The 115,343-nt window shown below is 40.5% G+C and carries 89 protein-coding genes, 4 tRNA genes, 3 rRNA genes and 12 pseudogenes (2 of these 108 cut by a window edge); 39 read left to right on the top strand and 69 right to left on the bottom strand.

What is annotated here, in order from left to right; all coding sequences use genetic code 11:
• Window positions 1–258: the end of an LOG family protein gene (locus tag ACRAD_RS00810; RefSeq protein WP_005022907.1), read on the top strand. Its footprint begins 366 nt before the window's first position; 258 of the gene's 624 nt are visible here — the last part of the coding sequence; the start codon falls outside the window, past its left edge; it ends in the stop codon at window positions 256–258.
• 43 nt (window positions 259–301) lie between these two features.
• Here ACRAD_RS00810 and ACRAD_RS00805 read toward each other — a convergent pair whose 3' ends face one another.
• On the bottom strand, window positions 302–1,270 hold the full coding sequence (locus tag ACRAD_RS00805; protein WP_005022905.1) for a hypothetical protein: 969 nt from the start codon (window positions 1,268–1,270) through the stop codon (window positions 302–304).
• A gap of 260 nt (window positions 1,271–1,530) precedes the next feature.
• Here ACRAD_RS00805 and mdtD point away from each other — a divergent pair, with 260 nt between their 5' ends.
• From mdtD to ACRAD_RS00785, 4 genes are all read left to right on the top strand, one after another.
• Window positions 1,531–2,937: a multidrug transporter subunit MdtD gene (gene mdtD / locus ACRAD_RS00800; RefSeq protein WP_005022903.1), complete on the top strand. Its 1,407-nt coding sequence runs from the start codon at window positions 1,531–1,533 to the stop codon at window positions 2,935–2,937.
• 65 nt (window positions 2,938–3,002) lie between these two features.
• Window positions 3,003–3,755 carry a glycoside hydrolase family 25 protein gene (locus ACRAD_RS00795; RefSeq protein ID WP_005017227.1) on the top strand — a complete coding sequence of 251 codons (753 nt, stop codon included), beginning with the start codon at window positions 3,003–3,005 and terminating at the stop codon, window positions 3,753–3,755.
• On the top strand, window positions 3,755–4,810 hold the full coding sequence (gene dinB, locus ACRAD_RS00790; protein WP_005022900.1) for a DNA polymerase IV: 1,056 nt from the start codon (window positions 3,755–3,757) through the stop codon (window positions 4,808–4,810). The genes ACRAD_RS00795 and dinB overlap by 1 nt, the downstream gene beginning before the upstream one ends.
• Window positions 4,811–5,176: 366 nt before the next feature.
• Window positions 5,177–5,530 carry a RidA family protein gene (locus ACRAD_RS00785; protein WP_005022898.1) on the top strand — a complete coding sequence of 118 codons (354 nt, stop codon included), beginning with the start codon at window positions 5,177–5,179 and terminating at the stop codon, window positions 5,528–5,530.
• An 89-nt stretch (window positions 5,531–5,619) separates the two neighbouring features.
• On the opposite strand, the gene ACRAD_RS00780 is transcribed toward ACRAD_RS00785, so the two are convergent.
• The 13 genes from ACRAD_RS00780 to def all read right to left on the bottom strand — a co-directional run bounded on the left by ACRAD_RS00780 (window position 5,620) and on the right by def (window position 23,026).
• On the bottom strand, window positions 5,620–6,144 hold the full coding sequence (locus ACRAD_RS00780) for a DUF2726 domain-containing protein (RefSeq protein WP_005022895.1): 525 nt from the start codon (window positions 6,142–6,144) through the stop codon (window positions 5,620–5,622).
• A 264-nt stretch (window positions 6,145–6,408) separates the two neighbouring features.
• A complete protein-coding gene (locus tag ACRAD_RS00775; protein WP_005022892.1) occupies window positions 6,409–8,802 on the bottom strand; it encodes a YgiQ family radical SAM protein in 2,394 nt (797 codons plus the stop codon).
• A gap of 211 nt (window positions 8,803–9,013) precedes the next feature.
• Window positions 9,014–10,210, bottom strand: a complete 1,197-nt coding sequence (locus ACRAD_RS00770) for an MFS transporter (protein ID WP_005022889.1) — start codon at window positions 10,208–10,210, stop codon at window positions 9,014–9,016.
• A 94-nt stretch (window positions 10,211–10,304) separates the two neighbouring features.
• Window positions 10,305–11,555 carry an esterase-like activity of phytase family protein gene (locus tag ACRAD_RS00765; protein ID WP_005022887.1) on the bottom strand — a complete coding sequence of 417 codons (1,251 nt, stop codon included), beginning with the start codon at window positions 11,553–11,555 and terminating at the stop codon, window positions 10,305–10,307.
• Window positions 11,556–11,984: 429 nt separating this feature from the next.
• Window positions 11,985–13,349 (bottom strand): MFS transporter, encoded by a 1,365-nt coding sequence (locus ACRAD_RS00760; RefSeq protein WP_005022885.1) that lies wholly within the window; start codon window positions 13,347–13,349, stop codon window positions 11,985–11,987.
• Between the two features lie 356 nt (window positions 13,350–13,705).
• Window positions 13,706–13,820, bottom strand: a 5S ribosomal RNA gene (gene rrf, locus ACRAD_RS00755).
• Between the two features lie 190 nt (window positions 13,821–14,010).
• Window positions 14,011–16,900, bottom strand: a 23S ribosomal RNA gene (locus ACRAD_RS00750).
• Between the two features lie 363 nt (window positions 16,901–17,263).
• A tRNA-Ala gene (locus ACRAD_RS00745) sits at window positions 17,264–17,339 on the bottom strand.
• A 55-nt stretch (window positions 17,340–17,394) separates the two neighbouring features.
• Window positions 17,395–17,471: transfer RNA gene (locus ACRAD_RS00740), tRNA-Ile, on the bottom strand.
• 61 nt (window positions 17,472–17,532) lie between these two features.
• Window positions 17,533–19,069, bottom strand: a 16S ribosomal RNA gene (locus ACRAD_RS00735).
• The 16S, 23S and 5S rRNA genes sit together here with 2 tRNA genes alongside, the layout of an rRNA operon.
• Window positions 19,070–19,851: 782 nt before the next feature.
• The gene (locus ACRAD_RS00730; protein ID WP_005023659.1) at window positions 19,852–21,915 is read right to left on the bottom strand and encodes a TonB-dependent copper receptor; all 2,064 of its coding nucleotides are present in this window, start codon (window positions 21,913–21,915) and stop codon (window positions 19,852–19,854) included.
• A gap of 65 nt (window positions 21,916–21,980) precedes the next feature.
• Window positions 21,981–22,403 (bottom strand): DUF2946 family protein, encoded by a 423-nt coding sequence (locus ACRAD_RS00725; RefSeq protein ID WP_010700342.1) that lies wholly within the window; start codon window positions 22,401–22,403, stop codon window positions 21,981–21,983.
• 92 nt (window positions 22,404–22,495) lie between these two features.
• A complete protein-coding gene (gene def, locus ACRAD_RS00720) occupies window positions 22,496–23,026 on the bottom strand; it encodes a peptide deformylase (protein ID WP_005017251.1) in 531 nt (176 codons plus the stop codon).
• Between the two features lie 124 nt (window positions 23,027–23,150).
• Here def and ACRAD_RS00715 point away from each other — a divergent pair, with 124 nt between their 5' ends.
• The 3 genes from ACRAD_RS00715 to ACRAD_RS00705 are packed head-to-tail and all read left to right on the top strand — an operon-like array spanning window position 23,151 to window position 26,059.
• Window positions 23,151–24,299 carry a LysM peptidoglycan-binding domain-containing protein gene (locus tag ACRAD_RS00715; RefSeq protein WP_005023661.1) on the top strand — a complete coding sequence of 383 codons (1,149 nt, stop codon included), beginning with the start codon at window positions 23,151–23,153 and terminating at the stop codon, window positions 24,297–24,299.
• Window positions 24,300–24,314: 15 nt separating this feature from the next.
• A complete protein-coding gene (dprA, locus tag ACRAD_RS00710) occupies window positions 24,315–25,445 on the top strand; it encodes a DNA-processing protein DprA (RefSeq protein WP_005023662.1) in 1,131 nt (376 codons plus the stop codon).
• A 44-nt stretch (window positions 25,446–25,489) separates the two neighbouring features.
• Complete coding sequence (locus ACRAD_RS00705) at window positions 25,490–26,059, top strand: L-threonylcarbamoyladenylate synthase (RefSeq protein WP_005023663.1); 570 nt, start codon at window positions 25,490–25,492, stop codon at window positions 26,057–26,059.
• A 460-nt stretch (window positions 26,060–26,519) separates the two neighbouring features.
• Here the strand turns inward: ACRAD_RS00705 and ACRAD_RS00700 are convergent, their stop codons facing one another.
• Window positions 26,520–27,413 carry a DMT family transporter gene (locus ACRAD_RS00700; protein ID WP_005017258.1) on the bottom strand — a complete coding sequence of 298 codons (894 nt, stop codon included), beginning with the start codon at window positions 27,411–27,413 and terminating at the stop codon, window positions 26,520–26,522.
• A 115-nt stretch (window positions 27,414–27,528) separates the two neighbouring features.
• On the opposite strand from ACRAD_RS00700, the gene ACRAD_RS00695 reads away from it, so the two are divergent.
• From ACRAD_RS00695 to ACRAD_RS00675, 5 genes are all read left to right on the top strand, one after another.
• The gene (locus ACRAD_RS00695) at window positions 27,529–28,284 is read left to right on the top strand and encodes an AraC family transcriptional regulator (protein WP_005023664.1); all 756 of its coding nucleotides are present in this window, start codon (window positions 27,529–27,531) and stop codon (window positions 28,282–28,284) included.
• A gap of 214 nt (window positions 28,285–28,498) precedes the next feature.
• Window positions 28,499–29,122, top strand: coding sequence for a hypothetical protein (locus ACRAD_RS00690; RefSeq protein WP_005023665.1), 624 nt, complete (start codon window positions 28,499–28,501; stop codon window positions 29,120–29,122).
• Window positions 29,123–29,248: 126 nt separating this feature from the next.
• A complete protein-coding gene (locus tag ACRAD_RS00685; protein ID WP_005023666.1) occupies window positions 29,249–29,791 on the top strand; it encodes a glutathione peroxidase in 543 nt (180 codons plus the stop codon).
• 194 nt (window positions 29,792–29,985) lie between these two features.
• Window positions 29,986–30,327, top strand: coding sequence for an RcnB family protein (locus ACRAD_RS00680; RefSeq protein ID WP_005023667.1), 342 nt, complete (start codon window positions 29,986–29,988; stop codon window positions 30,325–30,327).
• A 151-nt stretch (window positions 30,328–30,478) separates the two neighbouring features.
• Window positions 30,479–31,066: a hypothetical protein gene (locus tag ACRAD_RS00675; RefSeq protein ID WP_005023668.1), complete on the top strand. Its 588-nt coding sequence runs from the start codon at window positions 30,479–30,481 to the stop codon at window positions 31,064–31,066.
• Window positions 31,067–31,112: 46 nt separating this feature from the next.
• Here ACRAD_RS00675 and ACRAD_RS00670 read toward each other — a convergent pair whose 3' ends face one another.
• From ACRAD_RS00670 to ACRAD_RS00620, 11 genes are all read right to left on the bottom strand, one after another.
• Entirely contained in the window at window positions 31,113–32,489 is a 1,377-nt protein-coding gene (locus tag ACRAD_RS00670; protein WP_005023670.1) for an NAD-dependent succinate-semialdehyde dehydrogenase, read from the bottom strand.
• 649 nt (window positions 32,490–33,138) lie between these two features.
• Window positions 33,139–33,558: a F0F1 ATP synthase subunit epsilon gene (locus ACRAD_RS00665; protein ID WP_005023671.1), complete on the bottom strand. Its 420-nt coding sequence runs from the start codon at window positions 33,556–33,558 to the stop codon at window positions 33,139–33,141.
• 27 nt (window positions 33,559–33,585) lie between these two features.
• Window positions 33,586–34,980: a F0F1 ATP synthase subunit beta gene (gene atpD / locus ACRAD_RS00660; protein ID WP_005017275.1), complete on the bottom strand. Its 1,395-nt coding sequence runs from the start codon at window positions 34,978–34,980 to the stop codon at window positions 33,586–33,588.
• A 29-nt stretch (window positions 34,981–35,009) separates the two neighbouring features.
• On the bottom strand, window positions 35,010–35,879 hold the full coding sequence (gene atpG, locus ACRAD_RS00655) for a F0F1 ATP synthase subunit gamma (protein WP_005017279.1): 870 nt from the start codon (window positions 35,877–35,879) through the stop codon (window positions 35,010–35,012).
• A gap of 72 nt (window positions 35,880–35,951) precedes the next feature.
• Entirely contained in the window at window positions 35,952–37,496 is a 1,545-nt protein-coding gene (gene atpA, locus ACRAD_RS00650; RefSeq protein WP_005023672.1) for a F0F1 ATP synthase subunit alpha, read from the bottom strand.
• A 45-nt stretch (window positions 37,497–37,541) separates the two neighbouring features.
• Window positions 37,542–38,078 (bottom strand): F0F1 ATP synthase subunit delta, encoded by a 537-nt coding sequence (locus tag ACRAD_RS00645; RefSeq protein WP_005017282.1) that lies wholly within the window; start codon window positions 38,076–38,078, stop codon window positions 37,542–37,544.
• 11 nt (window positions 38,079–38,089) lie between these two features.
• Window positions 38,090–38,560 (bottom strand): F0F1 ATP synthase subunit B, encoded by a 471-nt coding sequence (locus ACRAD_RS00640; protein WP_005017284.1) that lies wholly within the window; start codon window positions 38,558–38,560, stop codon window positions 38,090–38,092.
• Between the two features lie 42 nt (window positions 38,561–38,602).
• The gene (gene atpE, locus ACRAD_RS00635) at window positions 38,603–38,848 is read right to left on the bottom strand and encodes a F0F1 ATP synthase subunit C (RefSeq protein ID WP_000424060.1); all 246 of its coding nucleotides are present in this window, start codon (window positions 38,846–38,848) and stop codon (window positions 38,603–38,605) included.
• A gap of 84 nt (window positions 38,849–38,932) precedes the next feature.
• Window positions 38,933–39,808, bottom strand: a complete 876-nt coding sequence (gene atpB, locus ACRAD_RS00630; protein ID WP_005017287.1) for a F0F1 ATP synthase subunit A — start codon at window positions 39,806–39,808, stop codon at window positions 38,933–38,935.
• Between the two features lie 104 nt (window positions 39,809–39,912).
• A complete protein-coding gene (locus ACRAD_RS00625) occupies window positions 39,913–40,311 on the bottom strand; it encodes an ATP synthase subunit I (protein WP_005017290.1) in 399 nt (132 codons plus the stop codon).
• A gap of 173 nt (window positions 40,312–40,484) precedes the next feature.
• Window positions 40,485–41,321 (bottom strand): metal ABC transporter solute-binding protein, Zn/Mn family, encoded by an 837-nt coding sequence (locus tag ACRAD_RS00620; RefSeq protein ID WP_005023673.1) that lies wholly within the window; start codon window positions 41,319–41,321, stop codon window positions 40,485–40,487.
• Window positions 41,322–41,442: 121 nt separating this feature from the next.
• On the opposite strand from ACRAD_RS00620, the gene ACRAD_RS00615 reads away from it, so the two are divergent.
• Genes ACRAD_RS00615 through ACRAD_RS00600 form a run of 4 tightly spaced genes read left to right on the top strand, consistent with a single transcriptional unit; the run spans window position 41,443 to window position 44,471 of the window.
• The gene (locus tag ACRAD_RS00615; protein WP_005017294.1) at window positions 41,443–41,940 is read left to right on the top strand and encodes a transcriptional repressor; all 498 of its coding nucleotides are present in this window, start codon (window positions 41,443–41,445) and stop codon (window positions 41,938–41,940) included.
• The gene (gene znuC, locus ACRAD_RS00610; protein WP_005023674.1) at window positions 41,913–42,707 is read left to right on the top strand and encodes a zinc ABC transporter ATP-binding protein ZnuC; all 795 of its coding nucleotides are present in this window, start codon (window positions 41,913–41,915) and stop codon (window positions 42,705–42,707) included. The genes ACRAD_RS00615 and znuC overlap by 28 nt, the downstream gene beginning before the upstream one ends.
• A 3-nt stretch (window positions 42,708–42,710) precedes the next feature.
• Window positions 42,711–43,514 (top strand): zinc ABC transporter permease subunit ZnuB, encoded by an 804-nt coding sequence (gene znuB / locus ACRAD_RS00605; protein ID WP_005017298.1) that lies wholly within the window; start codon window positions 42,711–42,713, stop codon window positions 43,512–43,514.
• A gap of 36 nt (window positions 43,515–43,550) precedes the next feature.
• Complete coding sequence (locus ACRAD_RS00600; RefSeq protein ID WP_005023675.1) at window positions 43,551–44,471, top strand: Dyp-type peroxidase; 921 nt, start codon at window positions 43,551–43,553, stop codon at window positions 44,469–44,471.
• Between the two features lie 170 nt (window positions 44,472–44,641).
• On the opposite strand, the gene ACRAD_RS00595 is transcribed toward ACRAD_RS00600, so the two are convergent.
• The 5 genes and pseudogenes from ACRAD_RS00595 to ACRAD_RS00570 all read right to left on the bottom strand — a co-directional run bounded on the left by ACRAD_RS00595 (window position 44,642) and on the right by ACRAD_RS00570 (window position 48,769).
• Complete coding sequence (locus ACRAD_RS00595) at window positions 44,642–45,256, bottom strand: hypothetical protein (RefSeq protein ID WP_005017302.1); 615 nt, start codon at window positions 45,254–45,256, stop codon at window positions 44,642–44,644.
• 264 nt (window positions 45,257–45,520) lie between these two features.
• Window positions 45,521–46,194 (bottom strand): annotated as a pseudogene (locus ACRAD_RS16585) (hypothetical protein).
• 113 nt (window positions 46,195–46,307) lie between these two features.
• On the bottom strand, window positions 46,308–47,024 hold the full coding sequence (locus ACRAD_RS00580; RefSeq protein WP_010700341.1) for a hypothetical protein: 717 nt from the start codon (window positions 47,022–47,024) through the stop codon (window positions 46,308–46,310).
• A gap of 223 nt (window positions 47,025–47,247) precedes the next feature.
• The gene (locus ACRAD_RS00575) at window positions 47,248–48,177 is read right to left on the bottom strand and encodes a hypothetical protein (RefSeq protein WP_005017314.1); all 930 of its coding nucleotides are present in this window, start codon (window positions 48,175–48,177) and stop codon (window positions 47,248–47,250) included.
• Window positions 48,178–48,268: 91 nt separating this feature from the next.
• Window positions 48,269–48,769: a hypothetical protein gene (locus tag ACRAD_RS00570; RefSeq protein ID WP_005017317.1), complete on the bottom strand. Its 501-nt coding sequence runs from the start codon at window positions 48,767–48,769 to the stop codon at window positions 48,269–48,271.
• Between the two features lie 322 nt (window positions 48,770–49,091).
• Between ACRAD_RS00570 and ACRAD_RS00565 the strand changes: the two genes are divergently transcribed.
• Window positions 49,092–50,024 (top strand): IS5-like element ISAha3 family transposase, encoded by a 933-nt coding sequence (locus ACRAD_RS00565; protein WP_004812228.1) that lies wholly within the window; start codon window positions 49,092–49,094, stop codon window positions 50,022–50,024.
• Here ACRAD_RS00565 and ACRAD_RS00560 read toward each other — a convergent pair.
• From ACRAD_RS00560 to ACRAD_RS00525, 7 genes are all read right to left on the bottom strand, one after another.
• Window positions 49,992–50,816, bottom strand: a complete 825-nt coding sequence (locus ACRAD_RS00560) for a hypothetical protein (protein WP_005023682.1) — start codon at window positions 50,814–50,816, stop codon at window positions 49,992–49,994. The genes ACRAD_RS00565 and ACRAD_RS00560 overlap by 33 nt on opposite strands.
• 137 nt (window positions 50,817–50,953) lie before the next feature.
• Window positions 50,954–51,712: a hypothetical protein gene (locus ACRAD_RS00555; RefSeq protein ID WP_005023685.1), complete on the bottom strand. Its 759-nt coding sequence runs from the start codon at window positions 51,710–51,712 to the stop codon at window positions 50,954–50,956.
• Between the two features lie 834 nt (window positions 51,713–52,546).
• Window positions 52,547–53,248: a hypothetical protein gene (locus ACRAD_RS00545; protein ID WP_005023686.1), complete on the bottom strand. Its 702-nt coding sequence runs from the start codon at window positions 53,246–53,248 to the stop codon at window positions 52,547–52,549.
• 13 nt (window positions 53,249–53,261) lie between these two features.
• On the bottom strand, window positions 53,262–55,307 hold the full coding sequence (locus ACRAD_RS00540) for a peptidoglycan DD-metalloendopeptidase family protein (protein ID WP_005023688.1): 2,046 nt from the start codon (window positions 55,305–55,307) through the stop codon (window positions 53,262–53,264).
• Window positions 55,308–55,317: 10 nt separating this feature from the next.
• A complete protein-coding gene (locus ACRAD_RS00535; protein WP_005023690.1) occupies window positions 55,318–58,635 on the bottom strand; it encodes a type VI secretion system Vgr family protein in 3,318 nt (1,105 codons plus the stop codon).
• 140 nt (window positions 58,636–58,775) lie between these two features.
• Window positions 58,776–60,470, bottom strand: coding sequence for an NAD-dependent malic enzyme (locus ACRAD_RS00530; protein WP_005023691.1), 1,695 nt, complete (start codon window positions 60,468–60,470; stop codon window positions 58,776–58,778).
• Window positions 60,471–61,315: 845 nt separating this feature from the next.
• The gene (locus ACRAD_RS00525) at window positions 61,316–61,603 is read right to left on the bottom strand and encodes a DUF2798 domain-containing protein (RefSeq protein WP_005017339.1); all 288 of its coding nucleotides are present in this window, start codon (window positions 61,601–61,603) and stop codon (window positions 61,316–61,318) included.
• Between the two features lie 192 nt (window positions 61,604–61,795).
• Between ACRAD_RS00525 and argS the strand changes: the two genes are divergently transcribed.
• On the top strand, window positions 61,796–63,586 hold the full coding sequence (gene argS / locus ACRAD_RS00520) for an arginine--tRNA ligase (RefSeq protein ID WP_005023692.1): 1,791 nt from the start codon (window positions 61,796–61,798) through the stop codon (window positions 63,584–63,586).
• A gap of 21 nt (window positions 63,587–63,607) precedes the next feature.
• Window positions 63,608–64,231 carry an SPOR domain-containing protein gene (locus ACRAD_RS00515; RefSeq protein ID WP_005023694.1) on the top strand — a complete coding sequence of 208 codons (624 nt, stop codon included), beginning with the start codon at window positions 63,608–63,610 and terminating at the stop codon, window positions 64,229–64,231.
• Window positions 64,232–64,300: 69 nt separating this feature from the next.
• On the opposite strand, the gene ACRAD_RS00510 is transcribed toward ACRAD_RS00515, so the two are convergent.
• From ACRAD_RS00510 to guaA, 3 genes and pseudogenes are all read right to left on the bottom strand, one after another.
• Complete coding sequence (locus ACRAD_RS00510; protein ID WP_005023696.1) at window positions 64,301–64,954, bottom strand: glutathione S-transferase; 654 nt, start codon at window positions 64,952–64,954, stop codon at window positions 64,301–64,303.
• 99 nt (window positions 64,955–65,053) lie between these two features.
• Window positions 65,054–65,935 (bottom strand): annotated as a pseudogene (locus tag ACRAD_RS00505) (pirin family protein); the annotation flags it as partial.
• A 253-nt stretch (window positions 65,936–66,188) separates the two neighbouring features.
• On the bottom strand, window positions 66,189–67,757 hold the full coding sequence (gene guaA, locus ACRAD_RS00500) for a glutamine-hydrolyzing GMP synthase (RefSeq protein ID WP_005017353.1): 1,569 nt from the start codon (window positions 67,755–67,757) through the stop codon (window positions 66,189–66,191).
• A 308-nt stretch (window positions 67,758–68,065) separates the two neighbouring features.
• Between guaA and ACRAD_RS00495 the strand changes: the two genes are divergently transcribed.
• Complete coding sequence (locus ACRAD_RS00495; RefSeq protein WP_005023700.1) at window positions 68,066–68,716, top strand: DedA family protein; 651 nt, start codon at window positions 68,066–68,068, stop codon at window positions 68,714–68,716.
• Window positions 68,717–69,111: 395 nt separating this feature from the next.
• Here ACRAD_RS00495 and ACRAD_RS00490 read toward each other — a convergent pair whose 3' ends face one another.
• From ACRAD_RS00490 to ACRAD_RS00480, 3 genes are all read right to left on the bottom strand, one after another.
• Window positions 69,112–69,504 (bottom strand): hypothetical protein, encoded by a 393-nt coding sequence (locus ACRAD_RS00490; protein WP_005023701.1) that lies wholly within the window; start codon window positions 69,502–69,504, stop codon window positions 69,112–69,114.
• Window positions 69,505–69,705: 201 nt separating this feature from the next.
• Window positions 69,706–70,095, bottom strand: a complete 390-nt coding sequence (locus ACRAD_RS00485) for a SirB2 family protein (protein ID WP_005017360.1) — start codon at window positions 70,093–70,095, stop codon at window positions 69,706–69,708.
• Window positions 70,096–70,113: 18 nt separating this feature from the next.
• Window positions 70,114–70,422 carry a BolA family protein gene (locus tag ACRAD_RS00480; RefSeq protein WP_005017362.1) on the bottom strand — a complete coding sequence of 103 codons (309 nt, stop codon included), beginning with the start codon at window positions 70,420–70,422 and terminating at the stop codon, window positions 70,114–70,116.
• 271 nt (window positions 70,423–70,693) lie between these two features.
• Here ACRAD_RS00480 and ACRAD_RS00475 point away from each other — a divergent pair.
• From ACRAD_RS00475 to ACRAD_RS00450, 6 genes are all read left to right on the top strand, one after another.
• A tRNA-Gly gene (locus tag ACRAD_RS00475) sits at window positions 70,694–70,769 on the top strand.
• A 39-nt stretch (window positions 70,770–70,808) separates the two neighbouring features.
• Window positions 70,809–70,884 (top strand) — tRNA-Gly (locus ACRAD_RS00470).
• A 143-nt stretch (window positions 70,885–71,027) separates the two neighbouring features.
• Window positions 71,028–71,690 carry an IS1595-like element ISAcra1 family transposase gene (locus tag ACRAD_RS00465; protein WP_005023704.1) on the top strand — a complete coding sequence of 221 codons (663 nt, stop codon included), beginning with the start codon at window positions 71,028–71,030 and terminating at the stop codon, window positions 71,688–71,690.
• Window positions 71,691–71,726: 36 nt separating this feature from the next.
• A complete protein-coding gene (locus ACRAD_RS00460) occupies window positions 71,727–71,942 on the top strand; it encodes a helix-turn-helix domain-containing protein (RefSeq protein WP_051063512.1) in 216 nt (71 codons plus the stop codon).
• Between the two features lie 203 nt (window positions 71,943–72,145).
• Window positions 72,146–72,532 carry a diacylglycerol kinase gene (locus tag ACRAD_RS00455; protein WP_005023706.1) on the top strand — a complete coding sequence of 129 codons (387 nt, stop codon included), beginning with the start codon at window positions 72,146–72,148 and terminating at the stop codon, window positions 72,530–72,532.
• 39 nt (window positions 72,533–72,571) lie between these two features.
• Window positions 72,572–73,279, top strand: a complete 708-nt coding sequence (locus tag ACRAD_RS00450; RefSeq protein ID WP_005023707.1) for a phosphatase PAP2 family protein — start codon at window positions 72,572–72,574, stop codon at window positions 73,277–73,279.
• A gap of 25 nt (window positions 73,280–73,304) precedes the next feature.
• Here the strand turns inward: ACRAD_RS00450 and ACRAD_RS00445 are convergent, their stop codons facing one another.
• The 3 genes from ACRAD_RS00445 to ACRAD_RS00435 are packed head-to-tail and all read right to left on the bottom strand — an operon-like array spanning window position 73,305 to window position 76,977.
• A complete protein-coding gene (locus ACRAD_RS00445) occupies window positions 73,305–74,624 on the bottom strand; it encodes an ATP-binding protein (RefSeq protein ID WP_005023712.1) in 1,320 nt (439 codons plus the stop codon).
• A 6-nt stretch (window positions 74,625–74,630) separates the two neighbouring features.
• Window positions 74,631–75,302: a response regulator transcription factor gene (locus ACRAD_RS00440; protein ID WP_004809319.1), complete on the bottom strand. Its 672-nt coding sequence runs from the start codon at window positions 75,300–75,302 to the stop codon at window positions 74,631–74,633.
• Between the two features lies 1 nt (window position 75,303).
• The gene (locus tag ACRAD_RS00435; protein WP_005023713.1) at window positions 75,304–76,977 is read right to left on the bottom strand and encodes a phosphoethanolamine transferase; all 1,674 of its coding nucleotides are present in this window, start codon (window positions 76,975–76,977) and stop codon (window positions 75,304–75,306) included.
• A gap of 103 nt (window positions 76,978–77,080) precedes the next feature.
• Here ACRAD_RS00435 and ACRAD_RS16780 point away from each other — a divergent pair.
• Window positions 77,081–77,203, top strand: a pseudogene (locus ACRAD_RS16780) (DUF1376 domain-containing protein); the annotation flags it as partial.
• Window positions 77,204–77,220: 17 nt separating this feature from the next.
• Here the strand turns inward: ACRAD_RS16780 and ACRAD_RS00430 are convergent.
• Window positions 77,221–78,376 (bottom strand): IS3 family transposase gene (locus ACRAD_RS00430; RefSeq protein WP_406565407.1). Its coding sequence is split into 2 segments (ribosomal slippage): window positions 77,221–78,132 and window positions 78,134–78,376, totalling 1,155 coding nucleotides; the frame shifts between segments, so codons are not numbered across the junction.
• A 593-nt stretch (window positions 78,377–78,969) separates the two neighbouring features.
• Window positions 78,970–79,932, bottom strand: a complete 963-nt coding sequence (locus tag ACRAD_RS00420; protein ID WP_005023718.1) for an IS30 family transposase — start codon at window positions 79,930–79,932, stop codon at window positions 78,970–78,972.
• Between the two features lie 399 nt (window positions 79,933–80,331).
• On the opposite strand from ACRAD_RS00420, the gene ACRAD_RS00415 reads away from it, so the two are divergent.
• Window positions 80,332–80,640, top strand: coding sequence for a helix-turn-helix transcriptional regulator (locus ACRAD_RS00415; protein ID WP_004282130.1), 309 nt, complete (start codon window positions 80,332–80,334; stop codon window positions 80,638–80,640).
• A complete protein-coding gene (locus tag ACRAD_RS00410) occupies window positions 80,637–81,926 on the top strand; it encodes a type II toxin-antitoxin system HipA family toxin (protein ID WP_005023719.1) in 1,290 nt (429 codons plus the stop codon). Before ACRAD_RS00415 ends, ACRAD_RS00410 begins: the two co-directional genes overlap by 4 nt.
• 18 nt (window positions 81,927–81,944) lie before the next feature.
• Here the strand turns inward: ACRAD_RS00410 and ACRAD_RS00405 are convergent, their stop codons facing one another.
• Window positions 81,945–85,292 carry a DEAD/DEAH box helicase gene (locus ACRAD_RS00405; protein WP_005023721.1) on the bottom strand — a complete coding sequence of 1,116 codons (3,348 nt, stop codon included), beginning with the start codon at window positions 85,290–85,292 and terminating at the stop codon, window positions 81,945–81,947.
• A 247-nt stretch (window positions 85,293–85,539) separates the two neighbouring features.
• Here ACRAD_RS00405 and ACRAD_RS00400 point away from each other — a divergent pair.
• Window positions 85,540–85,776: pseudogene (locus tag ACRAD_RS00400) on the top strand (hypothetical protein); the annotation flags it as partial.
• A 29-nt stretch (window positions 85,777–85,805) separates the two neighbouring features.
• On the opposite strand, the gene ACRAD_RS00395 reads toward ACRAD_RS00400, so the two are convergent.
• From ACRAD_RS00395 to fruB, 4 genes and pseudogenes are all read right to left on the bottom strand, one after another.
• Window positions 85,806–87,488 (bottom strand): fructose-specific PTS transporter subunit EIIC, encoded by a 1,683-nt coding sequence (locus ACRAD_RS00395; protein ID WP_005023723.1) that lies wholly within the window; start codon window positions 87,486–87,488, stop codon window positions 85,806–85,808.
• Between the two features lie 4 nt (window positions 87,489–87,492).
• Window positions 87,493–88,425, bottom strand: coding sequence for a 1-phosphofructokinase (pfkB, locus tag ACRAD_RS00390; protein ID WP_005023724.1), 933 nt, complete (start codon window positions 88,423–88,425; stop codon window positions 87,493–87,495).
• 6 nt (window positions 88,426–88,431) lie between these two features.
• Window positions 88,432–90,081, bottom strand: a pseudogene (gene ptsP, locus ACRAD_RS16745) (phosphoenolpyruvate--protein phosphotransferase); the annotation flags it as partial.
• An 86-nt stretch (window positions 90,082–90,167) separates the two neighbouring features.
• Window positions 90,168–91,296 (bottom strand): annotated as a pseudogene (gene fruB / locus ACRAD_RS16740) (fused PTS fructose transporter subunit IIA/HPr protein); the annotation flags it as partial.
• Window positions 91,297–91,465: 169 nt separating this feature from the next.
• Between fruB and ACRAD_RS16580 the strand changes: the two are divergent.
• The 4 genes and pseudogenes from ACRAD_RS16580 to ACRAD_RS00365 form a co-directional block, all read left to right on the top strand.
• A pseudogene (locus ACRAD_RS16580) lies at window positions 91,466–91,594 on the top strand (IS110 family transposase); the annotation flags it as partial.
• A gap of 37 nt (window positions 91,595–91,631) precedes the next feature.
• Window positions 91,632–91,766: pseudogene (locus ACRAD_RS00375) on the top strand (IS3 family transposase); the annotation flags it as partial.
• Window positions 91,767–91,870: 104 nt separating this feature from the next.
• Window positions 91,871–91,995: pseudogene (locus ACRAD_RS00370) on the top strand (IS4-like element ISAba33 family transposase); the annotation flags it as partial.
• A gap of 237 nt (window positions 91,996–92,232) precedes the next feature.
• Window positions 92,233–93,441 (top strand): IS256 family transposase, encoded by a 1,209-nt coding sequence (locus ACRAD_RS00365; protein ID WP_004672268.1) that lies wholly within the window; start codon window positions 92,233–92,235, stop codon window positions 93,439–93,441.
• Window positions 93,442–93,737: 296 nt separating this feature from the next.
• Here ACRAD_RS00365 and ACRAD_RS00360 read toward each other — a convergent pair whose 3' ends face one another.
• Window positions 93,738–95,357: an oleate hydratase gene (locus ACRAD_RS00360; RefSeq protein ID WP_004883953.1), complete on the bottom strand. Its 1,620-nt coding sequence runs from the start codon at window positions 95,355–95,357 to the stop codon at window positions 93,738–93,740.
• Window positions 95,358–95,740: 383 nt separating this feature from the next.
• Here ACRAD_RS00360 and ACRAD_RS00355 point away from each other — a divergent pair.
• The 4 genes and pseudogenes from ACRAD_RS00355 (at window position 95,741) to ACRAD_RS00340 (ending at window position 99,469) form a co-directional block, all read left to right on the top strand.
• Window positions 95,741–96,833 (top strand): annotated as a pseudogene (locus ACRAD_RS00355) (IS4 family transposase).
• Between the two features lie 120 nt (window positions 96,834–96,953).
• Window positions 96,954–97,088: pseudogene (locus ACRAD_RS00350) on the top strand (IS3 family transposase); the annotation flags it as partial.
• A gap of 113 nt (window positions 97,089–97,201) precedes the next feature.
• Window positions 97,202–97,324: pseudogene (locus tag ACRAD_RS00345) on the top strand (VF530 family DNA-binding protein); the annotation flags it as partial.
• A gap of 771 nt (window positions 97,325–98,095) precedes the next feature.
• Window positions 98,096–99,469: a phosphohexomutase domain-containing protein gene (locus tag ACRAD_RS00340; RefSeq protein WP_005017365.1), complete on the top strand. Its 1,374-nt coding sequence runs from the start codon at window positions 98,096–98,098 to the stop codon at window positions 99,467–99,469.
• Window positions 99,470–99,514: 45 nt separating this feature from the next.
• Here ACRAD_RS00340 and galE read toward each other — a convergent pair whose 3' ends face one another.
• The 14 genes from galE to ACRAD_RS00270 form a co-directional block, all read right to left on the bottom strand.
• Window positions 99,515–100,534, bottom strand: a complete 1,020-nt coding sequence (galE, locus tag ACRAD_RS00335) for a UDP-glucose 4-epimerase GalE (RefSeq protein ID WP_005017368.1) — start codon at window positions 100,532–100,534, stop codon at window positions 99,515–99,517.
• Entirely contained in the window at window positions 100,527–102,203 is a 1,677-nt protein-coding gene (pgi, locus tag ACRAD_RS00330) for a glucose-6-phosphate isomerase (protein WP_005023728.1), read from the bottom strand. The genes galE and pgi overlap by 8 nt, the downstream gene beginning before the upstream one ends.
• Window positions 102,200–103,465, bottom strand: coding sequence for a UDP binding domain-containing protein (locus tag ACRAD_RS00325; RefSeq protein ID WP_005017373.1), 1,266 nt, complete (start codon window positions 103,463–103,465; stop codon window positions 102,200–102,202). Before ACRAD_RS00325 ends, pgi begins: the two co-directional genes overlap by 4 nt.
• Before the next feature lie 13 nt (window positions 103,466–103,478).
• Window positions 103,479–104,357, bottom strand: coding sequence for a UTP--glucose-1-phosphate uridylyltransferase GalU (gene galU, locus ACRAD_RS00320; RefSeq protein WP_005023729.1), 879 nt, complete (start codon window positions 104,355–104,357; stop codon window positions 103,479–103,481).
• 14 nt (window positions 104,358–104,371) lie between these two features.
• On the bottom strand, window positions 104,372–106,246 hold the full coding sequence (locus ACRAD_RS00315; RefSeq protein WP_005023730.1) for a polysaccharide biosynthesis protein: 1,875 nt from the start codon (window positions 106,244–106,246) through the stop codon (window positions 104,372–104,374).
• A 160-nt stretch (window positions 106,247–106,406) separates the two neighbouring features.
• Window positions 106,407–107,582: a DegT/DnrJ/EryC1/StrS family aminotransferase gene (locus tag ACRAD_RS00310; protein WP_005023731.1), complete on the bottom strand. Its 1,176-nt coding sequence runs from the start codon at window positions 107,580–107,582 to the stop codon at window positions 106,407–106,409.
• A 31-nt stretch (window positions 107,583–107,613) separates the two neighbouring features.
• Complete coding sequence (locus ACRAD_RS00305) at window positions 107,614–108,267, bottom strand: acetyltransferase (RefSeq protein WP_026055497.1); 654 nt, start codon at window positions 108,265–108,267, stop codon at window positions 107,614–107,616.
• Window positions 108,267–108,875: a sugar transferase gene (locus ACRAD_RS00300; RefSeq protein ID WP_005023734.1), complete on the bottom strand. Its 609-nt coding sequence runs from the start codon at window positions 108,873–108,875 to the stop codon at window positions 108,267–108,269. Before ACRAD_RS00300 ends, ACRAD_RS00305 begins: the two co-directional genes overlap by 1 nt.
• On the bottom strand, window positions 108,876–110,018 hold the full coding sequence (locus ACRAD_RS00295) for a glycosyltransferase family 4 protein (RefSeq protein WP_005023737.1): 1,143 nt from the start codon (window positions 110,016–110,018) through the stop codon (window positions 108,876–108,878).
• Window positions 110,015–111,166, bottom strand: a complete 1,152-nt coding sequence (locus ACRAD_RS00290; protein ID WP_005023738.1) for a glycosyltransferase family protein — start codon at window positions 111,164–111,166, stop codon at window positions 110,015–110,017. Before ACRAD_RS00290 ends, ACRAD_RS00295 begins: the two co-directional genes overlap by 4 nt.
• A gap of 23 nt (window positions 111,167–111,189) precedes the next feature.
• A complete protein-coding gene (locus ACRAD_RS00285) occupies window positions 111,190–112,281 on the bottom strand; it encodes a glycosyltransferase (protein WP_005023739.1) in 1,092 nt (363 codons plus the stop codon).
• On the bottom strand, window positions 112,278–113,189 hold the full coding sequence (locus ACRAD_RS00280; protein ID WP_005023740.1) for a glycosyltransferase family protein: 912 nt from the start codon (window positions 113,187–113,189) through the stop codon (window positions 112,278–112,280). Before ACRAD_RS00280 ends, ACRAD_RS00285 begins: the two co-directional genes overlap by 4 nt.
• Entirely contained in the window at window positions 113,177–114,388 is a 1,212-nt protein-coding gene (locus ACRAD_RS00275) for an oligosaccharide flippase family protein (RefSeq protein ID WP_005023751.1), read from the bottom strand. Before ACRAD_RS00275 ends, ACRAD_RS00280 begins: the two co-directional genes overlap by 13 nt.
• Window positions 114,388–115,343 carry the 3' portion of an NAD-dependent epimerase/dehydratase family protein gene (locus ACRAD_RS00270; RefSeq protein ID WP_005023753.1) on the bottom strand. 61 nt of this gene lie beyond the right edge of the window, so 956 of the gene's 1,017 nt are visible here — the last part of the coding sequence; its start codon lies off the right edge, out of view; its stop codon occupies window positions 114,388–114,390. Before ACRAD_RS00270 ends, ACRAD_RS00275 begins: the two co-directional genes overlap by 1 nt.

Here is a 115,343-nt window from a genome sequence, read left to right as displayed (position 1 = left end):
GCCCTGCCGGGTGGTTTGGGTACCTTTGAAGAGATTCTGGAAATTGCCACTTGGGGGCAGCTGAATCAGCACCAGAAGCCGATGATTTTATATAATGTAAATGGTTTTTATAATGCACTGATCAACCAGCTGGATCATGCAGTACAAGAAGGTTTTCTGCCTGCTCAGCATCGCGCCAAAATTGTAGTGTGTGAACACAGTAAAGCCATCTTTAATGCAATGAAGAACCTGAACAGTCCAAGCCGCTTTGCAATTTAGTCAACTAACTGTAAAAAACGGGCTTAGGCCCGTTTTTTTAATATTATGTCCCCGAAATCAGCTGATAGAGCCAAGGTAAGGTGGTTGCCAAAAGTACGCTTACAGCCAGTCCGAAGAGCAACTTCATAGCATCTTTACTGACATTGCGTGAAGTCCGGTGCCGGTTTACTTCAACCAGGTGCATTGACATGGCAAACTCACGCCCGGCCAGGAGACCCAAAAAGACCCAAGTGGTACTCATCGGAATATTGCTCCATTCCTTGAACACCAGCAGAATAAAGGCATAGATAAAATCAATAATGGTGGCTGAGCGAATATCTGCTACACCTGTTTTGGTATCAATAATATTCTGGATTTTCCCGCCGCGCTGGTAAAAAATGACGCCTAGCAAAATAATAAAGACCGAAATGGCAAATATCATAAAACCAAGAGGAACCACACGGGGAACATAGACAAAAATATTGGCCAGATCCTGAATCAGCCATTGGCTCCATAAAAATGCAGTCGAGACCCATTGCAGACCAATCCAGAATTTGGGAGTAGGATGATGCCGGGTCTGGCTAAAATAAACAGAGATTCTTTTAATAACAAAACGATAAACCAAAATTGCCACAATAAAAGCCACTGCATAACCCATCATTGATTTGGTCAGCATTGAACCCAGACTGCTTGGTGAGAAAATAGTAAGAACCAGAAAAGTAGTACTGACCGGAATACCGTAGCGCGTAAGCAGAATCAGTAATATGGGAGGAACTATATATAACCAGGTAATTCCTTCTTCAGGAAAAGGAATAGTTTCCAGACGTCCATAGGAAGCATCGCCGATACCCGAAGTCCACCAGCCATACATCAGCACTACCGCTAGAATACTGCTGGTATATAGCCATAGTACCCACCAGGGACGATGGGCATTGGATGAAATAAACGTACCTAAGGTTTGTGGCACATCATTTCCGACAATTGAATAAGCTGCTAGACAGAAGCCTACAATCATAAAAATTTCGATTGTCATAGAGGTCAGGATTCTCTTGAAGAATAAGTATCACGACTGCCCCAAGCGGTCGGCTGTGACAAGATTATGACATTTTTATTGCAGCTTCATGACATTCTGATGACGAGAATTTTTTGAGAAATTTACCTTTAAAGAATAAATAAAATATTTTAATGTGAGGCTTATTTGCAAATTAATCATTACTGAGAAAGTACAGAGCACTACAGGACTTTTATTCTAGATTCGATAAACTATCAAAAAATATCATTATTTATAATATTATGGCTGTTACCGCTGAGCATCAACCTGTACAAGCTGAATACCGTCTTTTAGTTTTTTTGGTATCGATCGGCTTCTTCATGCAAGGTCTGGACACCACCATTGTCAATACGGCAATTGCGTCAATGGCCGAGCAGCTGAATGAAGACCCGCTCAAGATGCATAGTGTAGTGGTGGCCTATGTACTGGCCTCAGCAGCCTGTATTCCACTAAGTGGCTGGTTGGCTGACCGTTTTGGTGTGCGCAATACTTATCTTTCAGCCATTGTAATTTTTACCCTAGCTTCACTGGGCTGTGGTCTGTCTGAAAACTTGAACCAGCTGTTGTTTTTCCGGGTAATTCAGGGCGCTGGTGCTGCTTTACTTTTGCCCATCGGCCGGCTATCTATGCTGAAAATTATTCCGCGTACACAATTCCTCTCAGCCATGAGCCTGATGAGCTTGGCAGGGCTGCTTGGGCCATTGATGGGCCCTACTCTCGGTGGCTGGTTTGTTGAAGCATTTTCATGGCACTGGATTTTTCTGATTAATGTTCCGATTGGTCTGCTCGGCTGTATCATGACCTTTAAAGCCATGCCGAATGTCACCGAAGCCAATGTCAGTTCATTTGACTTTAGTGGTTTTATTCTGCTTGTGCTGAGTATGGTCGGTATATCACTGTCTATTGAAGTGATTTCTAATGAAAACTACTCCAATACCTTAGGCTGGATATTATTTGCTGTAGGAGCCATCGCTATGATGGCATATGCTACGCATGCACACTGGCATCAGAATGCCCTGTTCCGTAGCAGCCTGTTCCGAAAAAATCCTGTATTTTCAATTGGAATATTAGGTAACTTTTTTGCACGGCTCGGTGGAAATTCAATTCCCTTTGTATTGCCGTTAATGTTACAGGTTGCATTTGATATCAGTCCGCTACAGACCGGTCTGATGATGATTCCACTGGTTTTGGGTTCCCTGATTTCTAAACCACTGATCAGGCCGCTGATTTCAAGATTTGGTTATCGCCGTTTTCTTATTGCCAATACTTGTCTGGTCGGTTTAACTATTGCCAGTTTTGCCTTGACTACTGCCGATACACCCATCTGGTTAAGAACTTTACATTTTCTGGTAATGGGTCTGCTTAACTCCCTGCAGTTTGTATCAATGAATACTCTGACCCTAAAAGATTTGCCCCAGCAGGATGCCAGTAAAGGTAATAGCTTTCTTTCCATGATTCAGATGGTCTCCATGAGTATCGGGGTAGCGCTGGCTGGTACACTGATTAATATTTTTAGTAATTACTATGGTCCAGTTGATGTTAGCAAGGCCTTTCATTCTGCCTTGATCTGCCTGGGTCTGATCAATATCTTGGCAGTGCTGATCTTTTGGCGTGTTCCAGATGAAAAGCAGATACAGCCGGAGTCCTGAATTTGACTCGAACTTTTAGTAGAAGCAGTTTATGCTTAAGCCTTCTGCCTATTACCTGCTAAGTTATGCCTCAGACTATTTCGCCAAAAATTGCCTGGTCATGGATGCTGGCCGTTGTTGGAAGCCTGCTGCTACTGGGTTTAGTACTGCTGAGTGTATTTAGCAACCGGCCACAGGCGGGAGAAGAATTCCCTGTTCAGGGTTTTGATGTTTCGCATCATCAGGGTGATATTGACTGGAAGCAAATTTCTCCCAAGCGCTATCAGTTTGTCTATTTAAAGGCGACAGAAGGAGGAGATTTTCAGGACCGTAAATTCCAGCACAACTGGCTGGCTGCACGCGAACAAGGCTTACGCGTAGGCGCCTATCATTTTTACCGCCTATGCCGTAATGGCGCAGTACAGGCCGATAATTTTATACAGACTGTACCGCATAAAGCAGACGCGCTTGCTCCGGTAATTGATCTTGAATACGATAGTAACTGTATTAATACCTATACCAAGGAGCAGTTACTTAAAGAAATCCAGCTGATGCATGACCGCCTGAAAACTCACTATGGCAAGCCGCCCATATTTTATGTATCCAAAAACTTTTATCATCTGGTACTAACCGACAGTTTTCCACATACCCCACTCTGGATTCGTGATTATGATGGAATGCCCGAGCTGAAGGATAAACGTGCCTGGAGCTTTTGGCAGTACAGCCGTCAGGGGAAAATTAAGGGAATTCCCAAACCGGTAGATTTGAATGCCTACCGGGGCAGTCCCGCAGAATGGCAGCGTTATCTGAAAAATATCGGTCTGAGTCCTGAACTCTGATGCGCAAGATTATTCATATCGATATGGATGCATTCTATGCGTCAGTTGAGCTGCGGGAGCGGCCGGAACTAGTACATTTGCCTGTGGTCATTGCCTCCCACCACCCTCGTGCTGTAGTGGCGGCCGCTTCTTATCCAGCCCGCAGTTTTGGTCTGCGTTCAGCCATGTCGATGACTCAAGCAAGAAAATTATGTCCTGATGTGTATGTGATTGAGCCGGACTTTGCTAAATATCGGGCTATTTCAGCCCAGATACATCACATTTTTCAGCAATACACTACGGTAATTGAACCGGTTTCACTAGATGAAGCTTATCTGGATGTCACTGAAAATCTGAAAAACCTGCCTAGTGCTACGGCTGTAGCAATGCAGATTCGTGAAGATATTTTTAAAACACTTCATCTGACTGCTTCAGCTGGCGTCGCTCCTAACAAATTTCTGGCTAAAATTGCTTCCGACTGGCACAAGCCTAATGGCATTTGTGTAATTAAACCTCATCAGGTTCAGGCTTTTATTCAAGACCTGCCCCTAAAGAAAATCCCGGGCGTTGGTAAAGTCATGCAGCAAAAACTGCAGCAGTTAAAGCTAGATACCTTGGGAGACTTACAGCAGGTTGAAGAAAGTCTTCTTATTCAGCATTTTGGTAAATATGGCCGGCAGCTTTATCTCTATGGCCAAGGGATTGACCATCGTCCGGTAGAGGCCAATCGACAGCGCCAACAGATTTCCAAGGAAATTACCTTTGATCGAGACTTAAGTTTGCAGGAATGTAATTCTTACTGGCCAATACTGGTTGAAAAAGTCTGGCAATCCCTCATCAATAAGAATCTGGTTGCCTGCGGGATCAGTTTAAAACTGCGACTTAAAAACTTTCAGACCCTGCAACACAGTAAAAGCTTCCGCCTGCCACTACGCTCTGTACTAGAGTTTGCCCAAGCCGTAGAGCTGCTGCTACAAGAAATGCATATTGGTGAAAATTCACTATTCCGTCTGGTTGGTGTAGGCGTATACCAGCTGCAACAAGCACAACAGGAAAACCAATTGAGTTTATGGTGAGGTCCATTTCTGGTTACTCTTTCATCAACCGGAGAAAAATCCAGCAACTTGTGCTCGCTTTTTCTATAGATTAAGGTACTCTAGACAGTGCAGTACATTTATCCATGTACTTTGAGATGCTAGAAATCACCTTTACTTTTAGCATGCTGTCCTGTGATTGGCGTGACGATCAAATCCGAATGTTACAGGGCAACTCGACAGTCAGGGTATAACATATAAAACTGCACAATATTTTCTTATAATTCCTCTCATTCATTTTTTGTTTTTAATAATTCGATTTTAGTTTACTTTTCATTTCCAATTTTACTGAGAAATAGCTGCATGTTATGGTAACTCATCATTCATGAATTAAATGTCGAGTAAAACATGCCTGTACAACGTCTGCATACCACTCCACGCTTTAGTGAGGTGACTATTAGTGGCCAACTGGTACATTTGGCCGGTCAGCTGGCTGAAGATACCCGTCTAGATATACAGGGACAAACACGCCAAACACTAGAGCTGATTGACAAGCTACTGGCTGAGGCAGGTACAGACAAATCTCATATTATGTCAGTACTTATATTTCTCAAAGATATTGAGCAGGATTATGCTGCCATGAATGAGGTATGGGATGCTTGGGTACCAGAGGGTGCCGCTCCACCACGAACCTGTGTTGAAGCTAAACTTTATGCTCCAGATGTATTGGTTGAAATGACTGTTACGGCAGTTTTACCCTAACCTCATGATCAGCAGAACAGGCACCTGACGTTTGTCGGGTGTCTTAATACAGTTTTATAGAATTTATTAAAAATAACAGCTTAATTTTACTAATACTGTCTTACACAGTCTCGGTAGTGCATAATATTTTCAAACTGGGGAGAGCGGGAGGAAGCTACTCCTGCTAGCGGCAGCTTTCCCAAAAAATCAGAACGAAGCTGCTCATATTCAGGTACACCTTTATAACGCACCACTTTATAACCTGCCGTTTCAAGTAAACTACACTGATAATGCTGATATTTTAATTTTTTTAAACTCAATGCATCATCAATTTCAATAATTGCAAAAATTTGGCTTTCTCGATCTAAAATCACAAAGTCAGCAATCATATGCTGATATTTTATACGGGTATGATTATATTTAGTGGTGAGTAATGTATCGAAAGAAACTTGAGCCAGAATATAGTAGTCTGGTAATACCTGTTGCAGGCGGTTAAAAGTCAACTGTTGGGCAGGACTGAAAATTGCACGGCGTTTGAGCGCACTATCATATTTGTCACGGGGCTTGAGTCTGTTAAAGAGCATGACTGCTACAACACACAGTGCAATAAGGCCTGCTATAATCAGGTAAAACATAATAATATTAATCCTTTAATCTATTTTTATAATCAGCTCGGTTTATAACCGCTTTATTCTAGTTAAAAATTTAAAACTCACCGGTCCAACTTAAATGATTTTGGCAGTAAGAGCAAGTCAGTTGGTCATATTCCTGCCTATCTGTTTTATCTTAAATACATATAAACAGTAGGCAATCTATTTATACAGTTTTTTCTTTACCGAATGTTATCCGTATCGGAATTATCGAGTGTAAAAATAAAGGCACCGAAGTGCCTTGATCAATTAATGGGGAGTTTTGAATTTACCTTTACGCTTATTCTTGGTCAATTCAAAAGGGCGCTTCTCACCTGTTTCACGTGGCGGTAAACCTGTATGCTGGGTCAGCATCTGCCCTTTTTTCGGCCGCTGGTTCTGCCCCTGATTTTGTCCTTGTCCTCTCACACCGGTAACACGTTTTTGTGAATCTCCAGCTACTGTCGAGTTCTTTTTGCGCGCCGATTTATATTCGCCCTCCGTCCCTTGCGGCTGATAGGTTGGAATCAAATGCTGTTTGGAATTACCAATCAGATCCTGACGTCCCATTTCTTTTAAAGCTTCACGAAGCATTGGCCAGTTATTTGGATCATGATAACGCAAGAAAGCCTTGTGTAAGCGGCGACGCTTTTCACCTTTTACAATATCAACATCTTCAGTATAACGTGCCACTTTTGCCAGTGGATTCTTACTGGTGTGATACATGGTCGTAGCCGTCGCCATAGGTGACGGATAGAAGGTCTGGACCTGATCGGCACGGAAACCGTTCTTTTTCAGCCAGACCGCCAGGTTCATCATGTCATAGTCAGTTGTACCCGGATGCGCAGCGATAAAGTAAGGTATCAGGTACTGTTCTTTACCTGCCTCTTTACTAAAGCGGTCAAACATCTGTTTAAAGCGGTCATAAGTACCAATACCAGGTTTCATCATCTTCGATAATGGACCTCTCTCAGTATGCTCTGGTGCGATTTTCAGATAGCCGCCCACATGGTGCTGTACCAGCTCTTTCACATATTCGGGATTGAGTACGGCAAGGTCATAGCGCAGTCCCGAACCGATAAGAATTTTTTTAATTCCTTTAATCGCCCGTGCTTTGCGGTAAAGCTGAGTCAATGGAGCATGGTCAGTATGCAGATTCTGACAAACGCCCGGATAGACACATGAAGGTTTACGGCAGTTTTTCTCAATTTCAGGGTCTTTACAGTGCAAACGGTACATATTTGCAGTAGGGCCACCTAAATCTGAAATAATACCTGTGAAGCCCGGCGCGGTATCCCGAATCTTTTCAACCTCACGCAGAATTGATTCTTCGGAACGGTTTTGAATAATCCGTCCTTCATGCTCTGTAATTGAGCAGAACGTACAACCTCCAAAACAGCCACGCATGATGTTTACCGAAAACTTGATCATATCAAAAGCCGGGAAGCGTGCATCGGCATAGGATGGATGTGGCAGACGTGCATATGGCAGGTCAAATACATAATCCATTTCTTCAGTAGTCAATGGAATCGGCGGCGGATTTAGCCATACGTCACGCTCACCATGCCGCTGCACTAGTGCACGCGCATTGCCAGGATTAGTTTCCAAGTGCAGAATCCGATTAGCATGGGCATACAGCACCTGATCATTTGCAACTTGTTCAAATGAAGGCAAGCGAATTACTGCCAGCTCACGTGGAGGTAACTTGTGTTTAATGGCTTTGGATGCTGGCTGCAATTGCACAATTTGTGTATCCGGTTCAAGCTGGTCCCCTTCACGCACGATCGGATTATGAACAATTTCTTTCTGGAAATTCTGATATTGGGTTAGTGAATTCCCCTTATCTTTTTCAATTTCACAGCCATCAATATCTTCAGTCATTACATACGGGTTAATGATAGGATCAACACGACCCACCGTATCTACGTCATTCGAGGCAATTTCGATAAACTGGGCCTTGGAGGCACGATTATGTTTATTAATAATAAATGCTGTACCACGAACATCAGTAATCTCGTGAATCTTTTCGCCTTTGGCCAGACGATGCATTACTTCGATAATTGAACGCTCACCATTGCCGTACATGAGCAGGTCAGCTTTCGAATCCATTAAGATAGAGCGACGGACTTTATCTGACCAGTAATCATAATGTGCAATGCGGCGTAGTGACCCCTCAATTCCGCCTAACAGGACCGGAACATCTGGAAAAGCTTCACGGCAGCGCTGGCAATAAACAGTTGCTGCACGGTCTGGACGTTTGTTAGGTACATTGTCTGGAGAATAGGCGTCATCTGAACGGATTTTACGGTCAGCCGTATAGCGGTTGATCATGGAATCCATATTACCTGCTGTTACACCCCAGGCAATATTCGGTTTACCCAACGCGCGGAAGGCATCGACATTGGTCCAGTCTGGCTGCGCAATAATACCAACCCGAAAACCTTGTGCCTCTAATACGCGTCCGATAATTCCGGACACAAATGAAGGATGATCAATATAGGCATCGCCACAAACTAAAATAAAGTCGCAGCTATCCCAGCCGAGTTGATCCATTTCCTCGCGTGACATCGGCAAAAATGGCGCAGGTTCAAAACATGACGCCCAATATTTGTCGTAATCAAACAACGCTTTTGGCGCAGTCTGAGCGGTATAAGCAGTAGACATGGCTAGCAATTCTCGGCTGGCAGATGGAAGATCAAAAAAAGATCAAAGATGAAAGCCGATCATTTTAACATGAAACCTGTTCATCTTTCTTGACTATAAGAATTGTATAAACAACGAGATACAATTTCTATCGGCTAATCTTTATACAAAAACAATTTTTTGAAATTAAAATACTCATACCCGCAGTTTTAATAAGAATAATAAAAGAGAGTCAGCTACGGTTTAAACGTAATGAGATGATGAGACCGAGACCGAGAAACAGGGTAATTATCACCGTTAAACCACCCCAGCCCCAGTTCTCCCAAACCAGCCCGCCACTACTGCCTAATACGCTTGAACCCAGATAGTAGCAGAACAGGTAAAGTGAAGAGCCGACTGCCCGATACTGTAAAGCCTGTACAGATACCCAGCTACTGGCTGTAGAATGTGCTGCAAAGAAAGAAAAGGTAAAAATCAGCAGACCCAGCAATATGCACCAGATTGAGGGAATCAGCATAATCCATAACCCCAAGATCATACAGATAAACATGGCTGGTAAAACTTTACCCCGACCATATTTACGACCCCAACCTGCGGCCCGCGGTGAACTATAGATGCCTGAAAGATAGGCAATTGAAATCAGGCCAATCCAGGCCTGAGAGAGTTCAAACGGTTTTTCCAGTAAATGATAGCTAATATAATTAAAGACCGTTACAAAACAGCCCATCAATAAAAAGCCTTCTGCAAACAGGAGCCTAAGTCTTGAGTCTGACAAATTTTTGGTGAATGACTGCTTAAACCTCGAAAAATTGATCGGATAAGGCTTGAAGTGCCGTGAAGCGGGCAAGGCAATATAAAATACAATAGCAATGATAAGGTTAAGCACACCAATGATCATTGTGGCAGTTTGCCAAGAAATAAAATCTAGCAGTACACCTGCAATGAGACGACCACTCATGCCACCAATTGCTGTCCCTGAAATATATAGCCCCATGGCAAAGCCGACATCTTTTTGTGCAATTTCTTCACCGATATAAGTCATGGCTACTGAAGCAACACCACTTACAGCCAGGCCAATTAACATTCGGGTACTTAAAAAAACTTCCCAGTAAGGCAGAAAAGAACTGACCAGCAACAATATTGAGGTCGAAAATAGGGAAATTGCCATAACCTGCTTACGACCATAACGGTCTGAAATCAGTCCGGCAAACAACAGGCCAAGTGCCAGTGCAATAGTGGAGAATGAGAGCGGGAAACTGCTATGGGTCGGGCTGATAGCAAAGAACTTGGCAAGGAAAGGCATCATTGGCTGTACACAGTACAATGATGAAAATATGGCAAAGCCTGCCAGAAATAATGAAAGTAGAATAGCAAAAAAAGGTCGCGTCCCATACTCGATATAAGACTGCGACTCTACAGATTCAGACATAAAAGCTCCTTATGCCTGATGAGTATACGCCTGTTTAAATCAGTTTAAAGTGACTTGATTTTCACATAGACGAGCTTTACATATTTTTTCCAGACTAATATAAAGCTTTCGGCAACTGGATCTGGATAATTTCATTATCATCAGCAAGTTTAGCATTACGACCGCTCGACCCCGGAAAATTGTTATCATTTAATACGGTCAGGGTACGGCCATCTTCAATAACGACATCTTCTATAGTCTCAAATGGAAAAGCAAACTGTGTGCCTGTACCAATGTCTCCATCACGTACCGAAGTATAAAGCTGGTTCGGGTTTGCAATCTTAATTAAGTCCAGCAGTTCTTCACGCTCAATTACCTTGCCGGACTCACCCAGCTTGATCCTGATCAGCTTCTTATAGCCACCGAGATTATTCTGGCTAGCATCGCGCTCAATAATGATGCCTTCCTGATTATTAAAGAGCTGAAAGTCTCCAATCGCTGAAGCCTTGCTATCCAGCGTGAACAGATAATATTTTCCGGTATAGGATTTAGTCTTTAGATCAAACTGGGAAATAATCAATTGGCCGCTGGCATCACCTTTTAATGGTTTTTCCAGTAATGGATAAAGATATTGGCCATCCTTAGAAAGTGCCATGCCTTCAAATCCGCCACTTTGCTGAATCAATGGTTCGATATAGTTAATTCCTGCCTTGTTGAGCTGATTCTGTGGTGATCGTAGCTCCTGTCCTTTAACTAAAGGATGCGGAAGAGGAATAGGGGCATCAAGCAGTACGCCTTCTGCAGAAAAATGCAGTAAATAAGGTCCGAACTCATCACCAATCCAGTAAGTCCCATCGGCTACTCGCTGCATTGATTCCGGATCAAAATCCGCCCCAGTTAAAAGACGATCTGGTGTATTATTATTTACAATTTCAAAAGGAACCAACTTATTCGGATCACGTAGCTGGATAAAATCCTGAACAGACACCTGCCCTGTTCCCTTGGTCTTGGTTTTAAAATCAGGCTTAATTTTATAAATTCTTAGCAAATAGTCAGCTGAATTGTTTTGAGTCCCAAAACCATTATCTGACATGGCCATATAACTGCCATCATTATTTTTAACTGCAGCTGAGAAACCCTGTACAGGCTGCCCTTTAAAGGGCGGATAAATTCCATTAGCCCCCGATACGGCAGCGCCTGAGTCGGGGCCTTCTGCATAAGTTGAAACTGGAAGTTTGGCAAATGAAATCAGGGTAGGTACTGTAAGGGTTTCTGGTGAAGAGAACTGATCATGATCATCATCATTACAGGCGCTTAAACTGAGAGCTGTAAAACAAAGCAGAGATAGAAGTTTCTTATTCATCATATGTACTTATAAAAATTTTTATTCAATTAAAGCAATCAATTATGAAAATCTAACGACAATAAGATGAAAAGTTAATGACGATCTTATTACAGAAAATGAAATAGAGAAAATTATCTCCAGTCACATAAAAACTTGAGTATCTTTAAAATAATAAATTTCTGTCGTCTCTGGCTTAGAGGGAATAAGGCTTTCTACCGCTATAGTCTTTATCAGCTTTAAACTGATATAAAAATATATAGAGACAGAATATCTCTAATGTATAAAACAACAGTTATAAAGTAATAGACAGGAAACTTTTCCGGTTGTACCGAATGAGACTATCTAAACAGATAGGTAGAGCGGCCCGGTCAGGATGATCGGGCCGCTCTATTTTATTCTAAATATTTAATAAAAATAAAAAGCCTCAGTTGAGACTTTTTAATCACAGTTTTAGAGCTCTACAATGCGACGCGGTTTTTTAACCGGAATAACAGGCTCCGTTACCTCATCACTCATCGGTACAACTTTAATTAAAGCCACTGCTATTGCTCCAATGACTGCCGGTATAGCAACTGCAAGAAAATTCATTTTATGTGGTAATTCCATACCCAATAGGAAACCAATCAAAATCGGACCAACAATTGCACCAATCCGCCCAACTGCTGAAGCCCAGCCGATTCCAGTCGAACGTACTGCTAACGGATAGTACTGAGCAACATAACTATAGAGAAGAATACTGCTGCCAATTGCTGAAGCGCCCGCTAATGCTACCAGTAAATAAATTACGGCTGGTGGTGAATTAAATCCTAATCCAACCAAAGCCAGTGCCCCCATCAAGAACATTCCGATGATCACCGGTTTCAGATGGAATTTATCTGCCAGAATTCCCCCGCCAATCGTACCAATTACTGCCCCAATGTTCATAGACATCAGAAATATTAAACTGCTTCCCAGAGAGTAACCAGCAGCCATCATTAGTTTCGGTAACCAGCTACCTAATGCATATACCATAAGCAGGCACATGAAAAAACAGCTCCAGAACAGTAGTGTACTCATACCACGTCCCTGTCTAAATAAAGCTGCAACTGAGGCATCTGGAACTTTAACTTCATTTAAGACCAGCTGGGTCTGTAAGGTCATACTTTCCTGAGGCATAATCTTTTGAACAATCTTACGGGCTTTATCCTGCTGTTGTTTTTTAACCAGAAAAGTTAAAGATTCAGGCAAAAACTTCCATATGATTGGTAAAATCAGTAAAGGAATACCTGCAATATAGAACATGATCTCCCAACCAAAGGTCGGCGTAAACTGAGCCCCCAATAATGCCGCCATAATGCCGCCCATGGCATAGCCACTGAACATGGTAGTAACCAGAGTACTTCTTAATTTTTGAGGCGCATATTCTGATGTAAGCGCAACCAAGTTGGGTAGTACTCCGCCTATACCCAGCCCGGCAATAAAACGTAAAATACCAAATTCAGTCGGGTTTGAAGCAAAACCACCTAAAAAAGTAAATCCGCTAAATAAAGTGACACAGATCAAAATAACTTTTTTTCGGCCAATCTTATCGGCTAGCATTCCAAACAGCATTGCACCAAACATCATCCCCGCTAAAGCAGTACTGGCCAGCATGCCTGCCTGTACAGCAGTCATATTCCACTCTTGCATTAATAAAGGTAGAGCAACACCATTAATTGCCAGATCATAACCATCAAAAATGACAATAAATAAGCACCACAATACTATAGTCATATGAAAGGGCTTAAATTTGGCATGATCAATAACCGTATTGACATTTATTATGTTAGTTGACATTAGTTCTCACCTCCACTGTGAGTTTATAATTTCAACTAAAATGAATTATGATTCACTTTTTGTCTAAAACCCTAAAGGTATAAATACATACCCTAAAGGCATTAAAACGAAGATATGATATAAAATGTCAGCTTGACTTGAATAAAAAATCAACATTTAAATCAAAAAATTTAAAAAACTACCCAGTCTATATTTAAATTTATGAATTTTAACAGTTACTTAAGGATATAAGCCAAATTTATAAGACTAAAGAGATATTGAACTGAAAAATGATATCTCAAATTAACTATTATTTTATATAAACCCTCTAAGTATAAAAAAAGCCCCCTCGATGAGGGGGCTTTTTTGGAATAATGAGCTGGCGATGACTTACTCTCACATGGGTAACCCCACACTACCATCAGCGCTAAGAGGTTTCACTTCTGAGTTCGGGAAGGGATCAGGTGGTTCACTCTTGCTATGGTCGCCAGCACAACTGTTGATGGACTTGTTCGGGTCTGATTTAACTGCGGTGCAGTATGTGCCGTACTTTGGTCCAAATGAGTTATTAACAGAGGGCAGATCTGGGTCTGAATTGTATGTTCCAGCATTAGGCTGAATCAAGGGATATTGCATATTTATGAATCGATTGATGCTTTGTATACAACTGTTTGGGTGTTGTATAGTCAAGCCTCACGAGCAATTAGTATTGGTCAGCTTCACATATCACTATGCTTCCACATCCAACCTATCAACGTCCTGGTCTTGAACGGCTCTTTAGGTGACATAAAGTCACGGGGAAATCTTATCTTGAGGTAGGCTTCCCGCTTAGATGCTTTCAGCGGTTATCCCTTCCGAACATAGCTACCCGGCGATGCGACTGGCGTCACAACCGGTACACCAGAGGTTCGTCCACTCTGGTCCTCTCGTACTAGGAGCAGATCCTCTCAAATTTCCAGCGCCCACGGTAGATAGGGACCGAACTGTCTCACGACGTTCTAAACCCAGCTCGCGTACCTCTTTAAATGGCGAACAGCCATACCCTTGGGACCTGCTTCAGCCCCAGGATGAGATGAGCCGACATCGAGGTGCCAAACACCGCCGTCGATATGAACTCTTGGGCGGTATCAGCCTGTTATCCCCAGAGTACCTTTTATCCGTTGAGCGATGGCCCTTCCATACAGAACCACCGGATCACTAAGACCTACTTTCGTACCTGCTCGACTTGTGGGTCTCGCAGTTAAGCGCGCTTTTGCCTTTATACTCTACGCGTGATTTCCGACCACGCTGAGCGCACCTTCGTACTCCTCCGTTACTCTTTAGGAGGAGACCGCCCCAGTCAAACTACCCACCAGACACGGTCCTCGACCCAGATTATGGGTCAGAGTTAGAACCTCAACATTACCAGGGTGGTATTTCAAGGATGGCTCCATAGGAACTGGCGTCCCTACTTCAAAGCCTCCCACCTATCCTACACAAGTAAGGTCAAAGTTCAGTGTCAAGCTGCAGTAAAGGTTCACGGGGTCTTTCCGTCTAGCCGCGGGTACACTGCATCTTCACAGCGATTTCGATTTCACTGAGCCTCTGCTGGAGACAGCGCCGCCATCATTATGCCATTCGTGCAGGTCGGAACTTACCCGACAAGGAATTTCGCTACCTTAGGACCGTTATAGTTACGGCCGCCGTTTACTGGGGCTTCGATCAAGAGCTTCGCTTACGCTAACCCCATCAATTAACCTTCCAGCACCGGGCAGGCATCACACCCTATACGTCCACTTTCGTGTTTGCAGAGTGCTATGTTTTTAATAAACAGTTGCAGCGGCCTGGTTTCTGCGGCTGCCGACAGCTCAAGGAGCAAGTCCTATCACCATCAGCAGCGTACCTTCTCCCGAAGTTACGGTACCATTTTGCCTAGTTCCTTCAGCAGAGTTCTCTCAAGCGCCTTGGTCTACTCGACCTGACCACCTGTGTCGGTTTCGGGTACGATTCCTGTGTAACTGAAGCTTAGAGACTTTTCTTGGAAGTATGGTATCGGCCACTTCGCCAGTAAACTGGCTTGCTATCGACTCTCAGCATAGAGCACCCCGGATTTGCCTAAGATGCATGCCTACTGTCTTCCACCTGGACAACCAACGCCAGGCTGACCTAACCTTCTCCGTCCTCTCATCGCATTACACAGAAGTATTGGAATATTAACCAATTTCCCATCGACTACGCCTTTCGGCCTCGCCTTAGGGGTCGACTCACCCAGCCCCGATTAACGTTGGACTGGAACCCTTGGTCTTTCGGCGAACGGGTTTTTCACCCGTTTTGTCGTTACTCACGTCAGCATTCGCACTTCTGATACCTCCAGCAGACTTCTCAATCCACCTTCATCGGCTTACAGAACGCTCCCCTACCACGCACATAAATGTGCATCCGCAGCTTCGGCACATAGTTTTAGCCCCGTTACATCTTCCGCGCAGGCCGACTCGACTAGTGAGCTATTACGCTTTCTTTAAAGGGTGGCTGCTTCTAAGCCAACCTCCTAGCTGTCTATGCCTTCCCACATCGTTTCCCACTTAACTATGATTTTGGGGCCTTAGCTGGCGGTCTGGATTGTTTTCCTCTTGACTACGGACGTTAGCACCCGCAGTCTGTCTCCCGGATAGTACTCATTGGTATTCGGAGTTTGCATCGGTTTGGTAAGTCGGGATGACCCCCTAGCCGAAACAGTGCTCTACCCCCAATGGTATTCGTCCGAGGCGCTACCTAAATAGCTTTCGGGGAGAACCAGCTATCACCGAGTTTGATTAGCCTTTCACCCCTATCCACAAGTCATCCCCCGGCTTTTCAACGACGGTGGGTTCGGTCCTCCAGTTAGTGTTACCCAACCTTCAACCTGCTCATGGATAGATCACCCGGTTTCGGGTCTATACCCAGCGACTAGACGCCCTATTAAGACTCGATTTCTCTACGGCTCCCCTATTCGGTTAACCTCGCCACTGAATATAAGTCGCTGACCCATTATACAAAAGGTACGCAGTCACACCACGAAGGTGCTCCCACTGCTTGTATGCATGCGGTTTCAGGATCTATTTCACTCCCCTCACAGGGGTTCTTTTCGCCTTTCCCTCACGGTACTGGTTCACTATCGGTCAGTCAGGAGTATTTAGCCTTGGAGGATGGTCCCCCCATATTCAGACAAGGTTTCACGTGCCTCGCCCTACTCGTCATCATTATGTGTGCCCTTTCGTGTACGGGACTATCACCCTCTACGGTTGCACTTCCCAGAGCATTCCGCTAAAACACACATAACTTAATGGGCTGATCCCCGTTCGCTCGCCGCTACTGAGGGAATCTCAATTGATTTCTTTTCCTGAGGGTACTGAGATGTTTCACTTCCCCTCGTTCGCCTTGCATGACTATGTATTCATCATGCAATACCTACCTTATGGTAAGTGGGTTTCCCCATTCAGACATCTCCGGATCACAGGATATTTGCCGCCTCCCCGAAGCTTTTCGCAGGCTATCACGTCTTTCATCGCCTCTGACTGCCAAGGCATCCACCACATGCACTTAATTACTTGACTATACAACCCCAAACAGTCGACGTTACCTACAAGGAGCAACTTCAACATTACAGTTTAGAGCACTGTGCATTTAAGCACTGTACAGCTTCAATCTAAATTCATATACCAAAACGCTTGATTCAGTTAATTTGCTAGTTCTCAGTTCAATCTACGTTAGTCAACAGGTTGCCCTGTAACGTCTATTGAATGAGTTGAACAATTTATTTCAGACTCAAATTTGCCAATCTGTTAATGATTCACTGCATCCTCGTCGGATTGCAGTCAACTGTGATAAATCACAGAAGTTAATAAACCAGGATTCTTGAACCTTCCATTTACTAAATTCTGTAATCTCTAGCTTCGAATCAAATCATGTTTGATTCGTGGTGGAGACTAGGAGAGTCGAACTCCTGACCTCCTGCGTGCAAAGCAGGCGCTCTACCAACTAAGCTAAGTCCCCAGCTTATCAATAAGTCAACATATCTGTTTTTCTGCATTACTGCTTTCGTCAGTAGTGGTGGGTCTGACAAGACTTGAACTTGTGACCCCACGCTTATCAAGCGTGTGCTCTAACCAACTGAGCTACAGACCCTCAGATACATCGTCATGAAGAACAACTTGTTGTGGATTCTTACCAATCGTCAATCTTTCGTTAAGGAGGTGATCCAGCCGCAGGTTCCCCTACGGCTACCTTGTTACGACTTCACCCCAGTCATCGGCCACACCGTGGTAAGCGTCCTCCTTGCGGTTAGACTACCTACTTCTGGTGCAACAAACTCCCATGGTGTGACGGGCGGTGTGTACAAGGCCCGGGAACGTATTCACCGCGGCATTCTGATCCGCGATTACTAGCGATTCCGACTTCATGGAGTCGAGTTGCAGACTCCAATCCGGACTACGATCGGCTTTTTGAGATTAGCATCACATCGCTGTGTAGCAACCCTTTGTACCGACCATTGTAGCACGTGTGTAGCCCTGGCCGTAAGGGCCATGATGACTTGACGTCGTCCCCGCCTTCCTCCAGTTTGTCACTGGCAGTATCCTTAAAGTTCCCACCCGAAGTGCTGGCAAATAAGGAAAAGGGTTGCGCTCGTTGCGGGACTTAACCCAACATCTCACGACACGAGCTGACGACAGCCATGCAGCACCTGTATCAGAGTTCCCGAAGGCACCAATCCATCTCTGGAAAGTTCTCTGTATGTCAAGGCCAGGTAAGGTTCTTCGCGTTGCATCGAATTAAACCACATGCTCCACCGCTTGTGCGGGCCCCCGTCAATTCATTTGAGTTTTAGTCTTGCGACCGTACTCCCCAGGCGGTCTACTTATCGCGTTAGCTGCGCCACTAAAGCCTCAAGGGCCCCAACGGCTAGTAGACATCGTTTACGGCATGGACTACCAGGGTATCTAATCCTGTTTGCTCCCCATGCTTTCGTACCTCAGCGTCAGTATTAGGCCAGATGGCTGCCTTCGCCATCGGTATTCCTCCAGATCTCTACGCATTTCACCGCTACACCTGGAATTCTACCATCCTCTCCCATACTCTAGCCAACCAGTATCGAATGCAATTCCCAAGTTAAGCTCGGGGATTTCACATTTGACTTAATTGGCCGCCTACGCACGCTTTACGCCCAGTAAATCCGATTAACGCTCGCACCCTCTGTATTACCGCGGCTGCTGGCACAGAGTTAGCCGGTGCTTATTCTGCGAGTAACGTCCACTATCCTAAAGTATTAATCTAGGTAGCCTCCTCCTCGCTTAAAGTGCTTTACAACCAAAAGGCCTTCTTCACACACGCGGCATGGCTGGATCAGGGTTCCCCCCATTGTCCAATATTCCCCACTGCTGCCTCCCGTAGGAGTCTGGGCCGTGTCTCAGTCCCAGTGTGGCGGATCATCCTCTCAGACCCGCTACAGATCGTCGCCTTGGTAGGCCTTTACCCTACCAACTAGCTAATCCGACTTAGGCTCATCTATTAGCGCAAGGCCCAAAGGTCCCCTGCTTTCTCCCGTAGGACGTATGCGGTATTAGCGCTCCTTTCGGAACGTTGTCCCCCACTAATAGGCAGATTCCTAAGCATTACTCACCCGTCCGCCGCTGAATCCAGTAGCAAGCTACCTTCATCCGCTCGACTTGCATGTGTTAAGCCTGCCGCCAGCGTTCAATCTGAGCCATGATCAAACTCTTCAGTTAAAATCATTTGTACCTTATTTATAGACAAGGTACCAATTCTGGCTCATTAATCTTCTGACTAAAAATTTACTCAAATAAACTTCGAGAAATTTCTACCATTCAATCAATGAAAATTATTTCGATCGATCAACCAGTAAAAATCCACACAAGTTGTTCTTCATATTCTCTTAATGATCTTCTTACTGCTTCGTCAGCAGCAAGCTAGGTCGGCTATATTACGCTTTCTTTTCAGAAAGTCAACTGGTAATTCAGATTATTTTAAACCTATCTAACAAAACCCGACTTAACTATATTTAACTAAGTTGCTGTTTTATCAGAAGTTTTAATCTTCATCACCGCCGATGGATGTGCATTCTACAGCATTTCAGTATCGTTGCAACCCTTCTAAAAAACATTTTTTATCGTGTGTTTATTTTTCAAACCAATAAAAAAATAAATTATTGTTATTTAATAATAATTTTTTTTAATTATTTTTTTATTTTATAAAGCCTCCTATTTAAAATTTAGCCAAATTAATATTAAAATATTGTTTTATATATATTTTATTTAAAAAATTACTTTCAATATCAAGCTTATTGTTCAATATTAATTCTATTTTTGTCTTCCTATTCGCCAAAGTGCTGTTCAAACATACAAAATACGCTATAAAGCTCAATTTCTTACTATTCAAGTTTTATAATAGCCTTTCCTAAAGTATCTTTGCTTACCTCCAAATAGTAAAAAGCCATTGTTTTACAGCAATGGCTTTTTTGTCTTCATTTACTTTTATAAATGCGAAATGATTAGAACTTTATACTCACACGTGCCCAATAATTGCGGCCCATATTATTAAACTGTTCATGGCTGGCAAAACCAAAGCCTGAACTTCCAGCCCGATTTAAATGCTCGGTATAAGTTTTATTGAGCACATTATCTATACCTAAAGCCAGATCGACATGCTGCATCAGGCTATAAGAGCCATTTAATGACAACGTGCTGAAACCTTTACTTTTTTGCAGATCATATCCTACGATGTTCCCTTGGTTCAGGCTAATCCGGTCCTGCTGCGCCACCATCCGCCAAAGTAAGCCCAAAGTATATTTATCCTGAACATAGCGAAGGTTAAAGCGTCCTTCTAAAGGAGCTATCTGAGGCAATGGGGTATGATCTGTAGTATTTTTACCCCAAGCATACATGGTACTTAAATCAGCCTGTACTGCATCAGTAAGCTGATAACCAACTCCTGCTTCAGCCCCTGCAATCACTGCATCAATATTTTTTGCTCCTGCACTAAAGTTTGAACCATGCCCATGTGCGCCAGCAGCTGGATGGTCATGATAGCTAATTAAAATATAATCATTAATTAGACCGGTATAAGCAGAAAGCCATGAGCTGAAAGCACCATGCTGATGCTGATAGCCCAGATCCAGTTGCAAGGTTTTTTCAGTATCCAAATCATTAAAGGTTGGTTTGCCCATACCCGTGTTACCGTGAGCAGTACTGAACAGCTCCCAGTAATCCGGTGCACGCTGGACATAGCCCAGACCGATATAAGTTTTAGCATCATGCTCTGGATGCTGGCCTTCCAGCCGGACAAAAGCACTTGGTAGAGTTTCCTTGCGGTTCTCATCAAGTTTTAATGCATCTATCTTGATCTGATCAATCCGTGCACCGGTAACCAGCTTGTAATGTTCATTGAAGGGATAACTCAGCTCACTAAACGCACCATAAGACTGAAACTTCATATTGGTCGTCAATGGCATATTCATCATCATGGAGGTCATACCGCCTGCATGATGATTGTGCTGAGAATCTATACCAGTGATGATATTTGCCTGATTCCATGCTGTAGTGACTGCAAGGCGAGTATTCAGAGTACGGCGAGTCACCTGCATCTCTTGCGGATCCGGCATCAGCATGGTCATACCACTATGGGTCATTTCAACCAATGGAGGCGTACGCAAACTAAAGTTATCCATAATATGGTCGTTATAGCTATAGTTTACCTGCCCTTCAATTTTCTTAATCACATCATTAATATTATTCTTTTCAAAACGCAGGCCTAAACTTTCCCTTGCAAATTGGGAACCGTCCATATCACGGCCGGCATATAAAGCCTCGCCATCTGATTTTCCAGCTGTCAATTCAAGCCAGGTCTGTTCATCTGGTGTCCAGCCCAGCGCCAAATCTGTATTCCAGCGCTCCCATGCGGAAGGTACAGTATTACCATCCCCATCTTTATAGCTGTCTGACTTTGAGCGGTTAGCATTTAAACGAATGTATTTATTTTCGTCCCCAACTGCTGCCTCCACATTGTGATCAAGGCGGCCAAATGAACCCAGCATGGCACTGGCCTGACCCTGATAATGCTGATCTTCATTAAAACGGACTGGCTTACGCTCAAAAATTACAGTAGCTGCTGAACCGGTCTGTGCATATTGTACGGTCTGCGGCCCTTTAATGACCGAAATTTGGTCATAACTTTCCGGCTGAATATAAGAAGTTGGTGCATCCATACGTGACGGACAGGCTCCCAGATTTTCCGTACCGTCGGTCAGAATCTTGATGCGTGAGCCAAACATACCCCGAAAGGTCACATCGCCATTGGTTCCTCCATTTTTGATGGCACTAAAGCCAACAATACTTTGCAGATAATCTGCACCATCTGTCGCAGGTACAGGCTGAATGGGCTTTTTAGGATCCGCCTGCACAATCAGTCCACTAGCCTCATTACCCTGCTGGGCAGTTATTATAATAGGGGCCAGAGCCTGCACACTGATCTCGGTTTCGGCAAACAATGTACCTGAATAGCAGGCAATGAAAATTGCAGCCGATAAAGGCTGTAAAAAGAATTTTGGCCGAGCCATATCAATCTCTCTAAAAATACAAATAAACAGTGACCTGGACCAGTGAGGCCCAGAGAAAAAGTTGTTTATGCAGAGATTGGAGGTGCTCGCCCCTGAGGTAATAAAAATAGCCGCTGGAGTACAAACCAGACATGACTGAATGTCTTCTGGAAAGCGAGCAGCCGAACCTGAATACGATCTAGGACTTCTTTTATATCCAGTTCAGGCGGCAATACCAGATTGCCATAGACAGTACAATACTGGCATTGATGATTAGCATCATGGTGATGGTGTTCAGAAGCTGAATCTTTCTGAAGATTATGCTGATGACTATGAGATGCAGCTGAATGCTCAGCATGAGGTACGGTATGGTTCAGTAATAATGCACGGGTAATCGTTTCACAGACAGGCGCAACCTGATACTGCTTGGGCAGCAGAGGCTGTAAAAATACCGCGATCTGTAAACATACTGCTATGACTGACAGCAGTAACCCATAACGCATCAACAAATTTTGAATCTCAAAATTTTACTGGAGCCCCAGTATAGCAAAGCCCAAATTAAATTGGGCCTTATTAAAAGATTATTCAGACAGTTCAACCACTAGCGTCTTGCTGCAACCTTTTCCTTCTGTCTTGAACGCACCAGTTTTTCAACTTTTTCACGGGCACGTTGCCGTTTAAGAGGAGAAAGGTAATCTACAAAAAGCTTACCGTTCAGATGGTCCATTTCATGCTGGATACACACAGCCAGCAACCCGTCAGCTTCGATCTCGAAGGCATTACCTTCAAGGTTAAGGGCCTCAATTTTGACACGTGACGGACGCTCAACTTTGTCGTATATTTGTGGCACAGATAAACAGCCTTCTTCATAAGGCTGGGTATCTTCAGTAAGCGGTGTAATTTTAGGGTTAATAAAAACCATTGGCTGATTCTTTTCTTCAGATAAATCCATCACGATTAACTGAATATGGCGGTCAACCTGTGTTGCAGCCAAGCCAATGCCCGGCGCTTCGTACATGGTTTCAAACATATCTGCAGCAAGCTGGCGAATTTCATCTGTCACTTCTTCGACTGGCTTGGCAAGGGTACGAAGACGCGGGTCTGGGAAACTTAAAATAGGTAATAAGGCCATACAGTCGTCCTCTTTTGTTGCCAGTATTGCAAAACCAAATAAATGAAGGAAAACTTCATTAAAAAATGTGTGTAAGGTCGTTATTATAACGCAACTACAGACATAATTTTTAGGAATTATGATAATGAAAAAAGTTTTCAAAGGCAGCGCACTTCGTGCCTTGGGGTTTAAAAAGCAGTTTATTGCTCTCGCAATCTGTTCAAGTTTGGGAATAATCATGCCTGGCATGGCTGAAGCAGCCAGCCGTAATATAAATCCGCCCTCTTTAAAAGCCAGTGCTCCTAATGTTTATGTGGTCAAAAAAGGGGATACTTTATGGGATATCGCCGGAAAATTCTTGAGTAAGCCGTGGCGCTGGCCAGAAATCTGGGCCAGCAACAAACATGTCAAGAATCCACACTGGATTTATCCGGGCGACCGTTTATTGCTGTGTACTCTAGACGGACGACCGCTGATCGGTAAAGATGAAGGTGACGGCTGTGAAGGTATTATTCGCCGTTATGGTGGCCAGACCAGTATGCAGCCACAAGTTCGTGTTGAATCCCTAAATAATGCTATTCCAGTTATTCCGCTTGAACATATTCGGGTCTGGCTGGAACGCACCCTGATAATGTCACCAGATTCAGTGGTCAATACCCCCTATATTTTAGGCACGGCTGATAACCGGGTATTGGCTGCTGCCGGCCAAACCGTTTACGCACGCGGTAATGGCCTGCAAGTTGGTCAGCGTTATGCAGTTTATCGTGAGGGTGAGCCTTACATATTCACCGATGCTAATGGCAAGTCATATAATGCCGGTGTAGAGCTGCTTCAGGTGGCTTCCGGCGTAGCTGTGCAGAATGAACAGGATATTACTACGCTAGAATTAACGCAAAGTTATAATGGGGAAGTCCGTCGCGGGGATCGGGTCATGCCAGAATATGATCCTATGTTACCTACCCTGTTCTATCCAACAATTGACCATCAGGTGACTGAAGGCGGTCAGGTGATTCGGGTGATGGGATCAATCGGTACGGCAGCCAGACACAGTGTGGTAACTGTTAACCGGGGCAATATTCATGGTGTTCAGTCCGGTCAGGTATTCAGTGTCTATCAGCAGGGTGAAGTTGTACGTGATCCGAAAACTCGCGAACAAATCAAACTGCCAAGTCAAAAAGTTGGTAATATTATGATTTTCCGTACTTTTGACCAGTTGAGCTATGCTTATGTACTGGACAGCGCTCTACCTATCAAAGTAGGTTCCGTCATCCAGGCGCCGCCAATGGCAGAGTAAGGCTGGAGCATTATTATGATTGCCGAATTATCGCAGCTTCATTATCACAGTCTGAAGCTGTGGTATTTGGTCCAGCATTCAGTTTCAAGTTTTAATCAGCTGGTTGAGTATTTTGGTAGTGCTGAACAGGCAACCACTCCGGCAGCATTAGCGCGCTGGGGCAATTTAAAACTGCATGCCAATCATTCCAAGCGGGCACAGGAATTTTATAGCGCAACCGGTCAGGCTGAGTTTGAGCAACTGACCCAACGGGTACTGGCAAGTTGCGATTTTATTTTAGTGCCGGAAGATATACTGTATCCGCAGCAGCTGCACCCTTATACAGATAAGCCTCCGATCCTGTTTGGCCAAGGTTCTGCTCAAGCCTTAAGTCAACCCCAGATCGCGATTGTAGGCAGTCGCAAACCAAGCCCGCATGGCCGGCAAGTAGCCTACGACTTTGCGTATTATCTGAGTGAAAAAGGGTTTTATATTACCAGTGGACTTGCCTTGGGAATTGACGAGGCAGCACATCAAGGGGCATTGCAGCATCAGCGTACTATTGCTGTAGTCGGAACCGGACTGGATCTGGTCTATCCAGCCCATAACCGTAAGCTTCAAGAACAGATACTTCAATACGGCGGTACAATCCTCAGTGAATTTTTACCGGGAACCCAACCACTCAAGCATCATTTTCCACGCCGTAACCGTATTGTCAGTGGTTTGAGTCTAGGTGTACTGGTGGCAGAAGCCGCTTTAGAAAGTGGTTCATTGATTACTGCACAGCGTGCGGCCGATCAGGGCAAGATTATTTTTGCCATTCCCGGCCATATCTACAGCGAGCATCATCAAGGCTGTCATCAACTCATCCGTGAAGGCGCCATACTGGTAGATCATCCGGAACAGCTGATTGAAGATCTGGCTTTACCGACCCAGTGGCACAGCCAGCAACAAAAGGTAAGCAGTGTACCCGAGCCGGCACAGGTACCTGAACATCTATTTGAACTGTACCAACAACTAGACTGGGTAGGACTGGATCTAGACCAGATTGCTCTTAAATTGCCATTACCTGCGGCTGAATTGACCGGACATCTGATGGAACTTGAGTTACTTGGACTATGTGTTCAGCAATCTGGGCGCTATCTGCGTTGCCGTCCGGGCTTTTAAGGTTCACAATAACCCTGTTTTCAGCTCTAAGGTAAATAGAATATATGATCACCACCTCTGTGACAGAAGCAGCAGAATGTCTCAGCCAGGGCAAAGTTTTAGCCTACCCTACCGAAGCTGTTTGGGGGCTCGGCTGTGATCCATATAATGAAGCGGCCTTCCGTGAAATATTGCGCCTGAAACAACGTCCTATTGAAAAAGGAGTTATTTTGCTGGCTGGCCAGCTCTCGCAAGTTGAACACTTATTAGTGTCATTAGACCAAGAGCGCCAACAGCAAGTTATCCAGCAATGGACCCAGCGCTCAGTGACCGAGCGGGCAACTACCTGGCTGCTTCCAGCGGATGAGCAGATTCCTGTATGGATACGTGGCCAGCATCCTAAAGTTGCAGTACGGGTTACCAATCATCCGCTATGCGTAGCCCTCTGTAATGCTTTTAACAGTTTTATTGTTTCTACCAGTGCTAACCCTGCAGGTCTAGAACCGGCACGTACCTTACAAGAAGCCAGCCAGTATTTTGGTTCTGAGCTGAATTATCTCAACGGGGACCTCGGTTTAAGCCAGCAACCTAGCCGTATTATTGATGCGATTACAGGTGAAATTATTAGAGCCTGAGATAAGACCCAAGCTTTTTTAAGAACTGTGCAAGCTTTCTACTTAAATTTAAGACAAAAAAAAACTCAGCCATATAGATAGGAATGGCTGAGTATAAAAAGGGATGTGTTGACACATCCAGAGGGTCTATTACAACTTTATATTCACTTAATGTGAAGTAAAACTTAATAATCCTGCTTAATATGTATTATAAATATAATTTTAAAATAAAACAAATATATTATTTATCTTATACATAGAGCTTTTTATGATCAATACTAATCAATATGGCTAAACAATTCAAAATATGTCTTTATTTATTTAAGGCTTTTTCTAAATATAAAAAAATCTCCACAATTATACTGGGGCTCAGTATCTGATCAGACCTTAGTCTAAGCTTAGATAAAATCTCTCGTATGTTTAACTTTTAGGCACTACTTAATAATCTAAAGATCAAATATGACCAGAGAATGACCAACGCTCATGTTCGACAGGTTTTTTTCTGTGCCATCACAACACCTATGAGTATCAGGACTCCGCCCAGCGTATGATAAATTGTCCAGCTTTCAGCCAGCCATAAACTGGCAATGATTGCGGTAAAAACTGGCATCAAATTCATAAAAATACTGGTGCGGTTAGGGCCAATCTGCTGTACAGCCAGCATCCAGACAAAAGGCGCAATCAGTGAAGGGAAAATACCTGCATATAGCACGCTGCCCAAGTTAGCTGTATTCAAGCTGTCCAGACCTAGCCACGCGATAAAAGGTAAATGATAGATCAGCGCAAAAGCGATCTGAATATAAAGGCTGATCAATAAAGGAATCTTTAATTGCCATTTTTTCAGGAAAACACCATAAAAGGCATAGAAGAACACGGCAACTACCATAAGCAGATCACCCCAGTGGGCGCCACTTTGCCAGAGTGCCGACAGGTTCCCCTGAGCCATTACATAAATCAGTCCGCAAAATGACAGGATACTGCCCATAATCGCGAAGCGGTTAGGTATATCTTTGAGAATAAAAAAAGAAACCAGAATGGTGAATACGGGAATGAAAGCATTAATCAGTCCCATATTGGTAGCAGTGGTATAATGTGCCGCGGTATATGCCAGTCCCTGATACAGTACCATCCCAAAAGCGCTCAGTACTGCCAGCTGTAGCCAGTGCTGCATTATCAGCTGACGCTGTTCCCAGACCTTGCCCAGCATAAATGGCGTCAGAATGAGAAATGCAATAAGCCAGCGATAAAAACTGATACTGACAGGAGAAATCAAATCTGCTGCATAGCGTGTAACTACAATATTTAATGACCAGATCATGACAGCAATGACCGGCAAAACAAATGCCCACGCCGGGTTACGGGAAACACTTGACATCTCTATGCTCTTTAATCATTCAATCCAATATTGTTCTAGAAGTCTGAAATAATTGAAATACTGTTTTTCAGACATCTATACTGTATAGAGGACATCTTGGCTCGATATTCAAAAAATGAAACGACAGTATTCTGCTCTGGATGAGTTAATCGAGATTGATCAGTTTTTTTATGAGAAAAATGAAATTGTGGCTTCTCACTCTTCACTCTGGGGAGATTTTAATTTTAGCCTAGATGGTATTTTGGAAATCCAGACCGGGAAACAGACTTTTTTAGCGCCGCCTAATTATGCTTTATGGCTTCCTCCCCAGACTGAACATTGTTCTATTGCACTGGACCACAACGTAACCCATTTTATTTGTATACGGGTGCATCCAAGTTTGTGTGACCAGTTACCCCGAGAGGTTAAAACTTTAAGTATTCGTCCTTTTCTTTTAGCTCTGGTTAGAGAAATTCTAGAACAGTCTTCCGGCGCCCCTGGTCCGGTTTATTCTCATCTTATACAGGTACTGTTTGACCAGTTGCTACAGGCCAAGATTTATGATGACTATTTGCCTCAAAGTCATCATACAGTACTGCTTCCTGTACTCCAGCAACTGGCAGATCCGAAACTTTTTCAGTATAGCTTACAAACCTTGCTTAAAAGATTCAGCTTGAGTGAACGACAGATTTTACGTTTAAGCCAGCAGGAACTTGGCCTGTCAATTTCTGAGTGGCGTAACCGCGCCAAAATTATTTATGCAATCAGCCAGATTCGCCAAGGTGCTTCTATCAAGCGTCTTGCCTATGAGCTCGGCTACCAACATAGTTCCAGCTTTATTGCCTTTTTTAAACGCTACACGCAACATACCCCCTTACAGCTGAGGTCCTGATTAATAACTGTAGGAATAATATTTTATAATCTAAGCTATTTTAAGATCTTTTAACTTAACGTATATTTTTTAAGTATAAAAAGTAAACTTGGTCTTTCTTATAATAAAAGCATGTTTAAATAAGTGATTAGTTTTTAATACAACACTTCTTTTTTAATAAGAAAGTTGATGATTCAAAATTTAATATTATTTTCTAAACAGGATATCTATTTTAATGAAAAAATTACTTCTTACTACTGCCTGTATGGCATGTTTAGCTTTTGCTGGCTGTAATAAACAAACTGAACCAGCTGCTTCAGAAAACACGCAGACAACTACCGCAACTAATACAGCCAATACTACTGCTCCTGCAATTACAGGCAGCATGACAAAAGATAATCATGAAGATATCCGTAATGACCTGAACAGATTACAAGCATTGGCAAATTCCAAAGCAGAGGCTGCTATAGATTACCAAGATCAGATGATGAAGGCAGTTCAAGCTAATAACCGTGAGCAGGTTATGGATATAATGAAGAAAATGCAGGGTTTCATGACTGAATTTAATGGTGAGCTTAAAAAGCTGTCACTAAAAAGTCAGGAAGTTCATGAACTGCGCAATAAGTTTATTCATTCAAATGAACTTGGACTGGAATTAACCAAGTTAAGTACTGAAGCTAAACCAGATGAAGCCAAGATTAAAGAGCTACAACAGCAGGTGATGGATGTACAAAAAGAGATTATGCATGATGTACAGAAACTTCAGGCAAAAGTAGATCCTCAATCAGCTCAATCAACTCAATCAGCTCAATCAGCTCAATCAGCTCAATCAGCTCAATCAGCTCAATCAGCTCAATAATAATTTAAGGGCAGGCTAAAATAGCTTGCCCTGTTTAACAATTAATAAAACAGCTTGCTGCCAGATAAATTTGCGGCTAAAAAGAATAGGTTAAAACTTTAATTTATTTTATTTAGGGATGCCTATATGACTTCTATTTCTAATATTTCTATTAAAACCATACAAGGTGAAGAAATTACACTTGATCAATTTGCCGGTAAAGTCTTAATCATTGTCAATACTGCTTCAAAATGTGGTCTGACTCCGCAATATGAAGGACTTGAAAAGCTCTACCGTGAGAAAAAAGATCAGGGATTCGAAGTGCTGGGTTTTCCAGCTAATAATTTTTTAGAACAGGAGCCGGGTTCTAACGAAGAAATTCAGCAGTTTTGCTCACTCACTTATGATGTTTCTTTTCCAATGTTTGCCAAAATTTCAGTAGCCGGCCCAGATAAACATCCGCTTTACCAGACGCTGACTACGGCACAGCCAGAACGGATTGGTGAAGGTCCTTGGTGGAAAGATCTGGTAGATTATGGCCTGACTCCAAATCCTAAACCGGAAGTACTTTGGAATTTCGAAAAATTTCTAATTAATAAAAATGGAGAAGTCATAGCTCGTTTCGCACCAGATATCACTGCAGATGACCCGCGCCTAATTGATGCCATTGAGACGGAACTAAAACGATAATTAGAGAAAATGAGGGAGAGCAGCGCCTCCCTCTTTTTAGAAAAGGTCACTGCTCAAGACAGAGTTCTTCAGTAAATATTACGTTTTATATTTATCCATAGTTTTAATAAATCTACTATTCATTCTTCATCTTCGCTCGGAATTCAAAGCTTTTAATATAACTATCTAAACATTTATTGAAACCGGGGTTCCACGTGAAACACTATATTAAGACCACCCTATTTGCTCTAGTTACCGGCCTAAATGCCACAGTGGCTATGGCTGCCCCTGAACGTGCCCATCATACTCATCAAGATCAGAACCAGCCTCATTATCAGCATCAAGCTAAAGTAAACCGGCATGCTTCATCCCATGTAAACTGGAAAACAGGTGATAAAGTTCCTGCACAATATTACTCTCATGCGAACCAGGTTGACCATAAACGTTATAAAAACTTATCCAAGCCCACAAGAAACCAGCAATGGGTTAAAGTTAATGGAGATTATGTGCTGATTAATACCCGTTCACATCAGGTTATTAAAGTAGTTCATCATTAAGCTTTATTTAATAGGTTCTATAAAAAAGGTGCTTCGGCATCTTTTTAACTTTGAGGGTTAATAAAAGTGTTATCGCTTTGCAACAATAAGTTTTATCTCCACATTTTATCCATATATTAAAAAACAATATTTAATGGAAATACCATGGAACATGAAAAAGTTACTGCAAGGGGCTTTACTTCCTTTTATTATTTTTACTTCAGGTCTGCTGTTACTAGGTTGTGACCAGATGCAGCAGGATGAATCTGAAGCAGTGTATAGTGAACACAGCCAGGCTCCTGCAACAAAACCTGCCCCATCTTCCGAACTCGCAAACGGAAATATATTCTATATGGCCCGTGATGTGGCAGATATGCAATATAAAACCCAAGGCTATGTAGTAAAGTTACAGCAGGCTCAGACTGACTTACAGCAGGCCATTGAAAAGAAAGATCCGCATCAGCTTCAGACAACCGCCACTATTTTACAAGAACAACTTCGTGGATTTAGCCAGACATTGTCTTCTTTAAATCTGAAAAGTCAGGAAATTGATTCAATCCGTAATAATATCTTAGAGGCAAACCAGCAGGCTCTTGCTTCTCCTTTACTCAACGGTGAAATTGATTTTAATCAGGTGGATTTTAATAAGGTTCAGGTCCAAATGAATACTATTCAGACAGAAATGCTTAAGCTGGCAGATATGTTGATGCAGAGTTCAGATAAAGATACTCAAGCAACATCTGAACAGGAAGAAACTTAGAATCATAAAAAAGCCCTATAGTTAGGGCTTTTTATTTTAAATTAACTTATTTTTTCGGGCTTTTGACAACGACTAATTTCTTTTGTGCGAATTCTTTAAAACCATCAATGGAAAGCTCATGACCATAGCCAGAATTCTTTATTCCGCCAAATGGTAACTCTGGTGCAGTATCGGTATACCAGTTAATCCAAATCATGCCAGTTTCGACTCGGGAAGCTAATTTTTTTGCCCGTTCAATATTTTGAGAATGAATTACACCACCCAGACCATAATGTGAATCATTGGCAATGGCTACAATTTCATCTTCACTCTTGGCAACATAAAGCTGTGCTACCGGACCAAAAAACTCTTCATACCAAGCTGGATTATCACGGCTAATATTTTCTAAAATGGTTGGTTCATAGAAGTTGCCATCATGGTCAACCGGCTTACCGCCAGTGACTAGTGTTGCCCCATTTTTCACAGCATTTTCAACTTGTTCAGTCAGTTTTTCTAACGCATCTGATGAAGATAAAGGTCCAAGTTGTGTTTCAGGGTCAAGTGGATCACCAACTTTCAAGTCTTTAAAGACTTTAACCATACCGGCTTTAAATTCTTCGGCAATGTTCTCATGTAGAATAAATCGTTTAGCTGCGGTACAGACCTGACCGGCATTATTGATACGTGCCTGACAGCCAATCTTAATTGCTTTTTCCAGATCAGCATCATCCAGAACAATAAAGACATCATTACCGCCCAGTTCCAAGGTGGATTTGGTGACATGTTTTCCAGCCTGTCCGGCTACTGCACGCCCTGCCCCTTCTGAGCCGGTTAATGCTACACCCTGTACACGCGGGTCCGCAATAATATCCGCTACCTGATCACTATTAATAAATAGATTTGTCCATACTCCCCTAGGTGCACCCGCATCTATGATTAACTGTTCGAATGCTTCGGCACACTGTGGAACAATACTGGCATGCTTCGCCAAAACCGGATTACCAATTGCACAGTTTGGTGCAAACACACGCATCAGTTGATAAAACGGAAAATTCCAGGGTTCAACTGCCATAATGATACCCAGTGGATGATGTTCGACCCATGCTTCGCCCAGTTCTGTTTCATATGACACCGGGGCTAAGAATTCTTTGGTATGGTTTGCATAATATTCAGCAATGCGGGCGCAGCTTTCAATTTCACCTTCGCCTTGCTTAATCAGTTTACCCATATCCAGCGTCATGAGTTTAGCCAGTTCTGATTTTCGTTCACGCATACTGCTAGCCAGCTTGCGCAGTACATCAATACGGGTATCGACCTGTTGTGACCATTCTGACTTCAGGATTTTTTCTGCTGTATCCAAGGCATTTTGAATGTCTTGATCGCTATGTGAAGGATAGTCTTTCAATTTTTGATTATTAAAGGGGTTAACTGATTGATAACTCATAGTAAAGTTCCCTGTGTAAGCAATTTAGTTTCTGCTGGAATAAATAAGAATATGTGTAATGTCATGGGAGAGAAAAAACATCTAAAGGCTTTACAAGCTAAAAACCCAAGAGGCATGGAATTAAACTAGCATTATTTTTTTACTACTTTATTTTTGCTTACAGAATGGTTCAAAACATTACGGAGTGCGGGTAAAAGTTATATCGAGTGGTACAAAATAGATTCAACCTAGATATTATGAATAAGAGATTGAATAACTGAAGCTAGCCTTTAATTAATACAAAACTCTGGATCAGCTCTTTAAATAAAAATTTAATGAAACATCTAAAATAAAGAAAAAATATTATCTATTATTAAGTTAATATGAAAAAATTTTAAACTCAGGTTATTAATAAGATACGATTAATAGAATAAATTGAATTAAAATTTTATACCATCCTTAAGAGACTCAAGTATTATATAAAATGCCTACCCCCTATAAAGTATTTTAATTTTGTCTTAAATCATTTGCTTTCAATAACTCTGCTTAGAAATGAATTTTAGTAACTTTACTGTGAAACTGGGTATCTAATAAAAATATTTTCATTAAAAAGATTCTTATCATAAAAAAACCACCCTTTCGGGTGGTTTCTTTAATCTCAAACCGACAATTACATTGCACGATTTTTGATTTTACGGATCGTTTCCAGCTGAGCAGCAGTTTCTGCCAGAGCAGCCAGAGCAGCAGCAGAGTCCAGATCACTCTTCTGGTTAGCCAGCAACTGTTCAGCGTTACGACGCGCTTCCATAATTGCTGCTTCATCCAGATTATCGGCACGGATTGCTGAGTCAGCAAGAACCGTTACCACATGTGGCTGAACTTCTAAAACACCGCCAGATACGTAGACGATCTCTTCCGTACCATTTTCCAGCAGGACACGAATCGGTCCTGGCAGGAGCAAAGTTACCAGCGGCGCGTGACCAGGCATAATACCCAGTTCGCCACCAGCCCCTTTTGCAATTAGCATAGTCACAGTGCCTGAGTAAATTGACTCATTTACACTTACGACATCACATTGCATAGTCGCCATGAGAATCTCCTAAATTAGAGTAGCTAATTAAAGTTTCTCGGCTTTAGCAATAACTTCGTCAATACCACCAACCATATAGAACGCTTGTTCTGGGATGTGATCGTATTCACCAGCTAGAAGACCTTTAAAGCCACGAATTGTTTCTTTAAGCGGTACTAATTTACCAGGCGCGCCAGTAAATACTTCAGCTACGTGGAACGGTTGAGAGAAGAAACGCTGGATTTTACGCGCACGGTAAACTACCAGTTTATCTTCTTCAGCCAGTTCGTCCATACCCAAGATTGCGATAATGTCTTTAAGCTCTTTATAACGCTGCAATACATTCTGTACAGAACGTGCAATTTCATAATGCTCTTGACCAACAACCAGCGGGTCTAGCTGACGTGAAGTCGAGTCAAGTGGATCGATCGCTGGATAAATACCAGAAGATGCGATGTCACGGCTCAATACTACAGTTGCGTCCAAGTGAGCAAACGTAGTTGCAGGTGATGGATCTGTCAAGTCATCGGCAGGTACGTATACCGCTTGGATTGAGGTAATAGAACCATTCTTGGTCGATGTAATACGTTCTTGAAGAACACCCATCTCTTCTGCAAGAGTAGGCTGGTAACCTACTGCAGATGGCATACGGCCTAGAAGTGCAGACACTTCAGTACCCGCCAATGTGTAACGATAGATGTTGTCTACAAACAACAGTACGTCACGGCCTTTACCGTTTTCGTCTTTCTCGTCACGGAAATATTCAGCCATAGTCAGACCAGTTAGCGCTACACGCAAACGGTTACCTGGTGGCTCGTTCATCTGACCGTAGACCATTGCTACTTTGTCTAGAACGTTAGAATCTTTCATTTCGTGATAGAAGTCGTTACCTTCACGAGTACGCTCACCAACACCAGCAAACACAGATAAACCTGAGTGAGCTTTTGCGATGTTGTTGATCAATTCCATCATGTTTACGGTTTTACCAACACCGGCACCACCGAACAGGCCAACTTTACCACCTTTTGCAAACGGGCAAAGCAAGTCAATGACTTTAATACCAGTTTCCAGAAGATCTGTAGAAGCCGCTTGTTCAGCATAAGAAGGTGCTTGACGGTGAATCGGCAAACGCTCTTCAGTCGCTACAGGACCTGCCTCATCAATCGGGCGACCCAAAACGTCCATGATACGGCCCAGACAGGCAGTACCCACAGGAACAGAAATCGGTGCACCAGAGTTAGTTACAGGCAGACCACGTTTAAGACCTTCTGTAGAACCCATTGCGATGGTACGCACAACACCATCACCAAGTTGTTGCTGAACTTCTAAAGTAGTTTCAGTACCGTCAACTTGGAGAGCGTCATAGATCTTAGGAACGCTATTGCGTTCAAACTCGACGTCGATAACCGCGCCGATGATCTGAATGATACGACCGCTACTCATTGCTGTCTCCTCAATTCAAACTAATAATGTTAAACGGCAGCGGCACCGCCAACGATCTCGGAAATTTCCTGAGTAATCGCGGCTTGACGCAGCTTGTTATAAATGAGCTGTAGGTCTTTAATCAGCTGGCCTGCATTGTCAGTTGCAGCTTTCATTGCAACCATACGAGCAGACTGCTCACACGCGATATTTTCAATCACGCCCTGATAAACCATAGACTCGATATAGCGAACCAATAAACCGTTTAGCAGCTCTTCAGCTTCCGGTTCATAGATATAGTCCCAACCATAAGTACGGTTGAGGCTGTCGCCTTCGTTAGCCGGAGCAAGAGGAACAAGCTGGCTTACCGTTGGTTTCTGTGTCATGGCATTAATAAATGCATTAGATACCAGATAAATGCGATCAAGTTCGCCTCTATCAAATGCATCGAGCATGACTTGTACAGAACCGGTTAACTGTTCCAGACTTGGAGCGTCCCCTACTTGTGTAGTAGCGCCGAGCACTTTACCGCCGTAGTTTTTAAAAAACGAAACCGCTTTTTGACCAATTAAAGCAAATTCAACTTCAATTGACTGCTCACGTTGTTGCTGAACATGCTGAACAACTTTCTTGAACAGGTTAATGTTCAAGCCACCCGCAAGACCACGATCTGAAGACACGATGATATAGCCAACGCGCTTAACCGGGCGCTCAACCATATAACGGTGTTTGTATTCAGGGTTTGCTTGTACCAGGTGAGCAATTACACGGTGCATATTTTCGGCATACGGACGGCCCTGAGCCATGCGCTCTTGCGCACGACGCATTTTTGAAGCAGCAACCATCTGCATCGCACGCGTAATCTTCTGCGTGGACTTGATACTTGCGACCTTGGCGCGAATTTCTTTTAAATTTGCCATACGCTTAACCTAATATTCGGAAGCTCAAGGAGCCTCCGAAGGTTGATCCGTGAAACAAACTTAACTAATCAATTAGTAAGTTTGAGTCGCTTTGAAGCTCTCAATACCTGCTTTAATTGCAGCTTCGATGTCTTTGTTGTAATCACCAGTTTCATCGATTTGTTTCATGAGTGCAGCATGTTCAGAGCGGAAGTACGCAATGAGTGCAGCATCAAAGTCTACAATTTTCTTCACTTCAACATCAGCCATGTAGCCTTCGTTTGAAGCATAGATAGATACAGCTTGGTCAGCAATTGAATATGGAGCATATTGTTTCTGCTTCATCAGTTCAGTTACACGTTGACCATGTTCAAGCTGCTTACGAGTTGCTTCATCAAGATCAGATGCAAACTGGGCAAATGCTGCCAATTCACGGTATTGCGCTAGAGCGGTACGGATACCACCAGACAATTTTTTGATGATCTTAGTTTGCGCAGAACCACCAACACGAGATACAGAGATACCCGCGTTCACAGCAGGACGAATACCTGCGTTGAATAATGATGTTTCTAAGAAGATCTGACCGTCAGTAATCGAAATTACGTTCGTTGGTACGAATGCAGATACGTCACCAGCTTGAGTTTCAATGATCGGTAATGCAGTTAAAGAACCAGTTTGACCAGTTACTGCACCATTCGTGAATTTCTCAACATAATCAGCTGAAACGCGCGAAGCACGTTCAAGAAGACGCGAGTGAAGATAGAATACGTCACCTGGATACGCTTCACGACCTGGTGGACGACGTAAAAGTAATGAAATTTGACGGTAAGCAACAGCTTGCTTAGACAAATCATCATAAATGATTAACGCGTCTTCACCACGATCACGGAAGTATTCACCCATTGTACAGCCTGAGTACGGAGCTAAATACTGCATTGCTGCAGGATCAGCGGCCGCCGCTGCGACAACAGTGGTATATGCCATCGCACCACTTTCTTCCAGCTTGCGCACAACGTTAGCGATGGTCGATTGTTTCTGACCAATTGCCACATATACACACTTAATGCCAGAGTTTTTCTGAGCGATGATGGCATCGATCGCCATTGCTGTTTTACCAGTCTGACGGTCACCAATGATCAGCTCACGCTGACCACGACCTACAGGGATCATGGTGTCTACTGATTTATAACCAGTTTGGACAGGCTGATCTACTGATTGACGCCAAATTACACCTGGTGCTACTTTTTCAACAGCATCAGTCATTTTTGCATCAATAGGGCCTTTACCATCAATCGGGTTACCCAAAGCATCTACGACACGACCTAAAAGTTCAGGACCAACCGGAACTTCTAATACACGGCCTGTACAACGAGCTTTTTGACCTTCTTGAAGGTTTAGGTAGCTACCTAAAACAACGGCGCCCACTGAATCCTGTTCTAGGTTCAGTGCCATACCAAATAAGCCGCCGTCGAATTCGATCATTTCACCGTACATTGCATCAGCAAGACCGTGAATGCGCACAATACCGTCGGATACCATAACAATGGTACCTTCGTTTTTAGCGGTCGCGCTGGTGTCCAGATCGCCGATACGCTGTTTAATGAGCGCACTGATCTCGGATGGATTCAGTTGTTGCATTGCGCTATACCTCAATCTTTTATAAGTTCAGTCTTCTGTTTTGCGTTATGCAAGAAGACGAGTCCGCATTTTTTCAAGCTTGTTCAGCGCAGAATCATCTATCACTTGATCGCCCGCACGAATTACAACACCCGCGATTAACGCCGGATTCACTTCAACACTAACATTTACAGCGGCATTAAAACGTTTTTGTAACGCATCTGCCAGCAGCTGTTCCTGTTCTGCATTCAAGGGAAAAGCCGATTCGATAACGACATCGACTGTATTATTATTCTGTGACTTAAGCTCTTCATACTCTGCAGCAATTTCAGGAAGCAATGCCAAACGGTCATTGTCTGCCAGCAAAATCAGAAAGTTTGACACTGCCTGACTTTGTTGTTCACCTAAAACCTTTGCAAAAAGTTCCACCTGTTGTACAGGTGTAAGCTCAGGACGATTTAAATAAGCGGAAAATGCTTCGTCTTGCACCGCAGCACTGAGCACTTGTAACGCATTCGACCAATTGTCAGTTGCACCTTGCTCAGAAGCGTAAGCAAATGCTGCTTTGGCGTACGGGCGTGCCAACGTCAAGAGTTCAGCCATAATCGCCTCGCTTAAAGTTTAGCAGCCAGCTGGGTCAGCATGGCATTGTGAGCTTGCGCATCAACTTGCTGGTTCAGGATTTTTTCTGCACCAGATACTGCCAAGGCAGCAACTTGTTGACGTAATTCTTCGCGAGCAGAATTGATCTCCTGATCAACAGCTTCTTTTGCCTGTTGACGAATACGCTCACCTTCAGCCGCAGCTTGAGTACGCGCTTCTTCGATCAGCTGTGCTGCACGACGGTTCGCTTGTTCGATCAATTGAGCCGCTTGTGCTTTAGCCACGTCAAGCTCTTGCTTTACTTGCGCCTGTGCATCGGCAAGATCAGCTTTCGCTTTTTCAGCAGCATTTAAGCCATCAGCGATACGACGCTGACGCTCACTAATCGCATTGATTAGTGGTGGCCAGACAAACTTCATGCAGAATGCGACAAAAACCGCAAATGCAATCGCTTGGCCAATCAATGTGAGGTTGATATTCATTTAGCAATTCCTCAAATAGTGGAGTTTTGGGAATTAAGCTGATTAACCTACAAATGGATTTGCGAAGATGAAGAACAAACCAATACCAACGCCGATCATAGGCACAGCATCAAGAAGACCCGCGATTAGGAACATACGAGTTTGAAGTTGTGGAGCCAATTCTGGTTGACGTGCAACAGCTTCAAGGAAACGACCGCCCAGAAGACCAAAACCAATCGCAGTACCTAAAGCACCGAAAGCGATCAAGATAGCAGATGCAATTGCAACTAGACCTAAAGTGAGTTCCATGAAAAATTCCTCAGAGGTTAGGTTTTATACCAAATTAAATTAAAAAATTGTGCCTAACCGTCTGATAACAGTCAGGCAATACCATTAATGTTTTTCGCTTGCCATGCTCAAGTATACGATGGTCAGCATCATGAAAATGAACGCCTGCAACGTAATAACAAGAATGTGGAAGATAGCCCAAGGCACAGATAACGCCCATTGGATCCAGAACGGTAAAAGCGCGATCAAGATGAAGATCAACTCACCCGCATACATGTTACCGAACAGTCGAAGTGCCAATGAAATTGGACGTGCAAGGAAAGTTACCAGTTCCAGAATTAAGTTCACCGGAATAAGTAACGCTTTTGCAACTGGGTTACTTGGGTTGAATGGGTTAAGTGCCAACTCGCCAACAAAGCCACCAACACCCTTTTCACGGATGCTGTAAAACAAGATCAGGACAAATACTGACAGGGACATACCTAAGGTAATGTTCGGGTCAGTAGATGGAACAATCTTGAAGTAAACGTGGTGAGGATCCATACCAAATACACTTGCACCAATCTGCTGAGCCAGGTAAGGAACCCAGTCAACAGGAATCAGGTCCATCAGGTTCATGAGGAAAATCCACACGAAGATGGTCAGTGCCAATGGCGCAATCAAGCGAGATTTGCCATGGAAAGTATCACGAACACTTGAGTCAACGAACTCAATGATCATTTCGATTGCAGACTGGAATTTGGTAGGAACACCAGAATTGGCTGCTTTAGCAACCAGCCAGAATAACAAACAGAAAATCACACCAAGGCCAATTGACCAACCCATTGAATCCAAGTGAATTGCAGTGAACCCCATCTGTTGAGCTTCTTCAGCAGTCTCGGCCAATTTCCAAGTACCGTCCGGCATTTTGCCATAGGTCATATTGGTCAAGTGATGCTTAATATACTCTGTCGAAGTAAGGGCATGTTCTTCAGCAGCCATAAATCACACCTGGTCAATGTCAAATAATAAATAGAGCTGGTGAATATCGCGTGCTGCCTGATATCTCACACATCTCCAAAAAAACTTTTCAATTTCTGCTGCGCTTAAACTCGTTTTTGTAGTCGAGATACCCAAAACGGGGCAACCCAAGACATGCTCTGAACGAGTATAAATCCACAAAACAATGCCACCGGTGACAGTGGTTGTACATTGCTTAAAATTAAAATAAAGCCAACAATCATGATTGCAAACTTGCCGAGCATGCCCCGGTACATATTCAATAGAACCTGCTTTGAAGCTCTTGCCCCGGCAGTTCTAAATGACTGCCATGAGAAATAACTGCTTGCAAGCCAGCACACCAATGCACCAAGTGCGGCACTTAATGCTGCGGTTGTATCACTTACAAGCCATGCTATCAAAGCAGACACAGGTATCATAAATGCTTGCAGGTAGACCAAAGCTTTCGCTAACCGTCGGTCAATCAAGCGACTAGTTCGGCTCATTTTTACCCACTTACAGCATAAATGCTTGACAAGTTTAGCTGATGATCGTTTTTAATCGCAGGCATTATAGAGTTACACCCCTGAACATGCAATCTTTTCCCGATTGAACTATGGTTTTTTTCAATCCTCAGCCGGTTCTTGAGAGATTTTCAGGGTGTTCATTTTTTATCTGTTTATCGTGCATTTACTACACAGCGATGGGCCTGATCAGCCAGATCTTTCCACGCTACAATAAAATCCTGCTCATTACTCATACTTTCGTCGACCTTCTGGAATATGATCGGATTCAGGCTACGATACTGGGCCTGGCTGGCATGGCCTTCTGCCAGCAAACACATTTTTTGACTTGGCCGCTGCTGGTTCAGGTAACGAATCTGACTCATAGTTGGAGCAATATGTGGATCATCAGTTAAGGCACCAGCAAAGCGCAGATTAAGAGGTCTTTCCAAATATTGGTAAGCATCATGATAAGACCAGTATGGGCGTGACTGACCAGTCTGGTTATATTGTTGCGTCACTTTGAGCATACGTGCTGCGAATGCCCGTGCATTATTCCAGTAAGCCTGCCGATGTGCTGGATACTGCTGTGAACGTAAGGCCGCTATAAAAAAGCCGATACGTACCGCATTATTCGGATCAAGCCAGATATGGGTATCGACAGTATTTGGTAATGCTTTACCACGGGTATTTCGAAGTGGCAGCAGCTTTACCAATCCTGAATCCAGGATAGAGATTGCTTTAGGCTGGCTGCTCAATACCTTGTCTAAAGGAGCTTCATGAGCTTTCCCAAGCCAGATCACCAGAGAAGCATCCTGAATGGTCTTACGGTGAGCCGGCTTTAGAGTAATATCATGCCCGCTCTGATTGGCTAATAGCAGCTTGGGTTGCTCGATTCCTTGGGTAACTGCTTTACTGATCAGGTAAATAGGTTGTGTAGATGCAACCAGGTCATTTGACCAGCTTAAGGTACAACTGCATAGTGCCAGAGCAACAAGAATAAAACGTAACATGAAGAAGAAACCAAGACCCTTTAATGTTATAATATAACAATTCTACAAAAATACCTATGCCTGTTCGAAACATGCTTAGGCTTCATGTTAATATTTAATAAATTATTTTCGAGGTTTTAGCATGAGCTCATGTTCACATGGACATCATGACACATTGCACGGCGTACATGACCATCATAACGTTGAAGCACGTCTTGCTGAAGCAGAAAGCTTATGTATTGCCTCGGGTGCACGTCTTACTCCTTTACGTAAACAGGTGCTGGAACTGATTCTGAAAGCTTCCAGCCCGATGGGGGCCTATGACCTGCTGGCTAAAATGAAAAGTAATACTGACCGGCCGGCTGCTCCACCTACTGTTTACCGTACGCTAGAGTTTCTGCTGGAAAAAGGCCTTATTCACCGTTTGACTTCAATTAATGCCTATATTCCCTGTTGTCATCCAAGAGAAGGCCATCAGGCGGCTTTTCTGATCTGTACGCGCTGTCACATTGTTAAAGAGGCATCAGCACAAGGCTTGATGCAGCAGCTGGAGCAGCTGGCAGCTTCTGATCATTTTAATGCGCATCACAGTATTATCGAGATTTCAGGATTATGTCAGCAGTGCAACACCACGGCCTAAGCTCTCCCCTGCCCCTGGTTTCTCTTGAAGATATCAGTGTAAGGCTTGATGAGCTGGATATTCTTAAGCAGATTAATTTTACGCTCCATGAACGGGAGATTGTGACCCTGATCGGTCCAAACGGTGCTGGCAAGTCTACCCTGATTAAGATATTGCTAGGCATTATGCAGCCGAGTACTGGTCATGTCCGCACGGCTAAAACGCTAAAGATGTCGTATGTGCCACAAAAATTTAACCCATCACATAGCTTGCCATTGCGCGTCAAAGACTTGCTGGCTTTAGAAAACTGCTCCCAGCAGATCAAATCAGAAATCATCCGAGATACGGGTATCAGCAAGTTAGAGTTATCTAAAGTGCAACAACTTTCCGGAGGTGAACGGCAACGGGTATTACTGGCACGTGCATTACTGCGCCAGCCAGATATCCTGGTTCTGGATGAACCCATGCAAGGGCTTGACATTCAGTCTGAGGCCGAACTGTATGCCTATGTACGGAGCCTGCCGGAACGTTATGGCTGTGCAGTATTAATGGTTTCTCATGATTTGCAGTGGGTCATGCAAGGCACGCATCGTGTGGTTTGCCTCAACAAGCATATCTGTTGTAGCGGCCTGCCAGAGAATGTCCAGCAACATCCTGAATATCAGGCAATCTTTGGAACCCAACGTGTATTTTATCAGCATCATCATGACCACTGTGCGCATGGTGACCATGCTGAACCCTGTCAGCATAATGCCCGCCCACATATCCACCCTGAACCGGAAGTTTAAGTAATGATGGAATGGCTACAACTTCTGCTTCCTGCCTGGATTATGGGTACCCTGCTGGTCTTTCTGACCGCTCCACTTGGCTGTCTGATGCTGTGGCGACGGATGTCATTTTTTGCCGACACCATGGCGCATGGCACTTTACTTGGCGTTGCCGTTGCAGGTGCACTTAGCTTACCACTATGGATGGGTGTTACTTTACTGGCCTTATTACTGGTGGCAGTGTTATGGGTATTGCATGATCCGCGCTTGCCGAGTGATGCTTTACTGGCACTGTGTTCAGCGACCCTGCTCTGTTCTGGCCTGTTGTTTATCCAGCACTTGCCCAGTTTAAGGCCTGAACTGCTCAGTTATCTGTTCGGTGACCTGCTTACAATCAGCTGGAATGACTTACCTACATTTGCTGCGGTTATTCTGCTGGCACTCGCCGTGCTTTATAAATCATGGCAAGCCCAGATCCGTACTGCAATTGATCCGGATATTGCAGCCAGCGAAGGCATCCATAACCAATGGCAGCGCCTGATTTTCATGTTACTGCTGGCGCTGTTTACAGTTCTGGCATTGCGTGCCGTAGGTTCTTTACTGATGGGAGCATTACTAGTCATACCTGCGCTGACGGCACGTCTGCTTGCACATTCACCCAGACAGATGGTGATCTGGGCATTTGTGATGGCACAGATTGGAATAACGGTAGGACTATGGTCAAGTGCTGGTCTAGACATTTCGACCGGCTTAAGTATTGTACTTACTATGGCAATTTTATTTATCCTGATTTTTACTGTACAGAAGATCAGAACAAGTATTTCATAAGGCTTAAAGCCTGTATAAAATTTTGTGGGGTTTTTAATGACTGCTCAATCGGTAATCCTTCCCTTACCTTCTGACCATGCACGTTTTATCAGTTTACGTTTAAAAGATTTGTCAGTGGCTGAGCTTAAAAAGCACATCGCGCTACTGCATAGTACACGAGACCGCTTGATTACCCAGCACCCTGCTGCACAGATTAAAGCGGCCGTTGCTTTCGGTCCAGAAATATGGCTCCAGCTTTATAAAGAAATGCCTTCTGGTTTTAAACAGCTTGCTCCTCAGCAGGGTACTTTTCAGATGCCGGTGGTACCTGCCGATGTATTCATTCATATTGCCAGCGCACGTGCTGACATCTGTTTTGCCTTGAGCCAGGCATTTTTTGAGGGAATCAAAGATAAGGTTGAGGTGCTGGATGAGCGGGTATGTTTTCGCTACTTTGATGGGCGTGATATTACCGGCTTTATTGACGGTACTGAAAACCCACAATTTAATGATGACCGTGCAGAGGTTGCGCTTCTGCCTGAAGACAGTGGTGTCTTTGCAGATGGATCGTTTATTTTCGCCCAGCGTTATGCACATGACCTGGAAAAATGGAAACGTTTAAAAGTAGATACTCAAGAGCAGATCATGGGCCGTACCAAACTTGAGTCTATTGAACTGGATAATGAGGTAAAACCTGAGAATGCGCATATAGCACGTACCGTGGTAGAAGATGAAAATGGTGAGGAAATGGAGATTCTTCGTCATAGTCTCCCATATGGTGATGGGAAAGGTGATCAGGGTCTTTTCTTTATTGCTTATACTAAAGACCTTAACATTATCGATCTCATGCTGAACCGTATGTTTGGAACCAGTGGTGATGGTATTCATGACCGTTTATTACATTTTGTTACTCCACTTGATGGGGCATATTACTTTGCGCCTAGCGCAGAATTACTTGAAGTGATATTAGAGAGTTAAAAAACTGAAGGGTATATTTTTAAAGCTCTAGAGTATTTTAGAGCTTTCTTACATTTTAATAAAATTAAATTAAAAATTATTAGTCTTAAATCTAAAGTTTTGGTTAATAACTTAACTTAAAAAATATAAAAGCTATTAGCCTTATATTTATATAAAAAAGGATAATTAAATCAGTTTACCTGCTTAAAGTAAACTTTTTCTCCTTCGGAACATACTCCATAAAAAACTCCATAAGATTCATCTTTTACAGAAGGATTATTTAAATAGCTATTGCATTCTAAAATCAAATCTCCAGCATTTTTCTTAAATACTATTTTTTGCTTTTGATAATATGGAGCACCTGTATAATTATCAGCTAAATAATAGATTCCTAACTTAAAATTCTTTGATTCAGCCTGTTTAGTTGCATATCCATTCTTTATAAAATCAATCCCACCCAAGGCCAAGTTAATTTTATCAATATTTAAACTCAACTCATTATTATTATTTTTATCTACTTTAGCTTCTGCCCATCCAACTTGGACATCTTCACTATAAATATTTTTATAATATAAGGTAAAATTACCATTATTATCTTTTATATAAAACTCATCACGTGCAGGATCAAGTCTTTTAAAAAGATAATTATTCACTTTTTTTGTGGGTATAAGATGCTTACACTTCCCTGAATTTTTACAGATTTGATATGAAAAATAAAGTTTTGTATTACTTGACTTAGGCTGACCTGCCTCAGTTGTAACTGCATACATTAAACTAATTAAAAATAAAAAAAAGACTCTAATCATTATTGCATAATCTCTATATATATTTTTTTAAACAATACATTACTTTAATTAAAGTCTAAAAAATTCTTCATTTTAAATTTTATGAGAATCAAAAATATAAAAAATAGATAGCTTTAAAAGTTTCTATAATTAATACTTTTTACATTAAAATTCGACTAGTAGAAATATAATATTAATTTATTTTAATATAAGCACTTTTAGTATTAAAGTATCTATATCTTTAAGTAAAATTTTTATCTATCATAAATATTATTAATTTTCTCTCTACTTATTCCTTACATCCAACAAACCCTTACTATATATTTCTTTATTTTTAGTACATGATGCTTGTAAATCCATATCTAGATAAGTATAACGATGTAATAGCTTTTCTTCATTATTAAGCCCTCCCCAAATATTAAAATGTGAACCTTCTTTTGTAAAATATTCAGTTATAATGTTAGGGATTCCATTCCCTATCATATCAATCCTTCTAACTTTATTATTTTTATATAGAATCTAATCCTTATTTAATTCAAAGCCATAGCCTCAAACTAAATCCTTACTTCTTTTATTAATATTATAAAAATAGTTAGGCTCATCTGTAACAATAGTTAATTTTGAAACACAATCAGAATCATCATTTTTCAATACTGGTGCCACGACATCATATTTAATTTTTTCATTATCTTTATAAATAATTACAATATCTTTATTAAGAGGTTTTTCACTTATAATACCTCCTTCACCAGGATCTAATAATAAATAAATTTTATTATCTAGTTTTTCCTTAATATCCTTACTAATCTTCAATTTCTCTACTGTAGGTAGACTTTCTTGTGACTTCTCTTCTATTTTTCGCGGTTTAATAGGTTTAGTATGAGTAGTATCACTCAAATATTTAGTATCACAAGCACTTAGGCCAATAAGCACATACCTATTAATATTTTATAAATCACTTTTACTACCTTTGCATGATTAATGATATATATCTTTATTATTATATTAAATCTATATCCTGAAATTAAAAATACCACCTAAATTTACATAATTATAAAAATATTCATGTTATTTATAATTCTGGAATTTCTTTAAAATAAATTTTTTCCTTATCAGAACAAACACTATAGAACATACCTGAATAATTATTCTTCGGATCTAGGTCTTGCATATAGTTTTTACAATCAAGTAAAAGCTGCTTATTTTTCTTTATGAAAGTTAATTTTTGATATTGTCTAAAAGAATAGCCATCATAGAAGTCATTAATTTTATACATATCTCTTCTATAGTTTTTCGAGGGAACATAATTAGAGTTATCACCATTGCCTATAATATTATAGTTTCCTAAAGTTTGAAATATATTATTAGTTTCTATAATAAGATTATTTTCATTATTTGCAACTATTTTCATTTGTGCCCATCCCATTTCAACACCTTCTGAAAATATATTTTTATAGATAATGTAATTTTTATTATCTTTTATTTTTATATAAAATTCATCTACAGGAGGCTTATAAGCAAACAATGCATAACTATTTTGATATTTTATGTAATTAAATTCACTACAAACATTTTTTAAAGTGCATTTCTTATATGAATAATAAACTGTATTAGCTGTATTAGCTGTATTAGCTGTATTAGCTGTATTAGCTGTATTAGCTGTATTAGCTGTATTAGCTGTATTAGCTGTATTAGCTGTATTAGCTGTATTAGCTGTATTAGCTGTATTAGCTGTATTGAAACATCCAGAAACTAACAAAACTAGTATTAATAATAAAGTATTTTTCATTAGGTTATCTCTATATGCATCGCACCTTCTCCAGGCTCATCGCCAGAAATGAAGCCACTAATGATACCACTGTTAAGCTTAGCAATATTTTTTAGTTATATATTAAATATTTTTATATTTAACAATACAACTAATTAATTATTCTATATAAAATAATATTATAAGAAAAACTTTATATTTAAAAACAAGATATCAACTAAAGATATCCTGTTTTATTAAAAAATTAATTTAAGATTAATTTATTACCATTAAAATATACATTCTGACTACTATCTATTTTAAATGATTTAACTTCACCTAATGCCTTAGTTTTAAATAGACCATCTAAAAAATAGGATAAATATATATTTTCTTGCTCACTATCACCCTCACTATATTTTAAAACATATAAAATCTTACTACCAGCAGAAGCATTAATATAGGTTGTATCAAATCCTCTTTCATTTACAAGAAATCGAAGTTCACTATTTTTATCATTATTTGATATTTCTTTTAACCTATCATTTGTGAGTGTATTTTCTTTACACTTCACTCCATTACACATAAATTTTTTCTTTTCAAATGTAATGGGAAAATTGCTATTTTTATATTTTATATTTTTTTGTTTCTGTACTTTTTTAAAAAAATCTTTATCATTTGGATTGAATGTATAACATTCATTCTCAACATTTATATTATTATCTTGATACGAAAATGTTGTACCTGATAGACAAATTTGATTATTATTTTGACTAAATTTAATACGAGGAGGCTCATTTATGATCTCTTCTAATCTATTATTAACAAAATAACCAACAGATTGTCCTAATGGATATACTCTTTTCGTTGTTGGATCTAATACGACAAAGTATTTAACTTTTCTAGGTGCACCTTTTCCAGTATCTCTTTCTTTATCAATTACTAAAGCAACTTTATTTTGGGCAAAGTTTGCTTTTTTTCTCAATGAATTATTATAAAGCTTTAAATAATTATCTGAACAAAAATCAATAAAACTATGGTCAAAGTTACACTTTAAAACTTTATCTTTTGTAACAAAATCATTAGAAACGTTCTTCTTATCACTTTCAAAATTTTGATTATTTTCTTTAGAAAATCCACAATTTGATACTAACAAACCAATAGAAAATATTATTACTGTTTCCAAAAATTTCACTTCAAACTTCCTATTAGTTTAAACCAATTACTATCAATTTTTTATTTTTTAAATAATACACCCCAACTTAGAGGAGGTATATCACATATTTTTATTTTAAATTTTTCTTTAATAATTTTTCATACTCATCTTTATAACTAATTATCCCGGAGCTATCAATTGAGTAATAATAACCTATTTTTTCTATTTCTAGTTTTGGCTTAATTTTAATCAAATAAAATTCTGATTTAGCCTCTTCATCTGTATCTACATATTTTTCAGCTATAGAGTAAACTATATCATTACCTTTAGATATAAATCTAAAATTATCTACATTAAGATCTTTTATTTTACCATCTGACAAAAACCTCCCTTCAACTGGGAGTTCTTTTAAAATTTTAGTTGATTTATAAGAATAATCTTTTATATCACTTATTTTTTTGCATTCTTTTTCAGATTTATTTTCTCTACATTCTGAATAAAAATTTGATGATATAGGATATTTAATTACTCTAATATTTTTCTCTATTTTATTGATTTCTTTGGCGACTGACGGACTACTTGATATTACTAAACCAATAGAAAATATCATTACTTTTTTCAAAAATTTCATTTCAAATTCCTTATTATTTTAAACCCATTACCATTAATTTTTTATTTTAAAAGATATATCCCAACTTGGATAGGGTATATTACACTATTCTTATTTTAAATTTTTCTTTAATAGCTTTTCATTCTCATTTTTATAACTAATCACTCCAGAGCTATCAATTGAGTAATAATCACCTATTTTCACTACCCCCAGCTCAGGTTTTATTTTTATCAGATAAAATTCAGAACTAGATTCTTCATCTGTATCAATATACTTTTCGGCAATAGAAGGCTTTGTTGCACAAAGCTATTCTTGAAGGCTTCTTCAGTAATATAATTTCCAGATGAAGAAGCCTACACCTAAAATCTATCGTACAACCAATTGGTCCTCGTATAACCAAGCTTTAATCAAGCGAGGAAATATTTCAATCTGGTTTGATCCTAAGACGCAATGGTATGCACAACCACAAGGCAAGCAAGGACGAAATCAAACTTATTCCGATACAGCGATTCAATGCTGTTTAATGATCAAATCTCTATTCCGTCTTTCTTTACGTATGGTTACTGGCTTTGTTCAAAGCCTGATTAAACTCTGTGGCTTGAATTGGACAGCACCAGATTACTCCACCCTTTGTAGACGACAAAAGCATATTGATATTGCGATAAGCTATCAGAAAAGTCATGATGGGTTACACCTACTTGTCGACTCTACGGGTTTAAAGTTTTTAGGTGAAGGCGAATGGAAGCGTAAAAAACATCAGCCTGAATACCGTCGGCAATGGCGTAAACTGCATATTGGTATAGATGCTGAAACACTGCAAATACGTGCCGTTCAGCTTACTACAAATAATGTCAGTGATTCACAAGTACTAGGTGATTTACTGGATCAAATTCCACTAGATGAGCGAATAGATTCTGTCTATACCGATGGCGCGTACGACACGAAGTGCTGCAGAAAAGTGATTTCAGATCGTCAAGCACATGCAGTAATTCCACCCAGAAAGAATGCCAAGCCCTGGAAAGATTCTAAAATAAGTTCAATAGAACGAAATGAGTTACTTCAAACGGTTAAACATTTAGGTAGAACCCTATGGAAAAAATGGTCGGGTTATCACCGTCGTAGTTTGGTGGAAACCAAGATGCATTGCATCAAATTATTAGGTGATAGGCTGACGGCAAGACATTTTCAAAGTCAGGTCAATGAAATTCATGCGCGTGTGGCAGTTCTGAATAGATTTACGGAATTAGGTAGACCTCGCACCCAAGTTGTGTCTTAAATTTGAATGGATTGGGGAGAACTCAGCTTTTGAATGTTTATGCAACAAAGCCGCAATAGAATAAAAACTATCTTTAATTTTAGGAAGGAACCTAAATGTATCTGCATTTAATGATTTTACTTTTGAGTCGTTTAATAAAACCACCAAATCAGGAGATATTTTTTGTAATTCAGATAACGTATAAGGTCTATTATTATATTTTTCAATTTGTTCACATTTTTTCACTGGATTTTTCTCAGTACACTTAGAGTAAAAATCGGAAGAAATTGGTAAGTTAAGTTTCTTTATCTCATTATTGGAACTAAAGTTATCATATTTTTTTGTTTCTTTTCCCAACTCATCTCTTGATTTAAAATTAAAATCCCCATTATTATATACATAGCACGTTTTTACTGCCCTATAAGAATTCTGATATTGGTTAAAGTTACCATTTAAACAAAATAAATTATTATTTGATGAAAATTCTACAGGCTTAATATTTGACATCACACTCAATGAAGCTGGAAATGTAAAAACCTTAAGACTTTCTAAATCGATAACAGCAAAATATAAATAGTTTTTTTCTTTAAAACTCATTAAAAACTTATTTTTATCAAAATTTGATACTTTATTTTTTAAAATATTATTATAATCTTTTAATCTTTCTTTGGTACAAAAATCTACTTCATCAAAATCAATTGAACAGCTTTTGACATCGATTTTATTTATATCTTTTGCTACAGACGTATTACTTGAACATCCTAAAATTGATAAAATTATAAGCACAGTTAAGCTTACAGATGTATTTTTCATTTTTAAATAGATCCTTTATACATGAGGTTTTTTTTAAAACTAAACCTTCAAACCCAAATTCTTTTGATATTATAAAATAACATTCCAGCAACTTTTCAGATTCAAGCTTTTAAAATATTATCTATATATAAAATAAATTACTTAACAAATCTACCCTCTTCATTTAATCTCAGCTTGTGATTTTGGCCAGATTCTTTATAAAAAACTTCATAGTTTTGGTTAATTAAAATATTTTTAGAAACATCCAATGTAATACTCTTAACTAAGCCAAACTTATTAACCGTCATAAGATTTATTTCTGGGCTTTCATTTTCACTTATAGAAGGCGAAGCAATTAATAACACACCATTATTTGTTTCTGGAAAAATAACTGAATCACCATAACTTGGATTAATAAAATTATAAACCTTAATAAGATTAGTACTATTAATTAAATTTATTTGACTACAACTATTTTTTTCTTCTAATAAAATACAGTTAATATGATTATTAGAATTATAAGGAAGTGGTGTTATATAAAAACCATCATTATTTTTCAAATTTTTCGGTCTTTCAATATTTTTCTTTGAGTGACTTAAATTACCTAATCTGCTTTTATATTCTTGATTATAACAAGATTCACGAGCTACAGCAGGACCTTCACCTAAACCATAATTTAAGTGACCTTCACACTTATTAGAAACTTCTTTCTCCCATTTTTTTACATCTTTTTCTCTATTATTCCCTTTATTAATCAATTCATTTTTTAGAAATTCATTATTTTTTAAAATACAGTTTAGATTTTGATTTATATTATCAGATTGACACTTGTTTTCTGAAGCATTTATACATAAAGATGTTAAACCACTTAGACTTACTAAATATAAAATATATATATCTTTTTTGAAAAAAATCATATTAAATTCCTTTAAAAATCAAATACAAATATTATATTCGAACTTATTCAGATTTTTATTTAAAAATTTAGCCACTAATTAGGATAACCTTTGGTATCTCAGCTTGAGAATAAATTATATAATAATCTTGAGCATTCTCTTTAGATAATTCACAAATTAGTACTATCAAACCAATAGAAAATTTTATTTAAAATTTTCTATTGACTCATATTAATCATTTATAGATTTTTATTCTATTAAAAATATATACCCTAATTTTGATAAGGTATACTAATCTAATTTTAAGTTAATCTTATTTTAAATTTTTCCTTAATAATTTTCCTTTCTTATCCTTATAGACTCTATGCTATCAATTGAGTAATAACCACCTATTTTTCTATTTCTATTTTTTACTTAAGGTTATCAGGTAAAATTCTGATTTAACCTCTTAATTTATATATATATTTCTTAGCTATAGAATATACCATATTATTATTCTTCGATATAAATCTAGAATTTTCTAAATTAGGATATTTCACCTTGCTATTATCCACCCTGAACAGGAAATTCTTCTAAAATTTTCATTTTTGATAAGAATAGTCTTGTATATTACTTGTTTTTCTGTATTTTTTTCAGATTTTTCTACGTGCTCAATAAAAATCTGAGAATATAGGTTGTTTAATCACCCTAATATTTTTTTTATTTTGTAAATATATTTTGCTATAGCTGTATTACTTGAGCATCCTAAAATTTATACAAGTATAATTAAGTTAGTAGATAAATTTTCATTATTACTAACTTTATTGCAATTTATGAATACAGAGCCTAGCTGTTAAATAATCTCTAAAGGTTAAATTATTTAATTTGCTTTTCAGCTGCTAAAATACCTGTAGTTTCGCAACCTATAGTTGACGAAATACATTTTAGATTAACATTTAGAGTAATCTTAAATGGGGAAGTTTTTCCATCTTTATAATTTTTAACATTTGCAAAATAGGTATATTGTCTTTTCTTAGCATCATATGTTACCTGATCACCCATGAGTAGATCTGTTTTCTCATTACCATCTTCACTGTCAGAGAGTATTACTGGTATTTCGGTAAAATTATTATCTTTTATATTATATAAAAAAGCAGAGACTTTATTTCTTTTAAAAGGAACTCTAACATAGTTAATAGTACTTAACTCTCTAATTCTAAAAGCTAAAATAGCTTTATCATGATACAGTAAAGATAAGTCAACATTAGACTCCAAAGGCACTGCTGTCCTTAAAATATTATATATATTTTTACCATTTAATATTTGGATACCATATTTTTTTAACGTATAGTTAATATTTTTTTTTGTCTTATTAATATCACCAAAATCTCTCAACATAATCTTCAAAGTAGGATTAATGGCAGAATATTTATTATATGTTCCTATATACTCTACAGGTGAGTTAACTTGAGTGGCATCTTGTAAATAGTCGTCCCAAAGGGAGTTTTCTTTGGCATTGCAAATATTAAAAGAAACACCATAAGCAATTATCATTGCTAGTAATTTTATAGATTTCATAATAACCTCAAAATCAAAATGGTAAATTTGCATTTATAAACGGTATAGGATCAATCCTCCCATCCAATCCAATTCCTAATACAGGAGCACTCCTAGCTTCAAAATGAAGGTGAGCGCCATTAGGAATTGTTGTCATTCCCTTTGCATTGCCTGTTGCACCAGTCTTCCCTATTATATCTCCAGTCTCTACTACAGGATCTTCTAAATTCACATTAATATCTGACAAATGTGCGTAAAAGAAGTAGATATATTGTTTTTTTGCAAGCTTGCTTTGAGCATATTTTTTTTGTTTTTCAGCTAGATCATTGAGGTCAACTTTTAAGACAATAACTTTACCATATGCACCACCAGAATCTTGAGCAACAACAATTACTCCACCACATACAGCGTATATTTGTGTGCCGGGATTAGCCTGTAAATCAACACCCTGATGATTCTTGGTTCCATTATTTCTCACTTTACCAAAGGTAGCTCCTTTAGCATTTGCTAATCCTGCTATTCTTAATTTACATTTTAGTAAAGGATCATGCCATCCCTCATCCCCGCCAACAGTCTTTCCATCGTTTTTAACTTGAGATTTATTGCTTTCACTCTCTGGTACTGATTGTTGAGTATTAGTAGTTTTTGAAGTTACTTTTTGATCTTTAGGAATAGGTGCTGGTATTGACTGTCCATTTAATAGCTTAATAGTTTCTTCCATGCTTAAGTTTATTTTAGAGGTCTTACTCATATCAACAACATAATTATAAATGTCAATATGCCCGTCAATATAATTTCTTAGCCACGCTCCATAAGCCGCTTTTGCATCTCCTTTATACCTTTTTAAGAATTCTTCAGCCTGTTTAGCACCATTTTTACCAAATTGAATAAACAATAGTTTCTTAGCCCGCTCGGGGCTTAGAGTATTTAAGACGAAATTTTTTCCTCCTGAAGCTCCCTCATGGTGTAATAAGTAAGCAAATTTTGCCATTGAACTTGGCTCAGTTAAATTCTGATAAGGAAGACCAGAAGATTTAAAATTACTAACAGCATACGCAGCAGCAGCATCAATTGCCATTTCTGCATTAAACCTCAAATTTAATTTTTGCTCTTTAGTTAATTTTGGATTATTTTTTACATATTGCCCAACTAACGAACTGCTATCATTGCACATAGCGAGCCATGTGCCATCTAAGAATTGAGTTAACCCTGCAGCAGAACTAGAATTCGCTTTACTATTAATATTCCACTCCCCTGTTCTTTTTATTTTTGCCGCTTCAGCATCAATAACAGCTGCTAATGAATGTGCGGTAAAACCATGTCGCTTAGCAGCGCTCACAATATAAGCTCTATATTTATTATTAACTGGCTTTAGTAAAAAATTATCTTCTGTAAATTGTGTAGCAATTATGTGTGTACTATTACCAGCATCAGTTCGTTTCTGCTCCTGTCTTTCTTCAGGTAATTGATTTCTTTGTTTAGATGGTACTCTTTGGAGCTGATGAGGATTTTTTGTACTCGATAGACTTTCAAACGTTGAAGAGACTCCATCGACTATAGGCTTTCCCACCCTTTTTAAATTATTTTTAATTTCAGATATAGTCTCGTTAAGTAAGCCTTCTTTTACATAATGTGATCCTTCAACTTTAATTTTTCTTGAAGTTAATTTTAAGACTTTTCGCCCCAAAGGAAGCATTTTATGGTCAGCAATTAAATCAAAGCTGCCATTTATATTTTTGAAGAATACTTTTAGCCCTTTAGAATGGTCTTCTATTCCTATATCATCAAAAATACCATTAATCGTATTTTTTACTACCCTTTTTCCATCAAATTCTAGTTGAATTGTAGCCTTTAATATTGGTTTAAAAGAAAGATCCATTAAGACTATTTTTAATTGGGTTTCAAATTTATGGCTAATACCAGAGTCTTCTTTTAAATGAATTTTTTGTCCTACTTTTAAGCTATGAATCATTCTGCCTGATAATGAGTTAATTCTCGCAAGCTCTTTTACTGTAATATGATGTTTTTTTGAGATTCCCCAAAGAGTATCACCAGATTTAACTATATAAACTTTTGACATATAGAATTACCTATTGTTCTAAATCTTTTTTTTCAGCTTGTAAACCATGTTCACCAATTTCAAATTCATCGTCATTTTCTTCTTCGTATTTATCCTCATCGTCAAAGATACTTGACCATTCATCAAAACCAATCAATGCTTCGTATCGTTTTGATTCTTCTTGCACTGATAAGTTGCTTTTCCCTATTGAATCCGTTACCCCTTCCCAAATAATTTCTTTCTTATCTGGTTCATACATCTGTATTTTTGCATTTCCTATCCCCGTACCTGCTAAACTTGAAAATAAGAAATCAACAGCATATAGCCCTATTTTTGGTAATTCAGGTACCTCATATGAAACTTTAGCTCCACCAGTAAATAAATGCTGCCCAGCCTTACTCTCAAACTTACCGCCTGTGGTTGAAAACACACCGTTGGCATTGATCTTCAGCTGAGAGCCACCTGCTGTCAGGACAATCTCTTTAGGACTGGTGATTTCAATCTTTTCCTCAGTAGAAATCAGTTTAATGACCTTCTTGGCAATCGCCTCAATCGCATCGTCTTGTGCTTGTAGCTCGAGCTTCCCTTTTGCTGCATAAGCGCGGAGCCCATTTTGTGCAGCAAACAGGCTGATTTTGTCCTGTGCATGTCCAATAATATTCTTCTGCGCACTCAGGTTAATTGAACCACTGGCACTCTCGGCAATATCCTGAGAGGCCTGCAAAACAATATTTTCAGGTGTCGTTAAAGCAATACCATTTGGTGAAGCTAATAACATCAATGCCTGTCTAAAAATTTTGCCCTGCTCTTGCTGTTTAGTGTCGGGACTACTTTCTAAACCTTGGGTATAGCCTTCCATAAAGCCTTGTAACGAACTCAATGCTTTAGAAGGAGTGATTTGCAGCTTGCTACCTTTACTAAAGGTTCCACATACGCTCATTAGGTCAAAGTCTTTCATATCTACATTTGCCAAGACTTTTCCCACTTCTTTAATACTTTCAAATGGGTTCTGCTGAATCTGGTCTTTAATACTGGCAAGCTTGCCTTTTACAATATCAGCACCATGCTCCTCAACATTTTCAATAAACTCTTTTAAGTTCTCCACTGCATCTTTAGCATCAGTAAAAAATGTATTGAATTCATCTATAACCCCTTTTACATCACCGCCTAAAGAACCTATTTCTTCAATAAACCCGCCACAATCTTTTAGTGCATGGATTGGATCATTGTTCATGCTTTCTTTAAATAAGTTGAGTGTACTGTTTAACGCCTGCCCTGTAGTTTTTAGTTCAAGTGACTGGATAAGTTTTGGTAAGCGGTTAATCACATTTAATGCATCAGTCTGCTGTTTGGTAGCAATTTCGCTTAGCATCTTCATGCTTTCATAGCCTTCCGACAGTAAAGACTGGGCTTGTGTAGCTTCCAGATGGTCAGCTATGGCTTGTTCCTGTGGATAGGTACTGATTAGCATTCCTTTACCAGCACGTAATGCTCCCCAAGCATCGGTTCTAAGTTCAAAACCTTCACCTCGGCTATTGCTAACCGCTTTGTCTTTAGGATGACTAAGATTTCCCAAATTCAGTTGTGTCGCTGCATGGCTACTTTGTAGCTGGGTACTAATCTGACCCGTGGTATCGTCAAATCGTAGTTGGTTAAAACCACTACCATTAACTTCCTGACTACGAATACCACTAAGTTTTTTGGTATCAGGTAGTTGCCCCTTAATATCGAAACGGGTCGGATAACGCTCTGCCTCATGAATACGCCCTATAATAAATGGGCGATCTACATTGCCGTCAAAAAAATCGATCACCACCAATTCACCAATGCGAGGTAAAAAGCGGGCCCCATATCCCTCTCCCGCCCATGGTGTGAGTACATCTACCCAGGCTGAGTCAGTATCATTATTATTACTGCCGGCTCCTCCATCATGGCTATGGTCATCTACCCTAGTAAACAGAAACCGGACTTTAATACGGCCCCACTGGTCTACATGAATACTTTCGCCTTCTGGCCCGACGACACGAGCACGTTGTGGATAGGCAGGTGGACGATGGACCAGCGGCTGGTATTCAGGAACAACTTTTACCTGACGGCGTATCAGGACCAGTTCATTGGCCTGTCGCTCATCGTTTGAAGATAACCAGTCTTTAATACTGATCAAGAGGTCAATCTGGCTTTGTATATCTTTAGGTAAATTGTTCTGGTTATAAAAGGTTTTTTCATAAATCAGGAACTGTTTGTCAGCTCCAGTATGCTGGTCAATTTCAGGATGCCCATTTAACTCAAACCAGTAACCGATCTGTGCATCCCGTACACTACTGCTTGCCTTAAAATATTTAGCCTGACTATCTTGGTACTGGTTAAAGATAGAATTCAGCTTCTCTACCTGTGCTGAACCTGAAACGGTTGACTGGTCTGCACCATTCAGGTCACCAATCCATGCTGGACTGGTTGACCAGGCCTGTTCAAGACTCAGACTTTCATTGGTATATTGTTCGCTGTGCTGATGTGTACTTAGTACCGAACCGTTCCCTTCATCCTGACTTAAACTATCTGCCTGCCAGCGTTGTACATGGGTAGCCGTTGACTGAAGATTACGGTAGGCCGTCAGATTGGTGATACTGTCAAAACGCTCAGTCGCATGACTACGATGAAAATTTATCAGGCCACGTTTAAGCGCTGTATAATGCACGTTGTCATCAATCAAACGTAATTTCTGTGGCTGAATTTCCTGTAACGGGTGTGCAACCAGATAGCTTTGCTCATCGACCAGCCAGTTAATGCCCTCGCTACGCCACAAACGGGTTATAAACTCATAATCAGTCTCGTTGGCCTGCATTACAAAAGGGCGTACGTCATAGTTTTGGGACAGACCACTTAAATCCAGACTCAAACTAGCTGTAAATAATGGACTTTTGGCTTGCCATTCCTTGAATAGAATTTCACTGATTTCAGGCACACTCTTATTCATAAACACCCGACTGTTGCGACGTTTATGCCAGAGAACAGTGCCATCTTCCAAGACAAGTTTATAAACGCTGAGCGCTCCATCACTTTGACCTTGACTGGCTTGGGTAATGATGCCCGAATTGCGGCTGAGTTGCCCGGTATCAGTCACTTGGTCAACTGCTACCTGACAACCAATAAATTGCTTTAACGGAAGATGTGCATTGGTTGAGAGGCAAATTAATTCTATCTTTAAACCATGATTGATACGATGCTGCCCATCAATACGTTGCAGAAAAACCTGCTGATTAAGTTCAGGAAGAGAAAACTGGACATGCAGGGCCCGTTTTAATGCGCCTAGCCCCATCTGCTCAAAAAGAGAATAAATATTCTTCAGCATGGTTGCCTTCTTTTTAATTATTGATGTTATAAATTGGGCGCATTTTAATGCAAGATCGTTGTAATCGTCCAGCTTTGGGGTTAAAGTCTTTTTTATTGAATAATAAAAAAGGAGCCAAAGCTCCTTGAATTTACTTAAAGTTAAAAAGGAATTCGTTTATAGCGACGATATTCTGGTTTCCAGAAGTTCTCTTCAATACACTTCTGTAAGAGCTCATCATTAATGAGAGGAGCAACTTCAGCTTCCATAGCTGCTTTCGCAACTTTAAAAGCAATGATTTTAGAGACCTTTTGAATCTCATCAATACTCGGCAATAAGTCTGCCTCTGGATCAATTAACATAGGTGAACAATCTGCCAAGGCATTACTCGAAGCCATAAGCATGCTATCTGTAATCCGGGTGGCGCCACAGGCAATTACACCTAAACCAATACCTGGAAAAATATATGAGTTATTACACTGGGAAATCTCATAAATTTTGCCATGATAATTGACCGGTGCAAACGGGCTACCGGTTGCAATTAAAGCTTTCCCCTCCGTCCACTGGATAATATCGGCGGGTACAGCCTCAACCTGAGAAGTCGGATTAGAAAGTGGCATTACAATTGGACGTTCACAATGCGCATGCATAGTTTTAATAATTTCTTCAGTAAATAGTCCGGGCTGCCCAGATACTCCAATCAATACACTTGGCTGAGCATTTCTGACTACATCCAGTAGAGAGATAACTTCACCCATATCAGCCCAGTCGGCAATGACATCTGCACGCTGCGCCAGTTTACGCTGGAAATCCCGCAGGTTTGGCTGGTTTTCAGTAATCAGGCCAAAACGGTCGACCATATAAACACGTGCTCGTGCTTCGATATCAGTTAAACCTTCCGCAACCATTTGTGCCACAATCTGCTCAGCAATACCGCAACCGGCTGAGCCTGCACCCAGGAATGCCACAACCTGATCTTTAAGCTGCTTGCCAGCAGCACGGCTGGCTGCTATCAGGCTTCCTACCGATACTGCTGCAGTTCCTTGAATATCGTCATTAAAACAGCAGATTTTGTTGCGATAAGTCTGCAATATTGGCATTGCATTATTCTGGGCAAAATCTTCAAACTGAATTAAGGCTTTTGGCCAGCGGCGTTTAATGGCATTAATCACCTGATCAATAAAAGCATAATACTCATCACCAGTAATACGTGGCTGTCGCCATCCCATATAAATCGGGTCATTTAAGAGTTGCTGGTTATTGGTTCCCACATCAATGGTAATAGGCAAGGTATAAGCCGGGCTGATTCCGCCACATGCGGTATATAAAGAGAGCTTGCCAATAGGAATCCCCATTCCGCCAATACCCTGATCTCCTAAGCCCAGAATACGTTCGCCATCTGTAATAACGATAACTTTTACATTCTTTTTGCTGACATTCTGCAAGATGTCATCAATATGTTCACGGTCCGGATAAGAAATAAAAATTCCTCGGTGTCGACGATATATGTCAGAAAAACGCTGACAGGCCTCACCCACTGTCGGTGTATAAATTATCGGCATCATCTCACTTAGATGATTCTCGATCAGGTGGTAAAACAAGGTTTCATTAGTGTCTTGGATATTTCGTAAATAAATATGCTTATTGATTGCATCATTAAAAGAAGAGTACTGTTGATAGGAGCGCTGGCTCTGCTCTTCGATACTTTCAATAATATGCGGAATTAAACCGTGCAGATTAAATGTACTGCGTTCTTCTTCGGTAAAGGCAGAACCTTTGTTTAATAGCGGGAGTTCTAATAGGGTGTAGCCAGCATAAGGAATATATAATGGATGCTTGCTTTGCTCTGTGGTCATTTATCTCATACCTATAGACTTGGTCCAGATTGACTAAAATGTAAGGATCTGTCCAGTCTTCAACTTTCATTCACTTGATTTAACCCTTAGCTTAAGCGTTTTTTATATAAAATGGGTATTTCGAACAGTGATACTGATATTGAGAGTATTTACATAGAGAATAAGAAAGTTGTCGAAGACTGGATCTGGTTTTATATTGTCCTGAACAGGATTCTGATGAAACTTTATTTTGTTATACTTCTGTGCTATTTAACTCTCTGAAAATAATAGTGACTAATAATAAAGCTCTACTTTTTGATTTTATTGATGATTAGTGTTTTTCTGGCTGCAGATGGCAACTATTGAGCCATTTCAAAAATAAGGGAAGATTTAAGCTCTGTTTTGATATAAAAGAATTATTAAATTTTGCCCCAAAGGCATAAGAGATATTCATAAAATTACTCTCAATCCATTGGGGCAGCTCAGTGACACATTCTGAAGAATCCAGCAGGTTTATATAAAAAAGAGAAAGTTTAAATTCTTCAAAACAAACCTGAGCAAAATTATATTTTATCTTTTGAGTTCAATGGTCAGATAGCTTATCAAAAGCTGGTTTTCTATTTGTATGAGCAGCAGTGAATAAGTCTAGACTAATAAACTAGAGACTAGACAGATCCGGCTCTTCTCTTACCCGACAATAAAAACTGCCAATCCCTTTGCGCTTTATCATCTTCCAGAAGCGGAATATGTTCAAACAAAAGTCCAAAATAATAAAAATTAATAAAGTCTACTATTCCCGCAACCTTTATACCTTTCATCTTAACCACGCTGAACTGCTAGAAAAACCACTGACCGCACGGAATTAATTAACGCTGAGGTGGAGATGGCGGGGTCATATCAACTAACAGGCCGGCTATACGGCGTACCAGTGGCAATAGGATCAGTACCGCTGGAAATGCAGCCAGCCAAGATAACATCCAGGCACTAAACCAGAGATGAAAGAAATTTTCGACCCAACCTAAACTGCGTAAAAGATTAATCATGGAAATTATTCCACTCATCAGACAGGATAAAATAAGAGGTATTATCCAGGCAGCGCATGCTGCCGGTAGCTTCGGGATACTGCCGATAATGGTCGCACGCGTTTGGTTCATGGCATAACTCTAGGTTTTTAATATAAATTTATAAAATATTTTCCAGATTTCTTGAGGAAAATAAGCAGCATTATAGCATTTCCTGTAATGAAACGGCCAAAGCGCTTTTAATCCCTGTAAATGCACTCCCCCAAGCTGCTGGAAATTTGTTATATTTGCTCTCTTTCCGCGATACTTATTTTTCGACTGATTATGAATACGGCAATACAAGCAGCTCTTGATCATGCAGTACAATCCCTTCAGAACCAAGGGGTACTCCCCACTGAGTGGACCAACAGCAGTAGCCTGACCCGAACCAAAGACCGCAGTCATGGCGATTTCGCATCTAATATTGCCATGATCGGGGCAAAAGCTGCTGGTATGAAGCCGCGTGATCTGGCTGAAAAAATTCTGGCAAACCTGCCTGAAGTGGCTGACATTAGCAAAGCTGAAATTGCTGGTCCGGGCTTTATCAATTTCTTTTTAAATGCTGACCAGCGCTTTGCGGTACTCGACCAGATTCAGGCTCAAAAAGACCAATATGGTCGCACGCAGGTTAATGCTGCGAAAAAAATTCAGGTTGAGTTTGTCTCTGCCAATCCGACATCTAGCCTGCATGTAGGTCATGGCCGTGGTGCTGCTTATGGCATGACCGTCGCCACTTTGCTTGAGGCGACAGGTGCAAAGGTTGATCGTGAATATTACGTCAATGATGCAGGCCGTCAAATGGATATTCTGGCGACCTCTACTTACCTGCGTTATCTTGAACTGTTAGGACAAGATTTAGTTTTTCCTAAAAATGCCTACCAAGGTGACTATGTCAAGGAAATCGCACAGGGCATTATCGACCTGAAAGGTAAAACTTATGTACACCCTGTCGCTGATGTCTATAAAGATGTTCCGGAAGATGTTCAATATGCTGCTGAGCCAGACAGTGAAGGTAATAAAGTCGTTCTCTCTGGTGATAAAGAAAAGCATATTGATGGCCTGATTTTTAATGCCCAGCACTTACTGGGTGAAGGTTATCGAGTGTTTCACCAGGCAGCGCTTAAAGCCATTCTAGATGATATTAAAGATGATCTGGGCGAGTTCGGTGTAACGTTTAATGAATGGTTTAGTGAAGCTTCGCTCACTGAAAAAATTGATGAAGCCCTACAAACCTTGGATCAACGCGGCTTTTTATATGAAAAAGATGGCAACATCTGGTTTAAATCAACCGAATTTGGTGATGAAAAAGACCGTGTGGTAAAACGCCGTAATGGCCAGACCACTTATTTTGCCTCGGATATTGCCTATCATCTCAATAAACTGCAACGCGGTTATACCGACCTGATTGATATCTGGGGTTCAGATCACCATGGTTATATCTCGCGGGTAAAAGCTGCAATTGAGGCAATGGGTTATGACTCAAAGAAACTGACTGTTTTACTGGTACAGTTTGTGAGTTTATGGCGTAGTGGTGAAATGGTTCAGATGTCTTCGCGTTCCGGACAGTTTGTAACCTTGCGTGACCTGCGTAAAGAAGTTGGCAATGACGCAGCACGTTTTTATTATGTAATGCGTAAATCTGAACAGCATATTGACTTTGACCTTGACCTCGCAGTCTCGCAAAGTAAAGATAATGCCGTATATTATATCCAGTATGCGCATGCACGTATCTGCCGTATGCTAGAAAAAGCCGCGAGTAATGGTATTGTTTTGAATGTCTCTACAGCACGTAGCCATGCACCGCGCCTGGAACTTGATGCAGAAACTGAACTGCTGGCCAAGCTGGCAGCTTACCCGGATATTGTGATTCGTGCAGCCAATGTTTATGAACCGCATCAGGTCGGTAACTACCTGAAGGAATTGGCAGCGCTTTTCCACGGTTGGTATAATGAACATAAAGTACTTGGTGATGATGCTGAACTGACTCAGGCCCGTCTACTACTTTCTGTAAATGTTCAGCAAGTACTTCGTAATGGCCTGGAACTGCTCGGTGTGTCTGCACCGACTACCATGTAAAATAACAAGAGAGGTTTCCACGTGTTTGGAAAAACGCAACGCGGTGTATCTGAACGGTCAACCAAGCCAAAGCAGCCCCTGATTCCGAAATGGTTGGGGACGCTGGTCGCTATATTGGCTGTACTCTGCCTGGCAGTTATATTGATGCTCTGGAAACCGTGGGAACCGGTTAAACCGAAAAACCAGATTACCTCCGAGCACTACCAGGAAGAAACCAACAAGGATTACCGTTTCTATGACTTGCTGCCACAACAGCAGGTTACACCGATCCCTGAACAGGCTATTCCTGAGACCACTAAAGATACTGCACCTGTAGTGATCGTAGAAGCACCTGAACCAGTACAACCTGCCACACCGGCAGATGCAGCACCGGCAGATGGTAGCCTGGATGTGACTGAAGCGCCTGCACCACGTCAGCCATCGTTTATTTTACAGGTACGCAGTTTTCCAGATCCTGACAGTGCTGATGCACGCCGTGCTGAAATTATCCTGAATGGTCTTTCTGCTGATGTCATCAAAACCACTGAAAATAGCCAAACCTGGTATCGGGTCATTTCTGGGCCGTATGACTCACAGGAAGCTGCTGTCATTGCACAGCAGACTTTACAGCATAGTGGTATTGATTCAATTGTGGTAAAACGTTAGACCTGAAAAAATAGAAAAGGATGCAGCCGCATCCTTTTATTATTTATACCTGATAAATAATAAATACAGTTATACTTGAGCCTGTTCCGGGTCCCGTGCCTTAGCCTGCTGATAAGCGGGACGTATATGAATTCGGGCTAAATATTTCTGTATATTGGGATAATGCCCTTGTAGACGTGTTGCCATCGCTTCAAGCGGAAAACTCATCTGAATATCGGCAAAACTGAATTGGCCCGCGACATACTCATGCTGGCCCAGATACTGCTCTAGAAAAGCAATATGATCTTTCAAGCGTGGCTGAACAAATCCGGCCCGGATACCATCCGTGATCTTATTGGCAAGCGGACGGATCAGAAAAGGGACCCGCTCTCCTACTTTTGAAATCACCAGTTGAAACACCAGTAAAGGCATCAGTGAACCTTCGGCATAATGCATCCAGTAAATATAATCACGTAGAGCAGCAGGATCGGTTGGCTTAAAATGTGATTCTTGATCATACTGGCTTTGCAGGTATTCCAAGATTGCACCAGACTCAGCCAGTACATGACCTTCATCTGTTAAGATAGGGGCTTTACCCAATGGATGAATGGCCTTTAAACTATCTGGGCCGGTATAATCTGGCTGACGGCGATAAAATTCAATCTGATAATCTAGACCTAACTCTTCTAGAGCCCAAAGAATACGGAACGAACGGGATTGTTCCAGATGGTGTAGAGTTAGCATGGTTTTATTCCTGAGTTTATTGTGTTTATAAAAATTAAGTTATCAAAACAACAGCAGTTAGCCTATTATTTTATATACTATTACCAGTCATTAGGGGACTTATTTGGCAGGACGCATTTGTCCGGGAACAGGAGGCGCTTCAAGTCGCGGTCCAGCATGACCCTCAACGTTTCCAAAACGGTGATCATGTTTCTCCCATTGCTCACGCGCCTGTCTTATTTCTTCAGAAGTTCGTGCAACCAGATTCCACCACAGGACTATTGGCGTTTCAAATGGTGCGCCGCCTATCAATAAAAGACGGGCATCTTTATTTAATTCAAGTTCAATCTCTTCCAGACCAGGATGCAATACCAGCATATTTTGATTATGTAATTCATGGCCGTTCACTTGTGCACTGCCTTCCAGAACAAGAAAACCATATTCAAATTGTGGATTTAAAGCAAAAACCTGCCGACTATCTTCTCTAGCTTTTAAATCAACACCGAGCAATGGACTATAAACCTGTACCGGAGAAGACTGTCCTAAAAATTCACCGACCAGTACAGTACATTGTAGCTGATCCTTTTCCACAACTGGCAACTGAGAATAATGTTCAAATTTAGGTAACATGTTGCGCTGCTCATCAGGTAAGGCAATCCAGAGCTGAGCAGCATGCATTCTGGTCTCTGACTCAGGAGAAACTTCGGTATGGGTAATTCCATATCCTGCTGTCATCAGATTGACCTGTCCCGGCTCAATGAGCTGTTCAGAGCCGACACTATCCCGGTGCATTACCGTTCCTTCAATCATCCAGGTAAAAGTTTGCAGTCCGATATGAGGATGCGGCCCCACCTTCATGCCCTGCCCCGGTTTAAATGTGGCTGGTCCCGCATGATCCAAGAAACACCACGCACCAATCATACGTTTATAACGGCTGGGCAGGGCCCGCTGAATTACAGTGCCCTGTCCAATTTCAGCGGTACGGGTAGGTATTTCCTGTAATTGAGTTGCATGCGGCAGTATATGCTCTGCTGGCTCTATAGTTCCGGTCCCTGATTGATTCATCTTTATACTCTTATCATGTTTTATATAAAATCTGCTTGATCTGATTCGGTTATAACGTAAATTTTCTGCATAAAAAAGGACGCTTTCGCGTCCTTTTTTATAAGGGATATTTTAAGCCAGCTAACTAGAGCATTTTAAAACTGATTCATAGAAAACCCTAATAAAATACTTCAACCTGTAAATAGCCTGTTTATTCCCATTCAATCGTAGCAGGTGGTTTAGATGACACATCATATACCACACGTGATACATCTTTAATTTCATTCATGATACGGGTAGATATACGGTCTACCAGGTCATAAGGCAAATGAGCGAAACGTGCTGTCATAAAGTCAACTGTCTCCACAGCACGCAGTGCAATCACCCATGCATAACGACGGCCATCCCCCACTACACCCACAGATTTGACAGGCTGGAATACAGCAAATGCTTGGGCAGTCTTGTCATACCAGCCACTGGCACGTAATTCCTGCATGAAAATATCATCAGCAAGACGCAGAATATCAGCATATTCCTTTTTCACTTCACCCAGAATACGCACACCAAGGCCCGGGCCCGGGAATGGATGACGATAGATCATGCTATGTGGCAAGCCTAAGGTCGTACCCAGTTTACGTACTTCATCCTTAAACAGGTCACGTAACGGTTCAACTAGTTCAAAAGCCAGGTCATCTGGTAAACCGCCTACATTATGATGCGATTTAATCACATGGGCCTTGCCCTGTTTGCTGGCAGCAGATTCAATCACATCTGGATAAATCGTACCTTGTGCCAGGAATTTTACACCGTCGAGCTTACGAGCTTCTTCAGCAAAAACTTCAATAAACTCGCGGCCGATAATTTTACGTTTTTTCTCTGGATCAACTTCGCCTGCCAATGCGCCAAGGAAGCGCTCTTCAGCAGCAGCACGGATTACACGGATTCCCATATTCTGCGCAAACATCTGCATAACCTGATCGCCTTCATTCAGACGTAAAAGGCCATTGTCGACAAATACGCAAGTTAGCTGGTCTCCAATCGCTTTATGCAACAATGCTGCTACAACAGATGAATCTACGCCACCTGAAAGTCCCAGCAATACTTTTTCATTACCAATCTGTTCACGTAACTGTTCTACACGTAAATCAATAATATGTTCTGGAGTCCATAGGCCACGACAGCCACAGATCTGATGTACAAAATTGGAAAGTAACTCTGCACCTTTAGAGGTATGTGTTACTTCTGGATGAAACTGGATGCCATAGAAGCGGCGTTCTTCATCAGAAACCATAGCAATTGGACAGCTTGGCGTACTGGCAGTCACACTAAAACCGGCTGGTAGCTGACTCACTTTGTCACCATGACTCATCCAGACATGCAGCTGGTTTTCACGGTCTTGTAGCTGTCCGATCAGACCATCGCGAATCAGGATATCTACTTCGGCATAACCGAATTCATGCACCACACCAGGCTCTACCTTGCCACCCAGCTGTTCGCACATGGTTTGTAGACCATAGCAGATTCCCAGTACCGGCACCCCTAGCTCAAAAACCAGTTGTGGTGCACGCGGACTACCTTCTACGTGGACACTTTCAGGACCACCAGACAGAATAATTCCGTTCGGGTTAAAAGCACGAATGTCTTCTTCAGACATGTCATAAGCATACATTTCAGAATATACGCCTGCTTCACGAACACGGCGTGCAATGAGCTGGCTATATTGAGAACCGAAATCCAGAATCAGAATACGGTCTTCAGTAATTTGGGTATTGGTAGTCATGACAAACAACTATGAAAGGCAATCGAAGTAAGCGCGCTATTCTAGCATTTTTTGATGTATTAAGCACATTATTCAGACATATCAATTTTTTAAAATTTTTTGATGATGGGCTTTTTTCATAGCGGAAAAAACAGAAAATAGTCCTTAATCTGTTTTTCAAGGATTGATAATGAATGACTCTTCTCTTTCCTCAAGAGTTTATTGATATTTTTGAACTCCCTATATAAATGTATTTTTTTATATTTTGCTGCTGACTTTCAGCATAGGCACTGCTAGGATTTGGTCACCCCGTATGCTTGTTTTTTCCCATGGAACTCCTCGATTTTATCTTACACGTTGACCAGCATTTACTCGAATTTGTCCGCGATTATGGCATATGGATTTATGCAATTTTATTCCTGATTATTTTTGTCGAAACAGGTCTGGTCGTCATGCCCTTCCTACCCGGAGATAGCCTATTATTTGCAGCCGGTGCAATTGCTGCTTCTACCGGCATGATGGATCCATGGGTGCTGGGTATCTTGTTATTTATTGCTGCTGTACTGGGCGATACACTTAATTATCATATTGGTCGGTTGGTGGGCCCCAAAGTCTTTGAAATCAACTCACGTTTTATCAATAAAGAACATCTGTTTAAAACCCAGCGTTTCTTTGAGCGGCATGGCGGTAAAACTGTAATCTTTGCGCGTTTTATTCCTTTTGCCCGGACTTTTGCACCCTTTGTAGCAGGGGCCGGTAGCATGAACTATAAATATTTTCTAAGTTATAATATTGTTGGGGCCTTTTGCTGGGTTGGATCTTTTATTGCACTAGGTTATCTGTTCGGTAACATGCCTATTGTTAAAGATAATTTTACCCATCTGATTTTCGGTATTATTATTTTAAGTATTCTGCCTGGTATTATTGGTTTTATCCGGCAAAAAATTATAAATAAACGAACAGTGGCTGAAAAAAGTTAAGTGCTATTACAACTTTTCTATCATCATTTATACCGTATAAATATAGCCGATTTTTTAAAATGATCGGCTATATTAGTTTCAAGAACACATCTGCTTTAATTCAGAAAGTTAACATTAACAAGGTATTCAAAAAAAATTATAACGGCTCTATAGTATAATATCCGCCATACATCTTTAGAAGATAGACAACTCTATAACAAGAACCTGAGCTGGATAAATATATCTAAATTATGACCGATCATAATATTGAGGATCTATCGCTTTCTGCTTCAAAATAGCGAGACCCTAAATTTGATATATAGCCGATAATTTATAACAGCCATAGAGGCACAGTCAGTTATAACCTTTTTCTCCAATACCCATACTCAAAAGTAGAGTTATATAAATATTTTAGCTTAAGTGGTAGCACGTTTAACCAGCCGGATCGGACAGTTTTTAAACTGGGCAGCTTGTGCAATAGCTTCTTGTTCACCCAAAAGACGCGCGGTTTCAGTCCGCTTTGTATTTGAGGACTGCCCCATATTTACCGAAACAGATGGCCCGATTCCCCAGCCGCCACGGCTGCCCCAACCACCTCCAATTCCTACACCTAAACCTACACCTGTACGTGTAGCAGGTGTTACGCCCTGATCGAGATATTGTTGAATACGGTTATATTCACTCTGCAATTGCTGGCAGTTTAATGCCTGATATTGAGTGGGAGAAACATAGCTGGGTTTTACAGGGGTTGCACAGGCACTTAATAACAAAGCCGATACAGCAGCCACAGATAAATAGATTCTTTTCATTGAGAATTCCGGACGCAAAGCTTGTCTCTTTATTAAACAATCTGTCTACCAACCAGGTCAAATCATATTCAGTAAGAAATTCGTGATGAGATGGGATGGCATATATACGTGCTGATTTAATTACAAAGAAAAGCTCTGAAATGAACTCCTTTAACCAGTCTATAAATTAACCACACCGCTACTCAAGCTGTATATGGCGTGCTAAAAGTTTGGCTTAATGGTCACGAGTAAAATAATGGCAATAAAAGCAAATAAACCAATGGCCAAACCGGCTCGACGCTGTACTAATAACATAGAATCATCCTTGCGAAAAGCCTTCATGAGCGAAGAAAACAGAACGATAAACAGAATAATCTTGGCATAAAACCAAGGCTGTACCATAAACTGATTCATCACTAATAAAATAATACCTGTTAAAATGATCAGGCTAAAGGATAAGTGCTGTAGTGCGACCAGTATCTTACGTCCGATGGGGTTTGGCTGGTTGCCCTGTGTTCCGATAAATAGGGTCAGGCCACGCAGCACAAAAACAATCAGAGCTAGTGTGGCACTGCTCATATGTATAATTTTTAAGAATAGATGAGTATCCATGTATAATTCATACTCTTGTTAAACTTTAGGTGCATGGGCGCATTCAGGACTTGCAGGTGCAATTCCCGGCCATTCAGTCGGTAAATAAGCATGAATAGCCAAGGCATGGATATTGCCAGGACTCATCAAATCTGCTGTCAGAGCATAAATTTTCTGATGACGCTGTACCAATCGCAGGCCAATAAAAGACTCACTGACAATAATAACTTTAAAGTGTGTTTCTTTACCCGGGAAATAACCGCCATGACTTGAAGATTCATTAACTACCTCAAGATGAGTAGGTGACAAAGTCTGTAATCGTTCAATCAGTTGCTGTTCTAGGCTCATAACTAGTCCTCTGAGTGATTATTGGAGTGGAATTGAAGTATACGTGTTCCTCAGCCAGCTTACCTTAGTAAAATCTTTATGTTTTACATCTTTTTATAGTTATACCTCGATATAAAACCAACTACCTTGTGCTGAATGACAAGGCAAACAGGCTAAAAGATGATAAAAGTTGAATTTAAATAGCTTAAAATGATTTTATTTTATGCAATCAGTTCAATATTCTGTAGAAAAATGTTGACCGGTATCTTCCATAATGTATTATAAGCGGCACGCGGGAATAGCTCAGTTGGTAGAGCACAACCTTGCCAAGGTTGGGGTCGCGAGTTCGAGTCTCGTTTCCCGCTCCAGATTTTTTAGTTCAAGTTTTTATAAAAACTGCTCAATATGCGGGAATAGCTCAGTTGGTAGAGCACAACCTTGCCAAGGTTGGGGTCGCGAGTTCGAGTCTCGTTTCCCGCTCCAGATTCAAAAAGCCCTGATCGAAAGATTGGGGCTTTTTTTATTGTTGATTTTATTATATTTTTTAAAAACTCTCCTTCCTTTGTTATTCGATTCAATAAAAAATAGGCTCTAGACTAGCAAAATGATTATGTTAGTCTAGAATCATGATAGAAAACAGTAAATTAAGCCACTACAAGATTAAAAAAATTATTCAATGCTTTTGTGTTGATATTCCTGCTTCCAAAACAGCCTTATTACTCAATTTAAATCGTAATACGATTAACTATTGGTACATGCTTTTTAGAGAAACTATCTATGATCATCAAACAGATTTAAGAGCTAAGTTTGTTGGTTCAATAGAAGTAGATGAAAGCTATTTTGGAGCGAAAAGGCAACGTGGGTTTCATGGAAAGTTAAAGCGTGGTCGTGGGACTCTAAAACAGCCAGTATTTGGAATATTCGAACGTAATGGGCGCGTCTATACTGAAATCGTACCTGACTGTAAAATGAAGACTTTACAAGAGGTTATCATTGGTAAAGTTTCACTTGAGAGTGTGATTTATAGTGATGGATGGCGTGGCTATAATGGTCTTGTTGATGTGGGTTATTCAAAGCATTTTAGGGTAAATCACGGAGCAAATGAGTTTGCTAGAAGAGAATGTCATATAAATGGAATAGAATCATTTTGGAGCTTTTGTAAAAGAAGGCTAGCAAAGTTTAACGGCATATCAAAAGAGTACTTTGATTATCATCTTAAAGAAACTGAATGGCGTTGGATGAGGGAACCTAATGAGTTAGCAACTGAGCTGTGGAACCTCATTAGGTAAAATTAAGTGTAAATCTGCTAGTCTAGAGCCAAAAATATTCTTAATGTAAACACACAGAAAAGTCTTGCAGAAAAAACTAAAGTCAATAAAACAACAATTTCAGAGATGGAAAATGGCCGTTTTACAGGTTCATTTGACATATTTGAACGTGTGCTTGATGGTGTTGGTTTACAATTCGAAGTGAATAAAAAAAATTGTAAATTGCCACAGTGGGATGAAATTGAAGAAATATTTTCAGAATATGATAAATAAACAGCTTTTTTACACAAACATTCAAAAGGTGAATTCTCCCCAATCCATTCAAATTAATTTTTTTATATGAAAGCTGATTGAAATACACATCTAGATCATAAATCTGATTAGATAAATGCGGATCAAATCGACATCCATTTTTAAGAGAGTTTTAAGGTTAAGAACTTAAATTAATCAAATTTCGTCTTAACTGAATCATTTCTATGTCCCCTGATCGTTCACTCTATAAAGGCACTTCCGGAATACAACGCATTTTCAATGCTACCCGTTATTCCGTGGCCGGCTTTAAAACAGCCTTTCAAAATGAAGCGGCCTTCAGGCAAATCCTGCTCATCAATCTGATTTTGATTCCTCTGAGCTTTGTCATGCCGGTGAGCCGGGTTGAGCAAGCACTGATGGTGGCCGTGTGTCTGTTGGCGCTAATCGTTGAACTGCTTAACTCGGCGATTGAGGCGGTGGTAGACCGTATCTCCATGGAGCAACATGAACTGTCTAAAAATGCCAAGGATATGGGCAGCGCTGCCCAGTTTGTAGCACTCAGTTTAATTACCGTGACCTGGGGTCTTATTTTAGCGGGTTACTTGATTTGATCCCTCGCCTGCTACAGCAAGAAAAATGGAAGATTTAAAATGATATCCGAGCATTCCCGGTTTTTACTGACACAAATATTGCTGCTGATTTTCAGTTTTCTGATGCTCTGGAATTTTTTTGATGTAGGTGGAACGATTGATTTACAGCTGATCTATCCGTTCATTGATGATCAGGGACAATTTCCCCTGCGGCAACACTGGGCACTGGCCGAGCTCAATCATCGCTATGTCAAAAATCTGCTGATTCTGGTGTACATAACATTGTTAGCCGGCTGGCTAGTTTCACTGAAATGGCAGAACTGGCATCAACGGCGCTGGGAATTTGGCTATTTCTTTAGTATGGTGGTGCTGACCACGGCCTCAATTGGTATTTTAAAATCCCAGTCGGCGCATGCCTGTCCCTGGGATATGATCATTCCTACCCATGAAGGTATTTTGTGGGATTTGAGTGCTACTGCCGGACACTGTTTTCCCGGAGGACATGCATCCAGCGGTTTTGCCTTAATGGCTGGTTATTTTGTCTATCGGATTGCTAACCGCAAGCGGGCTTATTTTTTCCTTATCGCGGCACTGATTTTAGGCTTCGCCATGGGCTGGGCACAAATGATACGCGGTGCGCATTTTCTGAGTCATAACCTGTGGACTGGCTGGATGATCTGGTGCATGAATGTCATTGGCTATACACTGTTTAGCCACAAACTGCCACTGGCAAATCATCCCATGCACATGAACATCAGACAGCCTTAATGCCTAAAAACCAAAGCCTATCCACTTAGGCTTCGACTACAGGAAATTTAACTTGTACACACAGGCCGCCAAGACTGCTACTTTGCGAAAATTCCAGCGTGCCGCCCAAGCGCTCGGTGGCTTTATCTACAATTGACAAACCTAAACCGCTACCAATTTCGGCATGGTTATGAATCCGGTAGAAACGCTGCCGGATCTGGGCGAATTGAGCAGGATCTATCCCGGCTCCACTGTCTTCAATCTGTAAAACTGCCTGCTGGCCTTGCTGAAAAATCGATACATTAATCACGCCGCCTTTCGGACTGTATTTAATCGCGTTATCAATTAAATTATAAATAATCGAGTGCAAGGTCGAAGCTTGTCCTTGAATTCGCAATTCCTGTTGCTGTTCTACGCCCAGATCAATTTCTTTCTGTAAGGCCAGCTGAATCAGCTGCTCAAGGCAGGCCACGGTCATCTGATTGAGCGAAAGCATTTGTGCAGGCTCGATTAAGCTGTCGGAGGCATCCTGTTTGGCCAGACTCAATAACTGGTTGACCAGATGCTGCATGCGTAAAACGCCCTGACTCAGATTATGAAGCGAGTCGCTCTGCGGAAACTGCTGCAATAAAATTTGCAGCTGCAAGTTGAGTGCGGTCAGTGGCGTGCGTAATTCATGGGCAGAATCCGCGACAAATTGACGTTGTTCCTGTTGAGCCAGGGAAATTCGACCAAACAGATGATTCATTTCCTGAATAGTCGGTTCCAGCTCCAGGGGATAATCCTTCATTTCAATCGGCTTTAATTCTTGCGCCTTACGGCTGGCCAGTTCCGTTTTAAAATCATGCAAAGGCTGAAAATTTTTCCGGATCATCCAGCCTAAACCAAACACAGCAAAAGGCAAGAAAAGCACATAAGGCAGAAACATATTGCCGGCCAGTTCCAGCGCCAGCTCCTGCCGGACATTTTGCTGCTGACTCACCTGAATCTGCAACTGGTCACTTGGAATGATATAGGTGAGCCAGGTTCCATACGGCGTTTGATGCTTGTAAAAACCTGCTTTCTTGACCGGTGCAACCAGCACATTCTGTGGATGCAAGGGAGTAGCTGTATCTGTATAGGACCAGATATCTACAAATAAATCTTCTTCACTGTACTGTTTTGCCAGATCGATTTGACTTTGTAGCGGTCGTGGATGATTTTCCGCAATGCGCTCGGCCAGACTTTGCATCTGTTTATCCAGCACTTCATTAATTTCTTCGAGGGCAATCCGGTAGGCAGCGAAAATCAGGATGCAGCCCAGTACCAGGCTAAACAACGAAATGTAGATAATCAGGCGTTTTTGCAAAGAATAACGTTTCTGCATAAGGCTCTATCCTAAGCGATATCCTAGACCACGTATGGTACGGATAAAGTCTTTACCTAATTTCGCCCGCAGATGATGCACATAAACTTCAACGGTATTACTGCTGACATCACTATCGAAGTCATAAAGCTTGTCTTCTAGATCATTTTTAGAAAAAATTTTGCTGGGATGAGTGAGTAATGCAGTGAGAATGGACCATTCCCGATTAGACAACTCGATCGGCTGACTGTTAAAGCATGCGATGTGCTGCTCCAGATCCAGTTCCAGACCGCTATGTGATAACTTTTTATGGCTCTCTGACCCGGTATTCTTGGGACTACTGCGTCGGATCAAAGCATGAATACGGGCCAGCAGTTCATCAAATTCATAGGGTTTAATCAAGTAATCATCTGCCCCCTGATTCAGTCCATCGACTCGGTTCTGTAACTGATCCCGGGCGGAGATAATCAGCACCGGCAAATTGGGGAACTTCTGCCGGATATGTTTAAGTACCTGCATGCCATCCATCATCGGCAGGCCCAGATCCAACAGGACAATATCATAGGCCTGCTGTTGTAACTGCTTTAAGCCATCCAGGCCATTGTTGACCCAATGCACATCAAATTGATGCAGCTTGAGCAAGGTTTCAGTCGACTCGGCAATCATAAAGTCGTCTTCAATAATCAGAATTTTATGCATTTCAAGCTCTGTTCTTTAATGATGAGCATTGTGCAAGCATATCATTTTTAACTTCAGCCACTTGCGTTTTTACATCCAGCAGACTTAATAAGCTTGGGAAAAGATGATCCTGACTGCGCGCCTGTTTGGTCTGTGCTTTGAGACAGCTCACCTGCTGGGCATTCTGCTGCGTCCAGTCCTGTGAAAACCACATCAGCATCGGAACATGGGTTTGCTGGGTCGGTGCCATACTATAAGGTGCACCATGCAGATATAAACCATGCTCTCCGGTAGATTCTCCATGATCAGACAGATACCAGAAACCGGTTTGATATTGAGTCTGTTGCTTTAAAGTTTCAATGATCTCGGCAAGAACATGGTCTGTATATACAATCGAATTATCATAGCTATTCTTTAATTCTTCTGTACTACAGCCCTGAATGGCATTGGTATTACAGGTCGGTTGAAATGGCTGATATGGTGCTTTGGAGCGCTTGAAATATGCGGGGCCATGACTGCCCATCTGATGCAGTACAATTAACTGCGGTTTCGAGTTATTTTTATCCAGATGCGCCAGATAATCTTTCAGGCTATCCACCAGGATTTCATCAAAACATTCACCACCAGCATCACACCATCTCTGTTTCAGTTGGGCTGGAATCTGGTATTTTTGTACGCGGTCACAGGCACCTTTACAGCCCGAATTATTATCAATCCAGGTCACCTGATAACCGGCCCGCTGAGCAATATCCAGCAAACCTTCTCGGTGGCTAGCCAACTGTTCATTATAGTTTTGACGTGTCATCCCTGAAAACATACACGGTACTGAAACAGCTGTGGCAGTTCCGCAAGAACTGACTTGATTAAAATTAATTATCGGTAACTTGCTCAGTTCAGGATTGGTATTGCGTGCATAACCATTTAAAGCAAAACTCTCGGCACGTGCAGTCTCCCCAACCACCAGCACCATCAATTTGGGTTGTTTCTGTATTTGAGCCTGCTGCAGCAGATGGGCATCTTCACCATAAGGAATCAAAGGCAAATTGGCTTTAGGTGCTTTCTTTTTATAGTAGGATACGGTGGATGCAATGCTATTTTGCGGGGAAATCATGCCCTTCAGATCGCGGTGCTCGCGGAAGATGGCTGCATAATCGACATAAAAACAGAATAACAGTCCTAGAATCAATACGGCCGAAAGCAGACTGCTAAGGCTTTTATGCAACAATTGACGCCCGAAAGATGCAGGCTGAATGTTCAGCATCCAGACGATACACAAAGGAAAAATCACAAAGACCAGCGTCCAGATCACCAGCCGTATTGACCAGAGATCACGGACTTCCCGAGCATCGGTCTGCAGCATATTCTGGATCTGGTCCGGCGTAATAACAACCCCCAGACTATTGACAAAATAAGCACTAAAACCGCCCAGAATGATCAGCACACTGGCCAGTATCTTGGCATTCCATTTCCAGTTCAGCCACTGCAAGACCAGATTGTACAAGCCGATAACCACCAGGACTGTAGCCGCCAATAATGCGCCTGCCTTGAGGTTGGTATAAGGCGTCAATTGATGGATTTTCTGATAGAAAGCAAAGTTTAAGACCAGTCCCAGCCAAATGGCGAGTAAAAGGTTGAAGCGTGCAAGGCTGATAGGTTTGATCTGGCGTAGACCGGGAAAAGAAGGCAGCTTAAGCATTTTTTTAGTTCAAAGACTTTAATATGCTTTAGCCTAAAATTTGAATCTTAAAAATGACTTAAAATAATCTGAGAACTACAAAAACTTATACATATTTTGATTTCAAATCAAATCTGATAAAACTAAAAATGCAGCCCAAGCACGTTGGGGAAAATCCGCAAGTAATGCTCAAGCAAATCATGAGCACAGCCCGAGTATTACTCAAGTCATGCTTGAACCATGCCCTGAATAGCCACCAAAATTCTAGACACACATAACCATCTCTTGATGGGCCTTTTCATAATCTAATGGAGAACGCTGACCATTGGAACCATGTCTGCGTTTTGAGTTATAGAACATCTCTATATATTCAAAGATATCCGACCTTGCTTCAGTTCTTGTCACATAGATTTTCTTCTTGATCCTCTCTCGCTTTAACAGCTGAAAGAAGCTCTCAGCAACAGCATTATCATGGCAGTTTCCACGCCGGCTCATACTGCTTTCAAGGTTGTGATGCTTGAGAAATGTCTGCCATTCATGACTGGTGTATTGGCTACCTTGATCAGAATGAATCAGGACTTTGTTCTTTGGGCTTCTTCGCCACAAAGCCATCAGTAGAGCATCTAAAACCAGATCTGTTGTGATTCTCGACTTCATAGACCAGCCAACGACTAGCCGTGAGAATAGGTCGATTACTACTGCAAGATACAGCCATCCTTCATGAGTGCGAATATAAGTGATGTCAGTCACCCACAACTGGTTGGGCTGGGTGGGGTTAAACTGTCTGTCTAAAGTATTTCGAGCCACAATCGATGGAGTACTAACATTAGCTCTAGGTTTGCGATAGCCACGCTGTGACTTGAGACCATTCGCCTTCATGAGTCGATGTACTCGATTGATACCGCAACTTTCGCCAACGTCTTTCAAATCACAATGAATCTTGCGATAACCGTAGACTCCGCCAGATTCCAACCAGAACTGTTTAATTAATCCTGAAAGCTGTTGCCGCTTCCTCGCAGTTATACTGGTAGGTTTCTTTAACCAGGCGTAATAACCACTGTGATGAACATCTAACGTTGAACATAAACGACGAACAGACCATATATGTTGGTTGTCCCGAATAAAGGCGTACCTCATTTGGACTGGCTTGCGAAGCGGCGTGAAAGCAGTGCTTTCACTTTAATATGTCCCTTTCTTCAGTGACCCTTTGCAGCTCTTTTTTTAATTTCGCTAATTCTGTAGTTGGATCACTAGATTCTGTTGTCTTGGGCTGCTGTGGATCATAACGTTTGATCCAAGCATACAGACTATGTGTAGTGGTTCCTAAACGTGTAGCAACTTCAGCCACACTATGACCTTTCTCAGTGACTTGTTTTACTGCTTCAATTTTGAATTCTTCAGGGTATCGTTTACTGCTCATAAGCACCTCGTTAATTAGCCATTTTATCTAACTAAAAGGTGTCTACAAAATCGGTGGCTATTCACTTTGCTTTCTGGTGACCACTGTACTTGCCCTTGTAAAATAATTTGTTTTTGTATGTCAGTAGAAGAAGCACCTAATGTGTGTAATTTGATCCCAACTTGCTCAATTTGTTTTGAAGAAATTCAGATTTGTTGCTCTGAGACTTCAGGACTCCGCTCAGCCTCTGAAACCTGTCTCTCTACTTTAGCCTCTATATTTTTATTCGAGAGCAGCTTACTTCCCCACCATAGCCCAAGGCTAATCAAGATCAAGACGCTCATTAGATATAATAGTTTTTTAAAATTTAGTACATCTACTCGCTGATCCACTCGTTTCATCCTTCAAGAGATTTTCTCTACAAAGCTAAGATTAAGTTCTTAAGATCAGATTAAGTTTATAAACCTATTTCAGACTGCATAGGCCCAAGTGAACCGTATTGGGTTTGTGGGAAACTTTTGTTTAACTGATGTTACGTAGTAAGTGCATTTTGAGCATCTTCGCTACTACATGTTGTAGTCGATTTATAAATAATTAATAATCATTAGGCGGATTCAAGCGGCAAGTGCAACAGTATAAAAACCAGCCATAACTTCACTCGGTGTATACCAACCTAGTGTTTTTCTAGGACGATGGTTGAGTGCAAATTCTATCTGCTCTATTTGTTCGTTTGACACGCCATCAAACGATGATGATTTTGGCAGATATTGACGGATTAAACCATTCGTATTTTCATTTCTAGCTCGCTGAATAGACTTGTAAGGATCAGCAAAATACGTCTCTATGCCAGCATCAGTAATTCTTTTGTGTTCGGAAAAATCTTTGCCATTATCAAATGTCACACTATAAGCATGGCTCATTTGTAAACGATCTAATGCACAAGTAATCGTTTGAGAGGATGCTCTTGTTGGCCCTAAATGAACAATATGTACATACAGGCTCTTTCGATCAACGAGAGTCAATAAAGCACCTTTATGATGTTTACCAATCACCGTGTCACCTTCGAAATCTCCTAAACGTTGTCGTTGATCAATGACCTGGTGTCGGCAGTGAATACTTGTTTTATCAATGATTTGACCCCTACGATCCGTGTTTTTGTAACCGCGTTTTCGATATTTCTTCTGATGCCTTAAATGTAGATGAAGTTTACCGCCTTTTGATTTATCTTGATAAATGTACTGGTAAATCCACTCATGTGAAGGTACATCCAGCCAACCGCGTTGTGTTAAAGCACCTGAAATTTGTTCGGGTGACCAGTCCAAACCAATCAAATAATCAATATAAGCGAAGGCAAATGCTGTCATTGATGATGAAGGACGGTACCGTCTTTGACTTGCAAATTTAGCTGCCTGTTGAGCTCTATATCCACGTTGCCCAGTATTTCTTTTTAATTCACGGTAGATGGTTGATCGTGAACGTCCTAATTCCCGAGCAAGGGTAGCGATTGAACTTTTACTTTTCAAAGTAGCATAAATTTCGTATCTTTCATCTTGAGAAAGTTGGGTGTATTTCTTCATTGTGTGCTTTCCAATTGCGAGTTGAAAAAGTCTAATGATTCTATGAATACACCTAACTTTTTCAACTAACTACAAATGTGTTGCACTTGGGATTTGAATCTGCGCTTCATAAGAAATTTTTATACTTAAAAAAGTAAGTTTACAAAAGTGCTCTTTCAAAACTGTGAACAAAAAACCGTGTAGATGATGCTCCAGAGTATCAATCATACAAGATAAAAAAACTCCAAAACAAAAGATAGTATTAGCTACTACCAAGTGGCTTATGTTAAACAAGATCAGCTTGCCTAGATCCTAAATATTGATGCCGCGGAGCCTGTTAATAATTTCTGTCATTGCTTCTTAATAAAAAAGCAACTAATATGCTTCTTATACCACCAAAAAGCAATAAATATGTCTACAATGAATAAGTCTTTACTTCAGCAAATCAAAAAAAGACGAACCCAATTGGGCTTAAAGCAAGTTGATATGCAATCCCGTACAGGCATTTCAAGACAGCAGTACCAAAAACTGGAAAGTCAGGGCAACCCTCGATTAGAGACCTTAGAAATTATCGCGGCAGGATTAAATGCTCAACTGATGCTCATCCCTGATGATAAGGTTCATTTGATCAGACAATTATTGAATGATGAAATTAAAGTCACTATTGAAGATCAGGATGACTTAATGACTAACCCATGGAAGGGTCTTCTCGGAGGAGAGGAACCATGAATACTGTTGCCGTCCTGAAATTAACATTACATCACGGTATCGTTGGATACTTGGCAGGATTTCAGAGCGGAAAAAATATTCTGGTTTTTACAGATTCTTTCCGCTCTGATCAGCAACGCCCGACCTTGAGCCTGCTGACTTCCCCCTTGTATCCTCAAGTGGATAAGATTTTAGAAAAGACCTATGTTACACATCAGCGCTTACACCCCTTGCTATCAAATCTGCTACCAGAAGGTGCATTACGCGAACTCATAGCACAAAGCCTCAAAATACATATAGACAATGAATTTCAGTTATTGGCAGCTTTAGGTCATGACTTACCTGGGGCACTGATTGCAACCCCAGTAGATCCAGAAGAAATCCCAGATGGAATAAAATTTAAGCTTCAGATCTCGAATCCAGATCAGATATTAAAACAAGAGATTCGGACAGATAATAAGTTTTCCTTGGCTGGCGTCCAAATGAAGTTTTCCATGAAAGCCAAAGATGGGCGTTTTACATTAGCACAGGCAACCGAATCCAGCCTACTCGGGGACTGGATTGTCAAAACTCCTTCTACCAAACATGCTTTTGTTCCGCTGAATGAATACTCTATGATGATCCTTGCCAAAATGGTCGGAATAGATATCCCAGAGATTCGTTTGGTAGATATGGCACTCTTACAAGACCTTCCACCATTAAATCTACCCCAAGAGCAATATGCTTTTGCAATCAAAAGATTTGATAGACAGAGTACTGCTGATACTACAGAGCTTATTCACATCGAAGACTTTGCTCAGATCTTCGGTGCATATCCACAGCAGAAATACAGCACCACAAATTATGAGCAGATAGGAAAGATCATTTATCAATTTTCAGATAACAAAATTCTTGATATTCAGCAATTTGCCAGCCGCTTACTTGTCAACATTTTGCTCGCCAATGGAGATGCACACTTAAAGAACTGGAGTATGATTTATCACGATAAAACAACGCCAAGATTATCCCCTGCATACGATATATTGATGACAAGTGTATATATTGAAAATGAGCGTCATTTCGCCTTAAATCTTGCCAAAAATAAAGATTGGTATTTAGCTGAGATGAAACACTTTGAACAATGGGCTGAAAAAGTCGGTGTTCCATGGCGTGTTATTGAAAAACAACTTCACGCCATTATGGACAAAGCACGGTCAGTATGGCCAGCGCTATTACTAGACTTACCTATGATTTCTGTTCATAAAGAAAAATTAAGAGAACATTGGAAAAAATTTCATCCAGACTTTCAGATACTTACAGATGATTAGAGGAAACCTGTAACCAAGCTAAAATTTCTCAAACAATTTCATCACATCATTTTCCGTCAGTTTCGCTTCTCCCTCATGATCTGTGCTTAGAATAGACTGTGCCAGTTCTGCTTTATTCTGCTGCAAGGCAATAATTTTTTCTTCTATGCTTTTATTGGTAATCAGCTTATACACAAATACCGGCTTGTCCTGTCCAATCCGCCATGCACGATCTGAAGCTTGATCTTCAGCAGCAGGGTTCCACCATGGATCATAGTGAATGACCGTATCTGCGGCAGTTAGATTCAGACCAACCCCTCCTGCTTTCAGACTGATTAAAAATACCAGCACTTGTCCAGACTGAAATGCTGTAATGACTTCATCTCGCTTTTTGGTCTTTCCAGTCAGCTTCACATAGCCAATTTTTGCGTGATAGAGCTGTTGTTCAATCAGTTCCAACATTGAGGTAAACTGAGAGAAAATAAGAATTTTTCGTCCCTCTTCCACCATTGGAACAACCATATCCATCAACTGTTCAAGTTTGGCAGAATACGCCTGCCCGGTTTTAACTGAATCCAGTTTCAGCAAGCTAGGATGACAACAGACCTGACGCAGCTTCAGCAAGGCATCTAAAATTTGGATTTGACTACGCTTAAAGCCTTTTTCTGCCACAATTTTCTGAATATTTGCCTGCATCGTGGCGCGAACAGCCTCGTATAGCTTGGATTGCTGCTCATTCATGTCAATATTGACTTCAATCGTGGTTTTTTCAGGCAATTCCTTGGCAACGTCAGTTTTCAAGCGACGTAAAATAAAGGGTTTAATGCGGTTTACCAACTTTTGCCTTAACTGCTGATCACCGCGTTTTTCAATAGGATAGCGGTACTTTTTATTAAAGATTTCTTGTGAATATAAAAATCCTGGCATTAGAAAATAAAATAGTGCCCACAGCTCACCCAAATGATTTTCCATAGGTGTACCAGTTAGACATAGACGATGTCGCGCTGTTAATTGCCGTACTACCTGTGCAGCTTTGGCACGCGGATTTTTAATATTCTGCGCTTCATCCAGAATGAGTTGATGATATTCATATTGCTTCAGTTGCTCTTCATCTCTCGCCAAGAGCGGGTAGGTGGTTAACACAATGTCATAGTGTGAAATCTGCTCAAAATACTGATGGCGGTCGGGGCCTTGTAGCAGCAGTACCTTGAGCTCAGGGGTAAATTTTTCCGCTTCTTTGAACCAGTTATGCATCAGCGATGTGGGTGCAACAATTAAGGCGGGTCTGTCCTGCAAATGACCAGCCTGCTTTTCCATGAGTAAGTGGGCTAAAGTTTGTGCTGTTTTACCCAAACCCATATCATCCGCCAGAATCCCGCCATGCTGGGTTTCCCTTAAAAACTGTAACCAGCCTAGGCCCTGCTGCTGGTATGGACGTAATTCCCCCTGAAAACCTTGTGGTGTCGGCAGTTGTTGCTGATAGCCTTGTTTGAATTTCTGCGCAAATTGCTGCAGGCGATTACTGACCTGCCACACCATCCCCAGATGATGCTGTAATTCTAATAGTTGACTCGCATCATAGCGATCTATGCTACGCTCTTCTTGCTGTAAAATGCTCTGCAGATGCAACAATACCGGCTTAATGTCCTTTGCGGATAAAGCCAAATCAGGTTGATCAACTGCAGTTTTCACGGTGAAAATTTGACTGTCATGCAGATGAATAAAAGTCCGCGGATCAAGTAAATCAGGATTTACTCGCACCAAAGCTACGAGCGCATCAAGTAAATTATAAGAATTGCCTGCACTGTCTTGAACCGTCGCCCCGATATTGAACCAGTCCTGCTGGCCTTCAGATTCAGTGATAGAAATATTTAAATTTTCAACATATTGCAGGTTAAAGGGGCTGTTTTCCAGATGCTCTATCTGCCAGCCCATCAACTCAATTTGATTGATGGGCATCAGCTGTTTGATCCAGTCTCCATAGAAAGCAAAAACCATAGAATCGAGACGTTGTTTATCCAGTTTTAATTGCTGGTCATAACTAAGATCTTTCACCCACTTCAGTGATTCGACTAATAGCTGTAAACGCTGGATTGATTGTTGTTCCTGAACTAAGTCCCGAAGCTGTCGCACCATTTTGTCATGCTGCTCACCAATGAAACTGTCACCTGATGTACCTGCTTTAATTCGCCCGCCTGCATAGGAGAATTCAATTTCAGCACAAACAGACTCTTCCCATTTCCAATCAAATTTATCTAAAACACCGAAGCGTAAAATTGGCTGGGGACTACCCTCAAGGACATCAATATGCTGAATAGACTCGGGCTGAGGCAGATTTTTCACGTCTGAATATTGATGAGTCAGTTGCTCAAACTCTGGCAAGAGCATAGATGGAAGATCAGGCATCTGTAAAAAATGGTACAGAAGATTTGCCGTATATTCACCATATAACTGGCCCACCGTGTTCTGTTGAATATCCACATAACACGGTGGCTGGCTAGCGAGAATTTGGATATGTGGATTTGATTTTAAATCGAGTCGAATATCACCATTGACCAATTCAATATTTAAATGCTCTGTCTGTTTGTTTACACCTTGTTGCCAGATCAGTTCGATGTGATAGCCTTGTTCTGACCATTGAAGTGCAGTATGGCTCTTTTTTTGCCAGTACACATCGCCACTTTGAATAAAAGATTTGAAATGCTCCAATAAAATTCTGGAGATATCAAGATTGCTTTGATAAAAGCGTTCGTCACTGTTTATTTTGGCATAATAATAAATCTGGTTAAATAATTGTCGTTTTTGTTCAGGTAAAGTCAGATGCTTTCTGGTGATATTTTCATATTGGGTATAATAACTTTCCCCCGCAATTGAGCCGTTTTTATTGCGTCTGGCCTTCTGAACATCAACTGTCAATTTCTTTAAGCTGACAGACTGATCTAGCAGGTAAATTAAATAATTGTTTGTTTTGACAGATTGCTCTGGTTCAGTCTGTTGTAAATACCGTTTAAAATCATTCAACCAGCGCTGCGCCTGATCATCCCCCCGTTGGCGTTTTGTGATTCCCTGCGGGGATTGAGAGTCAGCATAACGCTGCTGAAATTCCTGGCGATATTCCTGAAAGAATAACCGCGCTAAAGCAGCAGCATGTTTACAGTTATATCCAACCGGACAAGTGCAGTCGTCATCGATTAAACGGTCTTTTTGGGGATTATAGGTAATTGCGGTATCGTAATAATCTGTTCCTTCAATTTGGGCATACATCGTAACCCCGTCTTTTTCCTCAAAGAACTCAATCGTTTCCCTATCAATGTGTTTAGCATAGCTCAGACTGCGCTGAAGAGTTGCAGTACTAAAGCGAGATAGAAAATTGATCAATGAGGACATAATTACCAGAAACCAAAAATGTTTATACAATTATAACGGACAAAGCTGTCATTTCAGAACAGTACTGCTCGCCAACGTATCAAAAGGAAATAAATCCATGCTCAAAAACTTAATGTTTACTACAATGGATGGGGTGAATATTGGCTTTGGGGTACATTGGTCTCCTCAACCGCAATCACAGGTCGGCCATTAATCGCCTTTGAATACAGTGCAGAAGCGATCAGTAAAGGTTTAGAATTTTCCTCCACATCAAATGGATATCATGGGTGAGGCACTGAATATTCCTCGACAAGCTCTTGTGAAACTTGGTACTCAGGAAGCGGAACTTTGTGTCCAAGAAGTTGATGAAATTATTGGCTCGATTTGTAAGGTTACAATCTGATTCAGCAATATCGCTCATGACCTATTACCTGGACAAATTCAAGCAGAGACTCTCCAACTGATCCAAAATAGGATTGAGCATAATATTCATTTATTGCACTAAATAGCTTTCACAAAGCTTCTATGAAGGGCTTATTCTAACCGTTGTTTTATTACGGCATAAGCTACACCAGTCACCACACTTCCAATCGCAATCGCCAATAAATATTTTAATGGATAATTCATCGCATTCGGAATGATCAGTACCATTACACCGCCATGAGGAGTGACTAGTTCACATTTAAATAATGCAACCAAAGCCCCAGTTACAGCACCACCTGCGATCGCACATGGAAGCACTCGAATCGGGTCTTTGGCAGCAAACGGAATAGCCCCTTCCGAAATGAAACATAGGCCCAGAACTACAGCAGCCTTCCCTGCATCTTGCTCAGGTTTGGCAAATTTATGCTTTGCTAGAAAAGTTGCAATTGCCATACCCAATGGCGGTACCATACCCGCAGCCATGGTAATCGCCATCGGTCCGTATGTTTGTGACGTAAGTAAGCCCACCGTAAAGGCATAAGCCGCTTTGTTTATTGGGCCCCCAACATCAATACACATCATACTCCCAAGGATAACCCCCATGATCATGGCATTGGTCGTCCCCATATTGGCAAGGAAGTGTGTGAGTAATTCAAACAATTGTGCAACAGGCTGTCCAACCACATAAATCATGATTAAACCAACAGCTAAACTGGCCAATAGTGGAATAATCAATATTGGTTTTAATGCTTCTAGGCTACTCGGGAGTTTAAGCTGTTTCGATAAAAATAACGCAATATAACCTGCAATAAAACCTGCAACTAATCCACCGAGAAAGCCTGCCTCTAATTGTGTGGCAAGTAAACCGCCAATCAAACCTGGAGTTAAACCCGGACGATCCGCAATAGAATAAGCAATGTAACCTGCCAGCATAGGTACCATAAGAGTAAATGCTGCAGCACCTATTTGCTTTAAGGATGCGGCAAAGCTTCCTTCAACAGGATTGAGACCAAACATAAACGAGATGGCAATGATCAAACCGCCCGCCACCACCATCGGCAGCATGAAAGACACCCCTGTTAAAAGGTGTTTATAAATTCCTGTTTTTTCTTTGTTTTCATTTCCTGTCTTAGTGGCTATTTGCTTACCCGTTTCAAGCACTTTGGCCTCAGCAATTGCATTTGCAAAAGTCTTATCCGTTTGCTTAAGGGCAAATCCTGTACTGCAGCGATATACACGTTTGCCTACAAAGCGATCTGTATTGACCTCAATATCCGTTGCTAAGATCACCACATCTGCTTTGGCAATACTTTCTGCCGATAAAATATTTTTAGCCCCAACCGATCCTTGGGTTTCAACATCAATCTGATAACCGTGCTTTACTGCACCTTGTTGTAAGGCTTCGGCCGCCATAAACGTATGCGCAACACCAGTTGGACATGCTGTAATGGCGACAAACCGTGTAACCCCTACATTGGCTGCAATAGTTTCATCTAAAGCCTCTGAATGCTGAAGAACTTGTTGCAAAAGCATGATCGCATCGTGTTGTGCGTTATTCAAACCAATGACTTTCACAACCTTGTCACGCAGTTGATCCGCTTCTGCCGGCTTCTGTCCAACAAAAACAACAGTATCAATCACATTTGATAAATCAAGATGCTCAACTGATGTCGCCACATCATTGGAAATACCAAGTGCTGTTGCTGCTTTGGACAATTTTTTGGCCAAAATCACTGCATTAATCGGCTGCTCGGGACTATGTGGCACAAATAAAATATGTTTTATCTCTTGCATCGTATTAACTCAATGATTGGACTGAGATTTGCGATTTCAAATCTTCAATAACAGCAAAGTCTGGAAGGGCAAACCCAATTTGGGTCACAGCATTGCTCGCAATTGCGGTTGCTGTTTTCAATGTTTCTTCTGGGGAATTTGAATTCAACAAGCCATGAATCATACCTGCCAGCAAGGAATCTCCCGCACCCACCGTACTTTGGACGGTGACCTTCGGTGCAGTAGCATGCAGGGGTTGCGTGCGGTGAAGCCAGTTCACTCCGTTTTCACCCATCGAGACCACAATATGTTCGATCTGACTATTTAAACTGGCAAAAAGATGCTGCTGTTCTGCAAACGTTTCTGCTGGCAAATGGTAGGTTTCCGTCAACTCATCTGTATTAGGCTTAATCAACCAAGGATGGGCAGCAATTGCTGCTTTCAACGCAACACCACTGGTATCTACTGCGACTTTTTTACCCGCAGACTGTAACCATAGAATCAGTGTCGAAAGCTCTTCTGCAGAAAACCCTTGTGGCAAACTGCCAGCAATCACAATCACATCAACCTCTAAAATCAGTTGAGATAGGCGTTCACGTAGTTGTTGTTTTGCTGAGGTATCTACAAAAAAGCCCTTGCCATTGATGTCAGTCATCTGACCAGAGGCTTCTGCAACTTTAATGTTTTGTCGTGTTTCACCTGCAACATAAATAAATTGGTTATCAAATTGCTCTTGCTGGATATGATGGTCAAAAATTTGACGGTTTTCTTGCCCCAAAAAGCCACTCACAATCAGTTCATGTCCCAAATCCTTAAGGACCTGTGCCACGTTTAAGCCTTTACCTGCTGCATGGCTTTGGGCCGTTAACTGACGATTGACCTCGCCAACTTTTAGTTGATCCAACTGCACGGTGAGGTCAATTGCAGGATTCAGAGTAATACTTAATATCTTAGCCATTCGTAATTACTCCACCAATGCACGTACGGCAGACGCACTGTCACAAGTTAAGGCTTGCTGTGCGACCTGTTGGCAATTTATATAGTTCAAACCACGAATTTGCGCCTTCACCAATGGAATACTGGTACTCGACATACTCAACTCATCCACGCCCAAGCCTATCAATACAGGCACAGCTTTTGGATCAGCAGCCAATTCACCACAAATGCCTACCCATTTACCATGCTGATGTGCTGCCCGAACCGTTTGATCAATCAATAGCAAAATACTCGGATGTAAGCCATCAGCTTCAGCAGACAACAGTGGATGACCACGGTCAATCGCCAGAGTATATTGAGTCAAATCGTTGGTTCCAATACTAAAAAAATCAACTTCTTGAGCAAGAATTGGAGCCAACAATGCTGCCGCAGGAACCTCAATCATAATACCGACTTGTAAGTTTTCACATGGATGCTGTATGCGAACCTCATCCAAAATTGCTTTTGCTGCTCGCCATTCTTCAACCCGCCCAATCATCGGAAACATAATTCTTAATGGGCGATTATCCGCTGCTTTAAGTAAAGCAACCAATTGCTGACGTAACAACTCTGGCTTACGTAAAGTCAGACGAATACCACGTAAGCCCAAGAATGGATTTTCTTCCTTTTCAATAGGCAAATACGGCAAAGGTTTGTCTCCGCCCACATCAAGTGTACGTACCACCAATGGACGACCTGCCAAAGCATCTAACACCACCCGATAATCGGCTTCCTGTGTAGCCTCATCAGGCGCACTGCTGTGTGACATAAAGACCAATTCTGTGCGTAGCAAACCAATTGCTTCTGCCCCATCGGCCACAGCCTGTATGGTAGCGCCCACTTTGCCAATATTGGCTGCGATTTCAACTTGATGTTGATCCAGTGTGATGGCAGGTTCTAAACAATGCTGTTCCGCTTGTTCTCGCAACTCACGCTGGCGTTGGCGCTCTGCAATGGCATGATCAATCTGACTTTGCTCAGGTGAGACCATATACTCACCAGTATCCCCATTAATTAGTACTGTGGCATGGCTCTCAATATTTAAAACAGCTACACCCGCACCTACGACTGCTGGAATAGCCAGAGCACGTGCCACAATAGCACTATGGGCACTCGCTCCACCAACCGCGGTCAAAATGCCTGCAACACGATCTTTATTCAGACGCGCGACATCACTTGGACCAACATCATGCATAATTAAGATATAAGGTTGCTCGGGTTCTGTGACATCGGCCACACCGCACAAAGCAGCCAAAACACGCTCACCAATATCCCTTAAATCAGCCGCACGCTCTGCCAGTAAACGATCGCTAAGTGCAGCCTGTGCGGTAGCAGCCACTTCAATATGATCATGCCAAGCTGCAGCAGCAGACAACCCCTGTTTTAAACCGCGTTGTACACTTTGGAGGAGGTCTGGATCATCCAGCATTTCCAAATGTGCCATGAAGATCTGCTTAATGGCAGTAGATTCAGTATGTGCAATGAATTGACGTAAGCTATTTTTCACCTGATGAAGCGCAATTTCGAGCTTTTCATTCTCAGCTTTAAAACTCTGTCCGCGACGTTCATAACTAAATTCGCGTGGCTTCACCACATGAGCAGGACCAAAAGCAAGGCCAGTTGATGCCGCAATACCGCAGCTACCCGTATCGCCATGTGATTCAAAAGGCATTAATTCCAAAGTATTTACGACTGGGTCACTACTGCTATGCTGATGAGATGCAAGGTCAACAGCTTCAACCTCTTCTCCTAAGCCCTGCTGAACTGCATCAATAATCTGTTCTAAGCTTGCTACAGCATCGGTATCAGGTTGTGCAATAAAAGTCAGAGTTTGACCACGACGGCATCCCATAGCTAATAATTTGGTTAAACTTTTTGCCGAAACGTAAGCCCCCTCATCTACAGCAACGAGAATATCCCCTGCAAATTTCTTAGTCATATTGACCAAGTGTGTCGCGGGACGCGCATGTAGACCATGAGCATTAGCTAAGACAATACGACGAGATGGCCAATCAGGAATTAGTTCAGCACCAATTAACTGCGCCAATTGGTGACTATCTTGCTCTTGGTTGAGGATATGAACTTGTTCAGTATCAAACAAAATATCCATTAACCGTTGAAACCGTTGCATATCCAGTTGCTCATTACTGGCAATACACACCAAAGTCTTGAGCATTTCCTGCTGATGGCTTAAAACCTGTTCCGCTTTTACCAAACTTACAGCTGGGCTCAAAACATGCTGGTTAGAAGTGATCGACCAGACCCCCTCCCCTAAATGAATCATGCTGTTTAGGTTTAAACCCGACAGAAAACCACACTCCACCATTTTTTGCTGTTTCAGCAGCTGTGTTGCCTGCCAAATTAAATCTTCTACATCAAGTGCGGGAACTTGAGTGGCGATTAAATTTTCATGCAATGCCAAAGATGCAGGTTGGGCTTGTAATAATGCAATAATTTGCTCTGCGGATTGAGCATGTTTCACTTGATCAGCGACATCATTAATTAAAGCCCGCGTCAAAATTTGTAAGACTTGCAAATGCTCATCTGATTTCGCAGCAATCACTACTGCTAAATAAATTTTATTTTCACCGTCCCAAACAACTCCTTCAGGAAAGTGCGCCAGACGAATCCCAGTTTTTAAAATATATTGGCGAGACTGAGGCGTCCCATGCGGAATGGCAATTCCTTGCCCTAAATACGTTGCACTTTGTTGTTCGCGCACGGTCAACCCATGAATATAATCAGGTGTAACCAATTGGTCTTCGACCAAGATATCGACTAGACATTGCAACGCTTGTGCCTTATCAGTGGCGTGTTGTTTCATTCGAACATGTTGTATATCTAGCGCGAGCATAAAACGTCCTTGCAAAGCAGCATAGTGAGAAGATGCTTTTTTACTGCAGAAAAAATAAGTCGAATTCTACTCAGGATTTACACAAAAATCTGTATTTTTTGATTTTATCTTCATGATCATCATTACAACGTAATTAAGAAACGACGAGATTCTTCAGAGTTCAGTGTTGCGATTATTAAGCTCGGGTAAGAATAAAATGTGTGCTTTAGGTGCTGCAATGCGCAAGCTTATATATCTGTGTTATAGCGTTTTAAAACATCAGACTGCCTATCAAAGAGATTATTTATTAGCCGAATAATCTCAAAACCTGATTGACTACCAAGACGGTATCTCAGGTCGCTGACTTCACGTATATTAAAACTCATTCAGATTGGGTCTAAACCACATTTATTATTGATGTTTTTTCATGTGCAATTGTTGGCTGGAAAGTATCAACACGTAAGAATACAGATATGGTGCTTGATGCGCTGAGTTATGTATCGTCTTTTGAGCTTGAAGCAATGTACGATTATAAGATTAACCCGTTAGGTCAGGTGGCCTAACTTAAATAAAAAAGTCTCCGACAAACCCGGTACGGTTCAGTTTGGACTATGTTCAAATGGCTATTCTACGTTTGATTGGTTTTGGAAAAAAGAAGAATTTAAGAAAGTGCTAGCAATTTTAAGAAAGAAAAAGCCTGATAGGGCAAGGATCCTATGAAATTTGTCGTGTACAGAGGTAATTTTTATGAAATCTAAAATCATGAGAAAAAGATAGAAAAGCACTTAGTCAGTTTCGGACTATTATTTAAAACGTGGAGATGTTTTTCCTATGTTGATTAGTCAATTTATTTACGAATGAGGTATAAAGTTTTATCTAATTTTGAGACTGTAAATAAAACTGTGTAAACGCTTAAACTATCCCTCAACGCTGTTGGGGGCAACACAGGTGTTTACCATGAAAGATGAAGCAATGCTGGCATTGGCAAAAGAATTTGCTAAGAACTTAAAAACAGAAGCTGACCTGAATAATTTCAGTAAAGCTTTAAAGAAACTCACCGTTGAAACTGCACTCAATGCTGAACTGACTGAACATTTAGGCTATGAGAAGAATAGCCCTCGTATAGGCAAAAATACACGTAATGGCTATACAACTAAACGGCTATTTACTGATGATGGTGAATTTGAACTAGACACGCCTAGAGATCGTGATGGCACTTTTGAGCCCCAGTTGATCAAGAAGAGTCAAACCCGTATCACACAAATGGATAGCCAAATCCTATCCCTATACGCCAAAGGCATGACGACACGAGATATTGTTGCCACATTCAAGGAAATGTACGATGCGGACGTCTCCCCAACGCTTATTTCCAAAGTGACGGATGCAGTTAAAGAACAAGTAATAGAATGGCAAAATAGACCATTGGATGCCCTTTATCCTATTGTCTATATGGATTGTATCGTCGTGAAAGTGCGTCAAGATAGTACGATTATTAACAAAGCGGTATATCTGGCATTAGGTGTCAATACAGACGGACAGAAAGACCTATTAGGTATGTGGATGTCAGAAAACGAGGGTTCTAAATTTTGGCTCTCAGTGCTTACAGAACTGAAAAATCGTGGTTTAAAGGATATTCTGATTGCCTGCGTAGATGGATTGAAAGGGTTTCCTGATGCGATTAATACAATTTACCCTGATACGCATATTCAGTTGTGTATCATTCACATGGTACGCAACAATCTTAAATATGTGAGTTGGAAAGACTACAAAGCTGTCACAGCCGATTTAAAAAAGATATATCAAGCTGTTACAGAAGACGCAGCCTTACAGGCTTTAGATGAATTTGGACAAAAATGGGATGAGAAGTATCCTCAAATCAGCAAGTCATGGCTTGCCAACTGGTCGAATCTAAACACGTTTTTCGCTTACTCTATGGATATTCGCAAAGCGATTTACACGACCAATGCGATTGAATCATTGAACAGCGTTATCCGCCATGCAACCAAGAAAAGAAAAATCTTCCCAACTGATGATTCCGTGAAAAAGGTGGTATATTTAGCAATTATGGCAGCAAGCAAAAAATGGACGATGCCTATTCAGAATTGGAAAGCTGCCATGAATCGCTTTAGTATCATGTTTGAAGAGCGTGTAACCAAGTATTTTTAAAACTGTATTTACACAGAATTATTTACACCCTCCTAATTTTTCTTTTTATCCAATTTAAAATTAGGTGCGTACACGGCCTCAACTTTCAATAAAGTATAAAAGGTGTTTGTGTAGGCAATACCCTTACTTTTGATAAGCCAAAAGAAAGCAAAAGCCTTTGTTACCCATACATAACATCCCTATTATGATGGATAACGTGTGGCATCCCTGCCACACTCGTGTATTCAAACGTTGCTTAAATTAAACTATGTAATAGTGGCGACATAAAGGTGCTCTTATCGCTATATATTAAAAACTTAGTGGAACACTGTTTCTAAAGCTTTTAAACCCACTTTGGGATCAAGTAGACCGTTGTAAATTTCAGGGATTTCACGTTCCACCCCAAAAAATTCATAAATGGCAAGCATCGCCCCACGAACTGAATATTCCACAGTAAAGACCACGTCATCTTCAATTTCCACAAACTGTCCAAGGAAAGCAAAGTTTTGTGAGCCTTGTGGAATTACCTGTGGACGATCCCCCGGTTTACGGCAGGCGAATAGGGCAGAGGCGTATGGCATCATGGCGGTAGTAACATCAGTCGTTGCCAAAACATGATCTAAAATGTCGTCAAAACCGAGCTGTTTAATCAGTTCTGTTAGGATTTCTTGCCCCGTGGCTTCGGACATTGGTTTTTTGATGTAATCGCCTATATGGTCAATTTGGAAACCGTAGCCCCATAAGGTATATAAACCTTCAGGTAAGTCGGCAAAGTGTGGCTGTGCAGGAACCACGATGGATAAATGCCAACCCGACTCATACCAAGTCATGAGTGCGCCTGTGCCTGGTTCATTGCCTGTATAGTCAATAATACGTTTAAGTAGCACGTCATCTTTCATGGTCAGAGTGAAAGACTCCCACTTATGTTCATCGACATTGCCATAAAAAGTCATTGGACGGCCAAAGTCTGGGGCTTTTTGTGCCAGCGTTTCCCAAAGCGTCCAGCCATGATCTTCTCGATGACGAATAAGGGCAGGCACGTCATGATTACCGCCATAACGTGAGTCTGCGGTAATAGAGCCTAAAGTGAAAATAGCTAAATCATTGGCTTTCAGATTAATTTGCTCTGAGCCTTCAGGCAATTGTACATATAGGCGTGAAGCGTAGCGTTCTTGAGTTTCAGCATTGGTAATGAAGTCTGCATCTGTGACATAGTGTCCAAAACGCACATCGACGCCTTGTGCGACTAACCAACGCTGTAGGGGCAGAATCATCGAGTCATATTGGTTGTACTTGGTACGTTTCACACCCGCTAAGGTATGAATGCGTGGCAATTCTTGAATAAAACGCAAGAAATAGCGTCTTAACTCTGCTGCACTGTGCCATTTTTGAAAAGCGAAAGTCGTGCGCCACATGCGCCAGAAATTGGTTTCAAAAAAGGTTTCATCAAAAAACTCATCAATGCGGCGACTGCCAATTTTTTCTTCTTTTGAAGCTAATAGGCGCAGCATCTGTGCACGATGTAGCGTATTCAGACCAAGCTTTGCTGCATCCGCAATGACATGTTCGGCATCAATCAACCGTGCATTGGCGTGGGTTTTCACTTTTTCATTAAACTCACGACATTCTTCACGCACCGAAATGTCTGGATTTTCCAAAGATGGAATACTGGAAAATAAGTCCCATAGGCACAAATAAGTTTCATCGGTCAGCATTCGCCCACCACGTGTTACCCAAGCTTGCGCGGCATGCGGTGTATGTCCACCATCCATCGAACCACCTGAAATATCGAGTTCTTCTAAAATATGGATATTTTTGGCAGGGACTTTGGCATCACGGATTGCAAATGCAGCAGCAGCCATACCTGCGATACCACCACCAATAATCCAAAGATGGGACTGTTGCGCGTCTAATGGGGTGCGCTTCTTATTTTGCATGGTTCACCTTTAATTATGATGTTAAAAATTATGAAGTAAAAAAATTGGTTTAGAAAAACCTTAAAAATAGTATGTCTTTTTATATATGAAAAATGTATGAAATGGGAAGCAATCCCCTCATTATATTTTGTAATCAAAAATAGACGTATGATGGCTATTTTTAATACACATTTGTCTTTTTATTAAAATTGAATATGATCTAAATAATTGATGTTAATGTTTATTGTTGAGTAATTGCTCTATTGTTGTTTTCACTATGCCGTATGCTAAATTTCTTTAAAAATAGGCTTTTTATTTATCATTAAAAAATATCTTTGTACACGACAAAAAAAGATAACTCATTGAAATAATGGCATAATACTTGTTTTCTGACGACGAATATGATGACACATTTCAATGAGTTACATCTCATCTTAAACAAATATCTAAAGTGGAACAAGTCACATGCAAAATGTTTTACACTGATTATGCTTGCATTAATTGTAAAACAGACATGTAATCTTTCTTCTGCATCTAAAGCCTTACCCATCAAGTGCTTACCACAATCATTTTATCGACGTATACCACAACGCTTCTTTGCAGATCAGTATTTCGATTATCGTCAAATTTCTCAGTTAATTTTCAATATATTTTCATTCGATAAAGTCCAATTAACTTTGGATAGATCTAATTGGAAATGGGGAAAACGAGATATTAATATCTTGATGTTAGCCATCGTCTATCGTGGAATAGCGATACCTATTGTTTGGACATTGCTCAATAAACGTGGAAATTCAGATACAAAAGAGCGTATTGCTTTGATTCAACGCTTTATCTCCATTTTTGGTAAAGATCGTATTGTGAATGTGTTTGCAGACAGAGAATTTATCGGTGAGAAATGGTTTACATGGTTAATTGAAAATGACATTAACTTCTGTATACGTGTTAAAAAAACTTTATTGTGACCAATCACTTAGCCAAGAATCATAAAATTAGTGATTTATTTCGTCATCTTCAAGTTGGTCAAACTGAATGTCGTAAACGACGTATTTGGGTTGGTCGAGTGAAACTGTATATTAGTGCGCTACGATTAGAAGATGGAGAGCTTTTACTTGTTGTTTCTCCTATGTTTAATGCTTCTGCTATTCGTGATTATGCATTACGCTGGGAAATCGAAACGTTATTTAGTTGTCTCAAAGGACGTGGATTCAATCTTGAAAATACTCGTTTAACAGACCCTAGACGAGTCAAGAAATTGATAGCAGTGCTAGCTATCAGTTTCTGTTGGTGCTATTTAACAGGTGAATGGCAACATGATCGGAAAAAAGCGATAAAAATAAAGAAGCATGGACGACTTTCAGTAAGTTTATTTCGCTACGGTTTGGACTATGTTCAAATGGCTATTCTACGTTTGATTGGTTTTGGAAAAAAGAAGAATTTAAGAAAGTGCTAGCAATTTTAAGAAAGAAAAAGCCTGATAGGACAAGGATCCTATGAAATTTGTCGTGTACAGAGATCTGTGTTATAGCGTTTTAAAACATCAGACTGCCTATCAAAGAGATTATTTATTAGCCGAATAATCTCAAAACCTGATTGACTACCAAGACGGTATCTCAGGTCGCTGACTTCACGTATATTAAAACTCATTCAGATTGGGTCTAAACCACATTTATTATTGATGTTTTTTCATGTGCAATTGTTGGCTGGAAAGTATCAACACGTAAGAATACAGATATGGTGCTTGATGCGCTGAGTTATGTATCGTCTTTTGAGCTTGAAGCAATGTACGATTATAAGATTAACCCGTTAGGTCAGGTGGCCTAACTTAAATAAAAAAGTCTCCGACAAACCCGGTACGGTTCAGTTTTTGCATAGACCCAAGTGTTAAATCATCATTACGATTCTTGCGTACCACACCATGGACACGTGAAAAAGTAGAAAGCTTATATTTGTACGTCTTACGCCAAAAGGCCAAACAGAAACCGTAGCCTCAGGCAACACCCCTCTCATCATAAAATTATACCAGTCAGTAAAACACTCTTAGATTAAGCATATGAATGTTGGTTATTATTGTTGATTATCACAATAAATTAGTGACCAAAAATCAAAGTACCTTACCCTACCTTAAATTACGTCACACAAAATTAAAACTCTATATAACTGTTATATATAGAGTTTATTAACATACCAATTATGTAATTTAGTGTATTTTATGTCGGTGACTCTTGCCAAGGTTGGGGTCGCGAGTTCGAGTCTCGTTTCCCGCTCCAGATTCTAAAAAGCCTCAAGTTGAACTTGGGGCTTTTTTAATGCTAATCGAATATATTGTTTTTGAGTTAAAATCAAAAAGCTAAAGCAAAATTTATAAGTTTAAAAATAAGCTATCCTTAAAATCGTATTGTTAATAAAGTCATATATTTGTGGGTATAGAATCATACCAGTCATAAGAACATTTTAGCCAAGGAAGCCGTGCTACTGGTAAAATGAGTAATGTTCACTGGCCCTATAATAAATATATAAAGACTTACCGGATAATAAGAATATAGCTGCAGCAGGTTAACCTATCCGAATTATGGATAAGTAAGATCTTTAATTTTTATATAATGCTTTTTTTATTTAACTGCTAAAGACAGGTTATATATTCAAGTTTAATTTACTTTTATGTTCTTTATTTTTTGTAAGCGTAAGTGATTGATACTTAGAATAACTTTTCGAAGGTCTATAATAAGATCCATCTTTATAAAAATTGATCATCACTCATGACTGTACTTACCTGCTTTAAAGCTTATGACATCCGTGGCAAGCTCGGAACAGAGCTGAATGAAGAGATTGCTTATAAAATTGGCCGTGCCTATGGACAGATTTATCAGCCTCAGACTGTGGTGGTGGGGTGTGATATTCGTCTTAGCAGTGAGTCTCTAAAACAGGCCACTATTCGCGGCTTAAATGATGCCGGCGTTAATGTACTGGATCTGGGTATGACTGGAACCGAAGAAGTTTACTTTGGGGCTTTTCATCTAAATGTACAAGGTGGAATCGAGATTACTGCCAGTCATAATCCGATGGATTATAACGGTATGAAACTGGTCCGTGAAAATGCACGCCCCATCAGTGCAGATACGGGTTTAAAAGATATTCAGGCTTTAGCTGAGAGTGAAAACTTTACACAGATACAAAAACCAGGAACTACCCAGTCTTATAATATTCTGCCAGAGTTTGTTGAACACCTGATGAATTATATCGAACCTGGCAAGATTCGCCTGCTTAAACTGGTCGTTAATGCCGGAAATGGTGCGGCCGGACATGTAATTGATGCTATTGAGACTAAATTCCGGACCTTAGATATACCGGTAGAGTTTATTAAAATTCATCATGAGGCCAATGGGCATTTTCCGAATGGTATTCCCAATCCGATTCTGGTTGAAAACCGTGATGTTACCCGCCAAGCGGTACTGCAACATCAGGCAGACCTAGGTATTGCTTGGGATGGCGACTTTGACCGCTGCTTCCTGTTTGATGAAAAAGGGCAGTTTATTGAAGGATATTATATTGTCGGATTGCTGGCACAGGCATTTTTGATTAAACAGTCGGGTGAAAAAATTGTGCATGATCCGCGTCTGGTATGGAATACCCTAGATATTGTCGAGCAGTACCATGGTGTTGCAGTCCAGTCCAAGTCAGGTCATGCTTTTATTAAAGATGTTATGCGGGAACACAATGCTGTGTATGGCGGCGAAATGAGTGCTCACCATTATTTTCGTGATTTTGCCTACTGTGATAGTGGAATGATTCCATGGTTACTCATTATTGCCCTGCTGTCAGAAACCGGCCAAACACTATCGAGCCTGGTTGAGCGTATGATTGAAAAATTCCCTTGTAGTGGTGAGATCAATTTTAAGGTTGAAGATACTCAAAAGACAATTGAGAATATCTTGGCACATTATCAATCACAACAACCGCAAATTGATAAGACTGACGGGATCAGCCTGAACTTTGGAGAATGGCGTTTCAATGTTCGTGCTTCAAATACTGAACCTTTGCTACGCCTGAATATTGAAATCCAGGCTGAACGGACTGCGCGACCGATGCTGCACTATATTGATGAACTGACCGCACTTATTCAGGGAAGTTAATATAAAAAATTATAAAAAACGGAGTATTGACTCCGTTTTTTCTTTTCAGGAATGATAACCTTGCGGATTTTGCTGCTGCCATTTCCAGCTATCTTTTAACATATCTTCCAAGGTATATCGTGGCTGCCAGCCCAATTCAGCCATTGCACGCGAATTATCTGCAAAGGATATTGCAACATCACCTGTACGGCGAGGAACAAACTCAAATGGAATCTTGACTTGATTCACTGCTTCAAATGCATTTTTTACCTGTAATACCGAAGATCCTTGACCAGTACCGATATTCCAGGCACGACATCCCTGTGAATTTAAACGGTTATTTAAGGCACATAAATGGGCATTTGCCAAGTCAACCACATGTATATAATCACGGATACCCGTTCCATCTACCGTGTCATAATCACTTCCATAGATCGACAATTTTTCACGGCGACCCACTGCTACCTGGGTAATATACGGCATTAAATTGTTTGGAATACCTTGTGGATCCTCACCAATCTGACCACTTTGATGGGCCCCAACCGGGTTAAAATATCTTAATAACGCAATAGACCACCGCTCATCCGCTATAGAAAGTTTCTCTAAGATCTGCTCAACCATTAGCTTGGTGTAGCCATAGTTATTGCTTGGCATACCTGTTGGCATTTCTTCTTTTAAAGGAGAAATATTGGCTTCGTCATAGACTGTAGCAGACGAGCTAAATACCAGCCGATATACCTGAGCTTTCTGCATCGCCTGAACCAGAGCTATACTGCCTGCAATATTGTTATCAAAATACACCAGCGGCACCTGCTGGCTTTCCCCAACTGCTTTCAGCCCAGCAAAATGAATAACGGCATCAATTTTATATTCATCAAATATCTGCTCAAGCACCTGATGGTCTCGTATGTCACCCTGAATAAAAACCAGTGACTTTTGTGTGAGCTGTTGTACCCGATGCAAAGCCTCTTCTGAACTGTTACTTAAATTATCAAGCACAATTACTTCATGTCCGGCTTGGAGTAACACTATACAGGTATGCGAGCCAATATAGCCTGCTCCACCTGTGACTAAAACTTTAGCCATAATATTGACCTAATAACACTTTAATTAAACCTTGGGTAGAAGCATCCAGCTGAGAAATATTTTCCTGCTGACGATTCAGTATGGGGAGCAGTTCGTTGGCAATCTGCTTACCCTTTTCCACTCCCCATTGATCGAATGGGTTAATATTCCAGATAACTGACTGTACAAAAACTTTATGTTCATAGAGTGCAATCAGCATTCCCAGACTAAATGGATTAAGTTCTTGTAACAGCAGGGTACTGCTTGGCTGATTACCTTCATACTGCTTATAGATCGGCAGTTGTGCGGACTCTTCCTGATTCAGGGCTGCATTGCCAAATGCCAGCAAACGCGACTGCGCCAGACAGTTAGACAGAGCGAGATGATGCTGTTCTACCAAAGCTTCAGCATTCTGGATATAGGTAAACTGGTTAGCATTATAACGCTTGACTGGAGCAATAAAATCACAGCTTACCGCTTGTGTTCCCTGATGCAGCAACTGGTAAAACGCATGTTGTGCATTTGGGCCTACCTCACCCCAGATGATAGGACAGGTATTATAATTTACCCGTTCGCTATTGCGCTGTACAGATTTGCCATTTGACTCCATTTCCAGCTGCTGCAAATAAGAGGCAAAATATTTCAGGCGGCCATCATAAGGCAAAATGGCATGGGTCTGTATTTCCAGAAAATTACTGTTCCATACCCCGAGTAAAGCCATCAGTACGGGAATATTTTTATGTAGTGGAGCTTCCTGGAAATGCCGGTCTACTGTGTAAGCACCGCCCAAAAATTGTTTGAAGCCTTCAACTCCAATGGTTAGGGCAATCGGTAGACCAATACAGGACCAGAGTGAATAGCGTCCACCGACCCATTCCCATAACAGTAACTGGTTTTCAGGCACGATTCCCCATTCTGTCATTTTTTCAGGCTTGGTAGAGACTCCAATAAAATGACTTTTTAAAATATGGGGATGCTGGCCGAGTTCTTTTTCTAACCATTGCCGTGCAGTCTGGGCATTTGACAGGGTATCGATGGTACTAAAAGATTTTGATGAAATAATAAAGAGGGTGGTTTCAGGACGTAACTGATGCAGCAGATCTGATAGCTGACTACCATCAATTGTGGAAACAAAGTAGACCCCTAGAGATCTGCGGCTCTGAACCTTGAAATCACCTAATGCATAACTGGTCATCAGAGGACCAAGATCTGATCCACCTACTCCAATGTTTACCACATCCCGTATTACTTCACCAGTCGCGCCGCGGAACTGTCCAGCATGGATTTTCTCGACCAGCCCATACATACGCTGTAACTGTTCATGGACCTGTGCTGCCAGATCAGCATGTTTTACTTCATTTTCAGGCAACCGCAAGGCCCAGTGCATAGCTGCACGCTGCTCGGTGTAATTAATTTCCTGCTCAGAAAATAATGCATGAATCCATTCCGGTAACTTCTGCTGTTCAGCCAATGCTACCAGCTGTTCCATAACATCCTGATTTACCCGATGCTTGCTATAATCAAAGGTCAACTGTTCAATATGAATAGAATAATCATTGAAGCGGTCTGGTTCATTCTTAAATAGATCATTTAAATGCTGGGCTTTGAGTGCCTCAGCCAACTGTTCCAGCTTCTGATAGGCCGGCATATTTTTGGGAAACTCTGATGTCTGTTTTATATTCTGATTCATATGCGCCCCACTCCTTCATAGGCAAAACCTTGGGCTCTGACATAAGCTGGGTCATAAATATTACGGCCATCCAGAATCATAGGATGTGCCATTAACTGTTTTAAACGGGAATAGTCTGGACTCCAGTAGGCTTTCCACGCTGTCATCAGACATAGGGCGTGAGCATCCTGTACTGCTTCATAAGGATTACGGCAGAGAATCAGGTCTTCACGCTTACCATAATAGTTTTCCAGATCTGGTAGAGCAGCCGGGTCATGCAGTTTTACAGTGACCTGCTGCGCCCATAAGGCTTCCAGCATGGTATGCACTGGAGAATTAATGGTACTGCTGGTATTTTCCTTAAAAGCCGCACCCCAGATTGCAACCGTTTTACCTTGCAAGTCACAGCAGTAATAATTCCATAATTTACGGAAAAGTATTTCCTTCTGCTGCTCGTTAATCTCCCAGACCTGCTGTAAAAGGCGACTGTTGGTACCACTACTCGACATAGTTTCTGACAGGGTCAGAATATCTCTGGAGAAATTATCGCCCCCAAATCCGACTCCCGGTTGTAAATAGCTTGAACCAATCCGGCTGTCAGCACCTAGGCCCAAACGTACATTTTCAATATCAATATGCAATTTTTCTGCGACTTGGGCCAAGTCATTCATATAGCTGATGCGGGTGGCGAGCATGCCAGAAATACTCAGCTTGGTAAATTCTGCATCTAGTATGGGCATGAACAGATACTGCTGGCTCAACGGAAAAAATGGTCTCAGCAGCTCACGGGTCTGGGTCTGGGCAAAATCATAATATTTTTCATCAATACCAATTACGACTTCACGTGAGTGAGTAAAACTCTCAGCCGACTTGCCCTCCTGAATCATGTCAGGCAAGTAAACCCAGGCATCTTTAGCCAGAATTTTCTGTAGTGAAGCTGTACCCTTCAAACCAAAAGTAGAACCATTGATCATTAATTTCGGGTGGATAATGGGTTGACGGCTTAAATGCTGGACAATATCTAAGGCTTCCTGAAAACAGGAGGGATTAAAGCCAAAAAAATAGACATCAATATCTTCTTTTAAACTGCTTAAACTGGTCTCTTTTAAATTCCCCAAGTGTTTTTGCCGGCTCAGAAGCTCAAGTAGCTGGGTATCCAGGGTAAGACCTGGTGCACAGGTTTCTTCAAGTCCCTGACACCAGTAGACCTGGTGGCCTGTCTCTGCCCATAAAGCACTCATTACCGCGGCTTGTAAGGTTGCGCCAAATACCGCAATTTTCATAGTGCCTCCTGCTTTAAAAATCGAGTTCCTGAATTAATGCCTTAAAGTCTGTACCCAGCTGCGGATGATTAACCCCATAATGTAACACTGCCTTGAGGTAACCCAACTTGCTACCACAATCAAAAGTCTGTCCCTGCATCCGGTAAGCTTCTACCACCTGTTTCTGCTGTAGAAGCGCAATCGCATCCGTTAACTGAATCTCATTACCGGCCCCCTTGGGCGTCTGCTCAAGCAGCTGCATAATCTCTGCCGGTAAAATATAGCGGCCAATCACCGATAGATTAGAGGGCGCTGTACCAACTGCAGGTTTTTCAACAATCCCCTGCATGGCTATACTTTGCCCTGCTTCAGGTAGAAGAGAGACCTCAACAATACCGTACTGATCCACCAGCTCATCCGGTACGGCCTCTACCATGATCTGGGCAGCCTGTGCAGTCTCATAACGCTGCATCATTTGTGCCAGATCATTTATACCTTTCTCATTTTTCACCAGAACATCAGGTAACAGAACAGCAAAAGGTTCATTCCCTACTACTGCTTTGGCACAGAGCACAGCATGACCCAGCCCGAGTGGCTGTGGCTGGCGTACACTAATAACACTAATATGAGAAGGAATAATTTCAGTAATTTCTTTTAACAGGTCAAACTTCTTTTTTTGTTCTAACGTGGTTTCGAGCTCAAAATTACGGTCAAAGTAATTTTCAATAGCTCCCTTAGACGCATGGGTTACCAGAATAATTTCTTCAATTCCAGCCTCTACTGCTTCACGTACCACATATTCAATCGCCGGGCGGTCAACAACAGTTACCATTTCTTTAGGAATAGACTTACTGGCGGGTAAAAAGCGGGTTCCCAGTCCCGCTACCGGAAGAATCGCTTTTTTAATCTGCATATTATTTCCAAAGTTTAGTTTACTGAAACAAGTCCACTGCGTTTATAACCATCAACATAATATTCAAGCTGGCCAAGTGCCCAGTCAATATCAGTCTGAATAGCTGTCATGTTATGAATACGTTCAAATACAGGTAACAGCTCGTTAAAGGTATAGTGTTTTTCAAATGACCTTAAAATACGGCTATGTTCTGTAATTTGTGTATTGTCATGATCAATCAGCAATTCTTCATATAATTTCTCACCTGGGCGCAGACCACTATAGCAAATCTCTATATCGCCTTCGGTTGTATCTTGTTCACGAACTGTTAAACCACTTAAAGATACCATCTGCCGTGCCAGATCCTGGATTCGTACCGGCTCCCCCATATCAAGTAAAAATACATCGCCACCTGTACCGAGTGCCCCGGCCTGAATTACCAACTGTGAAGCCTCAGGAATAGTCATAAAATAACGGGTAACCTCAGGATGGGTCACAGTAATCGGACCACCTTTAGCAATCTGCTGTTTAAACAGAGGTACTACTGAACCAGATGAGCCCAATACATTACCGAAGCGCACGATACTGATCTGGGTCTGGGTCTGTTCTTCTGCCATCGCCTGACAGTATAGCTCTGCCATGCGCTTGGATGCCCCCATTACATTCGTCGGGCGGACTGCCTTGTCAGTTGAGATCAATACAAAGGTTTCTACACCCTTTTTAATGGCAGCATTCAGACTATTGGCCGTACCAATCGCATTATTTTTAAGTCCGGCAATTGGGTTACATTCGACCAATGGTACATGTTTATAGGCTGCAGCATGGTAAACCGTCTGTACTGCGTACTGCTCAATTACCCGTTCCAGTTTCTGCTGGTCGAGTACGGTCCCTAGAATTGGAATAATCTCGCATTGGGTCGCCAGACGCAGTTCTTTATCAATACTGTACAGGGCAAACTCGGTTAATTCATAAATTACCAGACGTAAAGGCTGGTTTTTAATAATCTGGCGGCATAATTCCGAGCCGATTGACCCACCTGCCCCAGTCACCATAACCACCTTATTATGAATGTTTTTAGCCAGAAGGTGATCAATTGGCGGCACAGGATCACGGCCAAGCAGGTCAATAATATCTACTTCACGGATATCGGCGATTTTAATATCACCATCTACCAGTTTGGTCAGGCCCGGAAGCTCGGTAATTTTAAGTCGTGCCGGTTCCAGCTGTTTAATAATTTCGCTTTTACGGACCCGGCTAGCCGAAGGAATAGCAATTAAAATCTCTTCTATATGATGTTTTTTAAGAAGCTCAAGTGCCTTTTGAATAGAATAGACACACAGGCCCCCAACAATATGACCCTGCAAGTTTGCTTTATCATCTATAAAAAATACAGGTAAGTGTTCATCTGAACGAAACAATGCTGCGGCAATCTGCTGGCCAGCATAACCAGCTCCATAAATCGCAATACGTTTACGTCCCAAACCAGATTGTAAAGCACCTTTAATGACAAAACGGATGATTGCCCGGCTAAACCATACCCAGCCAAACATCATAAAGCCGAACATAAAAGGAATAGACATTGGGATAAAAGCAGGAGAAAAATAGGCCAAGGCATAAAGTGTGCCAATCATTAACAGCATGGCAAGTGCCAGCTTGACCATAAAAAACTCATTGAAGGTACGTACAATAAAACGGTAAATACCGCAAATCGCTAGACAGATGACTCCAATAATGCTTACCAAGAAAGCGCCATGATCTAGGCCAGGTACAACCTCAACACTCGGGTCAAATTGGCGAATGGCATAACAGAGCCACAGGAGTACCGGAAAGACAATTAGATCCAGTAAGACTAGAAAACCCTGTTTAATAAGTCGGGGAGCTGATGCAAGTTTAAAAATAAGTTGTTTCACGATGATCTTCTAGTATGAATTATTTCATCAAATGCAAATCTTTATACGCCTTTGCTTTTGATAAATAAATATTTTTTACCCGAGTACTACAATAAATATGAAATATGAAAACAAAAAAGAGCCAATATGTGCGCTAATTTCATATTGGCTTCAACAATAATCAGGTATTCATCATTTTTATGACTTTTTGAATTACTTCAACTGTTTTAACTAAACTTTTAGTGCTTAAAGTCGGATGCACTAAAAACATTAAGCTGGTCTCGCCCAACTGCTTTGCTTGTGGAAGACGCTCTTTTGGACGCCATGGCGTATCATCAAAAGCATGCTCTAAGTAAACTTCTGAACAAGACCCACTAAAGCATGGTACACCTTCTGCATTAATTTCAGTCATGATTCGGTCACGTGACCAGCCTTCTGGTAAAGCATCAGTATTGACTTGTATATAGCATTTATAGGCAGCATGTACATAATCATCTGATGGACGATGAACTATAAAGTATGGGCTATCTGTAAAGGCAGCATAAATTTTTTCCATATTTGCATTGCGCTGTGCTGTCCATTCGGACATCTTTTTCAATTGAATCCGTCCAATCACAGCCTGCATTTCCATCATGCGCCAGTTCGTGCCAAAGGAGTCATGTAACCAGCGGAATCCCGGTGGATGCTGTTTGTTATATATACTGTCAAAGTTTTTACCATGATCTTTATAAGACCACATTTTTTTCCATAAGGTTTCATCATTGGTAGTGACCATTCCTCCTTCACCACCCGTGGTCATAATTTTATCCTGACAGAATGACCAGGCACCAATATGACCGATTGAACCTGCAGATTTCCCTTTATACATGGCACCATGTGCCTGGGCACAATCCTCAATCACATACAGGCCTTTTTCTTCAGCCAATTGCATGATGGGATCCATATCACACATCCAGCCAGCGAGATGCACACAAATAATCGCTTTGGTATTAGGCGTTAAAACTGCTTCAATCGTACGACGTGAGATATTTTGCGAGTCCATTTCCACATCGGCAAAAATCGGATTTGCCCCAGCAGTTACAATAGAGCTAGCAGATGCAAGGAAAGTACGTGAAGTCACAATCACATCATCACCCGCACCGATTTCCAAGGCTTTCAAGGCTACATCCAAAGCCACGGTACCATTCGCCAATGCTACTGCATATTGTGTGCCAGCAAATTGAGCAAATTCTTTTTCAAATTCACGGCATTCCTGTCCAGTCCAATAGTTCACTTTGTTGGATAACAAGACTTGGGATACAGCATCGGCTTCTTCTTGCGTAAAGCTTGGCCATGGTTCAAATGCAGTGTTTAACATGATAATTCCTAATTTTCAAAACCTTAAAAACTTATTTTTTCTCTAAAATACGTGCCGGATTGCCAACTACTGTCACGCCTGGTGGCACACTTTTAGTTACTACTGCGCCCATGCCCACCACTGCCCCCTTGCCAATCACTAAAGGTTGATCTGGTGTGCCCTGTTTGATCACAGCACCCGTACCAATATAGGCATGGTCTTCAATATGGATATTGCCATTACATTTCACGCCGGGAGCAAAGGTGACGTAATCGCCAATGATACAGTCATGAGCAACATAGCTATAAATATTGGCATGAAAGAATTTTCCAATTTTAATATTGGATGTCAGACAAGTGAAAGGACAAAGTAAGCTTCCTTCGCCAATATGCACTTCATCTAGAATAACGGTATTACTGGCCTGAACATCTAAATGCTGAATCTGGTCTTCAGTTAAACGCTGGACCAGTTTTTCACGAACTTGGCTGTTTGCTATAGCAATCGTTACAGCCTTATGTGTATTCGGTTTAGCAAGAAAATCCTGATAACTTAAAACAGCATAGTCATTTAAACTATTGCCGGCTTGGCCATCATCGATAAAAACAAAGCTATCTTTGGCTAAGGTTGGAAATTGCTGGCGAACCAATGGCATAACTTCTTTACCAAAACCACTTGCACCATAAATACCAATATATAAAGCTGTCATCATGTTTCATCCTTGTTTTGTGAGCCAGTAAAGCGTGTCATAGTGGCTTCGCCTTCGGCACTGATATCATCTTTTGCTAAAACTTTATGTACGGTTTTAAACATGATTTTAAAGTCGAGCCAAATGGACTGATTTTCCACATACCAGGTATCCAGCTTGAACTTTTCTTCCCAGCCAATTGCATTGCGGCCATTCACTTGTGCATGACCCGTCATACCCGGGCGCACGTCATGGCGTTTGGCTTGTTCAGGGCTGTAAAGTGGCAGGTATTCCATCAACAGCGGGCGTGGGCCAACAATGCTCATATCACCTTTAATCACATTCCACAGTTCCGGCATTTCATCCAGACTGCTGGAACGCAGCATTTGACCAAAAGGCGTTAGACGCTCACTGTCCGGCAGTGGATTACCCTGCTCGTCCACAGCATCTTTCATGGTGCGGAACTTGATCATCTCAAAAGGCTTGCCATGTAAACCGGGACGCACCTGGCGAAACAAGACTGGAGAGCCCAGATTTTTTTTCACTTTGTAAGCCACAAAGGCATAAAGTGGTGAAAGCAGGATCAGGGCAATGGAGGCGATGATAATATCGAGTAAGCGTTTTAACATTTAGATTAAACCCATTTCTTGCATCATATGTGCGTTTACCTGATGTACATCGTATTTATGAAGTGCGATTTCTCGGGAGCGACTTCCCATTTTAGCGATCAGCCCTGGCTGAAGAATGAGTTTCTCCATTGCTTTTACTAAACTTTCCACGGATTTTACTTCAACCAGAAAGCCGTTATCGCCATCGGTAACAGTTTCACGACAACCAGGTGCATCCGTGGTAATGATTGCCCGACCCATTGCCATGGCTTCTAAGACAGTACGAGGGGTGCCTTCACGATAGGATGGCAACACATAAACCGAGCTTTCTGCAATTGCAGGGCGAACATCGCTTAGTTTACCCCAATAATTTATTGTTTTTTTAGCAATCCATTCATCTAATTCTTGTTGGATAATCGCTGCTGGATTTTCATCGATCCAGCCTACCAGATTAAACTCTACATGCGGATGTTTATGTTTGATGATTTTTGCTGCTTCGGCATATTCACGGATACCTTTATCTACCAGTAAACGTGCAATCAACAAGAAGGATATTTTAATTTTTTGATCGGCCGTTACAGGTAAAGGTAATACATTAAAATCAGCAACATTGACCCCCGAACCGTTCACTACTACTGTAGCTGTTTGAGTATTTAAAAGCTTTAAATCCTGAAAAAGTTTCAGGTCATCCGGATTTTGGAAAAATGCCTTATGACTGCGCGACAATGCCTGCTGGTATAAACCATGAACCAGTTTCTGGAAAATACTTCGCTCAGTCTGAGTTTCTACATTTTGAAAGGCATAACCTAAACCTGTAATTAAAGCATAGCGATGTGGTACCTGTGCCAGCCATGCGGCGAGTGTTCCATATATCACCGGCTTGATCGTATAAGATAGAACATGATCAGGTTTGATTTTTTTTATAAGCGTATACATGCTTCCTAAGGTTTTTAAGTCTGCTACCGGATTAGTGCCTGTACGTTGCATGGAAACTTCATGTACGTAATAACCAAGATCTAACAGTTTTTGATACTCGCCAGAAAAAGAAGGTAGATCAGGTGCAATAATATGGATTTCATAGCCTTGCTGATGGATCGCTTCGAGTAACTTTCCACGGAAGTTTAAGACTGAAGGAAGAAAGCTAGAAATAATTAAAAAGGTCATTTTATCTTCTCAATTTTCAATTCATTATTTCCAATAACACTTAAAAGTAAAAATATTAAAAAGGGGAGAATCATCCATTTTTGTCGCATTGCAATACCCAGATTTGCAGTAGTTGATGCCAAAATAATTAATGACAAATAGAAATACAACCATAAAAACAACCTATTTGATTCAATAGAAGGTTTATTTTTTTTAAATATAAAGTAAAAACCCATTAGTACTAATAAAATTAAAATAATATTATCAAAGGAGGCTAATAAGGCAAAAATAGAATGTGCTTCAAAAGGTAAAGGTCTAAATAGATATGTAAGCATCTGCATTGGTAAAGACATCGAACTAATATCTATACTGCTACCACCTCCGGCATTATAACTTTGTCTTTTATCTACATAATCACTAACATCATCTATCCCACTACCTTCCTCCAACCCCACATAATTTATAATTACAGGAAGCATCACTATAGAAACAATAGATGCTATTGAACCCATAAAAATCCTTGTATAGAAAGAAACTTTTTTATCCAAAATTAAAGATAATATAAAAGATATTAATAATACAAAAGCAATATGAGGTCTTACTAATAACATTAAAAAAATAGATAAAATTATTAACCATTTTCTATTTTTATAGTTTAGTGCCCCCCATAGCGCCATCCCCGTAGCCATAAATGCAAGAGAATCTTTTCCTAATGCACTAGTCCAAAAACTCACTGAAGGCAAAAAAATAAATAATAAACCAAAAAGCCTATAAGGTAATTTTTTAACTTTAATAGCTTGTATAATAGAAGCAGCAAAAAAAAGAACCCCTACATAACCAAAAAAATTATACAAAACAAATAAGTCAATGAATGAAAATTTTAAATAATTAACGAAAAAAGCAGTGAAATTAATAACAAATGCAGTTCCAAAATTGAGATTTACATTATTATCAACAGCCCATCTAAAATAGCTAATTGCGTCGCCACCATTACTAAGAACATAAAAAAAATAAACAAAACAGAGTAAAATATGCCAAAAATATAAAGAACTACTTAATTTATAATTAATACCAATAATTTTAGAAATTTTTAATGATAAAATTATACCTATGATAAACAAAAACATAGACCAATAAAAACTTTCAAATGGATCAAAACCTAAATACATATTTTCAAATCACTCACTATATATTAAAATTTATTATTCATTTCTGAAAAGCAATTATTAATCTCATCAATCATTCTTTTCTTTGAAAAAAATTGATGCGCTATTTTTTTTGCGTTAATTGATTTTTCATATAATAAATCAGGTTTATCAATTAAACTTTTAAATTGCTCATAAAACAAACTTATATCACTATTTGAAAAATATCCTAAATTATGTTTATCGATTAATCCCTCAGGATCAAAATTTAGAGATAGACTAGCTTTTTGTAAAAGCCATGCTTGAATGAATATATTACCAAATCCTTCAGGCTCACAAGTATGTACATGAAATAAAGATTTTTCTAAGAAAAAGTTTACTTCATCTAAAGATTTTTCACCTAAGTAATAAAAATTTTTTGGCCAAGAGTTTTCATCTTTTAAATATGAATATTCTGAATGCTCATAGTTGTATCTCCCTATCATTAAAAAGTCGATGTCAAGATCTTCAAATTTTTTAGCTAATTTAAAAAATTCCTCAGGTCTTTTCGTAGGCTTAATATTTGCAACCCAGATTACATATTTTCTTTTCCATGGAATAGATGAAGAGATATTAATATCCATAGAATTCCTAATAATAATTTTATTTTTATGATTGATATATGATAAATAATTAGAATTTAAAAAAGTCAATGTTTTAAAATGTGCAAACGCCTTTCTCTGCCAGAAAGTTACATATACATTTTTTACAAACTTCAACAAACTTTTAATTGTCAAATTGTTAATAAATATACTCCAATATGGTTTATATGAAACATCATGGAGAGCAGAAACCGCATAAACTAAATTAAACTTTTTACTCAAGAGTTTAGATAGTTTATAAAAGTCCCCTTTATAAGCACGCCAATATATAACATCTGGATTATAATTATATATCTCATTATATATACTATTAAAATCTTTTCCGATATGTATCAAATTATAATTTTTATAAATTTCCTGACGTACTTCTGCCTTCATAGGCGATAAATATAGAACTTCATGACCCTTTTCTACCATACCACGTGCGATTATATCACATTGTATTTCAGCACCACCTACAGCATCCTTAATATGATAACAAAAAATTAATATTTTCATTTTTTTGCACTTAACTCCTCAATTAATAAAGCTATATTCGACTCTTTAATAACATTAGACCATTTATATTTTTGGATATTGCCATTACAAAAATCAAATTCTTTAATAATATTTTTATCTCTAAAAAATGCTTCAAGATTTAAAAAATTAGCTCCAATGTCTTTCTCAAAAAAATCAACCCACTTATAACGATTTGTAACAACCTTTAATCCCATAGCACAATATTCTATTAATTTAGTACTATCTTGAATGTTAAAAGGATATTGATCGATTGTATAATTAAGACCATACTTTGCTTGTGATGCTAATTCAAACATCTCCTTTTGATCCATTTTTCTATGTGGAAAAATATTTTTTATGGATTTTAATTCAGTATAAGTTTCAAGATTACACCCAATAACTAAAATACTAAAACCTTTATTTGCAATATTTTTAATAACTTCCATGACTCCATATCTGTGTACACTTCCCATATAAACAAAATCGTACTTTTTAAAATTATTTTTTGCTATATTAAATATATCATCATCATATCCCATACTTCTAAAATAATAAGCTTTTGAATTTCCATAAAAACCCAACTCTGTTTTAACATTTTCATTTAAGAAGATATAAGCTTGAGCTTTTGCTGAAAATCTTCTTTTTATAAAATTCTTAATGCGAGGATATGATCCTGTACTCAATGAATGATATTCAATAATAAGCTTAGATTTTATTTTTTTATAAAAGGGCAAATACCCTCCATAATATATAACAATATCCGATTTTTCATCTGCATCCTTGATATTTGAAAATATTTCAATTTTAATATTTGAGTTTATATTAGTCATATATTTTAAATATGCCTTTGTTTCCGGATAAAATGAATCATAAGAATGCACAATTCCTAATTTAATTAATTTTTCCATTTAAAAATCCAGCCGTATAAAAATATAGAAAAAATGATATTTATAAAAAAGCTTATTAAAGAATAGACCAAAATAATTTCAGTTAAATTATAACCAAAATAAATTGAAAAAAATATACCCACGGTTTTAAAAAAAAGACCAATTAATTCGTAAAAAAGGTAAAATTTCTGCAATTTAAAAATATTAATTAAAGCTACAAATGGCCTAAATAATATAAAGGATAAAAACCAAAAACTCATTACAGAAGCAACAGCTCCAGCCATCTCCCATTGAGGGCCAAAAACAAAATAATAAATGCTTTCTGCCAAGAAATATAATATTATAAATACTAGAAAACCAACAGGAATAATGTATTTATAAGATTTTAAAAAAACTTCTTTAATACTATTAATTTCTAGCTTAGACAATTGAGTAAATAGAACATCAACAAAAACCTGACCTATTAAAGCTAAAGGTGCTCCTAGTGTTAATCTCCCCAAAGAATAAAAACCAGCAGATTCAGGACCTAGATATTTACCTATAAATAAGATTGGCAATGATTCACTTAGTAAAAAAATAAAATTCTGAGGTGTTCTATAATAAGCGAAATCTTTAAATTTTATTGCAACCTCTAAAACTTTATCTTTTTTAAATTGAATACCAGAAATTATCAGTAAATATAAATATTGAATAATATAGTTAAATACATAAGCGATAATTAACCAGATATAACTTGCATAATAATAACCAAAAAATATTTTAAAAAAATTTACCGCAATAGCCCCAACAAATAAAGATTTTGATATATCTTTATATTTTTCATATTTTAAAAAAATTTGTCTTTTAACTTGAAATAAAACAGAACCTATTAATGCCAAGGGAGTCAATAGTATTAAAAAATAATCTTCTTTCCCAACAAAAAAATAAAACTCATTTTTTAATAGCAATAAAACTAAAAGGGAAATAGTTGATATTATTATTGAAACTAAAATACTTAAATAAGCAACTTTATTTTCTTCGATTTTATCTTGAGTTAAAATAATTGCTATAGGATAGCAAAGTGCAGCAATAGGCATAATAATCCCTATTACCGCGCTATAATTTGAAAAAACTCCAAAATCATATGGAGAATATAATCTAGTTATAATTGGTAAGCACAAGAATGTAATAGCTTGCGCTGCTGCTGTTCCTGAAGCTAGTTTTAAGAATTTTTTAAACATCACTTACTAAGATAATACTGTATTGTTTTTTTAATTCCATTTTTGAATTTATACTTAGCTATATAGCTTAAATATTTTTCAATTTTTTCCACACTAGCTTTAGAATGTCTTACATCTCCAGCACGGAAATCACGATATAAAGGCTCTTTCGTATAAGTCACACCATTTTCATTTAACGCAGCTTTAATGGCCTTAAACAAATCATTCAGCGTGGTACGGTCACCTACTGCTACATTATAAACCTGATTTTTAGCCTCTTCATTTGCAGTTGCTGCCAGAATATTGGCTTGAACCGTGTTTTCAATAAAACAGAAATCACGACTGGTTTCACCATCACCATTAATGAACACATCATCACCGGCAATCATGGCTGCAGTCCATCTTGGAATGACTGCAGCATAAGCACCATTCGGGTCTTGGCGCTTACCGAAGACATTGAAGTAACGCAACCCTATGGTTTTAAAACCATAAGTTCGAGCAAAAACTTCAGCATACAGCTCATTTACATATTTGGTGACTGCGTATGGTGAAAGTGGCTTGCCGATATTTTCTTCGACTTTAGGTAGCGCCGGATGATCACCATAAGTTGAACTGCTGGCGGCATAGGTAAAACTTTTTACTTCTGCATCGCGTGCAGCGGTCAGCATATTTAAAAAGCCAGTAATATTGGCTGCATTGGTAGTAATCGGGTCAGCAATCGAACGGGGTACAGAACCTAAAGCGGCTTGGTGCAAGACATAGTCCACTCCTGCACATGCTGTCTGGCAGTCTGCAAAATTACGGATATCACCTTCATAAAACTTGAAGTTTGCCCATTGTTCAGGTTTGACCAGACTTTGCACTTCATCCAGATTATGCTGATGACCTGTGGCAAAATTGTCCAGACCCACCACATTTTGGTTCAGCTTTAACAGGGTTTCCAGTAAATTTGAGCCAATAAAGCCTGCCACACCGG

The sequence above is a fragment of the Acinetobacter radioresistens DSM 6976 = NBRC 102413 = CIP 103788 genome (genome assembly GCF_006757745.1).
Taxonomy (GTDB): Bacteria; Pseudomonadota; Gammaproteobacteria; order Pseudomonadales; family Moraxellaceae; genus Acinetobacter; species Acinetobacter radioresistens.
Note: the sequence above shows the minus strand (reverse complement) of the source record. Positions and strands in the feature narration are given on the sequence as shown.

Excerpts from the sequence above, each read along its gene's own strand:
- ACRAD_RS00805 (WP_005022905.1), bottom strand. The coding sequence starts at position 1,270 with ATGACAATCGAAATTTTTATGATTGTAGGCTTCTGTCTAGCAGCTTAT.
- mdtD (WP_005022903.1), top strand. The coding sequence starts at position 1,531 with ATGGCTGTTACCGCTGAGCATCAACCTGTACAAGCTGAATACCGTCTT.
- ACRAD_RS00795 (WP_005017227.1), top strand. The coding sequence starts at position 3,003 with ATGCCTCAGACTATTTCGCCAAAAATTGCCTGGTCATGGATGCTGGCC.
- dinB (WP_005022900.1), top strand. The coding sequence starts at position 3,755 with ATGCGCAAGATTATTCATATCGATATGGATGCATTCTATGCGTCAGTT.
- ACRAD_RS00785 (WP_005022898.1), top strand. The coding sequence starts at position 5,177 with ATGCCTGTACAACGTCTGCATACCACTCCACGCTTTAGTGAGGTGACT.
- ACRAD_RS00780 (WP_005022895.1), bottom strand. The coding sequence starts at position 6,144 with ATGTTTTACCTGATTATAGCAGGCCTTATTGCACTGTGTGTTGTAGCA.
- ACRAD_RS00775 (WP_005022892.1), bottom strand. The coding sequence starts at position 8,802 with ATGTCTACTGCTTATACCGCTCAGACTGCGCCAAAAGCGTTGTTTGAT.
- ACRAD_RS00770 (WP_005022889.1), bottom strand. The coding sequence starts at position 10,210 with ATGTCTGAATCTGTAGAGTCGCAGTCTTATATCGAGTATGGGACGCGA.
- ACRAD_RS00765 (WP_005022887.1), bottom strand. The coding sequence starts at position 11,555 with ATGATGAATAAGAAACTTCTATCTCTGCTTTGTTTTACAGCTCTCAGT.
- ACRAD_RS00760 (WP_005022885.1), bottom strand. The coding sequence starts at position 13,349 with ATGTCAACTAACATAATAAATGTCAATACGGTTATTGATCATGCCAAA.
- ACRAD_RS00730 (WP_005023659.1), bottom strand. The coding sequence starts at position 21,915 with ATGGCTCGGCCAAAATTCTTTTTACAGCCTTTATCGGCTGCAATTTTC.
- def (WP_005017251.1), bottom strand. The coding sequence starts at position 23,026 with ATGGCCTTATTACCTATTTTAAGTTTCCCAGACCCGCGTCTTCGTACC.
- ACRAD_RS00715 (WP_005023661.1), top strand. The coding sequence starts at position 23,151 with ATGAAAAAAGTTTTCAAAGGCAGCGCACTTCGTGCCTTGGGGTTTAAA.
- dprA (WP_005023662.1), top strand. The coding sequence starts at position 24,315 with ATGATTGCCGAATTATCGCAGCTTCATTATCACAGTCTGAAGCTGTGG.
- ACRAD_RS00705 (WP_005023663.1), top strand. The coding sequence starts at position 25,490 with ATGATCACCACCTCTGTGACAGAAGCAGCAGAATGTCTCAGCCAGGGC.
- ACRAD_RS00700 (WP_005017258.1), bottom strand. The coding sequence starts at position 27,413 with ATGTCAAGTGTTTCCCGTAACCCGGCGTGGGCATTTGTTTTGCCGGTC.
- ACRAD_RS00695 (WP_005023664.1), top strand. The coding sequence starts at position 27,529 with ATGAAACGACAGTATTCTGCTCTGGATGAGTTAATCGAGATTGATCAG.
- ACRAD_RS00690 (WP_005023665.1), top strand. The coding sequence starts at position 28,499 with ATGAAAAAATTACTTCTTACTACTGCCTGTATGGCATGTTTAGCTTTT.
- ACRAD_RS00685 (WP_005023666.1), top strand. The coding sequence starts at position 29,249 with ATGACTTCTATTTCTAATATTTCTATTAAAACCATACAAGGTGAAGAA.
- ACRAD_RS00675 (WP_005023668.1), top strand. The coding sequence starts at position 30,479 with ATGAAAAAGTTACTGCAAGGGGCTTTACTTCCTTTTATTATTTTTACT.
- ACRAD_RS00670 (WP_005023670.1), bottom strand. The coding sequence starts at position 32,489 with ATGAGTTATCAATCAGTTAACCCCTTTAATAATCAAAAATTGAAAGAC.
- ACRAD_RS00665 (WP_005023671.1), bottom strand. The coding sequence starts at position 33,558 with ATGGCGACTATGCAATGTGATGTCGTAAGTGTAAATGAGTCAATTTAC.
- atpD (WP_005017275.1), bottom strand. The coding sequence starts at position 34,980 with ATGAGTAGCGGTCGTATCATTCAGATCATCGGCGCGGTTATCGACGTC.
- atpG (WP_005017279.1), bottom strand. The coding sequence starts at position 35,879 with ATGGCAAATTTAAAAGAAATTCGCGCCAAGGTCGCAAGTATCAAGTCC.
- atpA (WP_005023672.1), bottom strand. The coding sequence starts at position 37,496 with ATGCAACAACTGAATCCATCCGAGATCAGTGCGCTCATTAAACAGCGT.
- ACRAD_RS00645 (WP_005017282.1), bottom strand. The coding sequence starts at position 38,078 with ATGGCTGAACTCTTGACGTTGGCACGCCCGTACGCCAAAGCAGCATTT.
- ACRAD_RS00640 (WP_005017284.1), bottom strand. The coding sequence starts at position 38,560 with ATGAATATCAACCTCACATTGATTGGCCAAGCGATTGCATTTGCGGTT.
- atpE (WP_000424060.1), bottom strand. The coding sequence starts at position 38,848 with ATGGAACTCACTTTAGGTCTAGTTGCAATTGCATCTGCTATCTTGATC.
- atpB (WP_005017287.1), bottom strand. The coding sequence starts at position 39,808 with ATGGCTGCTGAAGAACATGCCCTTACTTCGACAGAGTATATTAAGCAT.
- ACRAD_RS00625 (WP_005017290.1), bottom strand. The coding sequence starts at position 40,311 with ATGAGCCGAACTAGTCGCTTGATTGACCGACGGTTAGCGAAAGCTTTG.
- ACRAD_RS00620 (WP_005023673.1), bottom strand. The coding sequence starts at position 41,321 with ATGTTACGTTTTATTCTTGTTGCTCTGGCACTATGCAGTTGTACCTTA.
- ACRAD_RS00615 (WP_005017294.1), top strand. The coding sequence starts at position 41,443 with ATGAGCTCATGTTCACATGGACATCATGACACATTGCACGGCGTACAT.
- znuC (WP_005023674.1), top strand. The coding sequence starts at position 41,913 with ATGTCAGCAGTGCAACACCACGGCCTAAGCTCTCCCCTGCCCCTGGTT.
- znuB (WP_005017298.1), top strand. The coding sequence starts at position 42,711 with ATGATGGAATGGCTACAACTTCTGCTTCCTGCCTGGATTATGGGTACC.
- ACRAD_RS00600 (WP_005023675.1), top strand. The coding sequence starts at position 43,551 with ATGACTGCTCAATCGGTAATCCTTCCCTTACCTTCTGACCATGCACGT.
- ACRAD_RS00595 (WP_005017302.1), bottom strand. The coding sequence starts at position 45,256 with ATGATTAGAGTCTTTTTTTTATTTTTAATTAGTTTAATGTATGCAGTT.
- ACRAD_RS00580 (WP_010700341.1), bottom strand. The coding sequence starts at position 47,024 with ATGAAAAATACTTTATTATTAATACTAGTTTTGTTAGTTTCTGGATGT.
- ACRAD_RS00570 (WP_005017317.1), bottom strand. The coding sequence starts at position 48,769 with ATGAAATTTTTGAAAAAAGTAATGATATTTTCTATTGGTTTAGTAATA.
- ACRAD_RS00565 (WP_004812228.1), top strand. The coding sequence starts at position 49,092 with ATGAAGAAGCCTACACCTAAAATCTATCGTACAACCAATTGGTCCTCG.
- ACRAD_RS00560 (WP_005023682.1), bottom strand. The coding sequence starts at position 50,816 with ATGAAAAATACATCTGTAAGCTTAACTGTGCTTATAATTTTATCAATT.
- ACRAD_RS00555 (WP_005023685.1), bottom strand. The coding sequence starts at position 51,712 with ATGATTTTTTTCAAAAAAGATATATATATTTTATATTTAGTAAGTCTA.
- ACRAD_RS00545 (WP_005023686.1), bottom strand. The coding sequence starts at position 53,248 with ATGAAATCTATAAAATTACTAGCAATGATAATTGCTTATGGTGTTTCT.
- ACRAD_RS00540 (WP_005023688.1), bottom strand. The coding sequence starts at position 55,307 with ATGTCAAAAGTTTATATAGTTAAATCTGGTGATACTCTTTGGGGAATC.
- ACRAD_RS00535 (WP_005023690.1), bottom strand. The coding sequence starts at position 58,635 with ATGCTGAAGAATATTTATTCTCTTTTTGAGCAGATGGGGCTAGGCGCA.
- ACRAD_RS00530 (WP_005023691.1), bottom strand. The coding sequence starts at position 60,470 with ATGACCACAGAGCAAAGCAAGCATCCATTATATATTCCTTATGCTGGC.
- ACRAD_RS00525 (WP_005017339.1), bottom strand. The coding sequence starts at position 61,603 with ATGAACCAAACGCGTGCGACCATTATCGGCAGTATCCCGAAGCTACCG.
- argS (WP_005023692.1), top strand. The coding sequence starts at position 61,796 with ATGAATACGGCAATACAAGCAGCTCTTGATCATGCAGTACAATCCCTT.
- ACRAD_RS00510 (WP_005023696.1), bottom strand. The coding sequence starts at position 64,954 with ATGCTAACTCTACACCATCTGGAACAATCCCGTTCGTTCCGTATTCTT.
- guaA (WP_005017353.1), bottom strand. The coding sequence starts at position 67,757 with ATGACTACCAATACCCAAATTACTGAAGACCGTATTCTGATTCTGGAT.
- ACRAD_RS00495 (WP_005023700.1), top strand. The coding sequence starts at position 68,066 with ATGGAACTCCTCGATTTTATCTTACACGTTGACCAGCATTTACTCGAA.
- ACRAD_RS00490 (WP_005023701.1), bottom strand. The coding sequence starts at position 69,504 with ATGAAAAGAATCTATTTATCTGTGGCTGCTGTATCGGCTTTGTTATTA.
- ACRAD_RS00485 (WP_005017360.1), bottom strand. The coding sequence starts at position 70,095 with ATGGATACTCATCTATTCTTAAAAATTATACATATGAGCAGTGCCACA.
- ACRAD_RS00480 (WP_005017362.1), bottom strand. The coding sequence starts at position 70,422 with ATGAGCCTAGAACAGCAACTGATTGAACGATTACAGACTTTGTCACCT.
- ACRAD_RS00465 (WP_005023704.1), top strand. The coding sequence starts at position 71,028 with ATGATAGAAAACAGTAAATTAAGCCACTACAAGATTAAAAAAATTATT.
- ACRAD_RS00455 (WP_005023706.1), top strand. The coding sequence starts at position 72,146 with ATGTCCCCTGATCGTTCACTCTATAAAGGCACTTCCGGAATACAACGC.
- ACRAD_RS00450 (WP_005023707.1), top strand. The coding sequence starts at position 72,572 with ATGATATCCGAGCATTCCCGGTTTTTACTGACACAAATATTGCTGCTG.
- ACRAD_RS00445 (WP_005023712.1), bottom strand. The coding sequence starts at position 74,624 with ATGCAGAAACGTTATTCTTTGCAAAAACGCCTGATTATCTACATTTCG.
- ACRAD_RS00440 (WP_004809319.1), bottom strand. The coding sequence starts at position 75,302 with ATGCATAAAATTCTGATTATTGAAGACGACTTTATGATTGCCGAGTCG.
- ACRAD_RS00435 (WP_005023713.1), bottom strand. The coding sequence starts at position 76,977 with ATGCTTAAGCTGCCTTCTTTTCCCGGTCTACGCCAGATCAAACCTATC.
- ACRAD_RS00420 (WP_005023718.1), bottom strand. The coding sequence starts at position 79,932 with ATGAAGAAATACACCCAACTTTCTCAAGATGAAAGATACGAAATTTAT.
- ACRAD_RS00415 (WP_004282130.1), top strand. The coding sequence starts at position 80,332 with ATGAATAAGTCTTTACTTCAGCAAATCAAAAAAAGACGAACCCAATTG.
- ACRAD_RS00410 (WP_005023719.1), top strand. The coding sequence starts at position 80,637 with ATGAATACTGTTGCCGTCCTGAAATTAACATTACATCACGGTATCGTT.
- ACRAD_RS00405 (WP_005023721.1), bottom strand. The coding sequence starts at position 85,292 with ATGTCCTCATTGATCAATTTTCTATCTCGCTTTAGTACTGCAACTCTT.
- ACRAD_RS00395 (WP_005023723.1), bottom strand. The coding sequence starts at position 87,488 with ATGCAAGAGATAAAACATATTTTATTTGTGCCACATAGTCCCGAGCAG.
- pfkB (WP_005023724.1), bottom strand. The coding sequence starts at position 88,425 with ATGGCTAAGATATTAAGTATTACTCTGAATCCTGCAATTGACCTCACC.
- ACRAD_RS00365 (WP_004672268.1), top strand. The coding sequence starts at position 92,233 with ATGAAAGATGAAGCAATGCTGGCATTGGCAAAAGAATTTGCTAAGAAC.
- ACRAD_RS00360 (WP_004883953.1), bottom strand. The coding sequence starts at position 95,357 with ATGCAAAATAAGAAGCGCACCCCATTAGACGCGCAACAGTCCCATCTT.
- ACRAD_RS00340 (WP_005017365.1), top strand. The coding sequence starts at position 98,096 with ATGACTGTACTTACCTGCTTTAAAGCTTATGACATCCGTGGCAAGCTC.
- galE (WP_005017368.1), bottom strand. The coding sequence starts at position 100,534 with ATGGCTAAAGTTTTAGTCACAGGTGGAGCAGGCTATATTGGCTCGCAT.
- pgi (WP_005023728.1), bottom strand. The coding sequence starts at position 102,203 with ATGAATCAGAATATAAAACAGACATCAGAGTTTCCCAAAAATATGCCG.
- ACRAD_RS00325 (WP_005017373.1), bottom strand. The coding sequence starts at position 103,465 with ATGAAAATTGCGGTATTTGGCGCAACCTTACAAGCCGCGGTAATGAGT.
- galU (WP_005023729.1), bottom strand. The coding sequence starts at position 104,357 with ATGCAGATTAAAAAAGCGATTCTTCCGGTAGCGGGACTGGGAACCCGC.
- ACRAD_RS00310 (WP_005023731.1), bottom strand. The coding sequence starts at position 107,582 with ATGTTAAACACTGCATTTGAACCATGGCCAAGCTTTACGCAAGAAGAA.
- ACRAD_RS00305 (WP_026055497.1), bottom strand. The coding sequence starts at position 108,267 with ATGACAGCTTTATATATTGGTATTTATGGTGCAAGTGGTTTTGGTAAA.
- ACRAD_RS00300 (WP_005023734.1), bottom strand. The coding sequence starts at position 108,875 with ATGTTAAAACGCTTACTCGATATTATCATCGCCTCCATTGCCCTGATC.
- ACRAD_RS00295 (WP_005023737.1), bottom strand. The coding sequence starts at position 110,018 with ATGACCTTTTTAATTATTTCTAGCTTTCTTCCTTCAGTCTTAAACTTC.
- ACRAD_RS00290 (WP_005023738.1), bottom strand. The coding sequence starts at position 111,166 with ATGTATTTAGGTTTTGATCCATTTGAAAGTTTTTATTGGTCTATGTTT.
- ACRAD_RS00285 (WP_005023739.1), bottom strand. The coding sequence starts at position 112,281 with ATGAAAATATTAATTTTTTGTTATCATATTAAGGATGCTGTAGGTGGT.
- ACRAD_RS00280 (WP_005023740.1), bottom strand. The coding sequence starts at position 113,189 with ATGGAAAAATTAATTAAATTAGGAATTGTGCATTCTTATGATTCATTT.
- ACRAD_RS00275 (WP_005023751.1), bottom strand. The coding sequence starts at position 114,388 with ATGTTTAAAAAATTCTTAAAACTAGCTTCAGGAACAGCAGCAGCGCAA.